The 99,172-nt window shown below is 71.3% G+C and carries 94 protein-coding genes, 1 tRNA gene and 1 pseudogene (1 of these 96 only partly in view); 57 read left to right on the forward strand and 39 right to left on the reverse strand.

Going from position 1 to position 99,172, the window contains the following annotated elements; genetic code table 11:
• On the forward strand, nt 1-593 hold the 3' portion of the coding sequence (locus tag ACWED2_RS27155; RefSeq protein WP_449693311.1) for a response regulator. Its footprint begins 34 nt before the window's first position; 593 of the gene's 627 nt are visible here — the last part of the coding sequence; the start codon falls outside the window, past its left edge; the stop codon is at nt 591-593.
• Here ACWED2_RS27155 and ACWED2_RS27160 read toward each other — a convergent pair.
• On the reverse strand, nt 574-3,978 hold the full coding sequence (locus ACWED2_RS27160; protein WP_449693312.1) for an indolepyruvate ferredoxin oxidoreductase family protein: 3,405 nt from the start codon (nt 3,976-3,978) through the stop codon (nt 574-576). The genes ACWED2_RS27155 and ACWED2_RS27160 overlap by 20 nt on opposite strands.
• A gap of 102 nt (nt 3,979-4,080) precedes the next feature.
• Here ACWED2_RS27160 and ACWED2_RS27165 point away from each other — a divergent pair, with 102 nt between their 5' ends.
• From ACWED2_RS27165 to ACWED2_RS27180, 4 genes are all read left to right on the forward strand, one after another.
• A complete protein-coding gene (locus ACWED2_RS27165) occupies nt 4,081-4,521 on the forward strand; it encodes an Lrp/AsnC family transcriptional regulator (RefSeq protein WP_449693313.1) in 441 nt (146 codons plus the stop codon).
• A gap of 2 nt (nt 4,522-4,523) precedes the next feature.
• Nucleotides 4,524-5,264, forward strand: coding sequence for a hypothetical protein (locus ACWED2_RS27170; RefSeq protein WP_449693314.1), 741 nt, complete (start codon nt 4,524-4,526; stop codon nt 5,262-5,264).
• Between the two features lie 126 nt (nt 5,265-5,390).
• Nucleotides 5,391-5,873, forward strand: coding sequence for a hypothetical protein (locus ACWED2_RS27175; RefSeq protein WP_449693315.1), 483 nt, complete (start codon nt 5,391-5,393; stop codon nt 5,871-5,873).
• 101 nt (nt 5,874-5,974) lie between these two features.
• A complete protein-coding gene (locus ACWED2_RS27180) occupies nt 5,975-6,148 on the forward strand; it encodes a hypothetical protein (protein WP_449693316.1) in 174 nt (57 codons plus the stop codon).
• Between the two features lie 65 nt (nt 6,149-6,213).
• Here the strand turns inward: ACWED2_RS27180 and ACWED2_RS27185 are convergent, their stop codons facing one another.
• The 3 genes from ACWED2_RS27185 to ACWED2_RS27195 form a co-directional block, all read right to left on the reverse strand.
• Nucleotides 6,214-7,197, reverse strand: a complete 984-nt coding sequence (locus ACWED2_RS27185) for a hypothetical protein (protein WP_449693317.1) — start codon at nt 7,195-7,197, stop codon at nt 6,214-6,216.
• A 91-nt stretch (nt 7,198-7,288) separates the two neighbouring features.
• Nucleotides 7,289-8,908 carry a thiamine pyrophosphate-binding protein gene (locus ACWED2_RS27190; RefSeq protein WP_449693318.1) on the reverse strand — a complete coding sequence of 540 codons (1,620 nt, stop codon included), beginning with the start codon at nt 8,906-8,908 and terminating at the stop codon, nt 7,289-7,291.
• A complete protein-coding gene (locus ACWED2_RS27195; RefSeq protein ID WP_449693319.1) occupies nt 8,905-9,678 on the reverse strand; it encodes a cyclase family protein in 774 nt (257 codons plus the stop codon). The genes ACWED2_RS27190 and ACWED2_RS27195 overlap by 4 nt, the downstream gene beginning before the upstream one ends.
• Before the next feature lie 111 nt (nt 9,679-9,789).
• Between ACWED2_RS27195 and ACWED2_RS27200 the strand changes: the two genes are divergently transcribed.
• The 9 genes from ACWED2_RS27200 (at nt 9,790) to ACWED2_RS27240 (ending at nt 20,052) form a co-directional block, all read left to right on the forward strand.
• Nucleotides 9,790-10,185, forward strand: a complete 396-nt coding sequence (locus ACWED2_RS27200; protein ID WP_449693403.1) for a GntR family transcriptional regulator — start codon at nt 9,790-9,792, stop codon at nt 10,183-10,185.
• A gap of 10 nt (nt 10,186-10,195) precedes the next feature.
• Nucleotides 10,196-11,080 (forward strand): ABC transporter ATP-binding protein, encoded by an 885-nt coding sequence (locus tag ACWED2_RS27205; RefSeq protein ID WP_449693320.1) that lies wholly within the window; start codon nt 10,196-10,198, stop codon nt 11,078-11,080.
• Nucleotides 11,077-12,048, forward strand: a complete 972-nt coding sequence (locus ACWED2_RS27210; protein ID WP_449693321.1) for an ABC transporter permease — start codon at nt 11,077-11,079, stop codon at nt 12,046-12,048. Before ACWED2_RS27205 ends, ACWED2_RS27210 begins: the two co-directional genes overlap by 4 nt.
• A gap of 190 nt (nt 12,049-12,238) precedes the next feature.
• Nucleotides 12,239-13,699, forward strand: a complete 1,461-nt coding sequence (locus ACWED2_RS27215; protein WP_449693404.1) for a trypsin-like peptidase domain-containing protein — start codon at nt 12,239-12,241, stop codon at nt 13,697-13,699.
• Entirely contained in the window at nt 13,696-15,873 is a 2,178-nt protein-coding gene (locus ACWED2_RS27220; RefSeq protein ID WP_449693322.1) for a tetratricopeptide repeat protein, read from the forward strand. Before ACWED2_RS27215 ends, ACWED2_RS27220 begins: the two co-directional genes overlap by 4 nt.
• Nucleotides 15,874-15,877: 4 nt before the next feature.
• A complete protein-coding gene (locus tag ACWED2_RS27225; RefSeq protein WP_449693323.1) occupies nt 15,878-17,281 on the forward strand; it encodes a VWA domain-containing protein in 1,404 nt (467 codons plus the stop codon).
• The gene (locus ACWED2_RS27230) at nt 17,278-18,393 is read left to right on the forward strand and encodes a hypothetical protein (RefSeq protein WP_449693324.1); all 1,116 of its coding nucleotides are present in this window, start codon (nt 17,278-17,280) and stop codon (nt 18,391-18,393) included. Before ACWED2_RS27225 ends, ACWED2_RS27230 begins: the two co-directional genes overlap by 4 nt.
• The gene (locus tag ACWED2_RS27235; RefSeq protein WP_449693405.1) at nt 18,393-19,679 is read left to right on the forward strand and encodes an ABC transporter substrate-binding protein; all 1,287 of its coding nucleotides are present in this window, start codon (nt 18,393-18,395) and stop codon (nt 19,677-19,679) included. The genes ACWED2_RS27230 and ACWED2_RS27235 overlap by 1 nt, the downstream gene beginning before the upstream one ends.
• A gap of 22 nt (nt 19,680-19,701) precedes the next feature.
• The gene (locus ACWED2_RS27240; RefSeq protein ID WP_449693325.1) at nt 19,702-20,052 is read left to right on the forward strand and encodes a CU044_2847 family protein; all 351 of its coding nucleotides are present in this window, start codon (nt 19,702-19,704) and stop codon (nt 20,050-20,052) included.
• Between the two features lie 4 nt (nt 20,053-20,056).
• Here ACWED2_RS27240 and ACWED2_RS27245 read toward each other — a convergent pair whose 3' ends face one another.
• Both ACWED2_RS27245 and ACWED2_RS27250 read right to left on the reverse strand, forming a co-directional pair.
• A complete protein-coding gene (locus tag ACWED2_RS27245; RefSeq protein ID WP_449693326.1) occupies nt 20,057-20,911 on the reverse strand; it encodes an SAM-dependent methyltransferase in 855 nt (284 codons plus the stop codon).
• A 79-nt stretch (nt 20,912-20,990) separates the two neighbouring features.
• Nucleotides 20,991-21,185: a hypothetical protein gene (locus ACWED2_RS27250; RefSeq protein WP_449693327.1), complete on the reverse strand. Its 195-nt coding sequence runs from the start codon at nt 21,183-21,185 to the stop codon at nt 20,991-20,993.
• Nucleotides 21,186-21,407: 222 nt separating this feature from the next.
• Here ACWED2_RS27250 and ACWED2_RS27255 point away from each other — a divergent pair, with 222 nt between their 5' ends.
• Together ACWED2_RS27255 and ACWED2_RS27260 are read left to right on the forward strand one after the other, a co-directional pair.
• A complete protein-coding gene (locus ACWED2_RS27255) occupies nt 21,408-22,151 on the forward strand; it encodes a sugar phosphate isomerase/epimerase family protein (RefSeq protein WP_449693328.1) in 744 nt (247 codons plus the stop codon).
• Nucleotides 22,148-23,248: a Gfo/Idh/MocA family protein gene (locus ACWED2_RS27260; protein ID WP_449693329.1), complete on the forward strand. Its 1,101-nt coding sequence runs from the start codon at nt 22,148-22,150 to the stop codon at nt 23,246-23,248. Before ACWED2_RS27255 ends, ACWED2_RS27260 begins: the two co-directional genes overlap by 4 nt.
• On the opposite strand, the gene ACWED2_RS27265 is transcribed toward ACWED2_RS27260, so the two are convergent.
• Complete coding sequence (locus ACWED2_RS27265; protein ID WP_449693330.1) at nt 23,245-23,832, reverse strand: TetR/AcrR family transcriptional regulator; 588 nt, start codon at nt 23,830-23,832, stop codon at nt 23,245-23,247. The two genes, ACWED2_RS27260 and ACWED2_RS27265, sit on opposite strands and share 4 nt — an antisense overlap.
• A 123-nt stretch (nt 23,833-23,955) precedes the next feature.
• Between ACWED2_RS27265 and ACWED2_RS27270 the strand changes: the two genes are divergently transcribed.
• Together ACWED2_RS27270 and ACWED2_RS27275 are read left to right on the forward strand one after the other, a co-directional pair.
• The gene (locus ACWED2_RS27270; protein WP_449693331.1) at nt 23,956-24,732 is read left to right on the forward strand and encodes a DeoR/GlpR family DNA-binding transcription regulator; all 777 of its coding nucleotides are present in this window, start codon (nt 23,956-23,958) and stop codon (nt 24,730-24,732) included.
• A complete protein-coding gene (locus ACWED2_RS27275) occupies nt 24,729-25,937 on the forward strand; it encodes an MFS transporter (RefSeq protein ID WP_449693332.1) in 1,209 nt (402 codons plus the stop codon). The genes ACWED2_RS27270 and ACWED2_RS27275 overlap by 4 nt, the downstream gene beginning before the upstream one ends.
• On the opposite strand, the gene ACWED2_RS27280 is transcribed toward ACWED2_RS27275, so the two are convergent.
• Nucleotides 25,934-26,914, reverse strand: coding sequence for a cation diffusion facilitator family transporter (locus tag ACWED2_RS27280; RefSeq protein WP_449693333.1), 981 nt, complete (start codon nt 26,912-26,914; stop codon nt 25,934-25,936). The two genes, ACWED2_RS27275 and ACWED2_RS27280, sit on opposite strands and share 4 nt — an antisense overlap.
• A gap of 54 nt (nt 26,915-26,968) precedes the next feature.
• Between ACWED2_RS27280 and ACWED2_RS27285 the strand changes: the two genes are divergently transcribed.
• A complete protein-coding gene (locus ACWED2_RS27285) occupies nt 26,969-27,331 on the forward strand; it encodes an ArsR/SmtB family transcription factor (protein ID WP_449693334.1) in 363 nt (120 codons plus the stop codon).
• Here ACWED2_RS27285 and ACWED2_RS27290 read toward each other — a convergent pair.
• Both ACWED2_RS27290 and ACWED2_RS27295 read right to left on the reverse strand, forming a co-directional pair.
• Complete coding sequence (locus tag ACWED2_RS27290; protein ID WP_449693335.1) at nt 27,324-28,133, reverse strand: MerR family transcriptional regulator; 810 nt, start codon at nt 28,131-28,133, stop codon at nt 27,324-27,326. The two genes, ACWED2_RS27285 and ACWED2_RS27290, sit on opposite strands and share 8 nt — an antisense overlap.
• The gene (locus tag ACWED2_RS27295; RefSeq protein ID WP_449693336.1) at nt 28,117-29,415 is read right to left on the reverse strand and encodes an amidase family protein; all 1,299 of its coding nucleotides are present in this window, start codon (nt 29,413-29,415) and stop codon (nt 28,117-28,119) included. Before ACWED2_RS27295 ends, ACWED2_RS27290 begins: the two co-directional genes overlap by 17 nt.
• A gap of 92 nt (nt 29,416-29,507) precedes the next feature.
• On the opposite strand from ACWED2_RS27295, the gene ACWED2_RS27300 reads away from it, so the two are divergent.
• Nucleotides 29,508-29,657 (forward strand): hypothetical protein, encoded by a 150-nt coding sequence (locus tag ACWED2_RS27300; protein WP_449693337.1) that lies wholly within the window; start codon nt 29,508-29,510, stop codon nt 29,655-29,657.
• Between the two features lie 52 nt (nt 29,658-29,709).
• Nucleotides 29,710-30,156, forward strand: coding sequence for a nitroreductase family deazaflavin-dependent oxidoreductase (locus ACWED2_RS27305; protein ID WP_449693338.1), 447 nt, complete (start codon nt 29,710-29,712; stop codon nt 30,154-30,156).
• 1 nt (nt 30,157) lies between these two features.
• Here the strand turns inward: ACWED2_RS27305 and ACWED2_RS27310 are convergent, their stop codons facing one another.
• Nucleotides 30,158-30,934 (reverse strand): ANTAR domain-containing protein, encoded by a 777-nt coding sequence (locus ACWED2_RS27310; RefSeq protein WP_449693339.1) that lies wholly within the window; start codon nt 30,932-30,934, stop codon nt 30,158-30,160.
• Nucleotides 30,935-31,000: 66 nt separating this feature from the next.
• Nucleotides 31,001-31,432: an Hsp20/alpha crystallin family protein gene (locus ACWED2_RS27315; protein ID WP_449693340.1), complete on the reverse strand. Its 432-nt coding sequence runs from the start codon at nt 31,430-31,432 to the stop codon at nt 31,001-31,003.
• 107 nt (nt 31,433-31,539) lie between these two features.
• Here ACWED2_RS27315 and ACWED2_RS27320 point away from each other — a divergent pair, with 107 nt between their 5' ends.
• The 3 genes from ACWED2_RS27320 (at nt 31,540) to ACWED2_RS27330 (ending at nt 32,647) form a co-directional block, all read left to right on the forward strand.
• Nucleotides 31,540-32,148 carry an HSP18 transcriptional regulator gene (locus tag ACWED2_RS27320; RefSeq protein WP_449693341.1) on the forward strand — a complete coding sequence of 203 codons (609 nt, stop codon included), beginning with the start codon at nt 31,540-31,542 and terminating at the stop codon, nt 32,146-32,148.
• Nucleotides 32,149-32,210: 62 nt separating this feature from the next.
• Nucleotides 32,211-32,444 carry a DUF6480 family protein gene (locus ACWED2_RS27325; RefSeq protein WP_449693342.1) on the forward strand — a complete coding sequence of 78 codons (234 nt, stop codon included), beginning with the start codon at nt 32,211-32,213 and terminating at the stop codon, nt 32,442-32,444.
• 29 nt (nt 32,445-32,473) lie between these two features.
• Complete coding sequence (locus ACWED2_RS27330; protein WP_449693343.1) at nt 32,474-32,647, forward strand: hypothetical protein; 174 nt, start codon at nt 32,474-32,476, stop codon at nt 32,645-32,647.
• On the opposite strand, the gene ACWED2_RS27335 is transcribed toward ACWED2_RS27330, so the two are convergent.
• The 3 genes from ACWED2_RS27335 to mdlC are packed head-to-tail and all read right to left on the reverse strand — an operon-like array spanning nt 32,644 to nt 36,859.
• The gene (locus ACWED2_RS27335; protein ID WP_449693344.1) at nt 32,644-33,855 is read right to left on the reverse strand and encodes an MFS transporter; all 1,212 of its coding nucleotides are present in this window, start codon (nt 33,853-33,855) and stop codon (nt 32,644-32,646) included. The two genes, ACWED2_RS27330 and ACWED2_RS27335, sit on opposite strands and share 4 nt — an antisense overlap.
• Nucleotides 33,856-33,866: 11 nt before the next feature.
• Nucleotides 33,867-35,288: a benzaldehyde dehydrogenase gene (locus ACWED2_RS27340; RefSeq protein ID WP_449693345.1), complete on the reverse strand. Its 1,422-nt coding sequence runs from the start codon at nt 35,286-35,288 to the stop codon at nt 33,867-33,869.
• A 2-nt stretch (nt 35,289-35,290) separates the two neighbouring features.
• Nucleotides 35,291-36,859, reverse strand: coding sequence for a benzoylformate decarboxylase (gene mdlC, locus ACWED2_RS27345; protein WP_449693346.1), 1,569 nt, complete (start codon nt 36,857-36,859; stop codon nt 35,291-35,293).
• 73 nt (nt 36,860-36,932) lie between these two features.
• On the opposite strand from mdlC, the gene ACWED2_RS27350 reads away from it, so the two are divergent.
• Nucleotides 36,933-37,823 (forward strand): LysR family transcriptional regulator, encoded by an 891-nt coding sequence (locus tag ACWED2_RS27350; protein ID WP_449693347.1) that lies wholly within the window; start codon nt 36,933-36,935, stop codon nt 37,821-37,823.
• Here ACWED2_RS27350 and ACWED2_RS27355 read toward each other — a convergent pair.
• A complete protein-coding gene (locus ACWED2_RS27355) occupies nt 37,820-38,632 on the reverse strand; it encodes a cellulose-binding domain-containing protein (RefSeq protein WP_449693348.1) in 813 nt (270 codons plus the stop codon). The two genes, ACWED2_RS27350 and ACWED2_RS27355, sit on opposite strands and share 4 nt — an antisense overlap.
• A 255-nt stretch (nt 38,633-38,887) precedes the next feature.
• On the opposite strand from ACWED2_RS27355, the gene ACWED2_RS27360 reads away from it, so the two are divergent.
• Nucleotides 38,888-38,971, forward strand: a tRNA-Leu gene (locus ACWED2_RS27360).
• 54 nt (nt 38,972-39,025) lie between these two features.
• Here the strand turns inward: ACWED2_RS27360 and ACWED2_RS27365 are convergent.
• The gene (locus ACWED2_RS27365) at nt 39,026-40,393 is read right to left on the reverse strand and encodes a recombinase family protein (protein WP_449693349.1); all 1,368 of its coding nucleotides are present in this window, start codon (nt 40,391-40,393) and stop codon (nt 39,026-39,028) included.
• A 58-nt stretch (nt 40,394-40,451) separates the two neighbouring features.
• Here ACWED2_RS27365 and ACWED2_RS27370 point away from each other — a divergent pair, with 58 nt between their 5' ends.
• Both ACWED2_RS27370 and ACWED2_RS27375 read left to right on the forward strand, forming a co-directional pair.
• On the forward strand, nt 40,452-41,291 hold the full coding sequence (locus ACWED2_RS27370; protein WP_449693350.1) for a LuxR C-terminal-related transcriptional regulator: 840 nt from the start codon (nt 40,452-40,454) through the stop codon (nt 41,289-41,291).
• Nucleotides 41,292-41,354: 63 nt separating this feature from the next.
• Nucleotides 41,355-41,588 (forward strand): hypothetical protein, encoded by a 234-nt coding sequence (locus ACWED2_RS27375; RefSeq protein WP_449693351.1) that lies wholly within the window; start codon nt 41,355-41,357, stop codon nt 41,586-41,588.
• A gap of 4 nt (nt 41,589-41,592) precedes the next feature.
• On the opposite strand, the gene ptsP is transcribed toward ACWED2_RS27375, so the two are convergent.
• From ptsP to ACWED2_RS27390, 3 genes are read right to left on the reverse strand one after another with little or no spacing between them, the layout of a single operon-like run.
• Entirely contained in the window at nt 41,593-43,185 is a 1,593-nt protein-coding gene (gene ptsP, locus ACWED2_RS27380) for a phosphoenolpyruvate--protein phosphotransferase (protein ID WP_449693352.1), read from the reverse strand.
• Between the two features lie 10 nt (nt 43,186-43,195).
• Nucleotides 43,196-44,137 carry a sugar-binding transcriptional regulator gene (locus tag ACWED2_RS27385; RefSeq protein ID WP_449693406.1) on the reverse strand — a complete coding sequence of 314 codons (942 nt, stop codon included), beginning with the start codon at nt 44,135-44,137 and terminating at the stop codon, nt 43,196-43,198.
• Nucleotides 44,137-44,400: an HPr family phosphocarrier protein gene (locus ACWED2_RS27390; RefSeq protein WP_449693353.1), complete on the reverse strand. Its 264-nt coding sequence runs from the start codon at nt 44,398-44,400 to the stop codon at nt 44,137-44,139. The genes ACWED2_RS27385 and ACWED2_RS27390 overlap by 1 nt, the downstream gene beginning before the upstream one ends.
• 139 nt (nt 44,401-44,539) lie before the next feature.
• Here ACWED2_RS27390 and srlA point away from each other — a divergent pair, with 139 nt between their 5' ends.
• From srlA to ACWED2_RS27450, 12 genes and pseudogenes are all read left to right on the forward strand, one after another.
• Complete coding sequence (gene srlA / locus ACWED2_RS27395; RefSeq protein WP_449693354.1) at nt 44,540-45,175, forward strand: PTS glucitol/sorbitol transporter subunit IIC; 636 nt, start codon at nt 44,540-44,542, stop codon at nt 45,173-45,175.
• Entirely contained in the window at nt 45,172-46,206 is a 1,035-nt protein-coding gene (srlE, locus tag ACWED2_RS27400; protein WP_449693355.1) for a PTS glucitol/sorbitol transporter subunit IIB, read from the forward strand. Before srlA ends, srlE begins: the two co-directional genes overlap by 4 nt.
• 12 nt (nt 46,207-46,218) lie before the next feature.
• Nucleotides 46,219-46,593, forward strand: a complete 375-nt coding sequence (locus ACWED2_RS27405) for a PTS glucitol/sorbitol transporter subunit IIA (RefSeq protein ID WP_449693356.1) — start codon at nt 46,219-46,221, stop codon at nt 46,591-46,593.
• The gene (locus ACWED2_RS27410) at nt 46,590-46,979 is read left to right on the forward strand and encodes a transcriptional regulator GutM (protein ID WP_449693357.1); all 390 of its coding nucleotides are present in this window, start codon (nt 46,590-46,592) and stop codon (nt 46,977-46,979) included. Before ACWED2_RS27405 ends, ACWED2_RS27410 begins: the two co-directional genes overlap by 4 nt.
• 252 nt (nt 46,980-47,231) lie before the next feature.
• Nucleotides 47,232-48,533, forward strand: coding sequence for an NAD(P)H-dependent oxidoreductase (locus ACWED2_RS27415; RefSeq protein ID WP_449693358.1), 1,302 nt, complete (start codon nt 47,232-47,234; stop codon nt 48,531-48,533).
• 13 nt (nt 48,534-48,546) lie between these two features.
• Complete coding sequence (locus ACWED2_RS27420) at nt 48,547-49,509, forward strand: thiamine pyrophosphate-dependent dehydrogenase E1 component subunit alpha (RefSeq protein WP_449693359.1); 963 nt, start codon at nt 48,547-48,549, stop codon at nt 49,507-49,509.
• Nucleotides 49,506-50,510 (forward strand): alpha-ketoacid dehydrogenase subunit beta, encoded by a 1,005-nt coding sequence (locus ACWED2_RS27425; RefSeq protein WP_449693360.1) that lies wholly within the window; start codon nt 49,506-49,508, stop codon nt 50,508-50,510. Before ACWED2_RS27420 ends, ACWED2_RS27425 begins: the two co-directional genes overlap by 4 nt.
• Nucleotides 50,510-51,628 carry a dihydrolipoamide acetyltransferase family protein gene (locus ACWED2_RS27430; protein WP_449693361.1) on the forward strand — a complete coding sequence of 373 codons (1,119 nt, stop codon included), beginning with the start codon at nt 50,510-50,512 and terminating at the stop codon, nt 51,626-51,628. Before ACWED2_RS27425 ends, ACWED2_RS27430 begins: the two co-directional genes overlap by 1 nt.
• 8 nt (nt 51,629-51,636) lie before the next feature.
• A complete protein-coding gene (gene ispD, locus ACWED2_RS27435; protein WP_449693362.1) occupies nt 51,637-52,353 on the forward strand; it encodes a 2-C-methyl-D-erythritol 4-phosphate cytidylyltransferase in 717 nt (238 codons plus the stop codon).
• Between the two features lie 9 nt (nt 52,354-52,362).
• On the forward strand, nt 52,363-52,722 hold the full coding sequence (locus tag ACWED2_RS27440; RefSeq protein WP_449693363.1) for a hypothetical protein: 360 nt from the start codon (nt 52,363-52,365) through the stop codon (nt 52,720-52,722).
• A gap of 184 nt (nt 52,723-52,906) precedes the next feature.
• Entirely contained in the window at nt 52,907-53,101 is a 195-nt protein-coding gene (locus tag ACWED2_RS27445; RefSeq protein WP_449693364.1) for a hypothetical protein, read from the forward strand.
• Between the two features lie 234 nt (nt 53,102-53,335).
• A pseudogene (locus ACWED2_RS27450) lies at nt 53,336-53,410 on the forward strand (DNA-binding response regulator); the annotation flags it as partial.
• 132 nt (nt 53,411-53,542) lie between these two features.
• Here ACWED2_RS27450 and ACWED2_RS27455 read toward each other — a convergent pair.
• A complete protein-coding gene (locus ACWED2_RS27455; protein ID WP_449693365.1) occupies nt 53,543-54,301 on the reverse strand; it encodes an NADPH-dependent F420 reductase in 759 nt (252 codons plus the stop codon).
• Nucleotides 54,302-54,379: 78 nt separating this feature from the next.
• Between ACWED2_RS27455 and ACWED2_RS27460 the strand changes: the two genes are divergently transcribed.
• From ACWED2_RS27460 to ACWED2_RS27475, 4 genes are all read left to right on the forward strand, one after another.
• Nucleotides 54,380-54,958, forward strand: a complete 579-nt coding sequence (locus ACWED2_RS27460) for a TetR family transcriptional regulator (protein ID WP_449693366.1) — start codon at nt 54,380-54,382, stop codon at nt 54,956-54,958.
• A 265-nt stretch (nt 54,959-55,223) separates the two neighbouring features.
• Nucleotides 55,224-56,282: an aspartate kinase gene (locus tag ACWED2_RS27465; RefSeq protein ID WP_449693367.1), complete on the forward strand. Its 1,059-nt coding sequence runs from the start codon at nt 55,224-55,226 to the stop codon at nt 56,280-56,282.
• Nucleotides 56,279-60,328 (forward strand): Pls/PosA family non-ribosomal peptide synthetase, encoded by a 4,050-nt coding sequence (locus ACWED2_RS27470; RefSeq protein WP_449693368.1) that lies wholly within the window; start codon nt 56,279-56,281, stop codon nt 60,326-60,328. The genes ACWED2_RS27465 and ACWED2_RS27470 overlap by 4 nt, the downstream gene beginning before the upstream one ends.
• Nucleotides 60,325-61,698 (forward strand): aspartate aminotransferase family protein, encoded by a 1,374-nt coding sequence (locus ACWED2_RS27475; RefSeq protein ID WP_449693369.1) that lies wholly within the window; start codon nt 60,325-60,327, stop codon nt 61,696-61,698. Before ACWED2_RS27470 ends, ACWED2_RS27475 begins: the two co-directional genes overlap by 4 nt.
• Nucleotides 61,699-61,751: 53 nt before the next feature.
• On the opposite strand, the gene ACWED2_RS27480 is transcribed toward ACWED2_RS27475, so the two are convergent.
• Nucleotides 61,752-62,414, reverse strand: coding sequence for a response regulator (locus tag ACWED2_RS27480; RefSeq protein ID WP_449693370.1), 663 nt, complete (start codon nt 62,412-62,414; stop codon nt 61,752-61,754).
• A gap of 4 nt (nt 62,415-62,418) precedes the next feature.
• Entirely contained in the window at nt 62,419-63,996 is a 1,578-nt protein-coding gene (locus ACWED2_RS27485; protein WP_449693371.1) for a sensor histidine kinase, read from the reverse strand.
• A gap of 415 nt (nt 63,997-64,411) precedes the next feature.
• Here ACWED2_RS27485 and ACWED2_RS27490 point away from each other — a divergent pair, with 415 nt between their 5' ends.
• A complete protein-coding gene (locus tag ACWED2_RS27490; protein WP_449693372.1) occupies nt 64,412-68,347 on the forward strand; it encodes a hypothetical protein in 3,936 nt (1,311 codons plus the stop codon).
• 49 nt (nt 68,348-68,396) lie between these two features.
• On the opposite strand, the gene ACWED2_RS27495 is transcribed toward ACWED2_RS27490, so the two are convergent.
• Nucleotides 68,397-71,012 (reverse strand): hypothetical protein, encoded by a 2,616-nt coding sequence (locus tag ACWED2_RS27495; RefSeq protein WP_449693373.1) that lies wholly within the window; start codon nt 71,010-71,012, stop codon nt 68,397-68,399.
• Nucleotides 71,009-72,502, reverse strand: a complete 1,494-nt coding sequence (locus tag ACWED2_RS27500; RefSeq protein ID WP_449693374.1) for a hypothetical protein — start codon at nt 72,500-72,502, stop codon at nt 71,009-71,011. Before ACWED2_RS27500 ends, ACWED2_RS27495 begins: the two co-directional genes overlap by 4 nt.
• 60 nt (nt 72,503-72,562) lie before the next feature.
• Between ACWED2_RS27500 and ACWED2_RS27505 the strand changes: the two genes are divergently transcribed.
• Together ACWED2_RS27505 and ACWED2_RS27510 are read left to right on the forward strand one after the other, a co-directional pair.
• Nucleotides 72,563-72,832: a TetR/AcrR family transcriptional regulator gene (locus ACWED2_RS27505; protein WP_449693375.1), complete on the forward strand. Its 270-nt coding sequence runs from the start codon at nt 72,563-72,565 to the stop codon at nt 72,830-72,832.
• Entirely contained in the window at nt 72,829-72,981 is a 153-nt protein-coding gene (locus tag ACWED2_RS27510) for a hypothetical protein (RefSeq protein ID WP_449693376.1), read from the forward strand. Before ACWED2_RS27505 ends, ACWED2_RS27510 begins: the two co-directional genes overlap by 4 nt.
• Before the next feature lie 192 nt (nt 72,982-73,173).
• Here ACWED2_RS27510 and ACWED2_RS27515 read toward each other — a convergent pair whose 3' ends face one another.
• Both ACWED2_RS27515 and ACWED2_RS27520 read right to left on the reverse strand, forming a co-directional pair.
• Nucleotides 73,174-73,464, reverse strand: a complete 291-nt coding sequence (locus ACWED2_RS27515) for a hypothetical protein (RefSeq protein WP_449693377.1) — start codon at nt 73,462-73,464, stop codon at nt 73,174-73,176.
• 448 nt (nt 73,465-73,912) lie between these two features.
• Entirely contained in the window at nt 73,913-74,416 is a 504-nt protein-coding gene (locus ACWED2_RS27520; protein WP_449693378.1) for a hypothetical protein, read from the reverse strand.
• 82 nt (nt 74,417-74,498) lie between these two features.
• Here ACWED2_RS27520 and ACWED2_RS27525 point away from each other — a divergent pair, with 82 nt between their 5' ends.
• Entirely contained in the window at nt 74,499-78,047 is a 3,549-nt protein-coding gene (locus ACWED2_RS27525) for a hypothetical protein (RefSeq protein WP_449693379.1), read from the forward strand.
• 5 nt (nt 78,048-78,052) lie between these two features.
• Here the strand turns inward: ACWED2_RS27525 and ACWED2_RS27530 are convergent, their stop codons facing one another.
• Nucleotides 78,053-78,649, reverse strand: coding sequence for a DNA-binding response regulator (locus ACWED2_RS27530; protein ID WP_449693380.1), 597 nt, complete (start codon nt 78,647-78,649; stop codon nt 78,053-78,055).
• A 1,019-nt stretch (nt 78,650-79,668) separates the two neighbouring features.
• Here ACWED2_RS27530 and ACWED2_RS27535 point away from each other — a divergent pair.
• The 3 genes from ACWED2_RS27535 to ACWED2_RS27545 all read left to right on the forward strand — a co-directional run bounded on the left by ACWED2_RS27535 (nt 79,669) and on the right by ACWED2_RS27545 (nt 83,094).
• Nucleotides 79,669-79,827, forward strand: a complete 159-nt coding sequence (locus ACWED2_RS27535) for a hypothetical protein (protein WP_449693381.1) — start codon at nt 79,669-79,671, stop codon at nt 79,825-79,827.
• Between the two features lie 616 nt (nt 79,828-80,443).
• The gene (locus tag ACWED2_RS27540) at nt 80,444-81,256 is read left to right on the forward strand and encodes an enoyl-CoA hydratase/isomerase family protein (protein WP_449693382.1); all 813 of its coding nucleotides are present in this window, start codon (nt 80,444-80,446) and stop codon (nt 81,254-81,256) included.
• Nucleotides 81,257-81,489: 233 nt separating this feature from the next.
• On the forward strand, nt 81,490-83,094 hold the full coding sequence (locus ACWED2_RS27545) for a class I adenylate-forming enzyme family protein (protein WP_449693383.1): 1,605 nt from the start codon (nt 81,490-81,492) through the stop codon (nt 83,092-83,094).
• Nucleotides 83,095-83,232: 138 nt separating this feature from the next.
• Here ACWED2_RS27545 and ACWED2_RS27550 read toward each other — a convergent pair whose 3' ends face one another.
• Entirely contained in the window at nt 83,233-84,117 is an 885-nt protein-coding gene (locus ACWED2_RS27550; RefSeq protein ID WP_449693384.1) for a quinone oxidoreductase family protein, read from the reverse strand.
• A gap of 263 nt (nt 84,118-84,380) precedes the next feature.
• Between ACWED2_RS27550 and ACWED2_RS27555 the strand changes: the two genes are divergently transcribed.
• From ACWED2_RS27555 to ACWED2_RS27565, 3 genes are all read left to right on the forward strand, one after another.
• Nucleotides 84,381-84,944 carry a hypothetical protein gene (locus ACWED2_RS27555; RefSeq protein WP_449693385.1) on the forward strand — a complete coding sequence of 188 codons (564 nt, stop codon included), beginning with the start codon at nt 84,381-84,383 and terminating at the stop codon, nt 84,942-84,944.
• A gap of 44 nt (nt 84,945-84,988) precedes the next feature.
• Entirely contained in the window at nt 84,989-85,615 is a 627-nt protein-coding gene (locus tag ACWED2_RS27560) for an NAD(P)-dependent oxidoreductase (RefSeq protein ID WP_449693386.1), read from the forward strand.
• 191 nt (nt 85,616-85,806) lie between these two features.
• Nucleotides 85,807-86,775 (forward strand): alpha/beta fold hydrolase, encoded by a 969-nt coding sequence (locus tag ACWED2_RS27565; RefSeq protein ID WP_449693387.1) that lies wholly within the window; start codon nt 85,807-85,809, stop codon nt 86,773-86,775.
• Nucleotides 86,776-86,921: 146 nt separating this feature from the next.
• Here the strand turns inward: ACWED2_RS27565 and mftD are convergent, their stop codons facing one another.
• From mftD to mftA, 7 genes are read right to left on the reverse strand one after another with little or no spacing between them, the layout of a single operon-like run.
• Nucleotides 86,922-88,109: a pre-mycofactocin synthase MftD gene (mftD, locus tag ACWED2_RS27570; protein WP_449693388.1), complete on the reverse strand. Its 1,188-nt coding sequence runs from the start codon at nt 88,107-88,109 to the stop codon at nt 86,922-86,924.
• A complete protein-coding gene (mftF, locus tag ACWED2_RS27575) occupies nt 88,106-89,536 on the reverse strand; it encodes a mycofactocin biosynthesis glycosyltransferase MftF (RefSeq protein WP_449693389.1) in 1,431 nt (476 codons plus the stop codon). Before mftF ends, mftD begins: the two co-directional genes overlap by 4 nt.
• Entirely contained in the window at nt 89,533-90,312 is a 780-nt protein-coding gene (locus tag ACWED2_RS27580; RefSeq protein ID WP_449693390.1) for a mycofactocin-coupled SDR family oxidoreductase, read from the reverse strand. Before ACWED2_RS27580 ends, mftF begins: the two co-directional genes overlap by 4 nt.
• A complete protein-coding gene (mftE, locus tag ACWED2_RS27585; RefSeq protein WP_449693391.1) occupies nt 90,309-90,971 on the reverse strand; it encodes a mycofactocin biosynthesis peptidyl-dipeptidase MftE in 663 nt (220 codons plus the stop codon). Before mftE ends, ACWED2_RS27580 begins: the two co-directional genes overlap by 4 nt.
• 1 nt (nt 90,972) lies before the next feature.
• Nucleotides 90,973-92,142 (reverse strand): mycofactocin radical SAM maturase, encoded by a 1,170-nt coding sequence (gene mftC, locus ACWED2_RS27590; protein WP_449693392.1) that lies wholly within the window; start codon nt 92,140-92,142, stop codon nt 90,973-90,975.
• Nucleotides 92,142-92,435 carry a mycofactocin biosynthesis chaperone MftB gene (gene mftB, locus ACWED2_RS27595; protein ID WP_449693393.1) on the reverse strand — a complete coding sequence of 98 codons (294 nt, stop codon included), beginning with the start codon at nt 92,433-92,435 and terminating at the stop codon, nt 92,142-92,144. The genes mftC and mftB overlap by 1 nt, the downstream gene beginning before the upstream one ends.
• Nucleotides 92,425-92,532 carry a mycofactocin precursor MftA gene (gene mftA, locus ACWED2_RS27600; protein ID WP_449693394.1) on the reverse strand — a complete coding sequence of 36 codons (108 nt, stop codon included), beginning with the start codon at nt 92,530-92,532 and terminating at the stop codon, nt 92,425-92,427. Before mftA ends, mftB begins: the two co-directional genes overlap by 11 nt.
• 107 nt (nt 92,533-92,639) lie before the next feature.
• Here mftA and mftR point away from each other — a divergent pair, with 107 nt between their 5' ends.
• Together mftR and ACWED2_RS27610 are read left to right on the forward strand one after the other, a co-directional pair.
• Nucleotides 92,640-93,299 (forward strand): mycofactocin system transcriptional regulator, encoded by a 660-nt coding sequence (mftR, locus tag ACWED2_RS27605; RefSeq protein ID WP_449693395.1) that lies wholly within the window; start codon nt 92,640-92,642, stop codon nt 93,297-93,299.
• Nucleotides 93,300-93,365: 66 nt separating this feature from the next.
• Entirely contained in the window at nt 93,366-94,127 is a 762-nt protein-coding gene (locus ACWED2_RS27610; RefSeq protein ID WP_449693396.1) for an enoyl-CoA hydratase/isomerase family protein, read from the forward strand.
• A gap of 66 nt (nt 94,128-94,193) precedes the next feature.
• Here ACWED2_RS27610 and ACWED2_RS27615 read toward each other — a convergent pair whose 3' ends face one another.
• The 3 genes from ACWED2_RS27615 to ACWED2_RS27625 form a co-directional block, all read right to left on the reverse strand.
• A complete protein-coding gene (locus ACWED2_RS27615) occupies nt 94,194-95,369 on the reverse strand; it encodes a CaiB/BaiF CoA transferase family protein (RefSeq protein WP_449693397.1) in 1,176 nt (391 codons plus the stop codon).
• 79 nt (nt 95,370-95,448) lie between these two features.
• Nucleotides 95,449-97,473: an FAD-dependent oxidoreductase gene (locus ACWED2_RS27620; protein ID WP_449693398.1), complete on the reverse strand. Its 2,025-nt coding sequence runs from the start codon at nt 97,471-97,473 to the stop codon at nt 95,449-95,451.
• A complete protein-coding gene (locus ACWED2_RS27625; RefSeq protein ID WP_449693399.1) occupies nt 97,470-98,255 on the reverse strand; it encodes an SDR family NAD(P)-dependent oxidoreductase in 786 nt (261 codons plus the stop codon). The genes ACWED2_RS27620 and ACWED2_RS27625 overlap by 4 nt, the downstream gene beginning before the upstream one ends.
• A gap of 73 nt (nt 98,256-98,328) precedes the next feature.
• On the opposite strand from ACWED2_RS27625, the gene ACWED2_RS27630 reads away from it, so the two are divergent.
• Nucleotides 98,329-99,111, forward strand: coding sequence for an enoyl-CoA hydratase/isomerase family protein (locus ACWED2_RS27630; protein WP_449693400.1), 783 nt, complete (start codon nt 98,329-98,331; stop codon nt 99,109-99,111).
• Nucleotides 99,112-99,172: the final 61 nt, after the last annotated feature.

A 99,172-nucleotide genomic window follows, 5' to 3' on the forward strand; every position in this document is an offset into this window, starting at 1 on the left:
TGCGCGAAGGGCTGGTGCTGCTCCTGCGCAGCGAAGGGTTCGAGGTCGTCGCCGCCGTCGACCACCCCGGCGACCTGGTGACGACGGTCGAGACCGCGGAGCCGGACCTGGCCGTCGTCGACGTCCGGATGCCGCCGACGTTCACCGACGAAGGGCTCCAAGCCGCCCTGGAAGCCCGGCGCCGGGTGCCGGGCCTGGCGATCCTCGCGCTTTCGGCGTTCATCGAAGACGGCTACGCGGGCGACCTGCTGGCCGCTGGCGGCGGGGGAGCCGGCTACCTGCTCAAGGAGCGCGTCGGCAAGCCCGAAGAGTTCCTCGACGCCCTGCGGCGCGTCGCGGCCGGCGGCACGGTCCTGGACCGGGACGTCGTGGCGGTGCAGCTGTCCCGGCCCCGGCCCGGCGACCCCGTGGCGACGCTCACCGCCCGCGAGCGCGAAGTCGTGGCCCTGCTGGCCGAAGGCCATTCGGTGCCGACGATCGGGCGGCTGCTCGGCATCGGCACCGCCGCGGCGCGGCAGCACGCCGGGGACGTCAGCACGAAGCTGCGCGTCCCCGACGGCGCCCAGGCGATGCTCAGCTACCTGCGGGCGTGAGGACCTCGGCCTGCCGCTCGCGGTAGCGGGCCACGTTGGCGAGCTTGACGTCTTCGTAGCCGCGGATGACGTCGGGGAGCTCGGCCAGCGCCCGCGCCCGGCTGGAGTCTCCGGTGCGGAAGGCCTCCAGGACCACGCGGCGGTAGTCGTCGATCAGCTCCCGCTCGACCTTGCGCACCTCGGCGCGGCCGAACGGGTCGAAGCGGGTGCCGCGCAGCCGCCGCAGCGCGTGGAGCAGCCGGAACGCCGGGCGGAACCACGGACCGAGGCTGATCTTGCGCTTCATGCCGAGCGCCCGCAGCACCGGCGGGTGCAGCCGGTAGGCGTACTTCGTGCCGACGCCGAACTGCTCCTCGAGGCCGCCGGTGAACGCCGGGTCCAGCGACAGCCGGGCGACCTCGTACTCGTCCTTGTACGCCATCAGCTTGTACAGGTGCTTCGCGACGGCCTCGGTGATCTCCGTCGGCCCGTCCTCCAGCACCCGCACCCGCTCGACGAACTCCGCGTACGCGCGGGCGTACGCCTTGTCCTGGTAGGCGACCAGGTCCGGAATCCGGATGTCGAGCAGCCGCGCGAGCTCGGAGCCGGGCTCGGCGCGCACCAGGGCGCGCATCGCGTGCGGCTTCGTCGTCGCGGGCTCCGGGGCTGCCGCCGGGGGCTCGGCCACGAGCAGGCGGCCGCGCCGGAACGCCTGCAGGTTCGCGGCGACCTGGGTGCCGTTCAGCTCGATGGCGCGTTCGATCACCGAAGCGGGCAACGGGATCGCGCCGGTCTGGTAGGCCGCGCCCAGCTGCAGCACGTTGGCGAACTGGTCGTCGTCGAAGAACTCTTCGGCCAGGCCACGCGCGTCCAGCGAAACCGTGCGTTCCGTCGCGGCTTCCAGGGGCGCGAGCACGCTGCCGGGCGCCGGGAACGACACCGTCGTGTCGACGACCATCCGGCCGGTCGGGACCTCGGTCGTGGAGACGACGGCCGTGGTGCGGGCCGGATCGGCGACCTTCAGGTTCGCCGCGTCCGCCCCGACCAGCGCGTCGCAGGCCAGGTAGAGGTCGCATTCGCCGTCGGCGAGCTTCGGGGCCTGTTCCACCGGCTCCGCCGTCACCTTGAGGTCGGAGACGACCGCGCCGCCCTTCTGCGCGAGCCCGGTCTGGTCGAGGGTGCGGACGTGCCGGCCGTCGAGCACCGCGGCGGTGGCGAGGATCTGCGTCACGGTGACCACGCCGGTGCCACCGATGCCGGTGATCCGCACGGTGAAGTCCTTCTTCCCGGTTTCCGGGGCGGGGACGGCGTCGGCCGCGAGCTCGGCGGCCTTCCGGCGCCGCTTCTTCCCGGACGGCACCACGGTGACGAACGACGGGCAGTCCCCGGCCAGGCAGGAGTAGTCGACGTTGCACGACGACTGGTGGATCGCGGTCTTGCGGCCGAATTCGGTCGCCACCGGCTGCACGGACAGGCAGTTCGACTTGGTGCCGCAGTCGCCGCAGCCCTCGCAGACGCGCTCGTTGATCACCACGCGCGTCGCGGGCGCGGTCTGCTTGCCACGACGGCGCTTCCGGCGTTTTTCGGCCGCGCACTCCTGCTCGTGGATCAGCACGGTGACGCCCTTGACCGCGGCCAGCTCCTCCTGCGTGCGCAGGAGTTCGCTGCGGTCGCGGACCTCGACGCCGGCGGGCGGCTTCCGGTGTTTCGCCGGTGCGTCGCTGGTGATCACGACTCGCTTGGCGCCTTCGACGAGCAGCAGCTGGGCGACCTTCTCGACGGGCAGCCCGCCGACCGCGTCCTGGCCGCCGGTCATCGCCACGGCGGAGTTGTAGAGCAGCTTGTAGGTGATGTTCACGCCGGCGGCGACCGCCGCGCGCACGGCGAGGCTGCCGGAGTGGGTGAACGTGCCGTCGCCGATGTTCTGGACGAAGTGCTCCGCCTCGACGAACGGCGCCATGCCAATCCACTGGGTGCCTTCGCCGCCCATCTGCGTCACGCCGAGGACGGTGCCGACCTGGTCGGGCTCCATGAACAGGGCCATGGTGTGGCAGCCGATGCCGCCGCCGACGAGCGTGCCTTCCGGGACCTTCGTCGACGAGTTGTGCGGGCAGCCCGAGCAGAAGTACGGCGTCCGGGCGAGCAGCGGGACGGCGATGCGCTCGCGACGGCGGCGTCCGCGGTAGGCCGCCACCGACGGGATGTCCTGCGGCAGGACCCTGGCCAGGCCGGCGGCGATGCCGTCCGGGTCCAGCTCGCCGAGTTCGGTGAAGAGCGTGCGGCCGTCGCGGTCCTTCTTGCCGACGATCCCGGGCGCGTCGGGGGCGCCGTAGAGGATGTCCTTGAGCGCGGTTTCGACGAACGCGCGCTTCTCCTCGACGACGACGATCTCGTCGAGGCCGTCCGCGAACTCGCGGACGATCGCGGGCTCGAGCGGGTGGATCGCGCCGAGCTTGAGGATCCGGATGCCGTGCTCTCCCTCGGCCAGGCCGAGGGTGCGCAACGCCTGCCGGAGGTCCAGGTAGGACTTCCCGGCGGACACGATGCCGATCCGGTCGGCCGGCCCTCGTGCGGTGATCCGGTTGACGCTGCTCGCGCGCAGGTAGTCGAGGACCAGCGGGAGGCGCACGGTGAAGAGGCTGCGTTCCAGCTCGGCCAGACCGGCGCCGAGCAGCCGCGAAGTGGGCGTGTGCCGGTACCCTCCCGGGATCCCGGGTGCGTTCCACTGTGGACTGACCGTGGCGGTGCCGGACGCGTCGGCGACGTTGGCGACGACCTTCAGCGACGTCCACAGCCCGCTGGCCCGCGACAGCTCGACGGCGTGCATGCCGAGGTCGAGGACGTCCTGGGCGTCGGCGGGGAAGAGCACGGGGATGGCCAGGTCGGCGAGGGCGAGCTCGGACGCGCACGGGACGGTGGAGGACTTGGCGTTGGGATCGTCGCCGACCAGCGCGACCGCGCCACCGCGCGGGTCGGTGCCGGCCAGGTTGGCGTGGCGGAGGGCGTCGCTGGCGCGGTCGAGACCGGGCGCCTTGCCGTACCAGAAGCCGGTGACACCCCGTTTCCCGCCGGCGCCGGCGACGAGCTGGCTGCCCATGACCGATGTCGCGGCCAGCTCTTCGTTGAGGCCGGGCCGGTGCACGACGTCGTGCTTCTCCAGGAGCGTCGCCCGGCGGCCGAGCTCGAGGTCGTAGCCGGCCAGCGGCGAGCCCTCGTAGCCCGAGACGAAGACGGCGGGGTCGCCACCGTGGGCGCGGTCGTGGCGGACGCGGTCGAGCAGCAGCCGGACCAGGGCCTGCACCCCGGTCAGGTGCACGGTCCCCGCCTCGCGCAGATAGCGGTCCTCCAGCGTGAACGTCTCCACGGCGCGCTCCCTTCTTTCCGGGCACGATGCGACCTGGGCCACAGTGACGCAACAGGCATGCCCGGCTTCGGACTGCGGACGCAAAATTTGGTGGGTTTTCGCTCGTTCTGGCGCTGATTTTTGCGCCTGACTAGGCTGTGACGCATGCCCGAAGAGCCGCTCGACGCCACCGACCACGAGATCCTCGGCCTCCTGCGCGAGGACGCCCGCCGCACGCTGTCCGACATCGCCGGCCGCGTCACCCTGTCGACGGCGGCGGTCAAGCGCCGCATCGACCGGCTCCGGGAGAGCGGGGTGATCACCGGGTTCACGGTCCAGGTCGACCACGCGAAACTGGGCTGGGGGATCGAGGCGTTCACCGAGCTGAGGTTCGTGGGCAACGCGAAGGTGGCCGAGATCCTCCGGACGACCACCCGGATGCCGGAGGCCCAGGCGGTGTTCACGATCGCGGGCGACCCGGACGCGCTGGTGTGGCTGCGGGTCCGCGACATGGCCCACCTGCAGACGACCATCGACGAGATCCGGCGGCACCACCAGGTGACGGGGACGAAGACGTTGATCGCGCTGGAATCCTGGTCGCGGTAGCCGTGGAGGTCGTGTCTCTGGCGCAGCGGCCGGACCTTTTCGAGGCGGTGTACGGCATTCCGTACCCGCCGGGCTCGCCCCGGTTCATGCAGGGCAGCCTGACGAGCCTGCTCGTGCGGGGGCGGCGGGTGGCCCGGCTGTGGCCTGATCTGGTCGTGGCGTTGCTGGATGACGGGGTGCCGGTGGCGCGGGGCATCATGGTTCCGTTCCGTGGCCGTTCGCCTTTTCCTTCGCGTGGCTGGGATGAGGTGGCCGTGTGGGCTGCCGAGGATGCTCTCGACGGGGTTGCTCCGGATACCGCTTGTGCGCTGGAAATCGCCGTTCATCCTTCGTGGCAGGGGCGTGGGCTGTCTTCGGTTGTTCTTGCTGCCATGCGGGATGCTGTTGCCTCGGCTGGGCTTTCTTCGCTGGTGATTCCTGTTCGGCCGCCGGACAAGGCTTCGGTCCCTGATGTTCCCATGGTCGACTACGCCTTTGCTGTTCGTCCGGACGGGTTGCCTGTTGATCGGTGGCTGCGTACGCATGTTCGTGCCGGGGGTGTGGTTGCCGGGGTTGCCTCTTGTTCGGCTACTGTGCAGGGGTCTCTGGCTTCTTGGCGGGGGTGGACCGGGTTGCCCTTTGATCGTTCCGGTTCGGTTGTGGTTCCCGGGGCTCTCGCTCCGGTGTTCGTGTCCACTGTGGATGATTATGCTGTCTATGTTGAAGCCAACGTCTGGGTTTCCCATTCTGTGGCTGGGTTTTGAAGATGCGGCTTCGTCGTGGTGTGGGAAATCGGCGCTTGCTTTGGTGTTCTGGGGTGCGGACAATGGGCCGCGTTTCTTGCCCGTGTGAGTGATGATCTCGTGTTCGATGGTCGGTAGATTGGGGACATGACCAGCGACGCGAGTTCCAGTCCCGAGGCGGTCGCCTTTGCCGACCGGATCGCTGAGGTGCTCGCGACCATGCGAGCGGCTGAGGCTGACCTTGGGGCGTTGCTGGTGGAGATTGAGCAGCGTGGGGTGCTGGAGCTGTTCGGTTACCTTTCCGCGGCTCGGTTGCTGGAGCAGCTGGCCGATGTTCCGAGGTCGGCGGCTGAGCGGCTGGTGAAGCGGGCTCGGTTGGTGAATCCGGGCCGTAACCTGGATGGCACGCCGATTCCCGCGTTGGCTCCGGCGACTGGTGTTGCTGCTCGGGCGGGGCGGTTGAGTGCTCCGATGATCGATGTGATCACCGGGGTGCTGGCCGATGTTCCTCTTGAGCACCGCGACCACGCCGAGGCCGATCTGCTGGGGTTCGCCGAGGAGGCTGGGGCACAAGCAGGTCGCGGTGCTCGGTGCCCGGATCCTCGTCCACCTGGCTCCCGATGGCGATGAGCCCGACGACACCGAACCTCCGGTTCCGATCCGGGAGTTGTTCCTGCGCCGGAAAAGATGGGCGCCATGTCCGGGAGTGGTTCGACGGTGGTCCCACCGGCTTGGGCAATCTTCTGTTGTTGTGTTCTCATCACCATCGGCTGCTGCATCGCTCCGGCTGGGAAGTCCGCATCGCCGCCGACGGCCTCCCGGAGTTCCTCCCGCCGGCGTTCATCGACAAGCGCCGAAAACCCAGGCGCAACAACCTGCACGAGCCACTGCCATTCGCAGCATGACCACGGGAAAGGCCCGCAGCCGACACGGCTACGTGCCTACCCCGCGGGTCCCACGTCAAATGCGGCTAACCGCGCAGCAGGACTCCCGAAGTCCGCTCCCGCTCGAAGAACGTCTCCGGCCACTCGATCGAGTCCGGCGGCGCGTCGATCGCCGCGGCTCGGCGGCGGAGCTCCGCCAGGTACTCCGTGTCCAGGACCGCCCTCGCCGACAACGGCTCCCTCAGCAGGAGATTCGCCGGGCCCTCGTACAGGTACGCGTCCACGCCCGGATAACCCCGCGTGCCCGGCGGATATTCGCGGTTCACCGGGAAGTACGGCGTCGGCAGGGCACCCAGCCATGAACCCTGCATCGGCACCAAAGCCGGCCATGAGCCGAGGCGCTGCTCGAGGCGGGTGTTGTCCGAAGTGAACCCGCGGTGGTCTGCCACCACATACGCCGCTGCCGGATAGGAGCGCTCCAGCTGGGCCACTGCGGCGCTGCCGCCGTCGTGCGTCAAGTGGCCCAAGCCGAACAGCATCAACACCTTGCGGTTCTTCTGCAGCACCTGCGTCTTCACCACCGACACGATCGAGGCGTCCCGGTCCAGGAATGGCTCCAGGTCCGCGGGCGAGTCCACCTGGCTCCAGTCGACCGGCGGATCGGTGGCCAGGACGCGGATCTTCCGCGCCGCGGGCAGCGTTGTGTTGACCTGGCGGACCAGGGCGAACAGTTGCTCGTAGAACGTCGAGAACCCGCAGCTCGGCTGGGTCGTGTCGCGCCACACGCGGCTGATGTCCGGGACGGTGGTCCCGGCGATGTACTCGTCCAGCAACGGCTGGAGACGCGCGTTGCCGCACTCCACCGCTATGTCGTCGACCCGGCCGGGAAACCTCGGGTCGCGGATCAGGTCGAACACGAACGTTCCCACGTCCGGACTGGACTTCGCCACGATCGCGTGGGTGTCGAACGCCGCCAGCAGCGCCGCCGCCGGGTCGGGACGCTGCTGGCCCGCGTCCGCCGGCGAAACGAACAGGGCCACGGCCGCCAGTACGGCCGAAAAGAGTCGCACGAAAGAGCTCCTCGGTAGTTCCCCCACTGTCTTACTACTGTAAGACAACTCGGTCAGGATTCAGGGCGGCGAGGACCTTGTCAAGGCCGGGTCAGTGGCGGAACGCCTCCGCGAGCCACCACGAGCCGCCGTCGTCGGCGATCTTGGCGTCGATCACCAAGGGCGCTGAACGGGGTCCCGCGAGCCAGTCGCGCACCGGCGGCAGGTCCGCGGCCGACCGCACCGTGACGCCCGTGCAGCCGAAGCCGCGGGCGATCGCCGCCAGGTCGGAGTCGGGGAACCGGACCGTGGTCATGTCCGCGTCGCCGAAGTGGTGGATCTCCGCGCCGTACGCCGCGTCGTTGTAGACGATCACCACCAAGGGCAGGCCCAAGCGGACCGCTGTGTCCAGTTCGGACAGTGCCATGTGGAATCCGCCGTCGCCCGTGCCCAGCACCGGCAGGCGGTCCGGGCGGGCCAGGGCCGCTCCGATCGCCGTGCCCAGGCCGAGGCCGATGCTCTGGAACGCCTGGGTGAAGCAGAAGCCCCGCTCGTCGGGCACCGACAGGTACGCGCTCGGGTAGCCCATGAAATTGCCCGAGTCGATCGACACGATCCGCTCCGCCGGGAGCAGCTCGTCCAGGAGCCTGCTCAGGGTCCGCGGGTCGATCCGGCCGTTGCCGGACGAGTCCTCGTGCGAGACGTCGTTCCAGCGGCCCGTCGCGATGCGGGCCGCCACCTCGTCCGTGCGGTAGCCCTGGTGCGGCGGCGTCGACGCGAGCACGTCCGAAGCGGTGCAGGCGACGTCACCGACGACACCCAGGTCGATCGGGCGGTGGGCGCCGAGTGCTGCCTGCTCCACGTCGACCTGGACCAGCTTCGCGTGCGGGCTGAGCAGCTTGCCGTGGCGGGTGGTCCACATGTTCAGCGCGCAGCCCCAGCCGACGACCAGGTCGGCGCCCACGATCAGCTCGGCCGCCGCCGGGGACGCGAAGCCGCCCGAGATGCCCAGCGCGAACGGGTCGTCGTGGAACAGGCCGTGCGTCACCGCGGACGTCGCCAGCAGTGCGCCGCACCGCGAAGCCAGCTCCCGCAACGGCTCGCGGCTCGAACGCGCGCCGCGGCCGGCGATGAACACCGGCCGCTCGGCCGCCGCCAGCAGGTCCGCCAGTGCGGCCACCGAGGCGGTGTCCGGCCGCACCGGGGCGGGTCCGGCGAGCACGGGCAGCGAAGGCGGCTCGGGCGCCGGCTGGGCCTGGACGTCGAGCGGCAGGTTCAGCACCACGGTCCGGCGCTGCTGCAGTGCCGTCCGGAACGCCCGCACGGTGTCGGCCACCGCCGTCGCGGGCGAGTGCACCCGCTCGGGCACCGCGCCGACCGCCGCGGCCAGGCCGTCCTGGTCGATGCGGAAGTTCGACAGCACCGACGCGCCCGCGGAGTCGGCCGTCAGCACCAGCATCGGCGTCCGGCTCTTGGCCGCCTCGGTGATGCCGGTGACCGCGTTGGTCAGCCCGCAGCCCTGGTGCAGCGACAGCACCGAGACCTTCCCGCTCATCCGGGCGTACGCGTCGGCCATGCTCGCCGCGCCGCCCTCGTGGCGGGCGGCGACGAACCGGACGCCGCCCGCGCGCAGCGCGTTCGTCACCTCGAAGTTGCCGCTGCCCACCACGCCGAACGCGGTGCCGGCCCCGAGACCGGCCAGCGTCCGGCCGACGAGTTCGGCGACGTTCACCGCTCCACCAGGGCCAGCACCCGCGCCGGGCTGCCGGAGCCGCCGACGATCGGCAGCGGCGAGACCACCAGCAGCACGCCGGTCGGCGGCAGCGAAGCGAGGTTCTGCAGCTGGGTCAGCCCGTGCTTGCCGGCGCCCAGCAGCAGCTCGTGGCAGGGGAACATCGGCTCGAGCCCGGGTGCCTGCCCCGCGTCGGTGCCGACCGTCTCGACGCCGAGGCCGGTGATCGGCGTTTCTTCGGCGAGCCACCGCGCGCACTCGGGGGAGACGCCCGGGGTGTGCGAGCCGGTTTCGTCGGCGTTGAGGAACTCCTCCTGGTCGCCGCTGCGCGTGTCCCAGCCGGTGCGGTAGAGCAGCCAGCCGCCGTCGGGCAGCGGGCCGTGCTCGGCCGTCCACGCCCGGACGTCGTCGACCGACAGCAGGAAGTCCGGGTCCTCGGCCGCCCGTGCGGAGAAGTCGAGCACGACCGCGGGTGCCACCAGCGTCTTCAGCGGCACCTGCGAGACGTCGTGACCGTCCTTCCCGGACACCCAGTGCACCGGGACGTCGAGGTGGGTGCCGGTGTGCTCGCCGGTGTGGATGTCGTTCCAGTACCACCGCGGGCCGCGCTCGTCGTAGCGGCTGATCTCCTCCAGCCGGAACGGGATCGTGTTGGCGAACGGCTCCGGCAGCCGCAGGATCGGCGTGCTCGAGCTCAAGGGCGCGGTGAGGTCGACGATCTCGACCGCTCCGCCCGCGATCGCCTTGCCGAGTTCGTCCAACAACGACATGCCTGCCTCCCGGTGCCCGTGTGCGTCCGTCGATCGAGACCCTATGCCTTGACAGCGCCGCACCGGCAGGTGTTGTCTTAATGTCGTAAGACAATAGGAGGGGTGGGCAGGGTGATCGAGTTCGTGCTCGACGGCCGTTCCCGGGTTGCCACGTACATGCAGCTCGTCGTCCAGGTGAAGCAGGCGCTGCGCGTCGGCCTGCTGCGGCCCGGCGACCGGCTGCCGAAGGTGCGGGACGTGGCCGAGGCGCTGGCGATCAACCCGAACACCGTGCTCAAGGCCTACCGCGAACTGGTGCTGGAGGGGCTGGCCGAAGGCCGCCCGGGGGTGGGCACGTTCGTCACCGGCAGCCTGGCCGGGCCCTCGCTGGGCCACCAGGCGCAGCTGCGCGACGAGCTGGTGGCCTGGCTGGAGCGCGCCGAAACCGCGGGGATGTCGCCGGACGACATCGCCGCCCTCATCGAAACCACGATCCGCGGCACCCGGGTGCCGCACGACCTGTCGTAGGGAGCCCGGAATGGAACTGGCGGTGGAAGCCGTGGCGCTGGGCAAGCGCTACGGCCGCACCTGGGCGTTGCGCGACTGCGCGCTGGAGGTGCCTGCCGGGCGGATCGCCGCGCTGGTCGGCCCGAACGGTGCGGGCAAGACGACGCTGCTGCACCTGGCCGTCGGCCTGCTGAAACCCGACGCGGGCGAAGTGCGCGTCTTCGGGCGGGAGCCGGGGGAGGCGCTCCCGGACATCGGGTTCGTCGCGCAGGACACCCCGCTCTACCGCGACTTCACCGCGGCGGAGCTGGTCACCATGGGCGGCAAGCTGAACCGCCGCCGCTGGGACGCCGCGCTGGCCCGCGACCGGCTCGCCATGCTCGGCATCCCGCCGGACAAGGCGGTGGGGAAGCTGTCCGGCGGTCAGCGCGCCCAGGTCGCCCTGGCGCTGGCGCTGGCCAAACGGCCGCGGCTGCTGCTGCTCGACGAGCCGATCGCCAGCCTCGACCCCCTTGCCCGCCGAGAGTTCATGCAGACGCTGATGGGTGCCGTCGCCGAGAGCGAGACGACCGTGCTGCTGTCCTCGCACCTGCTCGCCGACCTCGAACGCAGCTGCGACCACCTGATCGTCCTGCAGCAGTCCCGCGTCCGGCTGGCGGGCCCGGTCGACGAGCTGCTCGACGCGCACCGCACGCTCACCGGCCCGCGGGCCGGCAGCGAGTCCATCGCCGGGGTGGCGGAGGTGGTCCGCGCGAGCCACACCGAACGCCAGTCGACCCTGCTGGTCCGCCGCGGCGACGGCCCGATCGATCCACTGTGGACGGAGCACGAAGTGACCCTGGAAGACGTGGTGCTGGCGCACCTCGCCGAGGCGGAGACCCGCGTCCCCGCGTCCGCGTGGGAGGTGCCGGCATGATCTGGCTGGTCTGGCGGCAGCACCGCAAGCAGGCGCTGTTCACCCTCGCCGCCTTGGCCGCGCTCGGCGCGCTGATGGTGCCCACGGGCCTGGCGATGCACGCGAAGTACGACAGCCTCGGCCTGGGCGCCTGCCGGGCCGCGCTCGGCAGCGCGTCGATGATCACGCAGACCGAAGCCGTTTCGCGCTGCGAAAGCCTCGGCCACCAGTTCCAGCAGGAGTTCGGCGGCCTGGTGTTCATTGCCGTCCTGTTCGTGGTCCTGCCGGTGCTGGTCGGCGTGTTCTTCGGCGCGCCGCTGGTGGCCCGCGAAGTCGAGCAGGGCACCCACCGTCTGGTGTGGACGCAGGGGGTGACCCGCCTGCAGTGGGCGCTGGCCAAGTTCGGGCTGGTCGGGGCGATGACCGCGGTGCTGTCCGTCGGGTACGCGCTGGGTGTGTCGTGGTGGTTCCAGCCGCTGGTCGGCGCGACCGCCGGCCGGCTGAACTACCTCTCGTTCGACGTGCAGGGGATCGTCCCGGTCGCGTACACGCTGTTCGCGCTGGCGCTGGGCGTCTTCGCCGGGACGTACTGGCGGAAGGTCCTGCCCGCCATGGGGATCGCGCTGGCCGGGTTCGCGGCGGTCCGCGTCGCGATCGAGGTGCTCGCCCGGCCGCGGTACCTGCCCGCGCGGAGCCTCACGTTTTCCCCGACCGGTGGGCAGACGCCGAACCCGGCGTCGGGCAACTGGGTGATGGACGTCGGTGTCCGCAACGCGGCCGGTGAGCTGGTCCTGCCGAACGCGCAGATCGGCCCGTGCCCGCCCGGCGGTTGCGTCGACACCCAGGCCGGCCCCGGGGCGGTCAACTGGCTGCAGTACCAGCCGGGGGACCGGTTCTGGCTCTTCCAGGGCATCGAGACGGGGATCTTCGTGTTCCTGGCGGCCGCGCTCGTGTTCTTCGCCCTCCGCCGGGTGCGCACGATCGCCTGACCGGGTCGCGGGTTCGTGAGTTTTCCACGGCCACGCGGAGTGCGGCGGCCGATCGGGTGATCTGCGGGGGTAAGCGGGCGAACCCGCCCCGGAGTGTCGGTGCGGGGTCGTAGGGTCGCACCCGGTGAGGGAGCACAACGGTTCTGCCGAGGGGCGCGCGGGGGACCCGGAACCGTGGCGAGTGTGCTTGGTGAACTCGTCGGGCCGGGCACTGGGCGCCGGGATGCTGCTGGGCGAATCCACGGTGCTCACCTGCGCGCACGTGGTGCAGGCCGCGGGGGAGGAAGCGCTTTCGGGCGCGCACGTGCTGGTGCGGTTCGTCGGCCTGGACGGCATGCCCGAGACGCTCGCCGCGGTGCGGCCCGGCTGCTGGGTGCCGCCGTCGGAAGACGGCCGGGGCGACATCGCGCTGCTCGACCTCGCCGAAGCGTTCCCCCACGTGCCCGGCGCCCCCTTGGTGCGGCTCGGCGCGGTCCGCGATCGGGTGGTCCACACCTACGGCTTCCCGGCCCCGCACCGCTACGGCGTCTGGGTGAACAACGCCGAGCTGGCCGGCCCGGCCGGCGCCGCCGGGGAGTGGATCCAGCTCAACTCGCCGCTGCCCGGCGAGCGGGTGCGGCGCGGGTTCAGCGGCGCGGGCGTGATCGACAAGGCGACCGGCGCGGTGCTCGGCATGGTGGTCACCGAGTACACCGACGAACGCGCCGGGCTCGCCTACCTGATCCCGGTCGAGGTGATCGTCCGGCACGTGCCGGACGTCGCCCGGTGGGTGGGCGACCCGCCGCGGCCGTCGGCCGGCCCGCTGATCGTGGTGATCGGCGACCGCGACTCCGCCGTCCGGGAGGGTTTCCTGGCGCAGGTGCGGCGCGAGCGCCGCGGATCCCGGGTCTCCGGCGACCGGCTCGCCGCGATCGTGGACGCGACCGGCAAGACCACCGGCGAGGTCGCCGAGCACGTCAGCGCGGGCATCAGCACCGGGGCGGTGCTCACCGTGCTGGAGACCAACCCGGAGGACGTCGCGGTGGCGGTGACCGGCGTCGAAGACGCGCGGGCGCCGGAGGAAGTGCTCACCGACGTGGTGCGGCCGCTGGTGGACAAGGGCGCCACCGTGCTGGTCCAGTTCAGCAGGCCCGACTCGCCCGGCGTGCGGCTGGCCCGGCGCTGGGAGAGCGAGCGCAACGCGCGGCGCCTGGACCGGCTGGCCCTGCTGGTCGACATGGTGGAACACGAGGAGGAGCGCACCCGCGAACGCGCCGCCCGGATCGGCTCGCGCACGGTGGTGCCCGGCGGTTCCGCGGATCTGCGCCTGCGGCTGGGGGCGCTGCGCTCGGCGGGCGAGCGGATCGAACCGGGCCGGGTGCGACGGGCGCTCGCGGCGACCGAACGCGACGCGGAAGCGGCCCGGCGGGAGCTCGTCCGGCTGTACGCCGAGCTCGACGCGCTGGCCGCCCGGCACGACGAGCTGCACGGCAAGCTGCGTGGCTACAACGCGAAGGCGACCGACGCGGGCCTGATGGAGGACGAGGAGCTGGCCGACCTGTACCGCCCGGCCATGGCGGCGCTGGCCGCGAGCCCGGACGCACCGGAGGCCGCGGCCGGGCTGGTCGAGCGGTACGTGCAGGCGGTCCGCCGCCGGCTGGAGGGCGCGTGACGACGGAAACCGCGTGGTGCCACGGCCGTCCGGTCGGGCCGATCGGGTTCTGCGAGGTGTGCGGCCGCCGCCGGGTGCCGGCCGAGCCGCCGTCCGCGGCCACGCCGGCCCCGGAAAGCACCAAGCGCAGCGTCGAGTTGTGGAGCGGCGAGGCGGACTTCCAGTCGCTGCCCGCGATCGAGGTGCCGGACCCGGAAGAACTCGTCCTCGCCGACCCGGAGTATCCCGAGCAGCACCGGTTCTGCGGTCACTGCGGGGAACCCGTCGGCCGCGCCTACGCCGGCGAACCCGCGTTCGCCGAGGGGTTCTGCGAAAACTGCGGCGAGCGCTTCTCCTTCCTGCCCAAGCTGAAGCGCGGCGAGCGGGTCGGCGACCGCTACGACGTGCTCGGCTGCTTCGCCCGGGGCGGGCTCGGCTGGGTGTACCTGGCGGCCGACACCGCGCTCGCCGGCCAGCACGTCGCCCTCAAGGGCGTGATCAACACCGGCAACGCCGTGCTGCGGGCGATGGCGCGGGTCGAGCGCGACGTGCTCGTCCGGCTCGACCACCCGAACATCGTGCGGATCAGCGACTTCGTCGAGCACGTGCCGCCCGGCGGCGGCGAACCGGACACCTACCTGGTGATGGAGTACGTCGGCGGGCGGTCGCTGCGGGACCTCCTCAAGCAGGGGCCGCCGCCACGCGTGGAGCACGTGATCGTCTACGGCCGGGCGATCCTCGGCGCCCTGGACTACCTGCACGGCGAAGGCCTGCTCTACTGCGACATGAAGCCGGAGAACGTGATCCACGGCGACAAGCGGGTCAAGGTCATCGACCTCGGCGCGGCCCGCCCGATCGGCGACCGGACCGGGCCGAGCGTCGGCACCGAAGGGTTCCAGGCGCCGGCGCACGAGCTGGCCCGCCACGGCCTCACCGTGCGTTCGGACCTGCACACCGTGGGCCGGACCTTGCAGGTGCTGCTGGAGGCCGCGGGCGAAGACGCCGACCCGGACCGCGTCGCCGGCGGCCTCGACTCGCTGCACCGGGTGCTCGAACGCGCGGTCGCGCCGTTCGAGCGGCGGTTCGCCACGGCGTCGGAAATGGCCGAGCAGCTCGACGGCGTGCGCCGGGAAATCCTTTCGCTGCGCGACGAACGGCCGCGGCCGGTGCCGTCGGCGTTGTTCGAGGACACCGCAGAACTGCTCGACGACGGCCTCGGCGCGGTGCCCGGCCTCGACCACTGGGTCGGCGGCGGACGCACCGCCGGCTCGCTGCACCTCGGCCTGCCGGGCGCCGCCGACGGGGCCGGCCGGCTGCCGGTTCCGCGGGTCGCCCCCGAAGACGCCGCGGCCGGGTTCATCGCCGCCGCGGGCGCGCCCGGGCCGCACCGCTGGCTGGACAAGCTCGCGATGTTCGGCGAGCGCTCGGTCGAAATCGCGTTCGCCCGCACGCGCGCCCTGGTCGCGCTGGGGGACGCGCAGGCCGCGGCCGCGGCGCTGTCGGACGCCGAGGAGCAGCTCGGGACCGAGGCCGCGCGCGACTGGCGGGCAGCGTGGCACCACGGACTGCTGGCGCTGGCCCGCGACGACGCCGAGCAGGCGGCGGCCGCGTTCGACCGGGTGCACCGCAGCTGGCCCGGCGAGATCGCGCCGCAGCTGGCGCTCGGGTTCTGCGCCGAGCTGCGCGGGGAGACCGAGCGGGCCGAGCGCCGCTACCGCTCGGTGTGGCACCGCGACCACGGCCAGGTCAGCGCCGCCTTCGGCCTGGCCCGCTGCTACCTGCGGACGCACGGCCGCGACGCCGCGGTCGCGGTGCTCGACGCGGTGCCGCCGATCTCGCGCCACTACGACGCCGCGCGGATCGCCGCCGTGCGGATCCGGGCCGGGCGGCTGCCGTCCGGGCCACCCGGCCGGGACGACTTCGCCGACGCGGCGCGCCGCCTGCCCGCGCTCTACCTCGACCGGGAGGCCCACGACCGGCTGGAGGCGCTGGTCCGCGACGCCGCGCTGACCGGGCTGGACGGCCGTGAGGGCTGGAACGGCGGCGCACTCCTCGGCGAGCGCGTCACCGAACGCGGCCTGCGGTCGCTGCTGGAGCTGTCGCTGCGCCGGCTCGCCGAGCGGGCGCGCGACCGCAACGAGCACGGCGTGCTGGTCGACCTCGCGAACTCCGTCCGGCCGAAGACGAGAAGGTGATCGGATGCCCGACCCGTCGTTCGCCCTCCAGCTGAGCCAGAACAAGTACCTGGCGCCGAGTGACGACCGGATGGACGTCGTGCTCACCGTGCGGGTGGGCGAAGCCGGCGTCCCCGCGGCCGGCCCGCCGCCGACCGCCGAGCTGCTGCTGGTCGACTGCTCCAGCTCGATGGACTGGCCGCCGACGAAGATCGAGGCCGCACGGCACGCCTGCCGGGCGGCCATCGGCTCGCTGCGGGACGGCGTGCTGTTCGGGGTGGTCGAATGCACCAGCCGCGCCCGGCTCGTGTACCCGGCCGAGCCGCCGCTCGCGGTGGCCGGCGAGCGGACCCGCCGCGAGGCGAAGGCCGCGGCCGCCGGGCTGATCGCCGGGGGCGGCACGGCGATGAGCACGTGGCTGGACCTGGCCCGGGACCTGTTCGGGAAGACTCCCGCGGCCATCCGCCACGCGGTGCTGCTCACCGACGGCAAGAACGAGTCCGACCGCACCGGGGCGCTGGAAGCCGCGCTCGACCGGTGCCGGGGCCGGTTCGCCTGCGACGCCCGGGGCATCGGTGACGACTGGGAGCCGCGCGACCTGCAGCGCATCGCGTCCGTCCTGCGCGGCAGCGCGGACGCCGTCCTGGAGGACGCCGAGCTCGCCGGGGACTTCCGCCGCCTGGTCGAGCGGGCGATGGGCCGGACCGTGCCGGACGTCCGGCTGCGGCTGACCACGATGCCCTACACCCGGCTGCGGTTCGTCAAGCAGGTCTTCCCGACCGAAGTCGAACTCACTTCCCAGTGTCACACCGAGGGAAACGCGATCGAGCTGCCGACGGGCGCGTGGGGCGACGAGCTGCGCGAGTACCACCTCTGCCTCGACGTCGAAACGGGGGAGCTGACGCGGTACGAGGACCGGTTGCTGGGCACCGTCACCCTCGTCGCCGGCGAGCCGGTCGCGGAGCCGCAGGCCGTCGTCGGCTACCTGACCGACGATCTGGCGCTCTCCAGCGTCCCGGACGACAACGTCGCCCGCGTCACCGGGCAGGCCGAGCTGGGCCGCGCCGTCCGGGCGGGCTGGGACGCCTTCGAGCGCGACGACCGGGTGGCCGCGGCGCGCGAGTGGGGCACCGCGGTCCGCCTGGCGACCGAGCTGGGCAACGCCGAAATCCTCAAGCGCCTGGGCAGGCTGATCGACGTCGGCGACGACGGCACCGTGGCGATCAAGGACGGCGTGCGCCCGCGCGACGGCTTCTCCCTGGTGCTCGGCTCGACCATTTCCACCTACACCGGTTCGGTGGAACCCGTCGCCGTTCCGCCCGAAGCTCCCGGCGCCCCGCGCGAGTGTGTCCACTGTGGACACAAAGCCCGGCCCACGGCGAAGCGGTGCGGGCACTGCGGCCGGTTGTTCGAGGGATCGCCGTCGTGACCGCGATCAGCACCACCCGGCAGACCCTCTGGTGGCTGCGGCTCGGGCTCGTGGCCGGCAGCGTGCTGGTGCTGGGGACGGCGCTGGCGACCTTCCTCGGCGTGCGGGCCAGCATCGCCGAGGTGCGGGAGCGGACCGCGCCCGCGGTGCTGGAGGTGTCGCTCGCCAAGGAGGCGATCGTGGCCGCGCACGGCGCCGCGATGACCGCCTTCGAGACCCGGCAAGCGCGCTTGACCGGCCCCAGCGAGCAGTACGAGGACCAAATCGCCCGGACGAGCCAGCAGCTCGCCCAGGTCGCCGAACACAATGCCGCGGGCGAGGCGGGCAGCCAGACGCTGCGGTTGATCGAAGGGCTGCTGCCGTCGTACAACGGCTTCATCGGGCAGGCCGACGCGCACTTCCGGCAGGACTCCGGCGGCCCGCTCGCCGCGAGCAAACTGCAGTCCGCGGCGGACCTGCTGACCGCGCCGGAGAACGGGATCCTCGCCCAGCTCGACGCGCTCGAGGCGGCTCAGCGCGCCGCCCTCGACCGGCAGCTCGCGGCGAACTGGCTGGATCCCGCGATCACGGCGCTGTGGGCGGTGCCGCTGGCCCTGCTGCTCGCCGCGCTCGTCTGGGCCCAGCGGTTCCTCGCCCGGCGGTTCCGCCGCACGGTGAACACCGCGCTGCTGGCCGCCACGGTGGCCTGCGTGCTGCTGGGTGCGGGAACGGCGCTGCTGCTCGGCATCCAGTCCGACGCGCGGGACGGCGGTGCCGCGCTGGAACACACCGTCGACGCGCGGTCCGCGGCCACCTCGGCCGCCGTCGGCCAAGCCCGGTGGACGCTCGCCCACGTGCTGACCGCCCAGTGCGGGATCGAGGGAGCGGCCGCCTGCGGCTACACGGTGACCGCGTTCGCCGCCGGCACACCCGTCCCGCCCGCCGTCGCGGACGCACCGCCGGGCGCCGTCGACGAATCGGCGCTGCTGGGCCCGGGACTCACCGAACCGGGCTGGAACGGTGTTCTCGGGTACGGGATCCCGGTGCTGGCCGCGGGGATCGGCGTCCTCGCGGCCGGTGGCCTGCAACCCCGTCTCGACGAATACCGGTTCCGCGCGAGGAGAGAGCCGTGATGCGGCGCTGCGCCGCTGCGGCGCTGGCCCTCCTGCTCCTGATCTCGGGGTGCTCCGCCGTGACCGGCGCGGAGCCGGTGACCGTGCTGGGGCCGTGGACCGGCGACGAGCAGACGGCCTTCCTCCGGGTCCTCGACGGGTTCACCGGGGAGACCGGGATTCCCACGCGCTACCAGGGCACCCGCGCGCAGAACCAGGTGCTGCGCGGGGATCTGCAGCAGGGCACTCCGCCCGAAGTCGCGGTGCTGTCCAACCCGGCCGAGCTGATGGGCTACGCGCGTTCCGGGCAGCTGAAACCCCTCGACGGCGTCCTCGACGCGGACGCGACCGCCGCATACGGCGACCAGTGGCGGAAACTGCAGCAGCTCGGCGGGAACACGACTTACACGGTCGTGGTGAAGGCGGATCTGAAGAGCATCGTCTGGTACGACCCGGACAGGTTCCGGGAGGACCCACCGGCCACCTGGGACGCGCTCGTGGCGACCTCCCGGCGGCTTTCCGCCGCCGGGCAGCAGCCGTGGTGCCTCGGCATGGGGGCGCCCCCGAACTCGGGGTTCCCGGGCACCGACTGGCTCGAAGACATCCTGCTGCACCGGGCTCCGGACGAATACGGCAAGTGGGCGGCCGGCAAGCTGGCCTGGACCGACGAGGTCGTGCGCGACGCGTGGCAGAGCTGGGGCGCGCTGGTCCTCGAGCCGGGCGCGGTCCGCGGTGGCGGCACGGCGGCCCTGCTCACCTCGTTCGCCGACGCCGGCCGCGGCCTGTTCGCCGATCCGCCCGGCTGTCTGCTGGAGCACCTCGGCTCGTTCGCGATCGGCGGCTACCAGGCGATCCCGCGGCCGGCCGGGCCGCCGGTGCCCGACCGGGACTTCCGCTTCTTCCCGTTCCCGGGCACCGGGAAGCTCGCGCGCTCCGAGGTCTCGGCCGACCTCGCCGGGATGTTCCGCGACACGCCGGCCGCGCGCCGGCTCATGGCCTACCTGGCCGGGGAGCGGGGGCAGCGGATCTGGCCGTCCGGCGGGACGACCTTCTCGGTGCACCAGCGCCTCGCCGGCCCGGACGTCTACCGCAGCGACGTGACCCAGCGGATCGCGACGACCCTGGCCAAGGGCACCGAGCTGTGCTTCGACGCGTCGGACCTGATGCCTTCGGCGATGACCAGCGCGTTCTACCAGGCGGTGCTGGAGTACCTGGCCCACCCCGACCGGCTGGACACCCTGCTCGGGGAGCTGGAGCAGGTGCGTCTCGGCATCGGCCGGGACCAGTGGCTCGACCTGCCGTGCTAGCCCGTACAGAGAAGGAGATCCGGTGCAGGAGTTCGTGCGTTTCCCGCTGGCCGACGGCGGTTCGGTGGTCGTCGAGGTCGAGGGGGAGCCGGGCCTGGAACAGGCGTCGGCGCCGTCGGGGGTGCTTCGCAAGGCGACCACGACCTTCGAGCACGCCTTGAGCGAGGTCCGCTCGGCCGCGTCCGCCGCACTGGCGCAGTTCCGCGGCCTGGGGCCGGACGAGGTCGAGCTCAAGTTCGGCGTCAAGCTCGACGCCCAGGCCGGGGCGGTGATCGCGCGCACCGGGCTGCAGGGCCAGTTCGAAGTCAAGCTGAAGTGGCTGCGCGACGGGGTGTCCCCGGCCGAAGAGCCGGCCGAGGAACCGGAAGCGTGAGGCGTCAGGGCTTGTAGCCGACGATCCCGGCGACGCACTTGGCCGAGCCGCTGAGCGGCGTCAGCCGGGGGCCGTCCGGCCACCACTCGTCGCAGACCGCCATGCCCGGCCCCGACGTCGCGTTCGGCTGGACGATCTCGAGGCCGGTCATCATCGCTTCGATCTCCGCGCGGGTCCGGAAGCGGCCGGCGCCGAGCGGGCCGGAGACCAGGATCTGCTCGATGCGCTTGGCGATCTCGGTCAGCTCCGGCACTTCGGGGTCGAAGAAGTGCGACAGCACCACGTACGAGCCCGACGGCAGTGCGTCGATGTACTCGCGCATGATGTCGAAGACGCCGTCGCCCTCGTAGTGGTGCATCGTGCCCACCTGCAGCAGCGCCACGGGCTCGGCGAAGTCGACGTGCGCCAGGACTTCCGGGTGGCCCAGGACTTCCTTCGGCTGGAAGATGTCCGCCTCGACCATGTGCGTGAAGTCGTTCTCGACGAGCAGCGCGCGGCCGTGGGCGAGGACCACCGGGTCGTTGTCGAGGTAGACGACCGTGTTGTCCTTGTCGATGCGCTGCACGATCTGGTGGGTGTTCTCGGCCGTCGGCAGCCCGGACCCGCAGTCGACGTACTGGCGGATCTTCGTCTGGTTGGCCAGCATCCGCAGCGCCCGGTTGTGGAACCCCCGGTTGCCGCGGGCGATGTCCACCGCCTCCGGGACGGCGGTGCGGATCTTCTCCATCACCACGCGGTCGACTTCGTAGAAGTTGTTGCCGCCGAGGAACCCGTCGTAGATCCGCGCGATGCTCGGCCGGCTGGGGTCGACCCCCACCGGTGTCTGGCTCGGGGAGAGCACTGACGGCGTGTCGGACATGGCGACCTCGCAGGACTTCGGCGGGCGTGTTGGGCCACCCAGCGTAGTAGGTCGCGTCCGTGCGGTGAACCCGGCTCGGTCAGCCGCTGCGGCGGAGCCGCTGGTCGGGGATGTCGGCGGCGCGCAGGTCGCGTTCGCGGCGCAGCCGCTCGAGGTGCTGGTCGATCCGCCGGTCGAGATCGCGCGCGGCTTCGGACAGGTCCGTCAGGTCGCGACGGGAAGCCGGGAGCCCGACGGCGGTCCCCGTGTCCCTTTCGTCCCCTGCCCTGTCCACTTACCGGCACCTCCCGGATCGGCCCTGGCTGCCTGCTCTTGGCGTTACTGCCCCATCGGGCGCCGGCCAAAACCCCGTTCGCGGTGAGCCGTGGCACGCGGGCCCGCACCGCCGTTGCGCGGCCGATCAGCCGAAAGCACCCTGGTCACAATTTTGACCGGGTGGTAGAAATTGGAGGGAGCCGCGGCGGACGGCCGCCACGGGGATGTGGAGGAGCCGGTGATGAGCGTGCCTTCCGTTCAGCTGTATTCGGTCCGCGACGCCTTCGCGGCCGACCCCGCCGACACCCTGCGGCGGCTCGCCGCGATCGGCTTCACGCAGGTCGAGCCGTACGGCGTCCTCGAGAACGTCGAGGCGCTGAGAAGCGGCCTTCCCGCCAACGGCCTGACCGCCCCGACCGCGCACGCGCAGCTGCTCGGCGCCGACCAGCACGCCGTCTTCGCCGCCGCGGCCGAGCTGGGCATCGGCCTGGTGATCGACCCGTTCGTGCCGCCCGAGCGGTGGCAGGACGCGGCCGACATCGCGGCCACGGCGGAAGGGCTGAACGCCGCCGCGAAGCTCGCGGCCGAGCACGGCATCGCGGTCGGCTACCACAACCACTGGTGGGAACTGGAGTCCCGAATCGACGGCCGCAGCGCCTTGGAGGTGTTCGCCGGGCAGCTCGACCCGGCGGTCGCCCTGGAGGTCGACGCGTACTGGGCCACCGCCGGCGGCGAGGACGCGCCCGCCCTGCTGCGCCGGCTCGGCGACCGCGTGCAGGCCGTCCACGTCAAGGACGGCGGGCTCGCCACCGACGCCACCGGCCAGGTCCCGGCCGGCCAGGGCCGGGTGCCGGTCGCCGAAGTGCTCGCCGCCGCGCCGGACGCGCTGCGCGTGGTCGAGTTCGACGCGTACAGCGGCCCGGCTGGTGATCTCTTCGAGGCCATCGCCGCCAGCCACGCCTTCCTGACCGGCGCGGGCCGGTGACCGGCGGGCCGGTCGGTGCCGGGATCATCGGCACCGGCGTCATCAGCGGGACCTACCTGGAAAACCTCACCGCCTTCCCGGACGTCCGCGTGGTGCGGGTCGCCGACCTCGACACCGCCCGCGCGGCGGCGCGCGCGGCCGAGTACGGCGTGCCGCGCTCGGGCACGGTGGCCGAGCTGCTGGCCGACCCGGACGTCGAGCTGGTGGTCAACCTGACCGTCCCGGCCGCGCACGTCGAGGTCGGGCTCGCCGCGCTCGAAGCGGGCAAGCACGTGTGGACGGAGAAGCCCCTCGCGCTGGACCGGCAGACCGGCCGCAAGCTCCTCGATCGCGCACGGGAGAAGAACCTGCGCGTGGCGAGCGCGCCCGACACCGTGCTCGGCGCCGCGCTGCAGACCGCGCGCCAGGCCGTCGACGCGGGCCGGATCGGCCGTCCCCTCACCGCGCTGGCGCTGTTCCAGGTGCCGGGCCCGGAACTGTGGCACCCGGCGCCGGAGTTCTACTTCCAGCCCGGCGGCGGGCCGCTGCTCGACATGGGCCCGTACTACCTGACGGCGCTGGTGCACCTGCTCGGCCCGATCCGGCGCGTCACCGGGGCCGGCGGGCGGGCGCGCGACACCAGGGTCGTCGGATCCGGGCCACGGGCGGGCACGGAGTTCCCGGTCTCGGTGACGACCACGGTCACCGCGCTCGTCGAGTTCGACCGCGCTTCCGCCCAGCTGGTGCTGAGCTTCGACTCGGCGCTCAAGCGCCCCGCGCTGGCCGAGCTGACCGGCACGCTCGGCACCGCCGTGCTGCCGGACCCCAACCGGTTCGACGAGCCGACCCGGCTGCACCTGCTCGGCCGCGACGAGCCGGAAGTGCTGGCGCCGCAAGGACATACGGCGTCACGCGGTACCGGCGCGCTGGAACTGGCGCGGGCGATCCGGGCCGGCGTGCCGGAACGCGCGTCCGGCGAGCTGGCCTACCACGTGCTGGACGCGATGCTGGCCATCGAGGAATCCATCGCCCGCGGGCAGAGCGTGGAAGTCACGAGCACCATCGACGTCCCGCCGCCGCTGCCGGCGGGCTGGGACCCGTACGCGAAGACCCTCTAGAGCGGGACGGTGAGCAGGTTCTGGAGGTAGAAGCGCAGCGAACCGACCAGGTCGACGTCGCCGGGCACGGTCAGCCACTGCACCTGCAGGCCGTCCATCAGCGCGATGAACGTCAGCGCCGCCATCCCGGGCTCGACGCCGTCCCGCAGTTCGCCGCGGGCGGCGAGGGCTTCGAACGACTCGTGCACGCCGTCGCGCGCGGCCCGGTAGTGGCGCACGAAGTACTCGTGCGCCGGGTGGTCGGGGGCGACCGCTTCGGCGGCGAGCCGGGAGTAGAGGTCGACGATCCCGGGGTGGCGGACGTTGTGCTCGGCGAGCGCGACGAAGTGGCGGAGGACCTCGAGCCCGGGCGGCACGGTCAGCTGCTCACGCTCGGAGTCCTCGGCGTCACGGCGTTCGAGGACCGCGGCGAGCAGCGCTTCCTTGGTGGGGAAGTAGTAGAGGAGGCCAGCGTGGGAGATCCCCACGCGCTTGGCGATCTCCCGCAGCGACGAGCCGTGGTAGCCGAGTTCGCCGTACGCCACCGCCGCCGCCGTGATGATGTCTTCGCGGCGGATCCGGCCCTTCAGGTAGCCCCCGGTCACGGGGTCGCGGTGGTCTCGGCGGCGTGCACGCCGACCATCATGCCGCATGGTGGTTCGCACATGTGGAGTGAGCGAACGAACAAACCGGTTGTGCGAGCGCGCCCGGATTGCGAACATCGCGGCGTGAAGAGCGCGGAACGGCAACGGGTCATCGTGGAACGGCTGCGCGACGCCGACCAGGTCGGCGTCGCCGAGCTGGCCGAAGCGACCGGGGCGTCGGAGATGACCGTCCGCCGCGACCTCGACCACCTGGCGTCCCGGGGCGTGCTGCGCCGGGTGCACGGCGGCGCGGTCCCGGCGTCGCCCTCGGGGGTGGAACCGCCGTTCGCGGCCCGCGCGACGGCCGGGATCGCGGCGAAGCGGGCCATCGCCGCCGCGGCGGCCGAGCTGATCCGCGACGGCGAGACCGTCGTCCTCGACAGCGGCACGACGGCCCTCGAACTCGCGCGGCTGCTGCGCGGGCGTCCGATCACCGTGATGCCGCTGTCGCTGCACGCGGCCCGCGAGCTGGCCGAGGAACCCGGCGTCCGGCTGCTGCTGCCCGGCGGGGAAGCGCGGCCGGGTGAGCAGGCCCTGGTCGGGCCGTTGACGCTGGCGTCGCTGCGGGCCCTGCGGTTCGACGTCGCCGTGCTCAGCCCCTGCGCGCTCGGCGTCGATTCCGGGCTGACCGCGTTCGACCTGGGCGACGCCGAGGTCAAGCGGGCCGCTCTCGACGTAGCGGCCCGCACGATCGTGCTCGCGGACGGCGCCAAGTGGGGCCGCTCCGCGCTCGCCTGCATCTGTCCCGCCGAACGCGCCGACGTGGTGATCACCGATCCCGGCGCGCCCGGAGACCAGCGGGCCGCGCTGACCGAGCGCGGCGTGCTGGTGCACGTCGCCGTCCCCTTGGAGAGCCGATGACCACCTCGCCCAATCCGCGCGCCGCCCGGTTCGCGACCTTCATGTTCTTCGGCCTCAACGGGTTCGCGATGGGCATGTGGGTGGTGCACATCCCGAACATCGAGCGGGCGACCGGCATTTCGCACAGCACGCTGGGCGCGCTGCTGCTGGTGCTCGGCGGCGCCGCGTTCGCCGGCATGCAGGTGTCCGGGCCGCTCGTCGACCGGCTCGGGCACCGGCGGCTGGTGCCGGCCGCCGGGATCCTGATGGGCCTCGCGGTGTGCGCGCCGGGGTTCGCGAACTCGTGGTGGACGCTGGGCCTGTCGCTGATCTTCTTCGGTTTCGGCAACGGCGCGATCGACGTGGGGATGAACTCCCACGCGGTCGTGGTCGAGCGGGCCTACCCGCGCCCGATCATGGCGGCGTTCCACGCGATGTGGTCGATCGGCGGCGCGATCGCCGCGGTCATCGGCGCGGCGACGCTCGGCGGGGGCGTGCCCACCGGCGTCACGCTCACCGCCACCGGCCTGCTGTGCGTGCTGCTTTCCCTGATTTCGGCGCGGTTCCTGATGGAGCCGGCCGCCGTTCCCGCTCCGGATGCACCGTCCGTCGCCGCTTCGGACACCGCCGGGGCGGTCGCCGCGCGCCGCCCGCCGGGCCGCACGGTCTGGCTGCTCGGCCTGCTGGCGCTCGCGCTGATGCTGTCGGAGGGCGTCGCGAACGACTGGGCCGCGCTGCACATGGAGAAGGTGCTCGGCACCACGGCGTCCACGGCGGCGCTGGCGTACGGCGCGTTCGCGGTGGCGATGACGACCGGCCGCTTCCTGACCGACCGCGTCGCGGCCTGGGCCGGCCCGGCGGCGATCGTCCGGTACGGCACGATGCTGGCGGCGGTGGGCCTGGCCACGGCCGCGAGCGCCCCGTGGGTGCCGGTGTCGCTGGTGGGCTGGGCGCTGTTCGGCCTGGGGCTGTCGGGCGGCGTCCCGCAGCTGTTCACGGCGGCGGGCAACCTCGACACCCGGGCATCGGGCGCGCTGATGGCCCGCGTGGTCGGCCTCGGGTACGTCGGCCTGCTGGCCGGCCCGGCGCTGATCGGCGGCCTGACGCGGTGGATGCCGTTGAACGTGACCTTCGCGGTGCCGGTGGTGCTCTGCGTGCTGGCGGCGGTGTTCGCCGGGGTGCTGAGCCCGAAGCCGGAACCGGTGGAGGAGCCCGTCGGCTGCTAGCGGTGGTGGGCGACGGTCTCGTGCGCCCGGTCGGCGCCGGTGGCCGGTTCGGTGTGGACCACCACCGCGGACAGGCGCGGGATCGTGTGCAGCAGCCGGTGTTCCACCTCGTGGGCCAGCGTGTGCGCGACCTCGACGGTCAGGTCCGCCGCCACCGTCACGGCGAGTTCGGCCCGCAGGTGGTGCCCGATCCAGCGCATCCGCAGGTCCCGGGCGCCGAGCACGCCGTCGACGGCCCGGGCTGTCCGCTCGGCCAGCTCGACCGACGCCGGATCGACGGCGTCCAGCAGCCGCCGGAAGACCTCCTTCGCGGCGTCCCGCAGGACGAACAGGATCGCGACGGTGATCACCAGCCCGATGATCGGGTCCGCGGCGGGGAAGCCGAACGCGACGCCCGCCGCGCCGGCGACGACCGCCAGCGAGGTGAAGCCGTCCGTGCGCGCGTGCAGCCCGTCGGCGACCAGCGCGGCCGAGCCGATCTCGCGCCCGACCCCGATCCGGTACCGCGCCACGAGTTCGTTGCCGGCGAAGCCGATCACGCCGGCCAGCGCGACCACCCACGGGTGCGCGACCGGCCGCGGATCGAGCAGCCGGGCCACGGACTCGTACCCGGCGATCGCCGCCGAAGCCGCGACGACGAGCACCACCACCACGCCCGCCAGGTCTTCGGCGCGGCCCAGCCCGTAGGTGTAGCGCCGGGTGGCGGCGCGGCGGCCGAGCAGGAAGGCGACCCCGAGCGGGACGGCGGTGAGCGCGTCGGCGAAGTTGTGGATCGTGTCGCCCAGCAGCGCGACCGAGCCGGTGACCAGCACGAGCACGAGCTGGGCGACGGCGGTCACCGACAGCGCCGCGAACGACCAGGCGAGCGCGCGGATCCCGCGCCGGCTGGTTTCGAGGGCGTGGTCGACGCGATCGGCGCTGTCGTGGCTGTGTGGCCGCCACCGCGAGTGGCGGTGCCCGTGTCCGTGTCCCGGCATGGGGCGAGTTTATCTGCGCAGGCACGCAGATACGCAAGTAGTAAGGTGACGGCCATGCACGCGTCGCTGCCGGAGTTCGACATGCCCACCGAAGAGCAGGTCCACCTGGCCGCGGAGTCGTTCCGCCTGCTCGCCGACCCGACCCGCATCAAGGTGCTGTGGGCCCTGCTGCAGGGCGAATCCTCGGTGGCGTGCCTGGCGGAGCTGGCCGGCGCCGCCCCGACGGCGGTCAGCCAGCACCTGGCGAAGCTGCGCCTGGCAGGCTTGGTGAAGGGCCGCCGCGAGGGAACGTTCGTCTACTACTCGGCGGCGGACAACCACGTGCGCGGCCTGCTGGCCCAGGCATTGCACCACGCGGACCACGTGGACCGCGAAATCCCCGCGGGCGACCACGCCCACCACCCGCGGCCTAACTGATCGGCTCCTGCAGCTCCGTCACCCAGCCCGCCGGGTCCTCCGGGCAGTCCAGGTAGACCTCCCGCTGCGGCCCGGCCGACCGGTGGCCGTGGTCGTCGATCCACCGCACCACCGCCTGCCAAGCGGGCAGGACGCCGTCGATCGGGCCGTGGTGGACGAGGGTGGCCGCGCGGGTCGCCGGGAGGTCCGCCACTGTCAGGCCGTTGAGGTCTCCGGTGCCGACCGACGCCGGGAGCGCGGCGTGCACGACGACCTCGTCCTCCGCGCGCTGCTCGTAATAGCAGGTCAGCCGCCCTGTCGGCGTCACGTCCGCCGGAGGGAGGCGGCGGCCGAGCTCCGCGCACAGCGGGTGGACGACCGGTCCGATCGCCTCGGGTGCGAACCCCGCCGCGACGCCGGTCAGCTCCACCACGCGCTGGGCGGGCAGCTCCTTGACGATGACGTCGTACGCGGGCGGCCGCCCTTCCGCCTCGATCGTCCGCAGCCGCGCTTCGACCTGCGCCAGCCGGGCCGCGCCTTCGGCCAGCGCCGCCGCCAGTTCCGCGCGCCGCAGCGCCAGCATGCCGCGCACCTGCTCGACCGTGACCTCGTCCGCCAGCAGCGTGGCCACCTGCTCCAGCGTGAACCCGAGGTCCTTCAGCGCGACGATCCGGTTGAGCCGGGCCAGCTGGCCCGCGGTGTAGCTGCGGTAGCCGGTCGCGGGGTCGACGCGCGCCGGGCGCAGCAGCCCGAGCGCGTCGTAGTGGCGCAGCATCCGGACCGAAACCCGGCCGTGGCGGGCGAAGTCACCGATCGGGAACACGGCCCGATCCTGCCCCAGGCGGGACGAACCCGCCGATGACGTCCGCGGCGAGTTCCGCGAACGTGATCGCCGTGTCGTCCTCGTGCGCGGGCCCGACGACCTGCAGCCCGGCCGGTCGCACCCGGCCCACCGGGGCGCTGACCGCCGGCAGCCCGGGCAGCGACGCCTGCGCGATCCAGAACACCTGGTCGTCGTAGCGGTGCCGGTCGTCGTGGGCCGGCGCGGTGGTGAACACCGTCGGGCAGAGGAAGACGTCGACGTCGGCGAAGTACCGGGCCCAGGCCGCGGCGGCGGCGAACCGCCGCCGCTCCTGCTCGGCGGTCCGGGGCGGTTCGCGCCCTTCCTGGCTCGCGAAGAACAGTTCCACCTGGAACCCGAACGCCTCGGCCTGGGCGGCCGGGTCGACGTCCGCCGGCCGGCCCGCGCGGATCCGCACCCCGGCGCGGGCCAGCGCGTCGACGGCGTCCGACAGCGCCGCCCCGACCTCGCCGGTCACCGGGCAGGCCGGATCGTCGAGCACGACGCCGGCGCGGAACTCCTCGAGCCTGGACCGCCGCGCCGGCCGCAGCGGCCCGCCGGTGACGCGCAGCGCCAGCCGCAGATCGGCCGCCGACCGGGCCAGGGGACCGACCGCCGAAGGGAATTCCCGGGCGAGCGGTGCGGGCGGCCCCGGCGGCTGGAACCCGCGCAGCGGCACGGTGCCCGCGGTGGGCTTGAGGCCGTACACACCGCAGTACGCGGCCGGGATCCGGATCGACCCGGCCAGATCGGAGCCGTATTCGAGGTACGTCAGGCCGTCGGCGAGCGTGGCCGCCGCGCCGCCGCTCGAGCCGCCCGGGGTCCGGCTGTGGTCGCGCGGGTTGAGCGTCCGCCCGTGGAGCGGGTTCTCGGTCCGGCCGAAGTCCGCGAGCAGGTGGTGGACGTTCGACTTGCCCGCGACGATCGCGCCCGCGGCCCGCAGCCGCTGCACGACCGCCGCGTCCTCGTCCGCGACGCAGCCGGCGAACGCCGGTTCGCCCCAGGTCGTGGGCAGGCCCTTCACGGCGAAGGCGTCCTTGATCGTCATCGGGACGCCGTGCAGCGGCCCGGCGTCCTCGCCGCGTGCCACGGCCCGGTCGGCCTCCGAAGCGGCCTCCAGCGCGGAGCCGCGGCAGGTCGCGACGACGGCGTTGACGGCCGAGCCGTCGATCCGGGCGAAGAGCTGTTCGGTCAGGTCGCGCGCCGAGAGCTCGCCGCGGCGGATCCCGGCGGCCACCCCGGTCGCGGTGCGGAAGGGCGTCATGGGTCCGGGATAAGGCCTGACACCGTGTCAGAGTCAACCGCAGGGGGTAGCCCTCGAGGTGATCGCTCCCGAAGCTGACGGAGGGAAACCCGATGTCGACCGCACCCCCGGTACCGCCCGAACCGATCGAGCCCGCGCCCGCCGTCCCGGACCCGGCGCCGGGCCGGCCGCTCCCGGACCCCGGGGTGCCCGTGCCGGACCCGCTGCCGCCGGAGCCCAAGCCCGGCCCCGAGCGCGACTGAATACGAATCTCAGAACATATGAGTTCCGTATGACTTCGTGTACCTTCGGGGTATGACAACAGCGCAGAGCTATCGCCGGATGGTCAACGCCGGCAACAAGATCGTCGTGGGCCTGCAGCGGCTCGGCGTCGCGTTCGGCCCGATGCAGCTGCTCACCGTGCCCGGGCGGCGCACCGGTGTCCCGCGCACGTTCCCCATCGCGGTCGTGCCGATCGACGGTGCGCGGTACGTCTTCCAGGCCTATCCGAAGGCGGCCTGGGTGGCGAACGTGCGGGCCGCGGGCGAGGTGACGCTCACCCGCGGCCGCCGGACGTCGGCCGTGCGGCTGGCCGAGCTGCCGGTCGAGGAGCGCCGGCCGGTCCTGCGCCGGCTCGTCGAAACGAGCCCGCCGAGCGTGGGCAAGCGGTTCGTGACGACCGGCCTGGCGGACGCGCCGACGCCGGACGCCGTCGCGGCGGCCGCCGGCCGCATCGCGGTGTTCCGCGTCGAACGGTCGTGACTCAGCGGCGGCGGTTCTCCAGGGAGTGCAGCACCGTCCGGGCCGCGCGGCGGGCGGCCGGCCCCGGCGTGATCGTGCGCTCGCCGGCCGGCTGGGGTGCCGGCGCGCCGGACAGCAGCTCCACCAGTGCGACGGCGAGTTCGCGCACCTTGACGTTGAACTCCTGGCTCGCCCGCCGCAGCGTGTGCCACGCTTCGTCGGGGTCGCACCGGCGCAGGGCGATGACGATGCCCTTGGCTTCTTCCAGCGCGGCTCGTGACTGCAGGAGGTCCAGCATCTGGCCGGTCCGGTCCGGCCGGGCCGCTTCGGCGACGACCAGTGCCATCGCGGTGAGCCGCTCGTGGCGCCGCAGCACGTTCACCGTTTCTTCGGTGGCCGGGCGGTCGAGGACGACCGACAGGACCACGGACCCTTCGTTGTCCCACGTCGAGGGCAGGGCGGCGACGCCGCGCACCAGTGTCCAGTCCGCCGCCAGGGCGGGGTGGCGCTCCAGCAGGCCGGTCAGCGTCAGCGACGGCCAGCGGTCGTCGGCGTAGACGTCCGCGGTGACCACCGGCTCGCCGGTGCGGCCGGCGGCCGGCACCGGACCGCCGAACCCGGACAGCTGGGCCGGGACGAACGTCGCGGAGAGCCCGTGCGCGGCCGCCACGTGCAGGGGGCCGTCGCCACGGTGCACGGACACCGCCGCGCCGAGGGCGCCCGGTACGTCGGCCGCGAGCCGGGCGAGCAGTTCCTCCAGCAGCGCGGTCACCCCGTGCGTCGTGGGAAGGACAGTCACCGCAAACCCTCCTCGGCGCGGCGGAGGCGGGGCCGGGCGCGCGCCCGTCCCCGCCTCGATCGTGGGTCAAGCCCGGATCTGCTCGCGGTCGCCGGTGCCGCCGATCTCGATGCGGCGCGGCTGCGCCTTCTCGACGATCGGGATGCGGACGGTCAGCACCCCGGCGTCGTAGTTCGCGGTGATGCGCTCGGTGTCCAGGGTGTCGCCGAGGAACAGCCGGCGCGAGAACACGCCGAGCCGCCGTTCGGAGACGTGCATCCGGACGTCGTCACCGGTCGGCAGGGGCCGTCGTTCGGCCTTGACGGTGAGGACGTTGCGCTCGACGTCCAGCTCGACGGCGCCGGGATCGACGCCGGGGAGGTCGAAGCACACCACGAACTCGTCGCCGGCGCGGTAGGCGTCCATCGGCATCGCGGCCGGCTTCGACCAGGTGCCGGCGCCGAAGACCTGCTGGGCGAACCGGTCGAGGTCGTGGAACGGGTCGGTGCGCATCAACATCGGGATCCACCTCCGGGAAACTCGTCGACTCTGGTGTCAACACGCGGACCTGTTCTAGCATGTCGTCAAAACGATGACAAGATAAGGGTCGTCGAAAGGATGACGTGATGGACGGGATCGACCCGGCCGGCGCGCTGCGCCGGATCCAGGAGGTGGTCGCGGCCGCCAGGGCCGGGGCCGGCGACCAGGCGCAGGTGCTGGACGCGCTGTCCGGGCTCCGGCTGCTGCGGGAGGAGCTCGCGAGCTGGGAACCGGAGCTGATCGCGGCGGCCAGGGCGGCCGGCGCCAGCTGGGTGGCGCTCGCCCCCGCGCTGGGCGTCGCGAGCCGCCAGGCCGCGGAACGGCGTTACCTGCGGCTGCAGCCGTCTCGCACCGGCGAGAAGACGGGTGAAGCGCGGGTCGACGCGGAACGCGACCGGCGCGCGGGCGACCGGGCTGTCGCCGACTGGGCCCGCCGCAACTCCGCGATCCTGCGCCAGCTCGCCGGCCGGGTGAGCGCGCTCGACGGGCTGGCCCCGGCCGCCCAGGAAAGCGCCGACCGCCTCGGCGCGGCTCTCGGCGACGACGACCCGGCCACGCTGCTCCCGCCGCTGGCCGCCGCGCGGCCGCACCTGACCGGCGCGCACGCCGGGCTGGCCGAGCAGCTCGGCGAGATCTCCGCGCACACCGACCGGCTGCGCCGCGACGCGGCCGGCAACCGCCGGTCCCGGGAGTGACCGGGTTTGCCCGGCCGCCCGCCGGGCACCCGCCGCGGGAGCGACGGAAGGACGGTGCCGCCATGACCGCCGAACCCCCGGATCCGGATCCCCGCCGGACCCCGGACCTGGAAGCCGGGGGCGGCGTGCCCCCGGGCAGCACGCCGCCCGACTCCGCGCAGACGTCGGGGCTGTCGCACCCGCAGCCGATGCCGTCCAAGGCGATGCCGGTGCTGTGGCTGGTCCTCACCGGCGTGCTCGTGCTGATGGTGGCCGCGTTGATCGTGTCGCTCGCCATCGGCTGGCTGCGTGTCTGAGATCGTTCCGGAGCGGGTACCTGCCGAGCATGGACGAGACTCCTGACCGCGCGGAGACCCGGGCGGAGCTGCTGCCCGAAGAGCAGGCCGTCGAGAGCGAAGACCCGCAGGCCCAGGCCCGCGAGGTCCTGCGCGACTCCGACCGCCGCACCGAGCACCCGGAGGCGACGCTGGGGCGCCGCCGCCCGGAAGACACGGTCTAGCCGGCGGACACCGGCGTCAACTCCTCGGCCGGCGTCTCGCGGCGCAACAGCAGCACCGCGACCAGGCCCAGCGCGGCCACCAGGGCGAAGAACCAGAAGCCCCACGGATACGCGACCCCGGCGGTGACCAGCGCCCCGGTGACGAACGGGCCGAGGATCGAGCCCAGCCGCCCGACCGCCGACGTCAGCCCGAGCGCGGTGCCCCGGACCCGCGCCGGGAACGCGTGCGCGACGTAGCCGTAGATCAGCACCTGCGCCGAGAACACGAAGACGCCGGTCAGCAGCACGACCGCGTTGAGCACGACCGCGTTCCCGATCTTCAGGCTCAGCGCCGCCAGCAGCACCGCGCCGGTGCCGAACCAGATCCGGGCGATCGGGCGGATGCCGAACCGGTCGGCGATCGTGCCGGCCAGCACCAGCCCGAGCACCGCGCCGACGTTGAGCACCAGCAGCAGCGTGATCGACGTCGAGATCGGGTAGCCCGCCGTGCGCATCAGCTGCGGCAGCCAGGTGTTGAGCCCGTAGACCAGCAGCAGGCCCATGAACGAGCCGGTCCAGACGGCGATGCTGATCCGGCGGAACCGCCCGCCCAGCAGGTCCTTGAGCCCGACGCGCTCGTGGTGCTCCCTGGCCGCGAGGTAGGCCGCGGACTCCGGCAGCTTCCACCACATCAGCGGCACGGCGAGCAGGCCGGCGATCCCGCCGCCGTAGAACAGCAGGTGCCAGTCCTCCTTGGCGTACAGCGCGAGAATCGACGTCAGCACCGCGCCGACGTGGTAGCCGGTCATGGTGAACGTGCTCGCGCTGGCGCGCCGCCGGGCGGGCAGGTTCTCCGACATCACCGTCAGCGCCACCGGCATGCAGGCGCCGAGGCCGAGCCCGGCGGCGAACCGGAAGACGCCGAAGGTCGCGACGTTCGGCGCGAGCGGCGTCAGCAGGGTGAACAGCGAGAACAGCAGGACCGAGCCGATCAGCAGCACGCGGCGGCCGAACCGGTCGGTGAGCGGGCCGAGCCCGGCGGCGCCGACGGCCACGCCGATCAGCGAGACCGTGGCGACCGCGGTCGCGCCGGCCGCGGTGAAGCCGAGGTGCCCGCTCTTGAGCAGGGTCGGGATGGTGGCGCCGAGCGCGACCAGGTCGTAGCCCTCGAGCAGGACGGTCAGCCAGCAGAGGACCGCCGTCCAGGTGCCACGAGACGTCGTTGTCATCGTCGTCCTCCTCAGAACGGGTAGTTCGCGATGTCCGCGCGGACGGTGAGCCACTGCGTCTCGGTGAAGGCCTCGATGTTGGCCTTCGCCCCGCCGAAGCGGGAGCCGTTGCCGGAGTCGCCGACACCGCCGAAGGGCGCGGTCGGCTCGTCGCCGACGGTCTGCTCGTTGATGTGCACCTTGCCCGAGCGGACCTCCTCGGCCAGCTTCATCGCGGTGCCGACGTCGCCGAGGATGCCGACCGACAGGCCGTACGCGGAGTCGTTGACCAGCCGGGCGGCCTCGTCGAGGTCGCGGTAGGCGCGCACCGGCGCCACCGGGCCGAAGATCTCCTCGCGCCAGGCCGGGCTGGTGTCGTCGAGTCCGAAGAGGACGGTGGGCGGGTAGTACGGCGCGTCGGGCTTCCCGCCCGCGAGCACCTGGGCGCCGGCCGCGACGCTGCGGTCGACGACGTCGGTGACGTGCGCGAGCTGGCGGTCGTCGATGATCGGCCCGAGCGCGACGTCACCCTCGGCCGGGTTCCCGACCGGCAGCCGCCGCGCCTTCTCCGCGAGGGCTTCGACGTATTCGTCCACCTGGGACTCGTGGACGAGGTGGCGGCCGGTGGTCATGCAGATCTGGCCCTGGTGCAGGAACGAGCCGAACGCGCCGGCCGACGCCGCCTTGGCGACGTCGGCGCCCGGCAGCACGACCAGCGCGTTGTTCCCGCCCAGCTCCAGGTGCACGCGCTTGAGCGAGCGCGCGGCGGCCTCGCCGACCTGCCGCCCGGCCGCGGTGGAGCCGGTGAACGACACCACCGACACCTCCGGCGCGTCGACCACCGCAGCGCCGACGGCCGCGTCGCCGGGCAGCAGGTGCAACAGGCCTTCGGGCAGGCCGGCCTCCTCGAACACGCGCAGGATGCTCACCCCGCCGGACACCGCCGTGCGCAGGTCGGGCTTGAGCAGCACGGCGTTGCCGAGCGCGAGCGCCGGGGCGACCGAGCGGATGGCCAGGATCAGCGGGAAGTTGAACGGCGAGATCACCGAAACCACCCCGGCCGGCACCCGCCGGGCCAGCGACCAGCGGGGTTCGCCGGTGCTCAGCACCTCGCCGAGCGGGTGGGTGGGCAGCGCCGCGGCTTCGAAGCAGATCCCGGCCGCCATTTCGGTCTCGATCCCGGCCTTGGGCCGGGTCGAACCGGCCTCCCGGACGATCCAGTCCTGCACCTCGGCGGCGTGCGTCTCCCACAGCTCGCCGGCGCGGCGCAGCACCGCGGCGCGTTCGGCGGGCTTGCGCCGGGCCCAGTCGCGCTGGGCCTTCGCGGCGGCGGCAGCGGCTTCGGCGACGTCGTCCGGCGTCGCGATGCCCACGCGGCCCAGCACGTTCCCGGTGGCCGGCTCGACGACCTGGTGGGTCCCGCCGCTGCCGCTTCGGAATTCGTTCTCCAGCATGATCACTCCGGTGTGGTCGGTTCGGTGTCGACCTGGATCAGCCGGGGGCCGTCCGGGGTCGCCTTGAGCTGGGTGCGCAAGTCGTCTTCGTCGCGGGCGGTGGTGGCTTCGACGCCGTAGCCCGCCGCGATGGCCGTGAAATCGAGCCCGGGGATCTCCGTGCCGGGCACGTCCGGCGTCCCGAGCAGCTCGCCGAACCACCGCAGGGCGCCGTAGACGCCGTTGCGCAGGATCACGAAGGTGACCGGCACGCGGTAGTGCGCGGCGGACCACAGCGCCGTGATGCCGTAGTTGGCCGAGCCGTCGCCGATGACGCCGACCACCGGGCGGTCCGGGCTGCCCATCGCGACGCCGACCGCGGCGGGCGGGCCGAAGCCGAGCCCGCCGGCGGCCGGGAAGAAGTACGAGCCCTCGTGGCGCAGGTCCATCTGCCGCCACCAGGCCGAGTTCGTCGACGTCGACTCGACGACGTAGCGCGTGTCGGTGGGCTGGGTGTCGCGCAGGGCGGCGAACACCTGCTCCGGGTGCAGCGCTTCTTCGCCGGTCCTGGGTGCCGGGTTTTCGACGTAACCGCGTTGTGTCTCTTGGGCGGGGATCTTCTTCAGCAGCGCCTCGATCACCGGCGCGGGGTCGGCGACCAGCGCCTCGCCCATCGGCGCGCGGGTGGCGGCGCCGAAGTCGTCGGTGACCTGGATCAGCCGGGTGCCCTCGGGCAGGTACGCGCCGGGGACGTGCTGGTGGTAGCGGAAGACCGGCGCGCCGAGCACCAGTACGAGGTCGTGCCCGGTCAGCGCGGCCGACACCGGCGCGATGCCGGCGGGCAGCACGCCGCGGAAGAGCAGGTGCCGGTTGGGGAAGGGGAGCCGGTGCGGCGACGGTGCCACCCAGGTCGGCAGGCCGAGGTGCTCGGCCAGGGCGACGGCCCGGTCGAAGAGCCCGGTGGCGTCGATGTCGCCGCCGAGCACCAGCGCCGGGTTCTTCGCCGCGGCGACGCTCGTGGCGAGGGCGTCGAGCTGGGCTTCGCTGGGAACGAGGCCTTTTTGGACGTGCCGGTCGAGCGTCGCCGTCTCGGCCAGCTCCACGGCCCAGTCGTCGTAGGGCACCGAGAGGTAGCTCGGGCGCCGGTGCAGCTCGGCCTCGAACACCGCCTGCGCGAGCGACCGCGGGACGTCCGCGGCACAGCTCGGCTCGCCGGACCAGCCGACCAGGGGCCGCATCAGCTGCGTCGCGTCGACGTTCGCGAGCATCGCCTCCAGCCCGATCGCCGTCCGGACCTGCTGGCCGGCGGTCAGCACCAGGGGAGAGCGCGAGTAGACGGCGTTGGTGAGCGCGCCCATCGCGTTGCCCGAGCCGGCGGCGGCGTGCAGGTTGACCAGCACCGGGCGGCCGGTCACCTGGGCGTAGCCGTCGGCCATCCCGACGACGGCGCCTTCGTGCAGGCCGAGGACGTACCGGAAGTTCTCCGGCAGCCCGGCGAGGAACGGCAGCTCGTTGGAGCCGGGGTTGCCGAAGATCGTGGTCAGGCCACGGCGGTCCAGGAATTCGTGGGCGAGGCGGCGGGCGGTGGGCATGGACGGACCCTATGAAGCGCCGCGCCTGTGTTCCAATAGATGTTGCCTCGCTGCTTCATAGAGGAGATCGATGATGCCGGACTTCGACCTGAACCTGGTGCGCACGTTCGTGCTGCTGTACGAAACCCGCAGCGTGACCGCGACGGCGGAGTCCCTGCACGTCACGCAGCCGACGATCAGCTACAGCCTGCAGAAGCTGCGGCGCCGGTTCGCCGACGAGCTGTTCCGCCGCACCGGCGGCGGCCTGGTGCCGACGACGACGGCCCGCGCGTTGTACGAACCCCTGCACAGTGCGCTGTCGGAGATCGAGACGGCGGTCAGCGGGGCGAAGTCGTTCTCGCCGTCGACGGCGCGGGCGGCGTTCACGCTGTCCCTGTCGGACCTGGGGGAGATCTCGCTGTTGCCGCGCCTGATGGCGGCGCTGCCTTCGCGGGCTCCCGGGGTGACGCTGACCGTCCGGCCGCTGGACGTCGACCGCGCGGCCGACCAGCTCGGCCGCGGCGAGGTCGACGCGTTCATCGCGTCCTCGCTGATCAGCTCCCAGCGCGTCGCCCGGATCCCGCTGTTTTCCGAGGGCTACCTGGGCATGGTGGCGGCCGGCCACCCGCGGCTCGGGGCGTCGGTGTCGTTCGGCGAACTGGCGGCGGAGCGCCACGTGACGGTGTTCGGCCCGACCGGCCACGACGGCCCGCGCCGCGCGCTGGAGGCGTGCGGCCTGCTCGACCGCGTGGTCCTCGAGGTGACGCGCTTCGCGGCGCTGCCGTACCTGGTGCAGGACGGCGAGCTGGTGGCGATGGTCCCGCGGCTGGTGGCGGAGATGTTCGCCGCCGAGCACCGGGTCCGGCTGTTCGAGCTCCCGCTCGAGGTCGAGCCGGCCCAGGTGTCGGTGTACACGCGGCACACGCACGCCCGCAGCCCGGCCCAGCACTGGCTGGTGGGCTTCATGCGCGAGGTGCTGGGTTAGGTCGTCGTGCAGCGGGCGCCGTTGAGGGTGAACCCGACGGCGGCGGGGTTGTCGCGGCCGAAGGAGCCGTTGAAGCCGATGTCGATCGTCGTGCCCGGAGCCATGCTCAGGTTGTAGGAAACCGCTTTCATGGTGACCCGCGAACCGCTCTGGGAGAAGTCGCCGTTCCAGCTGTGGGTGACCTGCTGCCCGGCGGTGAAGTTCCAGGTGGCGGTCCAGGGGTTGAGCGTCTGGTTGCCGGTGTTGGTGACGTAGACGTTGGCGGTGAAGCCGTTGGGCCACTGGTCGGTGACGGCGTAGCGCACCGAGCACGCGGCAACGGGAGCGGGCGGCGGCGGAGGAGCGGCCTGGCTCTGGCTGCTGGCGGAGGTCGTGGGCGCGGCGGACGAACCGGGCGACGCGGCGGCGGACGACGTCTGCCGGATCACGGTGGGAACCGGCGTGGGGCTGGGCGCTTGCGTGGTGCCAGTGGTCCGCGAAGTGGTGGCGGGAGCGAGCGGATCGGGCGGCAGGGCGGCCTGCCGCCCGGGAGAGCTTTCCGAGGTGACGGCGATGATCACCAGGCTCCCGACGACGACAAGGCCCCCGCAGAGGGCGGAAACCCACCGAATCCGCCGCCCGGCACGCTGCTGAGCGGCGGCGGCCTCCTTGGCCCGCTGCTCGAGCCGTTCCCGGTAGCCGGCACCGGTGCGATCGTCCGGCGTCCGCGTGAGGGGGACATAGGCCCCGAGCGACCGGGGCATGGCCCCGGTTTCCCGAAGCAGCTCATCGACGGAGATGTCATCATCCGGCCGGCCGGCGAGCGCCATACCGGAACCTCCAGGTCCTGAGGGCGCTGAGAACGCGCTGGCTTGCCCGGCGAATCCTAGGAACAGAGGACGGTCTTGTAAACCGTATGAGCAACGGCGTTTCGCAGCGTCTTCCGCCGCCTGCCCGGCTGGCCACGGACCTCTGGATCGATGCAGAGGGCCGAAAACCGCCGATCATGCCAGACGCCCGCGGAGCCCGGATCCACACCCCCCTGAACGACCGCCCGGGGCGGCCGTATACTCTTTCTTCAGCAGGTCCGAGTGGCGGAATGGCAGACGCGCTAGCTTGAGGTGCTAGTGCCCTTAACGGGCGTGGGGGTTCAAGTCCCCCCTCGGACACAGTATTACCCCACGGATCGCGAAACGCGATCTTGAAGCTGGGACGGTCATAGCTTAGCTTGAATCGATCTTTTCCAGTCGCCATCCGGCGCTGTCGTAGACGATGAATTGTCCCGAACCTCGTAGTGCTGTCGCGATGCGGCTGCTTCGTGTCCGAGCGGAATCCAGCGCGACGTGACCGCCACCGTCTTGATCTCCGATCCGGATATGGATCTCGTCGACGAGGTGGTCCTCGCGGATGTAGAGCGTCTTCAGTCGAGGCTGGCCCGCGCGTTGCGTGCTGGTGTAGCCGTGACGGCAGCGGTACGTCGGTCGCCCGTGGTTCCAGTGCGAGTCCAGCCGCCGGTTGCAAACGCCGCAGTGGATGAGCCCGGCGAGGGCGAATCGGCGAGTCTGATCGTCGCCAGCGGGGCGCGGCGCTCGGACTTGCTGGGCGGCGACGAAGTCCTGCTCCGTGATCAGCGCCGGATGGGCAGCCTTCGCCGACAGCGCGGGCGTGCAGGCTGGGCCGTCGGTGCCGGTGGCCCGGCGGTTCCAGGCCTGGCGGCCGGTGTAACGCGGATTCGCCAGGATGACGGCGACGGTGCGTAGGGTCCAGGCGTCGCGGGTTCGGTGGCGGTTGCGGTCTGGATCGGCGCTGGACGGGCAGGGGATACCGCGTTCGTTGAGGTGTCGGGCGATGCTGGCGACGCTGTGCCCGGCGAGACGCTGGCGGAACATCCATGCCACGTGCGGCGCGGTTCGGGGATCGGGAGCGAGGCGCTGGAGCCGTCGGCCCCAGCGGGCGTCGGCGGGGTTGGGGTGCGGGCCGGCGTCGACGAGCTGGTAGCCGTAGGGCGGTCGCCCGCCGAGGTAGCGGCCTTGCTGGGTGACCTGATTGTGCATCGCGGCCAGGACGCGGTGGCGAGCGCGGAGAACTTCGCGCTGCGACTGGGTGGCCAGCAGCGCCAACAGTGCCCGGTGATCGCGGTTGTCGAGGTCGACCGGGCCTCCTGTTTCGGGTAGCCACAGCTGGAGGCCGTGGCGTTTGCACCAGGTGTAGAGGGTGGCGAACTGGGTGCCGGTGAAGGCGCGCTCGTACTCGCCGACCACGATCGCATCGATCGCGGACTCCGGGCTTGAGGCCTCGGTCAGGAGCTGGGCCGCCTGTGTTCGCTGTCGCCATGGGACGCGGCGTGAGGTGCCGGCGTCGAAGTAGGTGGCGACGACCTGGCCGTGGCCCGCGACCAGCTCATCGGCCATGTCGCGTTGCCACCCTTGTGACGACACGCGGTCTTGGTGGCGGGTGGTCGAGGTGCGGCCGTAGAAGGCGAACCGTAAGCCGCTGCCATGGTCGGGGCGGGTAGAGGTGGTGGTTGCCAGCTTCTTGCCGTTCATCCACTGCGCCAGCAGGTCGGCCGCGCCGGCAGGTGGTGCGGCCACCTGAGGCGAGGGCGGGTGGGGTGGTATCACGCTGGACGGATGTCGCGGCTGTGGGGTCATGACGGCGCGCTCCGAGCGGTTCATCCGATCAGCGCAGTCGCGATGCGTCATCGAGGACTGTATAACGCCCTATGCGGCGACGATCTACACCGGAGTGAGCCTGGCGTTCCCCGGCCGGGTCACCGAGTCGGGCGTGCTGCTGAACGCGTTCGACGGCCCGGTCGTCGGCCCGCTCCGCGGGGTGCTGCTCGGCGCCGGGCACGGGGTCGGCGGCCGGGTGGCCTACCAGCAGCGTGCACTGTCCATCCAGGACTACGTCGGTTCACCGGCGATCACGCACCGCTACGACCAGGTGATCCGGGCGGAGTCGTTGCGCGCGATGGCGGCGGCCCCGGTCATCGTGGCGCGGCGGTCTGTCGCGGTGCTCTACGTGGCCCTGCGCGCCAGCCAGCGTGAGATGGGGCGCCTGCTCGACGCGGTTTCGCACGAAGCTCGCGCGCTCGAACAGGATCTGGCCGTCGCGGAAGTTCTCTGGCGGCTGCGTGACCGGCACGCTGCCGAGGACGGCGTCCGGCGCTCCCGGGCTGCGGAGGCCTACGCGGATCTGCGTGCTCTCGCCGGCGAGGTCGGCGACCTCCGGCTGCGCTCGCGGTTGCTGGACGCGGCCGGCTTGCTGGTCGAGCCGGCGTCGGGCGCGGCGGCGCCGTACCTGACGGGCAGGGAGGCGGACGTGCTGGCGCTGCTGTCCACGGGGCTGTCCAACCAGGGGATCGCTGATCGGCTGGGCATCGGCCTGTACACGGTCAAGGGCCATGTCAAGAACATCCTGGCGAAGTTCGGGGCCCGGGGCCGGATGGAGGCAGTGGCCCAGGCCCGTCGTCTCGGCCTCACGCCGTGAACCGACCGCCCGGTCGACGAGGCCGGGTGCAGACGCCGCGCGTGCCGGGCAGAATCGGTCGGCATGATCCGTGACATCTACATCGCCGCGAGCGCCGGAGCCGGGGAAAGCATCGCCGAGCCCCCGACCGTCGAGCTGAACGTTTCGGTGATCGGGGGCCACGCGCACCTGGCCCGGGTCGATCTCGACGACAGCGGCAACCGGGTGCGCGCGGAAGCGCCGGTGATCGTGTCCGCGAGGTCACTCCTGCTGGCGTTGCAGGCGGCGCTCGAGGACGATGAGCCGGCTGCCGGCTAACGGGTCAGGCCAACGCCGCCTCGGCACTCGCCTCGCACTCCGCGAACGTGACGGCCGCGAGACTCGCCCCGACGCCACGGATGGCGGACGGGTTCATCGAGAGGCTGGTCAACCCGAGCCCGGCCAGTACCCGGGCCAGGCGCGGGTCGGCCGCGGCTTCGCCGCAGACCCCGGCCGGCTTGCCGGTGGCGCGCGCGGCCGCTCCCACCAGTTCCAGCAGGCGCAGTAGGGCAGGCTGCCACGGGTCGTTGAGGCAGGCGACCGCGCCGAGCTGGCGGTCCGCGGCGAACGTGTACTGCGCGAGGTCGTTGGTGCCGACCGACACGAAGTCGACGACGTCGAGGATCTCCCGGGCGGCCAGGGCCGCGGCCGGGATTTCGATCATGACGCCTGCCCGGGCGATTCCGGCCGCGCGGGCGGTGGAAGCGAACCAAGCGGCCTCCGCCGCCGTGGCCACCATCGGCGCCATCACCGACACCTCCGCCCCCGAGTCCTGCGCGGCCTTCGCGATCGCTTCGAGCTGCCGGTCCAGGACCTCCGGCCGGTCGAAAGCCACGCGGAGCCCGCGCACGCCCAGCGCGGGATTCGGTTCGGCTTCGGGTGACAGGAAGGCCAGCGGCTTGTCGGCGCCGGCGTCGAGCGTGCGCACGATGACGGGTTTCCCGGCGAACGGCTCGAGCACCGGGGTGTAGGCCGCGTGCTGCTCGGCGACGGTGGGTTCGGTGTGGGCACCGAGGTAGCAGAACTCGGTGCGGAACAGGCCGATGCCCTCGGCGCCCGCCGCCGCGGCAGCGCGGGCGTCGGCGGCGGAACCGACGTTGCCGAGCACCTTCACCCGGTGCCCGTCCGCCGTCGTGCCGGTTCCGTCCCATTCCGCTGCGGAAAGGCGTTCCGCGGTGACCACGGCCGCACGGGGGTCCGCGGCTTCGACGACGCCGGTTTCGCCGTCGACGAGCAGTGCTTCGGCTTCGCACGTCATCAGGCCGCGGACGGCGACGACCGCGGGAATGCCCAGCGCCCGCGCGAGGATCGCGGTGTGACTCGTCGGGCCGCCCTCTTCGGTGGCCAGGGCGAGGACCTGGGCCGGATCGAGGCCGGCGGTGTCGGCCGGCGCCAGGTCGCGGGCGATCAGCACGCTCGGGGCGGACAGGTCCGGCACGCCCGGGGGCGCGACGCCGAACAGTTCCGCCACGATGCGGTCCCGGACGTCCTCGATGTCGCGCACGCGCTCCGCCAGGTACCCACCGGCCGCGGCCAGGGTCCGGGTGAAGCTGCCGGCGGACTCGTACACCGCCCGCGGCGCGGGCAGGTTCTCGGCGGTGACGAGCCGCTCGGCTGCGCCGACCAGGGCCGGATCCGTGGTCATCATCGCCGTCGTCGCCAGGATGTCGGCCATCTCGCTCGTCGCGGTCGCGGCGAGTGCTTCGAGCCGGGCGGCGACGACCCGGGCGGCCGGCGCGATGCGGGCCGCCTCCGCCACCGGGTCCGCCGGTGCCGGTTCCCGCGGAGGTTCGCCGAGTGGTTCGGCGACCCGGACGACCGGTCCGCTCGCCCGGCCCGGGCTCACGGCCACTCCGGACAGCTTCGATTCCGACATGTGTCCCCTCTCAGGCGAGCAGCGCCTGGGCGAGTGCCCGGTCGCAGATCAGGACGTCCAGGACGCCGGTGCGCAGGGCGCCCAGCGTGCCCCGCGTCTTTTCGGTGCCCGCCGCGACGCCGGCCACCAGGCCGATCCCGCCGAGGTCGGCGAGCGTCACCCCGAGGACGCGGTCGTCCACCGGGCCGGACACGGGCTTGCCCCCGGCGTCGAAGAACCGGGCGCAGCAGTCCCCGACCGGGCCGCTGCCTTCGAACTCGGCTTGCTCGTCCGGCGTCAGTTCGAGGGCCTTCACGAGCGTGGCGGACGACCCGGCGCCGAAGCTCCCGATGCCGACGACGGCGACGTGCACCCGGCGCGACTGCTCGAGGGTGTCGCCGATCGACGGCTCGGCGAGCAGGACGTCCCGGCCCGCCTTGGAGGTCAGGAGGGCGGGCGCGTGCAGCCGCTGGAACCGCCCGCCGAGCCGGCCGGCGAGGTCGCGGACGAGCTCCTCGCCGGTGATCGCCGAGTCCACCGCCGACAGCCCGCCGACCAGCGGGAGCACCTCGACGTCGCGGGCGCTGTCGTCGGGGATGTGCTGGACGACCGCCTGCACGGTCCGGCCCCAGGAAACGCCCACCCGCTGTCCGGAGTGGAGGTTGTCCAGCAACCAGCGAGCACCGAGATCACCCACGCGCGGAAGCGGGCGGTCGCCGGCGGGGCTCTCGGCCACACGGGCGTCACGCAGCCCGAACCGGGCCACCAGCTCGCCTTCGAGGTCGAGGTCCCGGCCGGCCGGATCGTTGATGCGGATCTCGACGATGCCGCGTTCCCGCGCCGCGGTCAGCATCCGCGACACGCTGGACCGGCTCACGTCGAGCGTTTCGGCGATCTGGTGCTGCGAACGGCCTTCCTCGTAGTACAGCCGCGCCGCCTTGACGAGCAGCTGCTGCTCACGGGGTGGCGGCATCACGCGTCCACTGTGGACATCAGGTCGGACAGTTCCGCGAGCACGGCTTCGGCGCCTTCGCCCTCGGCGCTGATCACGACCTCCTCGCCGTGCCCGATGGCCAGGCTCAGCACGGAAAGCATGCTGCGCGCGTCGACCGGGTCGGTGCCCGGGCGGGCGATCGACACGGTCCCGGTGTGCTTCGCGGCGGCCTTGACGAACCGGCTCGCCGGACGGGCGTGCAGGCCGACCGGGGACGCGATCCTGACTTTGATCTCGGGCATGTCGCTCCTTCGTCGCAGGTCTTGTGATGCGCTGGACCGGCATGTTACACACATCACTGTCAAACGTGAAGAGCACCTGCACAGATGTGCAGATCATGCTCGACCGGTTCGTCGCAGGGGGCCGAGCAAGGAGGAAAATATGGAGGAGCTTGCTGTAATGGCGCAGCAGGCGGACGCCGGGTCCAGTTCCGGTCCCCTCGGTGTCCTCGAGTGGATCGGAACGCACTTCATCGGGCTGTTCACCGCGTCCGGTAAGCAGTTCGTGGGCCTGGTGACCGGAATCCTGCCCACTTTGGTCGTCCTGCTGACCGCGATGTACGCGCTCACCATGCTGATCGGTGAGGACCGGGTCACGAGGGCGGTGCAGTGGTCGGCCCGGTGGTGGATCACCCGCTACACGGTCATGCCCATCCTGGCCGTGCTGATGCTGACCAACCCGATGGCCTACTCGTTCGGCCGGTTCCTGCCCGAACGCCACAAGCCCGCGTTCTACGACTCGGCCGTGTCGTTCGTGCACCCGGTCACCACGTTCTTCCCGTACGCCAACGCCGGCGAGCTGTTCGTCTGGCTCGGCGTGGCGAACGGTGTCACGCAGCTGGGCCTGTCGACGGTTCCGCTGGCGTTGCGGTACTTCCTGGTCGGCATCGTGGTCATCTTCATCCGCGGTGTGGTGACCGAGCGGATCACCGCGTTCATGATCAAGCGCACCGGTCGCACCGAGGTCTTCGCGGACTTCGACCGGCAGTTCGAGGCGGCGAAGGCGGGCGCGAAATGACCGAGACCGAAGTGACTCGTGCGGTGTTCGTCCGCCCCGGCAACGGCGGCTGGGGCAAGGGCCTGCTGTTGCGGGTGGAGGGCAAGCGGAACAAGGTCATGTCCGTGACCGGCGGCGGCATCCACCCAGTGGCGGCCCGGATCGCCGAGCTGACCGGAGCGGAAGCGGTCGACGGCTTCCACACCACGGTGCCCGACGACGAGGTGGTGGCGGCGGTGATCAACTGCGGTGGCACCGCCCGGATCGGGGTCTACCCCCGCAAGGGCATCGCCACCGTGGACGTCTACCCCGGCGCACCGGGCGGGCCGCTGGCGAAGTTCATCACCGAGGAGCTGTTCGTCTCCGCGGTGGGCGTCGGCGAAGTGACGGAGTCCGAAAGCGACGGTCCGGCGGCCGGTACCGCTCCACCGAAGGTGCCACCCCGAGCCGAACGTCCCTCGGCGCGGGAGGTCGCGGCGACCGTGACCGGCGGCGATTCCACCGGCTTCGGCCGGGTTTTCAACTCCGTGTCCGGGGTGTTCGTGAAGTTCGGGTCCGGCGTGGGCTCGTTCGTCAACACCATGCTGGCGGCCGGGCGGCAGACGGTCGAGCTGACGCTGACCACGATCCTGCCGTTCATGGCCTACGTCAGCCTGTTGCTGGGCATCGTGAACTACACCGGGGTCGCGCGGGGCATCGCCAACGTCCTGTCGCCGATCGCTTCGAACCCGCTCGGGCTGATCGTGATCTCGCTCGTGGTGTCGCTGCCGTTCCTGTCCCCGATCCTCGGACCGGGTGCGGCGATCGCCCAGGTGGTCGGCACCTTGATGGGCAGCCAGATCGCCATCGGCGCGCTTCCGGTGCAGTATGCATTGCCGACCCTGTTCGCGATCAACGGCCAGGTCGGCTGCGACTTCATCCCGGTCGGCCTGGCGCTGGGCGAGGCGAAGCCGGAAACGGTCGCGGTCGGCACTCCCGCGGTGCTGATCAGCCGGTTGATCACGGCTCCCCTCGCGGTGCTCATCGCCTGGGCCGCGAGCTTCGGATTGTAGTGAGGTGCGGACATGACGGTTTACTACGAGAGCACGATCCTGCGGTCGGGCGCGGAAGCGCAGGACATGGTGGACGGTGGCGTGGTCATCTTCTATGCGGACCCGATCCCCGACGCGCTGGAAGAGGTGAGCGTCGTCCACGCGCCCGCCGCGCAGCCCTCGCGGGAGGTGCGGGTCGGTGACATCTTCCGCCTGGGCGAGGCGGAGATCGAGCTGATCGCGGTCGGTGACCGGGCGGACGAGAACCTGCGCACCCTCGGGCACATCGTCGTCTACCTCAACCCGGACGAGGGCACGACCCTGCTGCCGGGGGCGGTGCACGGCCGGGGCTCCGTGTCGTTGCCCGTGGCCGGGGCGAGGCTGTCGCTGAGCGGAGGACGGTCATGACCTGGCAGGTCGCCCTCTTCCTGATCTCGGGCTTCGTCGTGGCGGGATACCTGAGCTACCGGCAGCACCTGCGGTACTCGCAGGTGGTGAACACGGTCGCCACCGAGGAGAACCGCCGCGGGGTGCTGCTCGTGACCGGCCGGGCGAAGGGCAAGCTGCGCGGCGCGGTGGTGGTGCTGGTCGTCGACCGGCGGCAGAACCTGGTGACGCGGGCGCTGGCGATGGAAGGCGCTTCGGTGTTCGCCCGGTTCCGGGAACGGCCCGAGCTGCTCGGCCCGGTCGCCACCGTCGAAGACCGGGCGCCGTCGAAGGCGACGGCGAAGGCCGTGAAGGAAGCGCTGAAGATGGTTTCCCGCCTGACGGCGGGACAACGCGTGGCCGCCTGACACCCCTGCCGCGGCTCTCGTGAGTGGTAATTCGGGTTCTAACCCTCCTTACCACTCACGACCGGCCGCGGCAGACCACCCGACTGGCCGGCTTTCTCCGACCCGCCCGGAGAAAGCCGGCTTTCTTCTTTCCTGTGGTGCGCACAAATGTGCAAATGATTGCGAGTCTTGTGCGGACACGAGTTCGCGTGGTACCAAGTAATCACTGAAGTGCAAATGAAATGCACATTTGTGCAGATGGAAGGTGTCGAGATGAGCTACGTCGATCGGCTGCGGGGTCGCGAACGGGAGCTGGGGCGGCCGGTCCGGGTCGGGCTGGTGGGCGCGGGCCAGATGGGGGTCGGGTTCGTCGCGCAGGCCGGCCGCATCGACGGGATGGAGGTCGCCGCCATCGCCGACATCGCCCCCGAGCGCGGCGTGCGCGCCTTCGAGCGGGCCGGCCGCCACGACGTGGTCACCGGCGGCGACCTGGCCGTGGCCGTGGCGCAGGGCAGGCCGGTGGTCGTCGACGACGCTCTCGCCCTGACCCGGCTGCCGATCGACGTCATCGTGGACGCGAGCGGCGTTCCCGAGGTCGGCGCCCAGGTCGCCTTCAGCGGGCTGCTGGCCGGCAAGGACGTCGCGATGCTCAACGTCGAATGCGACGTCACCATCGGCCTGCTGCTGTCCACGCTCGCCACCGGGCTCGGCCGCGTCTACACCGTGTGCCGCGGCGACGAACCCGTCGAGTGCAAGGCGCTCGTGGACTACGCCCGCGACATCGGCTTCTCGGTCGTCTGCGCCGGAAAGGGCAAGAACAACCCCCTCGACCCCACGGCCACGCCCGCGTCGCTGGCGGATCGCGCGGCGGCGAAAGGCATGAACCCGCACATGCTCGCCAGCTTCGTCGACGGCTCGAAGACGATGATCGAAATGGCCGCGCTCGCCAACGGGGCCGACCTGAAGGTGGCCCGCCGCGGCATGACCGGCCCGCACTCCACTGTGGACAGTCTGTCCGCGGTTTTCCGGCCGGAGGCCGACGGCGGCCGGCTGACCGACACCGGCGTCGTCGACTACTGCACCGGCCCGGTCGCGCCGGGCGTGTTCGTGATCGGCCACACCGACGACCCCGTCGTCGTCGAGGAGATGGCCTACCTCGGGATGGGCCCCGGCCCGTACTACACGTTCTACCGGCCGTACCACCTCGCCAGCGTCGAGGCGCCGCTGTCCGTCGCGGAGGCGGTGCTCGACCGCAAGCCGAGCCTCGCCCCGATCGCGTGGAACGCGGAAGTGCTCGCCACGGCGAAACGCGACCTGGTGGCCGGGGAGCTCATCGACGGCATCGGCGGCGAGACCGTCTACGGGATCACCGATTCCGCCGAGGCCGCGCGGGCGGGGGGCCACGTGCCGCTCGGCCTGGTCGGCGGCGCCCGCGTCCTGCGGGACGTGCCCGCCGGAACCGTGCTGACGGCGGCGGACGTCGCCGTCGACGAGACCACGACGATCGCGTCGCTGCGCCGGCTGCAGGAGCGCCTGCTGCTCGGCGAGCCGGTGCGCGACCTGATCGCGGCCTGAAGGAGAGGAACCGATGGATCTGATCGGCGACGCCGGGGCCGCGCGGCAGGCCCTGGCCACCATGTGGACGATCCGGCGCTTCGAGGAAGCCGTCGACGACCTGTTCGCCCGTGGCCTCATGCACGGCACGATGCACCTGTCGATCGGCCAGGAGGCCGTGCCGGTGGGCGCGTGCCTGGCGCTGGCGGACGGTGACTACATCACCTCCACCCACCGCGGCCACGGCCACTGCATCGCGAAGGGTGCCCGCCTGGACGAGATGATGGCCGAGCTGCTCGCCAAGGAGACCGGCTACTGCCGCGGCCGCGGCGGGTCGATGCACATCGCCGACGTCGCGACCGGGAACCTCGGCGCGAACGGCATCGTCGCCGGCGGCGTCCCGATCGCCGCCGGGGCCGGTCTGGCGGTGAAGCTGCGCGGGGGACGCGAAGTCGTCGTCAGCTTCTTCGGCGACGGCGCGGTCAACGAGGGCGCCTGGCACGAAGGCGTCAACCTGGCCGCGATCTGGGACCTGCCGGTCGTGTTCGTGTGCGAGAACAACCACTACGGGATGTCCATGTCGGTGGGGCGCGCGTTCCGCGTGAAGGAACTGTCCGAACGGGCCGCCGCGTACGGGATCCCGGGAACGACGGTGGACGGCAACGACCCCCAGGCCGTGCACGACGCGGTCGCCGACGCGGTGGCGCGGGCCCGGGCGGGGGAGGGGCCGACCCTGGTCGAGGCGATGACCTACCGCTGGAAGGGCCACTCCAAGAGCGACAAGAACCTGTACCGCACCCGCGAGGAGATCGAGCACTGGCGGGAACGCGACCCGATCGCGCAGTTCGAAAGCCGGGTCGCCGCGACGCTGGGGGAGCGGGAGATCCAGGCGTGCCGGGACGAGGCTCGCGACCTGGTGCGCACCGCCGTCCGGGTGGCCAACGCCGCCCCCGACGCCTCGGCGGATTCGCTGATCGAGGCGGTGTACGCGCAATGACCGCGACCCTTCCGGAAACCCGCACCCTGACCTACGCCGAGGCGGTCCGGGAAGCGCTCGCCCAGGCGATGACCGCCGACGAGCGCGTCTTCCTCCTCGGGGAGGACGTCGGCACCTACGGCGGCGCATTCGGCGTCTCCGGCGACCTGGTGCACCGCTTCGGCGAGGAGCGGGTCCGCGACACCCCGATCAGCGAACTGGGCATCGTCGGCGCCGCGGTGGGGGCGGCCCTGGCCGGCATGCGGCCGGTGGTGGAGATCCAGTTCTCCGACTTCACCGCCCAAGCCATGGACCAGATCGTCAACCAGGCGGCGAAGATCCACTTCATGCTCGGCGGCGCGGCGACCGTGCCGATGGTGCTGCGCGCCCCGACCGGTTCGGGCACCGGCGCGGCCGCCCAGCACTCGCAGAGCCTGGAGGCGTGGTTCGCGCACGTGCCCGGGCTCAAGGTGGTGATGCCGGCGACCCCGGCCGACGCGAAGTCGTTGCTGCTGGCCGCCATCGAGGACCCCAACCCGGTGATCGTGCTGGAGCACAAGCTGCTCTACAAGCAGAGCGGACCGGTGCCGGAAGCCGCCACACCGGCCAGGCTCGGCGAGGCGGCCGTGCGCCGCACCGGGGCCGACCTGACGATCGTGGCGACCGGCGTGATGGTGTCCCGGTCCCTGGAGGCGGCCGACCGGCTGGCCGAGCAGGGCATCGAGGCGAGCGTCATCGATCCGCGCTCGCTCAAGCCGCTCGACACGAAGACCATTGTGGACAGTGTAGTCGGGACCGGCCGGGCGTTGCTGGTGCAGGAGGCGCCGAAGACGGCGGGCTTCATGGCCGAGATCGCCGCGGTGATCGGCGAGTCGCCGGCGTTCGGGCACCTGCGGGCTCCGATCGCACGGCTGTGCGGCCTCGATGTGCCGATTCCCTATGCGCCGCAGCTCGAACTCGCCGCCGTCCCGCAGGTCGACGACATCGTGCGCGACGCCGCCGAGCTCGTGCGGAGGTGGTGATGAAGGAAACGCCGCTGGTCATGCCGAAGCTGTCCATGACCATGACGGAGGGCGTCCTGGTCGCCTGGCGCAAGGCCGAAGGCGACGAGGTGCGCGCGGGCGACGTCGTCTGCGAGGTGATGACCGACAAGGTCGACATGGAGGTCGAGGGCACCGTCGACGGCGTCCTCACGCGGATCGTGGCGCAGCCGGAGGACGAGGTGGCGGTCGGCGAGCCCATCGCCTACATCGCCACCGAAGCGGACGACCTGCTGGGCGGCTTGTTCGACACCCCCGACGAGCCCCTCGTGAGTGAGAAACAGTGTTCTAACCCTGTTTCTCACTCACGACCAGCCGCGGCAGACCACCTCGGGCGCCCCGTCGCGGAACCGGAGGCCGCGCCGCCCGGGTGGATCCCGGCGGTGCCGGCGGCGCGGAAAGCCGCCGCCGAGCGCGGGCTCGACCTCGCCACCCTCACCCCGAGCGGGCCCGCGGGCACGATCCGCCTGGCCGATCTGCCGCCGCTGCGGCCGAAGCCCCGCCGCAGCCCGCGCGCGGCGGTGGCCCGGCGGATGTCGGCCAGCGCGGAGGTGCCCCAGTTCGTGGTCTACCGCGACCTCGATCTCACCCCGTCGCCGCACGGCTGGACGACGGTATTCGTCCGGGCCTTCGCCCAGGCCCTGCGCCGGCACCCGGAGCTGAACGGCGAATGGGCCGACGGGCAGGTCCGCTCGCACGACCACGTCGGCGTCGCACTGGCCGTCGACACCGGACGCGGCCTGCTCGCGCCGGTACTGTCCGATCCGGACGCCGACGATCCGGACACTTTGGGCGAACGGATCGCCGACGTCGTCCGCCGCGCCCGGGCCGGCAAGCTGACCCTGGCGGAGCTGTCCGGCGGCACCACGACCGTGTCCAACCTGGGCGGGTTCGGGGTGGACGCGTTCCAGGCCCTGCTCAGCCCACCGCAGGCGACCGCCCTGTCGCTGGGAGCGGTGCGGCAGCGCGTGGTTCCCGTGCCGGGCGGCATCGGTGTCGCGCTGCGGTGCACGGTCGGGCTGACCATCGACCACCGTGTCGCGGACGGGGCGGACGCCGCCCGGCTGCTCACCACCCTGAGCGAGATCCTGGCCTTATGATGCGCCGTATGGTGAAGCAGGCGGCGGCCGTCGTGTTGGCCAGCGGCGCGGGCACCCGCGTCGGGGCCGGGGTCAACAAGGTCTACCTCCCGCTCGCCGGGCGCCGGGTCGTCTCCTGGTCCCTGGCCGCGTTCGCCCGGGTTCCGGGGATCGGGCCGCTGGTGCTGGTCGTCCGGCCGCAGGACGACGACCTCGTCCGGTGGGTGCTCGACCGCGAGGTCGACGGTGCCGCGGTCGACGTCGTCTACGGCGGCCGGACCAGGCAGGAGTCCGAGCTGAAGGCGCTGCGGCACCTCGCCGAGCGCATCGACCGCGGCACCGTGGACACCGTGCTGATCCACGACGGGGCGCGTCCGCTGGTCAGTCCGACGCTGATCGAAGGCGTGCTGCACGAGGCCCGCGAACACGGCGGGGCGATCCCGGCGCTGCCCGCCGAGAACGTCGTCGCGGTCACCGACGACGGTGCCTCCCTCGCCGAGCTGCCCTCGGCCCCGATGGTTCTCGCCCAGACCCCGCAGGCGTTCCGGGCCGCGCCGCTGCTGGAGGCCTACGAGGCGGCCGCGCGCGAGGGGTTCGACGGCACGGACACCTCGTCGGTGATGGAGAAGTTCTCCTCGGTTCCCGTGCGGTGGATCCGCGGCGAGCAGGAGAACCTGAAGGTGACTTACCCGCGCGACCTCGTGGTCGCCGAACATGTCCTGGCGTCGGTGGACTATCGCAGGTGAGGAACGAGCATGAGCAAGATCGAGAATGCGGCCCTGGAATGCTCCCGGTGCGGTACCGAGACCGCGCATGACCTCGCCTACGCCGGTCGCCTGCTGGTGAAGATCACCTGCACCCGGTGCGGCAAGACGATCGAGCGCGACCGGCGGGCCGAGTACCTGGCCGACCTGGGGCAGCGGGTGGCGACCAAGCCGAAGCGGATGGTCAAGCGCTTCCGCCGGCACCCGCTGGGGTTCGTCGGCTCGCTGCCGAAGACCCTGGCCGCCAAGCCGAAGGACCTGCTCACCGACATCAGCCTGGTCTGGGGCGTCGGCCGGCCCGGCGCGCGGTCGGCGCGCGCGGGCCGGGGACGGCAGCCCGGCAGGCGGTGAAGCCGTCGAGGTTGGGCGTTGTCGTACTGCCAGATCGGCTCGAGCCCGCCGGCCGGGATGACGTCGGTGCACACGGACCAGCTGCGAGCCGCCTGCACCTCGGGAGAGATCGACCAGTTCAGGTAGAGCTTGGCGGCGGCGGGCCGTGGGGTCTTGGCGAGAATGGCCGCGCTGGCCCCAGGCCATGAACGGGTGTCCACTCGGGACGACCCAGCGGGACGGGGCGGTCGAGGACGCGATGGGGGAGCCGGAGCCGCCGATGCCGATCGCCTTCTGCCCGGAGGACACCGCGGCGCCCGGGGTGTTGGTGCCGCGGGCGAACTGGACGTTTTGCGCGGCGAGCTTCGCGACCCAGTCCCAGCCGTACTTCTGCGCGTAGAGCCGGTACAGGAACAGCACGGCGTCGTCGTTGTTCGGACAGGAGCTCGCCGCCAGCCGGACCCTGCTGCAGGCTGCCGACCGGGACTGGCCCCGGGCGCAGGACCGGGCGTGGGAGACGGTCCGCACCGTCGAGCGCTACCTGGGCGACAACCTGCTCGAGGCCTGGCGCCGCGGCGCGCGTCGTCGACCAGCTGGCCGGGCCGGAACCGGTGCTGACCACCGCGAGGTGGAGGTGGTCCGGCTCGTCGCCAAGGGGCTGAGCAACCGCGCCATCGCCGAGTCGCTCGTACTGACCGAGGCGACCGTCAAGACGCACCTGGTGCGCCTCTACCGGAAACTGGGCGCGGGCAACCGGGCGGGTGCGGTTCCGAGGCCGTCCGCCGCGGCCTGGTGGATCTCCGTTGACGGTGGCGGGCGTTCGCTCGGTGACCGCCGACGCTCAGTCGTCCGACAGACGCATCCGGCCGCTGCCGGCCGGGAGCCGCACCGCAGCGTCGATCAGCTCCTTCACCCGGTCCGCGGACACGGGAATGCCCGGGGTTTCCAGGAACCAGCGGTAGGACTCTTCGGGGCCGAGACCGGCCGGTGGGGTGGCCGGGAAGTAGGGCTTGACGTAGACGGGTGTTCCGGGCTCGCTGCGCCAGCTTTCGGCGAGGTTGCCGGTGTTGACGGTGTCGTAGCCGAGGATGTCCAGCAGAGCGGTGACCTGCTGGATCGCGGCCGGGTGATCGCCTGCGACGGGCAGTGCGCTGCGGTCGGCGGCGCCGGCGGGGCGGGCGCTGGTGTGGAGGCGCCGGAAGTCGATGTTGTTGAACGCCTTGACCACGCGGGACTCGGTGAGGTGCTGCTGCACGAGGCTGCTGGAGGTCAGCTCGCCGGTCTCGAGTTCCGGGACGCGGCCGTCGCGTTCGGGGTAGTAGTTCATCGTGTCGATCACGGTCTTGCCGGCCAGGGCGTCGGCCGGGAGTTGCTCGTAGGCCCGCAGCGGGATGGTCGCCACGACGATGTCGCCGGCGTGGGCGGCGTCGGCGGGGGTGCCGGCGCGGGCACCGAGTTCGGTGGCCAGGTCGGCGATGGTGTCGGGGCCGCGGGAGTTGCTGAGGACCACCTCCAGGCCGGCGGCGACGGCGAGCCGCGCGAGCGCGCTGCCGATCATGCCGGTGCCGATGAGTCCGAGGGTCTTCGTCATGAGCGTCACCTTGCTGAATCGTAGGACCAAATCTGAGACTGAGTTTCAGATTAGCAAGTGAGGTTCACGATGGGTAGGATCGCGGGTGTGACGAACACCAGGGACATCGCGCGGGCTGCGATCCGGGCCGAGCTGGCCCAGGTGGCCTTCGACCTGTTCCGCAGCGAGGGCTTCGACAACGTCACGATCAACGACCTCGCCGCGGCCGCCGGCGTTTCGCGCAGCACGTTCCTGCGCTACTTCGGCAGCAAGGAAGAAGCGGTGCTCGGCGCGTTCGACACGCACGGCCGGCAGGCCGCCGAGGCCCTGCTGGCCCGGCCCGCAGGCGAGGACGACTGGACGGCACTGCGGCGCGCCCTGGACACCGTCGTCGAGTACTACCACCAGGATCCGGACGGCGCGCTCGCGATGACCCGGCTGGTGCGGGACACGCCGGCGTTGTGTGCGCGGCAGCTGGAGAAACAGAGTGGCTGGCGGCCCCTCTTGGCTGAGGCGCTCGCTGGCCGCGCCGGAATTCCCCAGCCGGCATCGCTGACCTTGTCCGTGATCGCTGCGGCCGCGCTCGACTGCCTGCAAGTCGCTCTCGAAAGGTGGACCGCGACCGAGGGGAAGCTCGACCTGGTCGCCCTCCTGGATGAAGCGTTCGCGGCTCTGGCGCCACGGTGACCCCAGGCTCCACCGTGAGTCTGCCTCGCCTGGTCCACAGCGGACGATCGAGCAGACGTTCTCTGTAGCAGATGGCCACCTGACTGACAAGTCGCTGACCGGCCTGATCTTCCTGCCGACCCGGTGGTTTCCGGTCCGGAACCGCGACCTTCGACCATCGTTCCCCGGGCGAGCCGTCCGGAAGCTCCACGCGGCCCGTGAACCTCGACGGGCGCCTCGGCAGACACGGGTGCCCGTTTCGCATCGAGCAGCAGACGGGACGAACATGGTGAGCACAACGAAGTTCCTTGACCACCCGGCGGCGAACCCGGCGGACGTCGTCCGTCCGGCGACCGTCGTCGTGCGAAAGTACGGGGGCTCTTCGCTGGCGACGGCCGACCACGTGCGCGCGGTGGCCGCGGAGCTGGCCGCGTTGTGCGACCGGGAAGCGCGGATCGTCGTCGTGGTGTCCGCGATGGGTGACACCACCGATCAGCTGGCCGCCCTGGCCCGGACGTTCGCCGACCAGCCGGACCGCCGCGAGCTCGACCAGCTCGTGGCCACCGGCGAACAGGTGTCCGCCGCGATCCTGGCGCTGGCGCTGGCCCAGCAAGGCGTGCCGGCGGTTTCGCTGTCGGGTGGCCAGGCGGGCATCCGAGTCCGCGGCCAAGCCGGTGCCGGCGTGATCGACCACGTGGATCCATCGCCGGCGCTGCGCCGGCTGCGGAAGCACCGGGTCGTCGTGGTGGCCGGGTTCCAGGGCCGGGACGCCGACGGGGAGCTGCTGACGCTGGGCCGGGGCGGGTCCGACGCCACCGCCGTCGCTCTGGCCGCCGCGCTCGGCCGGGCCGAGTGCGTCATCTGCACCGATGTCCACGGCGTGTACACCGCGGATCCGAGGGTGGTGCCGGACGCGCGGCTGCTGACCGTGGTCGGGGCCGGCTTGATGGGCGAGCTCGCGCGACAGGGCGCGCGAGTCCTCCAGGCGGAGTCGGTCGAGCTGGCAGCCCGGCACGGGATCCGGGTGCGCGTGGTGCATTCCGCGCACCCGGGCCCCGGCACGGTCGTCGATCCGGACCCGCTGCCGGTCGGCGGGTCCGAGGTCGTCGCGATCGCGCACCGGCGCGCCGCCGGGGGCGAACCCGGGTCCGTCTCGCTGGTCGGTACCGCCCTCGCCGACCCGGACATCTTGGAGACCTTGGTGCGGACACTCGACGAGCGAAGCATCGCGGGAGACATGACAGCATCCACGTCGCGGATCACGGTGGCCCTTGACGACGAGGCGGTGGAGCCGGCCGTCCAGGCCCTGCACGCCGCCTTCGGTCTGCACCGGGACCGCCGATGACGCTCGAGGTCCAGCCGATCGGCGACTTCCTGGCCGGTCCGAACGTGCTGACCTGCCACGGGTTCGGCCAGGAACCGCGGTGGCGATCAGGTGAGCGGCTGGAGCACCTGTTCGAGGAGGCCTGCGACCGGCTGCGCGAGTCCGGTCAGGGGGCCAGGCTCGCCGTCGACTCCGCGGACATGCGGCTGACCTTCGACCAGCTCGACGCGTGCGCGAACCAGCTCGGCCGGTACCTGCTCGCCCGCGGCGTCCGGCCCGGCGACCGCGTCGGCCTGCTGGTCGACCGGCCCGCGTACGCCTACATCGGCATGCTCGCGGTGCTCAAGGTCAACGCGGCGTACGTGCCACTCGACCCGGTGTTCCCGGACGACCGGCTCGCCTACGTCGCCGAAGACGCGAACCTCGGCTTCGTGCTGACCGTCGCGGACCAGCGGAACCGCATCAGGGGTGTCACGGCCATCTGCCTCGACGAGGAAGGAGCCCGGATCGCCGAACACCCCTCGCACCGGATCTCGCCCCGGGAACGGGGCAACCCGGTCGACGATCTCTGTTATGTCATCTACACCTCCGGTTCCACGGGCAAGCCGAAGGGCGTGGTGATCCGGCACGCGGCCATCGGCAACTTCGTCCGCGTGGCGGCGGACGTCTACGGGGTGCACGCCGGGGACCGGATGTACCAGGGCCTGACCATCGCGTTCGACTTCTCGGTGGAAGAGATCTGGGTCGCCTGGCTGTCCGGGGCGACCCTGGTGCCCAAGCCGCCCGGCGCGAACCTCGTCGGTGCCGAGCTGCTCGACTTCCTCCGCGACCAGCGCGTCACGGCGTTGTGCTGCGTACCGACACTCCTGGCGACCCTCGACGGCGATGTGCCGGACCTGCGGTTCCTGCTCGTGTCGGGGGAGGCGTGCCCGGACGACCTCGTCCGCCGCTGGCACCGGCCGGGACGCCGGTTCCTCAACGTGTACGGGCCGACCGAGGCGACGGTCACCGCCACCTGGTCGGTTGTCGACCCGCACCGCCCGGTGACGATCGGCGTCCCGCTGCCCACCTACTCGGTCGTCATCCTGGATCCGGAGGCCCCGCGCGCGTTGCCGGCGGGCGAGCTCGGGGAGATCGGGATCGCCGGCATCGGGCTCGCCGACGGCTACCTCAACCGCCCCGACCTCACCGACCGCGCGTTCGTCCCCGACTTCATCGGGATCCCGCACAACCCGTCCGGGCGGATCTACCGCACCGGCGACCTCGGCCGGATCACCGCCACCGGGGAGATCGAGTACCACGGCCGCACCGACACCCAGGTGAAGATCCGTGGCTACCGCATCGAACTCGAGGAGATCGAGGCCGCCGTCCTGCGGATTCCCGAGGTCACGCAGGCGGTCGTCACGACGTACCGGCCCGAACCCGACGTGACCGAGCTGGTCGCCTACTACTGCCTCGCCGCGCACGCGACCGGTGTCGACGGCAAGGCCGTCCGGGAGCAGCTGCGGTCACTGCTCCCGGCCTACATGGTGCCCGCCTACTTCGAACGGCTCGACCGCATCCCGATGACGCCCGCCGGCAAGGCGGACCGCAAAAACCTTCCCGCCCCCGCGGGACAGCGGATCCTGGCCGGCGATGGTGAGTACGCCGCGCCGGAGACGGCGCTGGAGACCGAGCTCGCCGCGATCCTCGCGGAAGTCCTGCGGGTCGAGCGGGTGTCCGCGGAGAGCCACTTCTTCGACGACCTCGGCGCGAACTCGTTGTTGCTGGCCAGGTTCTGCGCGCGGGTACGCGAGCGGGACGGCCTCGCGCCGGTCTCCCAGCGGGACCTCTACCTGAACCCGACCGTCCGGCAGCTGGCCGCTTCGCTGCGACCGGGAACGCCCGGCGAGCCTCTGCGGCGGCTCCGTCCCGGGCATCGGGCCAGCGCGCTTCAGTACTACACCTGCGGGTTTCTCCAGGTGCTCGCGTACCTGGCTTACGTGTGCGGAGCCGGTGCCCTCGGCGAGTTGGGCTTCGCCTGGGTCGACGGCGCGGCCGACCTGGGCGCCCGCTACCTGCGCGCGGTCGAGGCGGGCATGGCCGGTTTCGCGGTGCTCGGCGTCGCGCCGATCCTCGCGAAGTGGCTGCTCGCCGGGCGATGCCGCCCCGCCGAGTTCCCGGTGTGGAGCCTCGCCTACTTCCGGTTCTGGCTGGTGCGGATGCTGACCAGGCTCAGCCCGATGACCCTCTTCGTCGGCTCGCCGATCTACGCGTGGTACCTGCGTGCCCTGGGCGCGAAAATCGGCAAGGGGGCGGTGATCCTCTCGCGGACCGTGCCCGCGTGTCCCGATCTGCTGAAGGTCGGGCCTGGTGCGGTGATCCGGAAGGACGTCCTCTTCGCCACCCACCGGGTCCGGTCGGGCCGGATCCGCACCGGCCCGGTCATCGTCGGCGCGGGCGCCTTCGTCGGCGAACTGTCGGTGCTCGAGATCGGCAGCGAGATCGGCGACGGCGGGCAGCTGGCCCATGCCTCGTCACTCCAGACAGGACAAGTGATCCCCGCGGGCGAGTCGTGGCACGGCTCTCCGGCGCGCCCCGCCTCCGTGAGGTACCTGCGGTTGCGCCCGCTGAAGGCCGGTGCCGTCCGCCGGATTGTCTTCTGCACGACCCAGCTGTCGGTTCTGTTCCTCGTCACCCTCCCGCTGCCGATCCTGCTGTTCGACCTGGTCAGCTCCGCCTATCGGCCGGTCACGGGCGACTTCGGCCGGCCGGGGTTCTACCTCGGCGAGATCGTCACCACACTGCTGCTGTTCGCGGGCGGCCTGGCCGTTGAGCTGATCGTGGTGCTGTTCGTGCCGCGCGTGCTCCACGACTTCCTGGAAGAGGGCCGGGTTTATCCGCTGTACGGCTTCCACCACTCCGTGCAGCGCGCGATCGCCCGGCTGAGCAACGTGCGGCTGTTCACCTACCTGTTCGGCGACAGCTCCTACATCGTGCACTACCTGCGCGCCGTCGGGTACGAACTGTCCAAGGTGGAGCAGTCCGGGTCGAACTTCGGCGTGGAGGTGAAGCACGAATCGCCGTTCCTGTCCCGGATCGGGACCGGCACGATGGTGTCCGACGGGCTTTCGCTGCTCAACGTGGAGGTCTCGAGGACCTCGTTCCGGCTGCGGCGGACCGCGGTGGGCGAGCGCAACTTCCTCGGCAACAACATCGCCTTCCCGCCGGGAGCGAAGGTCGGAGCGAACTGCCTGCTGGCGACCAAGGTACTCGTCCCGATCGACGGTGAGGTCCGGGAGAACGTCGGGCTGCTCGGCTCGCCGCCGTTCGAGATCCCGCGTTCGGTCCGGCGCGACAAGGAGTTCTCCCAGCTGAAGAGCCGGCGGGCCCGGCGGCTCGGCCTGGGTGCGAAGAACCGGCACAACACGGCCACGTTGCTGATCTACCTGTTCGTGCAATGGGTCCAGTTCGCCGGCATCGTGCTGATCGGCGGGTTTGCCGGCAGCCAGAACGCCCGGTTCGGGTTCTTCGCCGTCGCCGCGGGGCTGGTGTGCTCGCTGCTGTTCTCGGTGGCGTTCCTGATCGCCGCCGAACGCGCGACCCGGCTGCGCCGGCCGGTGCCGCCCCGGTTCTGCTCGATCTACCACCGGGGGTTCTGGCGGCACGAACGGTTCTGGAAGCTCAGCGCCGGCCGGTACCTCGCGTTGTTCAACGGCACACCGCTCAAGAACACGATCTGGCGGTTGCTGGGCGTCCGGATGGGCAAGCGGGTCTTCGACGACGGCTGCGCTATGCCGGAGAAGTCCTTGGTCACCATCGGAGACTTCTGTTCCCTGAACACCGGCACCACGATCCAGGGGCATTCGCTCGAGGACGGCGCGTTCAAGTCCGGCCGCATCACGATCGGCGCGGGCAGCACGATCGGCACGGGCGCCTTCGTCCACTACAGCACCGTGCTCGGCGAAGAAACACTCGTCGACGCCGATGCCTTCGTGATGAAGGGCACCGAAACCGCGCCGGGTTCACGCTGGCGGGGGAACCCGGCCACCGAATACTTCCCCGAAGACACCAGGAGACGGCGATGACCGACGTCCGCACGATCCCGTTCACCCGTCCTCACGTGACCGGGGACCTGCCCGGCCCCGGCTCGGCGGAGCTCCTCGACCACCAGAGCCGCTGGGAGTCGAACGCCCGGACTTATCCGAGGCACCTCCCGATCGCCCTCGCTTCCGGTTCCGGGAGCCGAGTCCAGGACGTCGACGGCAACATCTTCATCGACTTCCTCGCCGGGGCCGGGGTGCTCTCCCTCGGGCACAACCACCCCGAGGTGAGTGCGGCCGCACTCGCCCAGTTCGGTGCGCTGGCCCACGGGCTGGACTTCCCGACCGAGGCCAAGCGGGACTTCGTCGACGCGCAGCTCGAAATGTTGCCGGCGAGCCTGCGGACGCGGATGAAGCTGCACTTCTGCGGGCCGTCCGGGGCGAATGCCGTGGACGCGGCGCTGAAGCTCTGCAAGACCGCCACGGGGCGCGGCGAGGTGGTGTCGTTCCAGGGTGGCTTCCACGGTTCGAGCCACGCCGCCATGGCGATCACCGGCCTGGTGGCGCAGAAGGCACCCGTCGCCAACGGCGTCCCGGGCGTCCACTTCTTCCCGTACTCCTACTGCCGACGCTGCCCGCTCGACCTGGAGCCGCAGTCGTGCCGGACCAGCTGCGCCGCACTGCTGGAACGAACCCTGCGGGACGGCAACGGCGGCGTACCCCGGCCGGCCGCGGTGATCCTGGAGCTCGTCCAGGGTGAAGGCGGCGTCATCCCGGCCCGTCCGGAGTTCGTGCAGCGGGTCCGCGCGCTCACGCGAGAGCTGGACATCCCGCTGATCGTCGACGAGGTGCAGACCGGCTGTGGACGCACCGGCACCTGGTTCGCCTTCGAGCAGTACGACATCGAGCCGGACGTCATCGTCGCGTCGAAGGCGTTGAGCGGCATCGGGCTGCCGCTGGCGGTCATCCTCTACGACGAACGCCTCGACGGCTGGGCACCCGGCGCGCATACCGGCACCTTCCGGGGCAACCAGCCCGCCTTCGCCGCGGGGGCGGAGGCCGTCCGAATCATCCGGCGCGACGACGTGCTCGGCAACGTCCGACGGCGGGGCGAACAGCTTTCGCGCGCGCTCGACAAGCTCCAGGATCACCCGTGGGTGGCCGAGATCCGCGGTGTGGGGCTCATGTGGGGCATCGAGCTGGCGGAGCCGGGCACGGGCCAGCCCGCGAGTACGCAGGCGCGGTCGGTCCAAGCCACCGCGTTGCGCAACGGGCTCATCGTCGAACTCGGCGGGCGCGGCGACGCCGTGATCCGGCTCCTGCCGCCGTTGAACGTCGACGCGGCGACCGTCGAGCAGGCGGCGGCGATCGTGGTGGACGCGATCGAACAGTGCTGCGGGGCTGAGGCCGGCTGAGGCCGCGAGGCCGGGGCCCGCATTGCTGCCGCGGCAGCAATGCGGGCCCCGGTTCAGCCGGTGGGGAGGATGCCCGCTTCGTGCGCGAGGATCGCCGCCTGGACGCGGTTGCCGCACCCTGTCTTCGCCAGGATCCGGCTGACGTAGGCCTTGACCGTGCCCTCTCCCATGAACAGCGTCCGTGCGATTTCGGCGTTGGACGCACCGAGCCCGACCTGGACCAGCACCTCGTGCTCCCGGCCGCTCAGCGTCCCCACCCGGCGGCCAGCCTCGTTCTCGCGGCTGCCGTCGGTCGCCAGGTAGTGGTCGATGAGGTCCTTCGTGATCCGTGGCGACACCACGGCGCCGCCACGGGCGGCCGTCCGCACCGCCTGGATGAGCTCCTGAGGGCCGGTGTCCTTGAGGATGAAGCCCGTCGCGCCTGCCCGCAGCGCCCGCGAGACGTAGCCGGGTTCGCCGAACGTCGTCAGGATCACGCACCTGACCCCCGGCGCCTGCCGGTTGACGTGCTCGACGACAGTGAGCCCGTCGACACCGGGCATGCGGATGTCGATGAGGGCCACATCGATCGGGACCCGGCAAGCCAGGTCGGTCGCTTCGCGGCCGTCGCCGGCTTCGGCGACCACCTCGATGTCCTCGGCGTGCCGGAGGACGAGCCGGATCCCGGCTCGCAAGAGCTGTTCGTCCTCGGCCAGCAGCACCCTGATCCGGTCCATGGCCTCATCCACCCTGGGCCGGGAATCTGGTCTTGTCGACCAGGACGTCGGATCGGAAGCAGAAACGTTCGAGCATCGTCGTGTCATCCTCGCTGAAGGTGTAGGTGTAGGAACAGTCCGTCCCAGCCGGCCGCGGTGGCTCGATGCCACGCGCGGCCAAGCGCGCCATCGCCTCGTCCCGGCCGATGAGTTCGGTGAACTGCGCCCGGGTGGTGCCGATGTGGACCAGGTCGAAAGGGTTTGCCGCGTTGGTGTCGTCGAAATACACCGAGTTGAAGACGACCACGAGGATCGCCGCCACCCCGGTCAGGCCGGTGGCCAGCACCACAGCCATCCCGAGCCGGGTCCACCGGCCGGCCGGTTTGTCGTCTTCGGCGGCTTCCGGTGCGGTCGCGGCGGAGACGGGTGGGGTGATCGCCAACGGCAATTCCGCGACGAGCTGGAAACCACCGCCGGGTAACCGGCCGGCCTTGAAATGCCCGCCGAGCAACCGGACCCGCTCTTCGACCCCGACGAGTCCCAGGCCGGAGCCTTTCGTCCCGGAGCCTTTCGTGCCCGGGCCGCCGCGTCCGTCGTCGGTGATTTCCACCCTGGCCCGATCCGCCTGCCGGTCCACGAACACCTCGGCATTCGAACCGGCCGCGTGCCGGTAGACGTTCGTCAGGCCCTCCCGGACGATCCGGTGGACTGCCTGGCGGACGGGAAGCGCCGTCCCGGTGAGGTCGCCCCCGCTCCATCCCAGGTGGACCGAGAGGCCTCCCGCTCGAGCCTGCTGAACGAGCTGGAAGACGTCCAGGTGGGTACCGGTGTGGTCCACGGGTTGGGCCACTTCGGCCACGGGCTGGCGCAGCATACCGAGAGTGGCGCGCAGTTCGTCCATCGCCATCCGGACGGTGCCGCGGATCAGCCGCAGTGGCTCCCGGGCTTCCGGCCGGTTCGCATCGAGTTCCAGGCTGCCCGCGTACATCGAAATCAGGCTGAGCCGGTGGCCGAGCAGATCGTGCATCTCCTGCGCGATACGGGACCGCTCCTGCAGACGAGCAGCCGAGGCAGCGTAGCGCGCTTGCTGCCAAAGGGCGCCGATGAGCTGTTCCCGCTGACCCAGCAGTATCTGGGCCACCACCGGGCCGAAGACGCACACCAGCGCCAGAACCCCGTAGTCGACGACGGCCACCTTCCACTGGAAACCCGAGTCGATCAACCCGACCGTCAACGGTGCGAGCGCGGCCACGACCAGAACGACGCTCCTCTTCCTGACCGGCGGGACCCGGCCGGCGACGCTGAAGGAGGTCACCGCCAGCGCGACGCCGGTGGCGGGATACCAGCCGACGAGCAGCGCAGCCGAGAGCAGCGCGAGCACGGGGAACCGACGGCGCGCGATGGCGGGCGGCAGCGTTGCACCCGCAATGAGCGCGCCGACACCCGGATCGTCACACGGCGCAGGACCCCAGGCCACGGAGAGGGACCGAGTCGACAGGTACGTGACCACGGCGATGAACACGAGGAAGGCCAGCTCCCGTCCTCCCGTCGCGGCGCGCGACGCGAGTCCAGGAGCGACCTTCCCAGCGTGGATTGCGCTCATGACTGGTCATACGTAGCAGGCATCGTCCACGGTTCGCTGTCGGAACGACCAAAGATCCGAATCTTCCCGGGGAGGTAGAGACGATCGGTCCGCTTCGGTCAGCCAAGGCGGCGTCGGCCAGGTGCGGGAGATTGTGCAGCCGGCTGCCCGCGTGTTCGGCACGGCACGGCTGCGGGGTCTCGTCGCCGGTGAGCGCGATCGCGCTGGACCAGCCGGGCCGTTGCTCCGCGGCGCCCGGCACCGGCGCGAACCACTGCCCCCAGGGCGCGTTCCACACCACCCGGGCCGAGCGCGGCTCACCGTTGCGCAGCACGGCGAGTATGTCGCTCAAGACATCCACAGTCTCTCCTGCGAGACAATCGGACAAGGAATGAGGACTCCGGTGCATGGAGTGTCTCGCCGACCCGATCTTAGGGTGATTTCCACGTGTGTTGTCGCTGATCTGGCGCCGCTCACCCGCGACGACGTCGCCACGCTTGCCGCCAGTACCGATGTGGACGCTGCGGCGTTCGTCGACGCCGTCGTCCGGGCGGGCGTTGGAACGCTTGCCAACACGCCCTTGACTCTGAAGGTCTTGCTCGCGGCGTTCCGGCAGGAGGCGGACGCTCTGAGCAGGACACCTCGAGAGCTGTTCGAAGCGGGCGTCACGCAGCTGGTCGACGAGCACGATCGTGGGCGGGCCATCAAGCCGTTCGCTGCCACCACAGTCGAAGAGAGGTTGGTGATTGCCGGACGGATCGCCGCGCGCATGCTGCTGTGTGGCCAGCGCACGATTTGGTGTGGCGAAGCCGCTCAAGCTGGTCCGGAGGACATCACCGAAGGGATGCTGGCGCGGGCGCGAGACAGCGGTCGGCTCCTTCGAGGTGTCGCGCCGGCGGTAGGGGAGACCCTTAGAACGGCGCTGTTCTCTCGCAGCGGTACGAATCGCGTCGCGTTCGCCCACTCGTCGTTCGCCGCGTTCCTGGCCGCCCGGTACCTGACCGCCCGCTCCAGTGCCGACCCCGACGCGCAGCGGGGGATAACTGGCGTGTTCCTCGTCGCGGCACCCGATGAGGAAACCGCCAGCATCCCGATACACCTGCGGGAGACTGCGGCGTGGATGCTCGCTCATACCCCCGGGGAGCATCTCTGGCTGGCTACGGCCGATCCCGAAGGCCTGATTGCCCATGGCGCGTACATCACCGATTTCGCGACACGTGCTGCGATGGTGGATGGGCTTTTGCGCCGCGCGGGTGAGGTCGAGCTCAGTGAGGGGGCATGGCATCGGACCTGGTGGAGACTGGCGCACCCAGGATTAGCGGGGCAGCTGACCGCAGTGCTGTCCAGCGTACTGACCACGGGGTCCGAGGAATGGCAGGATTTCGCTGCGGCAAGTCTGGCGATCCGCTTCGCCTACGATGGCGAGGTCGCGGAAGTCGCCGAACTACTCCTGGAGGCTGCCGAGGCGTCGAAACTTGCTCCAGCACTGCGGATTCGCGCGGTCAAGGCGTCGATGGCGACCAATCCGACGATGGCGGCTCCTCGGCTGCGGAGTCTGCTGGCCTCGCTCGCTCGTGGAACTGACGCCGACGATGACAGCGAAGAACTTGTCGGGACGATCCTCTCCGAACTGTGGCCCGACCATCTTGACCTTGCTGACGTGCTGCCGCATCTTCGCCCCGTGCGCGCCGATTCGGTGATCGGCATGTATCGATGGCATCTGTGGCGTCTCCCCGGGGACGTCGCTGAATCCGATCTTTCGGCCTTGCTGAACCACGGCACCCACCTCGTTGATCAACTTCTGGCACCGCCTGCTGGTTCCGACACGTCCGAGCTGACCGACTTCCGTCCAGATCTATCGCGCAGTCCGACGTTGGACGATGTGCTCGCGCCGATCTTCGATCGCATCACGGTGTCACCGAACGTCGGGGAATATCTGCCGGTACTCGCGCGGCAGGTGTCTCGGCTGCTTCTGGGGTTGGCCAGGGTGCCGGTACCGCTGGGAGTCGATCTTGTTGATGAGAGCGGTAAGGCTGCGACATCCAGCATCGACGTCAGGCGTTCATTCGCTGAGGCGGTGATCCTGGCGCTCGCTGCTGAGGTTGCCGAATTCGATCGATACCACGCGCACCTGGTCCTGTGGGAATGGAAGTCCACCCGCCACGGACCGGCTGCTCCGGAAGGACTTCGACGCGGTGATCGGACGCATTTGCTCGACAACAGTGACTTCGCCTGGTTGCTCGGCCGAGTCGACAACCTGCGCGGCGGCGGCGAGCACAAGCAGGCAGACGCCATGGGATTGGTCGCTGCCAGCGTCGCTGACCTCTATAACCCGTCGACGTTCGAACTTGCCTACGCCCGGCGCGGCACGCCGGAAGGTGAGCACTTCGCTTGGGCGTTCGACGGCGTCCCGCTTGACGGCAAACTCGCGGAAGCGATGCGTCGCAACGGTTCGAAGGAGAAACCGTGGGAGCACGCGGACGCGTTCGCCAGCCGGCAGCGCGACCGACTGCAGTCGGCCGTAGCCGGAGATGCCAATGCCTTCTGGCGCCTCACGCGTGATCTGCGAGCCGATGTCGCGACGGGACAGTTCGAGGCCTTCGACTCCGATGATCCACGAGTCCTGCCCGGTGCCTCCCTGTGGGCACCCGAAGACTTCATCGCGGCGTTCAGCGTGGCCGCGCGTCAGTTCTTGGATGCCGAGAACGACCACCGAGACGAGTGGCTGGGTACGCAGACGAGGGACTACCGTGCCGAGGCTGGCTACGCTGCGCTCGTCGTTCTCCGCGACAATGGCAGCCTCGACGACATTTCGAACAGGTGGGCAGCGTGGGTCGGCGCGGTACTGGACAAAGCGCATCGCGCCGCGACGACCAGCGACTCTTCGCTCATCCGCGATCTGATGTCCCGAGTCGGGACCCATGCGGCAACGGAGCTCGTCGCCGCGATCCGTACGCTGGTTGGTGGTTCGCTTGCGCGCGGGGAAGCGCCCTGGGCGCTAGCCGAGATCATGTCATCGGTGCCGGCCGCCGTGCATCCCGCCCTCGTCGAACTCGCCCGCGATCTACGCGCCGCGCTGGACGGCTCCGACGACTCCGACAGTCCGTTCACGGTCCCCGACACACTCGAAGCCGGACGTGCTGCGGCCAACGCGTGGGCCACCTTGCTTCATGAGCCCCTTCTCGCCGGTAACGAGGCCGCCCTGAAACAGGCGGAAGACGCACTTGATCACGAAGTTACCGAGGGCCAAGCGCTCTGGGCGGCCGCAGCAGGACGTCTTCTCCTGTTCTCCGATCCGGAACGTTTCTGGTCTCGGATACGTCAGGCCTTGACCGTTTCGCCGGCGTTCGCCAAGGACCTCGCATTCTCGAGCGCTCAGACATACCGCCTCAATGAGGTCGCCGAGTCACTGCCCGACCGCGAACTTGTGGAAGCGTGGCGGTGGTTGGCCGACGTGTGCCCGCCGGAGACCGACGTCTTCCGCGAGGGCTGGGTTCCTCCCGAAAGGTCGGTCCACGACTGGCGCAACGCGATGCTGAACGTACTGTCGAGGCGTGGCACTCGGGAATCAGTCTTGGGCGTACGAAGCCTCGTCGACAGCTTCCCGAATGACCTCAGGCTCCAAGCCGCGCTGGTCTCAGCGCGGCGCCAAGCGCAAGCACGAGCAACCGTCCTGCTGAAGCCGCAACAAGTGGTAGAGCTGCTGGCCGACCCGGGACGGCGGGTGATCCGAACCCCGCTGCAGCTGGCCAAGCTGCTCATCGACGTGCTGATCGAGATCGAACGTGACCTGCCCACTCACTCGAACCTCTTGTGGGACTGCGAACGCGAGGCCAAGCCGGCCGGGGCTCCGAGAGGGGCGCGCCGTCCGCTGGTGTGGCGCCCCAAGCTCGAGGGAACACTCGCCGCTTATCTTGCTCACGAGTTCACGATTCGGCTCGTCCGCCGAGCTGTGGTGATCAATCGTGAGGTCGTCGTCAAGCCCACCGACGCGGGTGACTCAGGTGAACGACCGGACCTCCTCGTGCAAGCGATCGCATTTGAGGGCGAACTCGACGCGGCCGAAGTAGTGAGCGTCCCAGTGGAAATCAAGGGCTCGTGGCACGCTGCGGTATCCACGGCTCAACGCGATCAGCTCGCCAATCGGTACTTGCCAGCCGAAAAGACTGATGCGGGCGTGTACGTCGTCGGCTGGTATCCCATCGACCTGTGGAGCGCGAAGGACCGCAACCCGAAGGCCAACGCAAGAAAGCTCGTCGGCCCTGAGCCCTTGTTGGAGACCCTGCTCAATCAGGCAGACGAGATCTTCGAGGAGTCTGGGCGACGAACCCTGCCGTGTGTCCTGACGATCACGAGGGCGGCCCCAAGCTGACGTGAAGCGACATGGACAGGTAACGCCCGGCATCGCGTCGAGGGGCGGGCTACGTGAGAAGTGCGGCTTGGAGCAGCTGTTCGTTGATTCGGACTGTCTCGGTAAGTGTGCGGACTACCGCCGGGAAGGGACGGAGGGGATATGTCTTGCCACCGGCGGGCAGCCCTTCATCGCCGGTCAGTAGAGAGACGGGTGTGCTCATCGGAGACAGTGTGTAGACCCGCCAGCGCGGGGCGGTCGACTCAGCGATCGCGAGCGTCCGACCGTCGCGCAGGACGATTGTCGTCTTTGATGCGTTCCGGGCGACTACCGCGGACGGAGACGCGACGAGAGTCGCAACGCGGGCGGCCGTGCGGCGTGGGTTGCGGAATTCTCCGTCGATGACCCACACGCCGTCCATCATGCGGGCTGACAGGCCCTCGCTCTCGAGAGTGGCGCGGTCCACGGCGTGAGGGTCGTCGGCTGCGGTGGCGGCGAGGTCGATGACGGTTTCGACCTCACTCCAGGCGGGCACGCGCGCGAATGGCTTGTCGGGAACGTAGAGGTACTCCTCGGCGAGTTTCGGGTCGGCGTAGGCGGCGAGTTCGGCGGCGTCGGTCCAGGCTGCTTTGGCGATGATGTCGTGTTCCCTGCCGCCGTGGAGGCTGGCGTCCTGCAGTAGCAGGGCAAGGCAGACTGCGATCAGGGAGCTGACGAAGTCGAGCGCTTGACCAGGGACGTCCTCCTGCTCAGCTGCATCCGGCACCAGGGAGCGCGTCAGGTCGCTGAGGTCGGAGCGCCACGCCTCGTCAGTGCCCCATACCGCGGCGGCGAGCAGCACCAGGTACGTGCGGGTGACGAGCATCCGCAGTTCGAGAGGTGGGCTCGGTGTGGCGGTCGCGGCGCGTGTCCACCGGCGGACCCAAGATCGATACTGAGCCCGCTGTGACGCGGGAATGTCGGGTGCGAGCCGCGCCGAGCGGGCTGAGGCGGCTTCGGTCAGGTCTTCGACCGCGTCGTCGCTCTCGCCGTCCGCCAGCTCGGTGTCGTCGACGTCGGTATCGACGGACCAGCCGGTGCTTGCCAGGCCTGGGGCGGCGAGAACGCCGGGAAACAGCAGTCCGGTGAGGTGCGGGCCGAGGCTGCGTTCCACGGACTCCAGCCATACGCTCCAGCGGTCGTCGGGCTGCATGGCGGCTGCTGTGGGACCGGTGCCTGCGCGCAAGGCCGAGGCCCCGGTGGCTGGCTTGTGCTCTTGGACGTGACTGAGCATTCGGAGCAGGTCGGCGTTGAACCGGCGCGCGAGAACCTCGTCGGTCAAGACGGTGTCGTCCTCGGCGACGAACGTCATCCGCGGCTGGTTGGTCGTGTCGTCGCGGGGCCGGCATCGGGCTGTGTCGGTGAGGAAGACGACAGGGGAGACGAGACGCTCGCCCGGTTGTTCGGCTCGGGCGCGGACCGCTCCGCCGAGCGCTTCCGGTGCGGCAAAGCTGACGACTTGGGTGGCTGTGCTGGTGGCGTTGAAGACGTGTAGGGGTGTCCAGGTGCCGGGGGTGCCGTCGGGTGAGGATTCGATCGTGATCGGCACGCTTGTGGTGGTGACGAGCTCGACGAGGATCGTGTGCTGTATTCGTCGCGCGCCGAGCACGACGAGCGTGTGCTGCTGCGCGCGTGAGTCAACGGGGATCGTGTTGTTTCGGACAATGGTCGCGCGGTCGACGGCTATGCCTTCGGGCAGCAGGGATGCGGGCACCGGCATCGTGGTGACGAGTTCGCAGTTGCCACCGTCCGCGGTGGTGGCGAGGAGCGCGGCGGCGCTGAGGTTGGCGCTGCCGGTCATGGCGATCGTCGTGTCGTCGACGGTCCATTCGACGAGCTTGCCGTGCCGCGTACGTCCCTCATCCAGGTAGCGGAACCAGGTGAGACCGACGGGCGCGGTGGCCGCGGCGAGGGCTTCCCCCGAATACTGGGTGATTCGCTCCTGAAGTGCCAGGTCGACCTCGCGCGGCTCCAGCCTGTCGATCACCGACTGAACGCCGCGCCCGCGTGCGTCGAAGAACGGCGCTGTCATGCGCAGCGAGCGCACCGGCCCGGCCGGCAGCTGCCCGACCAGGGAATGCCGCAAGTTCCCGAAGATCCGCAGGTCAGGGAGGGAGCCGTCGAGCTCGCCCGGGGTGATCCAGTGCCCGACGTGCGTCACGGTGTCCGCGATCCAGGACGGCATCTTGACCACCTGGGGCAACTCGGCAAGCCATGCCCCGAGATCGCGCATAGCTGCCGGCCCTCGGTACCGGGAAGCCCGCAGGACGAGCCACAACTCGTGGTTGTGACCCCAGCCAGACATGGTCGGATTCCCGGAGCCGATCGCCACCCAGACGTCGTCGTCACCGGCCAAGATCACGACCTTCGGATGAAACGCCCCGCCGCAGCTGACCTGGGCGTGCTGATAGGCCCGGCCCGCCTGCCGGACGTCGACCGCCTCATGCACGGCGTTGCCCGCATCGCCCAGAACGGTGACACGAGCACCCAGCGCGCGAGCGGTCGGCACGCAGTGCCGCTCGAAGAAGACCAGGTCGAGGGTGTAGCCGGTGACGAGACACTCGCGCAGTGGTGCGCCGTCGGCTCGACCGTCCCACTCCTGCAGCAACGACAGTGGGGAATGGAACTGGTATTCGACCTTGTTCACGCCGCCAGCTCCAGTACCTGCACCGCCAGCGGCGTGATCACGACACCGGTGTCGCTGCGCTCGGCAAGACCGAGCTGGCGGGCGATGAACTCGAACTGATCGACGCGCAACCCGACGTTGCCAGCACCTTCCGTGCCGGCCGCGTAAAACTGGCCGTTGCGTTCGTGCAGCTTGGTGAACAGTTTCATCCGCCCCTGTGCGTCGAGCCGGAGTTTGCGGAGCGCGACTCGCCGGGACTGCGCGAGCATGTCGTCGACGAAGGCCCGCGCAAGCTCAGCCATCGGCTGGCCTTCGTGCTCGCGGTGCCGGTAGGCCACCCAGTGCGGATCGAGGAACTGCTTCCGTTCCGGGTAACGGCCGAGGAAGGCGGCTTGGCTACGGCCTGTGAGCTGGTTCTTGCGCTGACCCCCGAAGAGCAGTGCGGCCAGGTCGGCCGTGACGGCGGTACAGCCGTCACGCACTTGCCGTTCGGCCGGGCTCGGCTCGCCTTCGGCGTCGACCAGGTTCGGGCACCCGGCCAGGAAGGCTCGCACTGTCATGGCCGGCACTTCGGCGGAGATCCACTGGTAGAGGTCGTCCTTGGTCGCCGAGCCGTGCGTGGTGACCTGTTCGACCAGCGCTGCCCACAACCGCCGCCACGCTCCGACGGACAGTCGCCGCAGGAGGGTGCCGCGCCAAGCTTGTGCTCGGTCTTCGGCGGACAGGATGGGGTCGGTTCGGATCCGGTTGCCGTAGGCGACGCAGTCGTGAAGGGCCTCCGACCAGCTGGAAGCGTCTGGTTGGAGCATCGCTGAGCGAGCCAGGACCCGTAGCGTGGATCGTCGGGTCCGATCGTTGCCCGTCCATTCCTGGGGGACGTGCCGGTTGCCGCGGGAGGCAGTGATGAGGTCACGAAGGGGCGCGAGGTCCGCGGCTTGGTCCGCGTCCATCGCGAGCCCGGAGAAGCCGACCACGTCGTCGGGACGGATCGGGTGGTCGTGTGCCAGCTCGAGCAGGGGCCGGAACATCTCCCTGACGGCGGGGGGACACTCGCGGGAGCCGGGCCGCAGGGCGCCGCCGTCCACGGTGACCGTGCCCAAAACGGCGCTGGGCCCGTTGTACTGCGACCAGAAACCCCACGGCCGGGGCGAGTAGGAGGTGCGGCCGATTTCGGCGAGTTCATCGATCTGTCCTCGGCTGACCATGGCTTCAACCCGGTCGGCTCCATGCGCGGCGATCGTCTTGCCGCGGGAAACCAGGGCAAGGGCAACTTCCGACCGTCGGAGAACCGTCTGGCACGTGCCGGCATCCCACTCCCGCCGCCCCGCGACGTCGGCGAGCGCCCAGTAGAGGGAGTAGTACCGAGCCAGCGTGGTCAGCGTCGACACGCCCGGTACCAGCGTGTCGACCATGCCCATGACCGACGACTCGACCGAGAGCGGGTACCGCCCCGCCTTCAGATCCAGGCCTGGCTCGCACCAGACCGGGCCGACGACCTCGGCCGACATCATCGCAGTCACCGCATTAGCCCGGATCGATGGTGCGTCAACATGATCTTACTGTCGCAGCACGTGGCCGTTGTGTTTCACGGCTACCGGAAAACGTCCATGGACGAGGTGGTGCGCGCGGCCCGGATCTCCCGGCCCGGTCTTTACTTCCAGTTCGAGTCGAAGGAGACGTTGTTCCAGGTCGCGGTCACCCGGGCGCTGGAGCAGGACCTCGCCGCGGCCGGGCGGATCCTCGGGGACGCGGGCAGGCCGCTGCGCGAGCGGCTCGCCGGCGCTATCGACCACTGGGCCGGCCGTTACGTCGGGCCGCTGAGCCGGGACGTGACTGGGTGATCGAGCAGAACCCGGACCTGCTCGGCGACCTCGTCGAGATTGCACCGGCGCGCTTCGAGGCGCTCGTGACCGACGCTATCGCCGAGGTGACCGGGCAGCCCGCGGCACCCGCGTCGCGCAGACGTTGCTCGGTGTGTCGGTCGGGCTGAAGCACCAGGTCGGTATCCGCGAGGCATACCTCGGCCGCTTCACCACCGCGATCGAGCTGCTGGTCCCGTGAGTGCGCGGCGGGACAGCAACCGGCCGCTCTCGGCGTGGCCGCGAGCGTTTGCGTCCGGGCTCTGCCGCAGGTCGACGACGTCTTCGGCGACCCGCGCGCAGGGGTCGGGGTAGGTCAGCGGTCAGTCGACCCGGGCCGACCAGCAGCTGGCGGTCCGCTGGGACCCGCGCGGCGGGACCGCGCCGCTTCCGGTTCCGGCCGGCGCGATCGGGTCCACCGCGTCGGGCGTCGACGACGAAGGGATGATCATCGGGGTCTGCGAGGGGGCGAAGGTCGGTCGCACGCCGTCGTCCGCGGTGAGCGGCTGTTCCGGCCGGGGCGTCACCGTTCCGGTGCGGCCTGCCAGGGTTCGGCCTCCTGCCCGGAGCAGGTGGCCGCGCATTCGCCGCAGCGCGCCGCCCGGCTCCACCATTTCGCCACGGCAGTTTCGAACCTTCGGCAGCCCGCACCGCCCGTTCGCGGTGCCCGAGCACGAGGTGGTTGCGGCACAACCCGGAACCGCAGTCCACGCAGATCGCGGAGGCTTCCGCCACGAGACCGTTCACCGCACGATCCAGACACCGCCCGCATACCGACTCCGCATCGCTCGACAGGCACGGGCAAGCCCACCGGGGACGGAACATTCCCGCTCGTGCGATGGGCCTTTCAGGCCGGGAGGCATGACTCCCGGATCCGGCGCCCCGGGCGGGCGGATGGGTTCCCCGACACTGCCCAGCGTGCGGGGACCGGGTCGATCCGCAAGTGGTCCGAAGTCCTGGTGCCAGGGCTGTCCGTCACCGGGTCCCAGTCTCACCGGCTCGGCGGTTCCCCTCGGTCTGCCGCGCCCAGTGCGAGGGGCGAGTGCGCTTGGGGCACGTCACTCACAGTGCGATGACGGTGAGCACTACACCGGCCACGAGAACCAGGCTCGGCAACACGAACCAGAACCGCTGAGTGCTGCCCGTGAGCCGCCTGCTCCACCGGTAGAGCACGCCAACCTCGTGCTGCTTGTCCGCCGTCCCGAGGAGGGAGGCGATGCTTTCGCCGTCGGCGAAGAACTCCTCGTCGAGGGCAGTGCGGAACCGCACGGCCCTCGACCTGTTGCGCTCGTACAATTCCGTGTAGGACGCTGCGAATGCGAGGCCCAGGACTCCGACCACGACGATCACCAGGCACAGCGGGAGCTCGTTCCTGGCGACATGCCCGTCGTTGGCGATCACCGCGATCAAAACCGAAGCCACGACGATCATGAAGTTCACGACGCTGGACCGCAGCGTCTCAGCGTGGCGCGCATGGACGCGAAGATCGGTGTACATGCCCCAGAGCAGGTCTTTCCTGACCTTCTTCTCCTCGGATAGCCCTTCAGTCATGACACCCTTCTTCACTTGTGGTCGCGGACCGGTGCACTTGATCTCGGGTGAAGTCTAAATTCTTGGTGGCGGGTTGCCGAGGCATCGGGAGGCGGGCATGGGACAGCTCCACGACCAGGAGAAGTGGGCCGAGTGCCTCCCGCCGGACGTGGTGTCGGCTCTCCGAGGCTGGCTGGGCGCGAAAAAGTTCTCCCTGCGACACCGTGAGTGGTTCGACGACGGCCGCAGCGGCGAGCCGGTCGCGCGGGCGGTACTCGAGCACGGCGGCGGCGCTGACCAGCGCGTGCTGAAGTTCTTCAAGGCCGGCGGCGCGACGAGGGTCGCGAACATCCGACAGGCCTCGCTGGACGCGAACTCCCTGAGCAACGCCGGCGAATTCGGCAAGCGGCACATAGCCGTGGTGGAGGACGAGAAGATCCCGCTCGGGGAATGGGACGCCGTTTTCCTGCACATCGCTGGCGGAAACCTCGACACGTCGCGACAGCTCGGCACGCTCGTCGATGACGCTGGGTTTCCCGGCTACTGCGCCACCATCGTGCACTCGGTGCTGGCCGACTGGAACGACGGTCGCGTCGACAGCCAAAGGAGCAAGGTTGCCGACATCGTCACGGGGATCATGGGCAGGCGCCGCCCTCAAGCGCTGGAGTGGGCACGTCGGAACGGCGTTCTCGAGGGGCCTCATTCCATATCGTTGACGGGCTGGCCGCGTCAGCTGCCCAACCCCTTCCGGTTCGTCACTGGCGCCGAAGGACAAGAGATCGTCGAGGATCTCCTCGTCGGCAAGGCACACGGCGACCTCAGTGGCCGCAACGTCCTCCTTCGGGTCAGCCCGGAAGTGGACGCGAATTCCTACGTCCTCATCGACTGCGATCGTTACTCCGACCGAGCACCCCTGGCGCGAGATCCCATGCATCTGCTCGTCGCCCTGGCGCTCGACGAGTTCGACGAGCACGGAACGGGAACGCGAAGCGAAATCGCGAGTGTCCTGGTGGATCCGGCTAGGCGGTCGAGTGCAGAACGGTTCCTGAAGGTCAGTGACGCGATACACGGGGCACGTCCGCTCCGGATTCGCGAAGGCTGGGGCCGTGAGTGGGACCGGCAATGCCTGCTGTCACTGATCGGTGTCGGACTGGTGCACCTCGGCCGGGACCTCCGTACCGACGATCCGGAGGACGCGAGGGAGTGGTGCCTCTTTGTGGCGGCCCTCGCCGCGGAGGCCTACCTCGGCAAAGGGCCGGTGCGGACCCGCGCTGCGGCCCGCACGTCCCCGGCTCCTGACGCGAGCGCCGGCACCGTCCGGCTCGTGGATCGGCGGGGTGAGAAGAACAAACTGCGGACGCGGTTGACCCGCGATTCCGGAGGCGTCGTCAGGCTGGACGGAACTCGCGGAATCGGAAAGACGGCCCTGGTCAACACCGTGCTGCAGGAGCTTTCGGCGGAAACGGGTGACTGGGCACCAGCACACATCCGGACCTACGACGTGAACCCGGCCGCTCCGCTGGACGTGCCGACGCTCGTCGACTGCCTGACCGGCCGGCGGGAAGCCGGCGCTGCTTTGCACCGACGTGGCGGGTCTCCGTTGGTACGGCTGGAAGCGGAGCTGCGCCGGCTCGGCGATTCCCGTGTCGTGGTATCGATCGATTCGGCGGAGAACCTGGTGGACCCCGACACCGAACTGGTGGACCGCGATCTCGACGAGGCACTGGAGATGCTCTCGACCGACCGCGACCACCGGGTGACGGTGCTGCTGGTGACGCAGTGCGATTTGTTCTCGCCGAACGGCAGCCTCTGGCCGGATCGGCCGCCCGAGACCGTGGAAAGCATGCCCGACGAGCACTATTCCACCTACCTGACGAACCTGGACCGCCACGGGCGCATGGATCCCGGCAGCCTGCCGGAGACTGCACGTCGGTTGCTCTACCGGAAACTGGGAGGAAACCCGCGACATGCGGAACTGGCGCACGCCGCGTTAATCGCGTCGAAGGGCGAGCTCGATCTCGCGGCGCTGACGGAGGGCTTGGATGTACAGGACGACGGCGACGTGCCGGCGTTCCTCACCAGCCTTCTCGTAGACCACCTGGGCACGATGCAGTGCCATGTACTGGAGGCCCTAGCCGCGTTCGGCACCCCTGTCCCGGAGAGTGCCGTGGCAAAGCTCGTCGGTGAGGTGAGCTCGACGGAGTATTCTTCGACGGCCATCCACGCGGAGTTGTCGGCACTGGTCGCCTGCCGGGTCGCCCGCCGAACGCCGTCCGGCTACTACTTCGTGCCCGCTGAAGACTGTGCGCTGATCCTCGAAGGCAAACCGAAGGGAAAGCGTGCCCGACTGTATTTCCTGGCGGCCGAGCAGTTGACGGATCTGCAGAATCGCGACCCTCGCCATCCGGGAGACCTTCGTGTGCATTTCGCCGAGCTGACGGCGTTGGTGCTTGCCGGTGAGCACCCAGCTGCCTACAACATGATCGAGACGATCGACGACGTGCTCCGTGAATGGAACTGTGCTCACTTGCTGCGCAAGCACCGAGAGGACGTCAAAGGGAAGCTCCGCGACAGCCACCTGGAGATGGCCAACTGGAACGCACTGGGTGACCTGTACACGTCAGAGGGGAGGTTCGGGAAAGCGGGCAAAGCTTTCGGGAAGGCGCTGAGCATCGCGAACAAGAGGCAGGACGACGTCTCGAAGATGCGTATCCAAGGCAATCTGGCCGCGATGTACTGGGAGGAGAACGAAACCCACCGAGCGCTCAGCTACTTCGAACTCGCGAGAGACGAGGCCCGGCGCCTGCACGACCCGATGGTGTGGATGGGGGCGCTGGAAGGCATCGCCGACTGCCATCGCCGGCGCGGCGGTTACGGCACCGCCATCAGCCACGCGGAGAACGCGCTCTCGATCCCCAGGCTGGCCGACTACCCGGACACGCCCCGCGCATCGAGCTTCGCGACTTCCCGGACGGTCACGATCGCGCTCAAGCTGGCGCGGTGGTTCTCGGAACTGGGGCGGTTCGACGACGCCGAGCGGTTCCTCCGAGCGGCCGATGAGGCCGTCTCCGAGCGTCCCGAAGACTCGCTCCGCGCCTCCTGCTTCGACGGACGCGCCGACGTGCTGTTCGACCAGGGCGATCTGGAAGCGGCGGAGTCCTTCGCGTCGGCCGCCGAGGACGACGCGCTGCGGCTGCAGGACCCGATCACCTTGCTCCAGGCACGGACCACACTGTGCCTCGTCCACTTGGCGAACGACGAGTTCACGGAAGCCCGCCGCGTGATTGAACGAGCACAGCACTACCGGCGGAAGCGCCGTTCGCTCGTGGTGCTCGCCCTCCACGCATTGACGGACTGGCAGCAGCGTCAACGGACCATGGCCGGCAAGCGGTTCGAACGGCTTTATAAGGAGGCCTCCGATCGCATCCGGTACGACGAGAGGGACTTCGCCGCCTGGGATTTCCGGGGTTTCGCGGTCTGCGGTCTGCATCTCGCCGGCCGGCACGGTATCGACGACGCCGTCGATGCGTTCCGGACGGCTCGGAGCCTCACCCCGCCGACGCCTGCGTTGGTGAAGAGGATGCGGCTCATACTCGGCAAGCTCGACGAGTCGGACCGACGGCCGAACCGGCTGGAGCCGGCGATAGCGGCACTCGGCGCCGGGTAGCCGGTTCAGCACCAGCCCGCCTCTTTCGCCCGCATGATGGCCTGCAGCCTCGTCTCCACGCCCATCTGCCGGTACAGGGCCTGCAGCAGACGGAACATCGCTCGCTCGGAGTAGCCGGCCTGATCCGCCAGGCGGGCCACGGTCATGCCGCTCGCCAGTTGCCGCAGCCAGGACAATTGCTCGCTGGACAGGGTGCGCTCCTCACCACGCGGATCGTCGGCGAGGGCGGCCGCCACGGACGCGGGCATCACCGCCTGCCCGCTGACGGTCGCGTCCACGGTCCGTACCAACGTCGTCACGTCGACCTCGCGGGGGAGTACGGCGCGCGCGCCGATCCGTACCGCGCGAGCACCGACGACTGGTGACTCGTCCTCCAGCAATGCGATGACGACCTGAGCCTCGCCGATCGCACACAATTGCGCCAGGAGGTCCCAGTCGCGTTTCGACCGCAGGGTCAGCAGTACCACCGAGCCCGCCCGATGGCGAACCCAACTCACGACTTCGGCCGGAGTGTCCACCTCGTACCCGGAAGCATCGAGTACGGTCACGACGCCGGTCCGGAACATGGGCAACGGGTCGACGATGGCGATGCGGACGGCCACCTGTCCGACGAGTCCCTTCCTCTGGCAACCGCGGCTCCCGGCAGCGGGCAGTTCCGGGTACGCGCCCGGTTGCGAATCCCCGCGCCGTGGATCCTGCCACCGATGGCGGCGCCCACGGCGGATTCGGTCATGGACACGCCCGCGCGTCGTCAGTGCTCTGCCCGAGACCGGCCATGGACCTGCGGCGAACCCGTCCTTAACGTCATTCGTGAGGGGGCGGTGCTCATGATGTACGACGACGACACTGGTAAGCGCCCGTACTTCCCGATCCGGAACGAGGACCGGGAGCCCAACAGACGCAAACAGAGCAGCCGATCGACCCGGCTACCGTCTGTCAACACTCAGGAGCTCATCCTCGACCTGGCGCAACGTCCGGGATGGCAGGCGGAACGCGTGCACGCACACCTGCGCATCAAATACAACCGCCACGACGTCACACTTAAGATGATCAGAGAAGTCCTCGCCCGGGGGCGTGTACGTCGAGTAGGCGGACCAGGCCGGTCGCTGTGACAGGTCCATGCCTGGTCGCAGTGGTGTGGCGAGCGGACGCGGTGGCCTTGGCCGACCGCGTCTCCGGGCTGCTCACCGTCGTGCGGTCCGCCGAGGCGGAAATCGGTGCCTGGCTGGTGGAAGTCGAGTCGTGCGGGGAACTGGAGCTGTTCGGGTATCGCTCCGGTTCCTGGCTTCTCGAGCATCTCGCCGACATTCCCCGGGCCGCCGTGGAAGTTTCACCGACTCTGATGACCCCGACCGCCGCTGAGCAGGTCTGGACGAAACGGCGCCCGTTGCCCGAAGGGGATCACTCACGGCGGTACCCGTCCACGCGGCGGTGGCCTCCGGACCGTCGGGCTGCGCCGCCGCATGCCTGCGGACGGCATCATCGAGGATTGGTTTTGTCCGGCGACCCAGATCCGTCGGTCAGCCGGTCGTGGCCAGGCCGACAGTGTGATCACTCAAGCTGCAGGTCGGTGGCGAACTTTATGGTGGGGTTATAGATCAACTCGGTCCAGGGACACGTCGTGTCGATCAAGCCCGATGAGGGACTCGCCGACATCGATCGGCTCTCCCGGCACTTCCTCGGCAAGGACTACCCCGCCAGGGAGAATCCACTGGTGACGGTCCACGTGGCGATCGATCGATGGTTCGGTTGGTCCGGAGGCCAGGCCCTTCAGTACTGACGCAAGGTTTCCTGTGGCGCGAAGCGGCATGAGTCGCCCTGGTGGTTCGTCTGCCAGGTGATCTGACGGAGGGTGTCGCGTCCACCTTGGACTTTGGCGATGATGTCGGCCTGCGCGGCTGGGCGCGACAGCACTGTCCTGTGTGGACCGCTCCGGTGGGAGCGATCCGGTCCTGCCAGGCCACACCCAGAAGTAAGCGTGCCGACCAGGGACAGCAGGAGCGCCGAGGCGAGGACCGGCACCGATCTGGCGACTCCGATCGAATAAATCGTGCAGGCGGCGCTGGAGTTGCCTCACCGGACCTGGGTGCTCGGCCTCGGAGCGATCACGGCGCTCAGGGCGGCACGCGGGCGTGGTTCAAGACAGGCCGGTCGTGTCGTATGAGCTTGCGACGTGGCTGAGTGCCATGGTCTCATGGCTGCGGCTATGGTAATTGTAGTCAGAGATTGGTAGCTTCCGATGGTCTCGCGCGGCAGTGGCCACCCGAAGCGCCATCGGCACCGCCGCTGTCGGCGTCGACGCGCGAAGGTTTGGTGCGCGATCGTCGCAGACCTGTCCGGCGCGTTTCGCCTCGCGGAAGGTAGGCACGGCAATGAGTGAGACTGAGGGCCACGCCGTGACCGAGGTCGTCGTCGAACGCGTTGACCTCCCCGGGGCCGACGGTGGCGCGCGGCTCGGCATCGTCCGCCTCGACGGGGCGGAGCGGCTCAATCCGCTGGGCTGGAAGACGTTCCGCCGGCTGCGTGAGGCGTTCGACGAACTCGAGGAGGACCAGGCCGTCCGGGTGGTCGCCGTCACCGGTACGGGGAGCGCGTTCAGCGCCGGCGGGGACCTGGCCGCCTACCGGACGCTCCAGCGCGATCCGGTGGGCTTCCCGCGCTACCTGGATGACGCGCACCGGGCGTTCGAGAGGCCGTCGACGATGCGCAAACCCGTCATCGCGCTGGTGAACGGCGTCACGGTCGCGGGTGGCTTGGAACTCGTCCTCGCCTGCGACTTCGCCTATGCGGCGCGGTCGGCCCGGTTGGGCGATGGTCACATGAACTTCGCCCAGATCGGCGGTGGTGGTGTGCTCACCCTCCTGCCGCGCCTGATCGGGTTGCCCCGGGCCAGGGAACTCGTCTTCTCCGGTCGGCTGCTGTCTGCCGAAGAGGCGCTGGAGTGGGGTCTCGTCAACCGGGTCCTTGACGACGACCGACTCATGCCCGCCGCGCTGGAGTTCGCGACCTTGGTCGCGAATCACAGCCCGCTCGCGCTGGAGAACGCCAAACGAACCATGACCCGGGGCTACCTCGACGGCACCGGCGCGACCCAGGCGATGCAGGTCGAGCGCGAGACGAGCCTGCGCTACTGCCTGACCTCATCGGACGCTCCGGAGGGGCTGGACGCCTTTGCCGAGCGCCGGAAGGGGCGCTTCACGGGTCGCTGACCCTGCCCGCCAGTCAAGCTGGAAGGTCGCCGCACGGCTCTTCCCTTGGGCGAAAATCTATGCCTACAATTATCACACTTGGCAGCGGCCTCCTGCTCGATCTCGAGGAGGGCACGCGGTCGACAGGCGACGATCGACCACGTCGCCCAGCGCGACACGACGGTGGCGTGGGGCGACGGTATGGCCATGCCGTACGTCCCCCGATCGCATCCCCTGACCGAAGGAGAAGTGCGATGCGTGCCGACGCGCTCATCGATGAGCAGTTCCTGGCCGAGCTCACCGCGGCCGGCCTGTACGAGGCCCGGACGCTGTGGGATCTTGCGATCGTCGCGCCGTCGGACCGCACCGCCGTCGTGTGTCCGGTGAACGGCGAGATCGCCTACGGCACCCTGATCGAGGAAGCCCTGTCGCTGGCGACACAGTGGCAGGAAGAGGGGCTGCGCCCCGGTGACGTCGTCATCCTGCAATTGCCGAACTGCTACGAATTCGTCCTGGCCCATCTGGCGCTGACCAGGCTCGGGGCGATCACGCTGGCAGTGCCCACGAACTATCGCGGCACGGAGCTCGAGGCGATCGCCACGGGGAGCCGCGCCCGGGGAGTGGTGTGCAGTCCGAGCCATCGCGCGTGCCCGGACGCCGTGGTCTACGAGCAGCTGCGGGAGAGTGTCCCCTCCGTGACCTACCTGTGGCCGGTGGAGGGTGGCGCCCTGCGGGCCGCCGTCGGCGAGCGGCCCGGGGCGGCGCTCCCGCCACCGCCCGACCCGGACGAGGTCACGCTCATCATGTCGACCTCGGGCACGACCGGAACGCCGAAGCTCGTGCTGCACACCCACCGCAACACCGTGGGCGGCACGTTGCAATCCGCGGCCGGCGTGATGGGTATCGACTCCTCCGACGTGCTGTTCTCGCCGTCGCCCCTCGCACACGCCTCCGGCCTGCAGTACGGGGTCCGGCTCGCCCTCGCGCTCGGCACCACCCTGCTGCTGCTCGATCGGTGGGATCCGGAGCGGGCGGCCCAGCTCATCGAGCGCTACCGAGCGACCTGGATCCTCGGCGCCACCCCGTTCCTCTACGACCTCAGCAAGCTGCCCGAGGACGAACGGCGCCGCCTGAAGTCCCTCCGCGTGTTCGCTTGCGGCGGCGCGCCCATCCCGCCGAGCGTCGCGCGCGCCGCCCGCGAGGCACTCCCGAACGTGTCGATCTGCCCCGTGTGGGGCATGAGCGAGACGGGCATGGTCACCATCCTGCGCCCGGACGATCCGGTGGAAAAGGTCGTCGGCTCGGACGGGCGGGTCGTTCCCGGCTGGCAGCTGCGCATCAGGACCGTGGACGGCCGGGACGCCGCGCCCGGCGAGATCGGGGAGATCCAGGTCCGCGGCGCTGCCCTTTTCCACGGCTACTACGAGCGCCCCGATCTCACCGCCGCCGCCGTCCCGGACGGCTGGCTGCACACCGGCGATCTCGGTTACCTCGATGAGGACGGGTTCTTGCGCTGCCAGGGCAGGATCAAGGACCTGATCATCCGCGGCGGGGTGAACATTTCGTCCGGAGAGGTCGAGGAAGAGGTGCGCAGCCACCCGCGGATCGAGGACGTGGCGGTCGTCGGGATTCCGGATCCGCGGCTCGGCGAACGCGTCGGCGCCGTCGTCATCCCGGCCGTGGGCGCCGATCGGGTTCCCGGCGTGGCGGAGCTCGATGCGTACCTCACCGATCGCGGCCTCGCCCGCAACAAGCACCCGGAACACATCCTGGTGGTCGACGAGTTTCCCAGGACCCCCGCCGGGAAGGTGCAAAAGCACCTGCTCCGCGCCCGGTTCGCCCCCTCGGACGCCGGCTGACCGGATGGCGGGGGAGGTCGCGCAGTGGTCTCCGCCCGCGGTCGGCCCCGCTTGGCCGCCGCGGGCCAGGCCGCTCACCCTCGCCGATCCGCATTGCGCCCGCACCCGGGCTCGTGGTGGCCGGATCGGGAACCTGTCTCATTTGGTCGGACGCAGTACCAGCTTCGTCCCGGGGCTCCGGGCCTGCGCCTTCCACGCCCTCTCGATCTCATCGAGGGGAAGCTCCTGGAACGCCGCCCGGATCCGGCCGGCGACCACGTGCTCGGTCAGCCGGCGGAACGCCTCCCGCTGCGCGTCGGGAGGAACGTCCGCACCGTTGTAGGTGAGGAGGTCGCGCCCCTTGAGGGCGACTCCGGAAAGGTCGACCTGCCGCCCGGCACGCATGCCGAGATTGACCAGGCGCCCACCGGATCGTGTCGCCAGCAGGCCGGCGACCATGGGTTTCCCGAACAGCGAGTCCACGACCACGTCGAAACCGCCGTCCGCGACGCGCAGCAGTTCGGCCGCGTAGTCTCCCTCCAGCGTGACCAGCTCGTCGGCACCGAGCTCCCGCAGCTCGTCGAGGACCTCCCGGTTGCGCCCCGCGGCAACGACCGTGGCCGCGCCCAGCACCTTCGCGGCCTGGACGGCGATCCGCCCGACACCCCCGGTGGCGCCCAGCACGAGAACCTTCTCCCCGGGCTGGAGCCGAGCCTTCCACGTCAATGACAGCAGGGCTGTTGTCCCGGCGACGCCCACCGCGAGGGCTGCCCCGTCGGAGAGTTCGTCGGGTATCGCGTGCACGGATTGACGGACGGCCAGCGTTCGTTCGGCGAACGAGCCGTACGGGCTGACGGAATACCCGAAGTAGACCCGGGTCCCGTCCTGGGTCAGGCCCACCCCCTCGACCCCGGGCACGTACGGCACCGGGGCGGGCCGAACCAGCCCCGAAGCGACGACCAGGTCGTGCGGGTTGAGACCGGCGGCGGCGACATCGACGACCACGCCGCCTTGGGCGGGCTCGGGGGGTGGGATCTGTTCCACCGTGGGGATCCCACCGGACACTCGAAGCACAGCTGCCTTCACGACCCCGGACGCTAACCAGGCGGGTCCTCAGCGGGACAGCTTCCGTCCCGGACACCGGAACGATGGCCGGCAGCGCACCCGTCGCACTCGCGAGGTCCGAACCGGGCTCGCGCGGCTCCCCGGCGAGCTGCGAGTCTGTTCTGCCGGCTGGAATCGCTGCTGGATCGCCGGTCTGTCCATCTCGGATGATGGGCCGAGCTGAACAGAGCGGAGCGGCGACGATGGCTGTGCTGGCGGACCGGACGTGGCTGGCGATCAAGGACAATGCCGTGCGATGGCGGACCGTCGGTGCCGCAGCTTCCTTGACTGCGGTGGACTACCGGGAGGTGTTCGGCTGGCCGGCGGAGGAGCGCGAGGGCAGGCCGCGGCTTGCCTTCTCGTCCGGCATGGTGGGCCTCGCGGTTCCGTCCACCCCAGGCAAGATCGCGCTCGAATCGATGCACCGCTGGGACATGTGCGGCCCCGTGCTCGAGCTGGGCGCCATGACCCCGACGTGGGTGTTCTTCGCCGAGGCCGACGCTGTGGTGCTCGGCGCGGCGGCGCTGCCCACCGAGACGCGACTGCTCTGCTGCTCCGCGGTGGTGCCGCTGCCCACCAGCGCGGAGGATTCCGTGCGCTGGATCGTGCCTCCGGCCGCCGGGCGACGCTGGCTGCCCACCGCGTCCGCGGTCGTCTGGGCGATAGGTCAGGCGCAGGCTGATCCGTTCGCGGCTGTCATGCCGAGGCCGGCGGTTCCCGGGCCCAAACCGAAGTCCAATGTGGATAGAGAGCGAGAAGGGCAGTGAACCGATCGAAGGCGGAGCCTGACCGGCGGCCGAGTGTGGCGGTGGTGGGGGCGACCGGCAACGTCGGCCGTCCGCTGGTCGCCGAACTCGTCGCCCGCGGGCACCGGGTCACCGCGGTGACCATCCATCCGGAGCTCGTCGAGCCCCACGCTTCGGTACGGGTCGAAGAGACCGATGCCAACGACTCCGCGCGCCTGGTACCGGTCATCGCGGGCCACGACGTGGTCGTCACGGCGATCCAGTACGCCAAGACCGACCATGCCGGGTTGATCGAATCCGTCAGGAAGTCGGCGGTGCCGCTTTGGTTCGTCGCGGGTGGCTCGGGCACTCTGGTGGTGCCGGGCACGGCGACCCGGTTCATGGACACCGATGGCTTTCCTCCGGCGTTCGCGAAGCCGGCCGCGGCCGCCTTCGCGAAGCCGGCCGCGGCCGCCGCGCACTTCTGGGAGCTGCTCGAACGGGTCGACGACCTGGACTGGATCTACCTCGCGCCGCCACCCGGGATCGGGCCCGGTGAGCGCACCGGCGAATTCCGCCGTGGTGGCCGGGAGCTGCTGGCTCGCGATGACGGGCAGCCGCCCATGATCTCGTTCGACGACTACGCGATCGCGATTGCCGACGAGTTGGAAAGCCCTTCGTGCATCCGGAGCCGTTTTACGGTCGCCTACTGAAACCCCGAGACGATCGAGGCGCTCGAGTTCCATTCTCCGGCACCTGTCCTTGCCGGTCGAATTCGGGACCACCAGGCTGGTGATCGCGCCCGGCATCGCATTGTCGTGAGCAACCACGTCGACGGCCGCGGCCGGACGTCCGATGGATCGGATCGCATGGCGACGGCCGGAATCACACGGAGGAGAATCCCATGGGGTTGACGGACGAAGGAATCATCAAGGTCGACGGCCTGGCGAGCCGGTACGTCCGCCTTGCGAGCGGTGCGAAGGCGCACTACATGACCTCGGGCGAGGACGGGCCCGCCGTACTGTTGCTCCACGGTGGCCTGCCCGGCTCGTCGGCGACCGCGGGCTGGCGCTTCATGGCACCCTTCCTCGGCGCGAACGGCTTCCGGGTGTACGCGCCGGACATGCCCGGCTACGGGCTTTCCGACACTGCACCGGAGCACCGGCCCAAGGGCCTGCACACCCAGGTCGACTTCATCCACGAGTTCGTGACGGCCTTGTGCCTGGACCGGTTCCACATCGCCGGGAACTCGATGGGCTGCATGAACTCGGTGAACTACATCACCGCGCACCCGGAGAAGATCATCAGTTTCGCGTTGATCGCGGGTGATTTCGGGGATGTGACGGCGCACCTACTCCCGCGGCCCGCGGGCGCCTTCGTCCCGAGCTACGACGGCTCGCGCGAGAGCATGCGGGAGAACCTGCGCGCGATCATCCACAAGTCCGAGGCGGTCAGTGACGATCTTGTCGACATGCGCCACGGAGCCGCCCAGCGGCATGCGGAGGGCGCACCGGCGTACTTCGCCGCCATGATGGAGTACGTCAACCAGAACCTCTCGGACCCCGACATCGCCGCCCGGCTGTCGACCAAGGGACGCTTCGACCGCCTCACCATCCCGGGCGTGTACCTCTACGGGCAGGATGACGTGCTCTGCCCCGTCGAGTGGGGCTACCGGCAGGAACAGGTGCTGCCCAACGTCCAGTGCTTCTTCCCCGCGGACTGCGGCCACCAGGGCCAGACCGACCAACCGGAGATTTTCAACCAGCTCTTCCTGGAGTTCTTCCGGGACGGTGTGATCACGCGGCGGACGGCCGACGCGGCCGGTGTCTCCAAGAACCGCCCGGAGATCGCCTCGATCGTCGAGCAGGCCTGACGCCCGCACACCGGAGGACACCCGGCCGACGAGCGGTCCTTGCCGCCGACATCGTCGAGCCCGCGCACGTGATCCGGTAGCGGTTCTCGCCCACGACGATCCGGGAACGCCGGTCCGGCGTGTGCCGGCCGGCGTCCCGGTGGAAATCAGGCCGTGGCGGACGTCTTCTCCGCGCCCAGCTCCCGGACGAACCCGGTGGGGACGAGCACGTCGTCCCGGCCGAGGTCGTGGACGCTGCGTTTGCCCAGGGCCAGCAGGGTCGAGTCGATCCCGTTGCGCAGGACGTCGAGCACGTTCTCGACGCCGGCCTGGCCGTCCGCGGCCAGGCCCCACAGGTAGGCGCGGCCGATGAGGACGGCCTTCGCGCCGAGGGCGATGGCCTTGACGACGTCACTGCCGCGGCGGATGCCGCCGTCGAGCAGCACTTCGATCCGGTCGCCCACGGCATCGGCGATGGCGGGGAGGGCGCGGATGGTGGCCGGGGTGCCGTCGAGGTTGTTGCCGCCGTGGTTGGACACCGAGATCGCGCTGACCCCGGCGTCGACCGCCCGGCGGGCTTCGTCGACGCGGATGACGCCCTTGAGGAGGAACGGACCGTCCCATCGGGAGCGGAGCCAGGCGACATCGTCCCAGGACGGCGGTGCGGTCTGCATCCATTGGCCGTAGGCGCCGAAGAAGGTCGGGACCGGGGTGCCGGGTTCGGCCATGTTCGGCACGCTGAGGTCGGGCAGCCGCCGGGTGCGGGCGTAGGCGAGCAGCCAGCGGGGCCGGCTCAGGCCCTCGGGTGCGAAGCGCGCCAGTTCGCGGAAGGTGAGCTTTTCGGGGATGTGCGGGCTGCCCCAGTCGCGGCTGTGGGAGAACGACCAGTCCAGGGTCAGGATGATGCCCACGGCGCCGGCGGCACGGGCCCGGTCCAGCCGCCCGAGGATGTCGTCGCGGGTGCCGGTCCAGTAGACCTGGAAGTAGGTGTCCGGGTTGGCGGCGACGACCTCTTCGATCGGTTTGCTCGCGAAGGAGGACAGTCCCATCGATGTCCCGCGCGCGGCGGCCGCGCGGGCGACGGCGACCTCGCCGTCCGGGTGCACCGCCTGCACGCCGGTCGGGGAGATCAGCACCGGCAGGGCGATGTCGCGGCCGAGGACGTGCGTGCCGAGTTCGCGGGAGCCGGACTGCCCGGCCGTGCGCGGGGCGAACCGCAGCTCGTCGAAGGCGTCCAGGTTGTCCTGCAGCGTCAGGCCCTTCTCGGAGCCGGCGATCAGTGCCGAGTAGACGGACGCGGGGAGGCGCTTCTTCGCCCGCCGCTGGGCTTCGGCGACGGATTCGAACCAGGTCATCGGTTTTCCTTACGGTCGACGCGTAGCGGGCGTCCGGTGAACACGGGCCGGACCGGGGTGGTGGTCCGTTCGGTCAGGCAGCCGGCCCAGACGCCGGCGCCGTAGGCGATGTCGTCGGCGATCGCGCCGGCGGTGAAGCGGACGGGGCCGAGGTGCGGGCGGCGGGTGCGCCACCCGGTCAGCGGCGGACCGAGCAGCAGGGAGACGATGGCGGCGCGGCGTCCCCAGCGGCGCCGTCCGCCCGCCACGAGCGCGGCGGCGAGCACGGGTGCGGCGAACTGGGTGCCGTAGCGCCCCAGGCCGAGCCACGTCTGGTGCGTCGCGACGCCCATCGCGCGGACCACGCCGTCGGCGGGGATGCCGCCGGCCCGCAGCGTCCGGCGCATGCCGAGGACCGAGGCGGTGAACGCGGCGGCGGCGAGCACCGGGCGGCGGGCGAGCAGCGCGGCGACGGTCAGCGCCGGCCACGCGTGCAGGGCCAGGGGCGCCATCGCGGCCGGCCGGCGCCGGGCCAGCGGCGCCGCCGAAGTTCCGTAGCGGGCGCGGCGCGCGAGGATCCGGGACCAGGTTTCGGGCTCGTGGTGCTCGACGTGCACGGCGGGGTCGTAGCGGATCCGCCAGCCCGCGTCGTGCAGCCGCCAGCCCAGCTCGACGTCTTCTCCGACGCGCATGGCCTGGTCGAACACGGCCCCGTCGCGAGCCACCTCTTCGAGCGCGCGACGGCGGACGACCAGCGCTGCGGTGGGCACGTAGGACATCCGGGTGCCGGGGGCGACGCGGGCGGGTTGCCCACCGAGGTCGAGGGCGCTGGCGGCGCGGGAGTAGCGACCGGCCCACGTGTCCGGGGCGAGCGGTCGCACGCGCGGGGCGACCGCGGCCACCAGCGGGTCGGCGAAGTGCGTGGCCAGCGTGGCGGCCCAGCCGGGGGTGGGGACGCAATCGCTGTCGAGGAACGCGATCAACGCGGTCCGCACCTGCGCCATGGCCGAGTTCCGGGCCGCCGCGGGGCCGCCGTTGGTGTCCCGGCGGAGCAGTTTCGCGCCGTGCGCGGCGGCGACCGCGGCGATGGCGACGGGGTCGGGGGAGGCGTCGTCGACGACGAGGACCGGATGGTTGCCGCCGACGGCGGCCAGGCAGCGGGCAAGGAGTCCGGCGCGGCCGTGGACGGGGATGACCACGGTGACGTCCGGGGCGGTGGCGGCGGGTGGGACGGGGTGGGCGAGACCGGCGTCGGTGAGGCGGCGGGCGAGCGTGCCGGTTGCGGCCGAGCCGACAGGACCGCCGGCCAGCGCTCGCCAGGCGGCTTGCCCGGCCGCGGTCAGGCGCAGGACCCGGGCCGGGGAACCGCCGAAGAGCAGGCCGGGCGCGAGTTCCCGGGTACCGGGGTCGAGGCTGATGCGGAACCCGTGGGGCAGGGGCGCGGTCACAGGGCCAGACCTCCGTCCACGGGGACGACGGCTCCGGTCATCGCGCTGCTGTCCGGGCCGGCGAGGAAGGCGAGCACGGCGGCGACTTCATCCGGGTCGAGCAGGCGTCCGGCCGGTTGCTGCGCGGCGAACGCCTGGGCGGCCGGCAGGTCGTAGAGGCGGGCGCTCTCGGCCAGGATCGGGGTGTCGGTGGAGCCGGGGCTGACCGCGTTCGCGGTGACACCGGAGTCGCCGAGCTCGGCGCCGAGCGCGCGGACGAGCCCCGCGACCGCCGCCTTCGCCGCGCAGTAGGCGGCCAGCATCGGCAGTCCGCGGGTCGCCGAGGCCGAAGCGATCGCGAGGAATCGCCCGGATCGGGGGCGTGGCCGCCGCAGCAGGGCGGGCACTGCCGCGCGGGCCAGGTTGACCACGCCGTTGAGGTTCACCTCGAGCACGGCCTTCTCCTGTTCCGGCGGTACTTCCCACAGCGGCACGCCCCCGGCGATGACGCCTGCCGCCGCGACGGCGACGTCGAGCCCGCCCCACCGGCGTTCCGCCTCGGCGACCGCGGCCGCCATGGCCGAGGAGTCCCTGACGTCGGCCACGAAAGCCTCGGCGCCCGCACGTTCGGCGACGGCGGCCAGCTCGGCTTTGGTTCCCATCGGATACAGCAGGGCCGGATCGTCCTCGGCGACGTCGACGGCGAGCACCGCGTACCCCTGGCCGGCCAGGCGCCGGACGGTCGCGGCACCGATTCCCCGGGCCGCGCCGGTGACGAGCGCCGTCCGCGCGGTCATGTCCAGCCGTCCACGTGGGAGACCAGCTGGGCGGTCAGCGTTTCCAGCAAGGCGAGGCCGTCCGGTGCGGTCGCGCCGGTCGGGTCCCCGAGCACGCCGGTCCCGGTGACGGCCCGCACGCCGCCGTCCAGCAGCAGCGGCAGCAGTTCGCCGAGCGGTCGCGGGTCCCCGGGCGCTGCCCGGTCCATCCGGACCGCGTCCGGCCGCAACGCCAGCTGCAGCGCGGTTTCCGGCCGCCCGGCGTGCGGGTCACCCGCCCAGCGCGGCTGGAAGACCTCGACGTCCCGGGATTCCGCGCGCAGCCGGGCCACCGCCCGCGCGACCGGCCCGGCGTTGCCGCCGTGCGCGGAGACGAACAGGATGCGGGGGAACGTTTCGGTCGCCGAGCGGCCGAGTTCGACGAGCAGCAGCTCGGTGGCTTCCTGTCCGATCGACAGCGTGCCGGCGAATCCCGCGTGCTCTCCGCTGGACCCGTAGGCCACCGGCGGGGCCACCAGGACGTCCGGGCGGTGGGCCGCCAGCCGGTCGCACAGGGCGAGCGCGATGTCGGTGTCCGTGCTCAGCGGCAGGTGGGGGCCGTGCTGCTCGGTGGCGCCGACCGGCACCGCCAGGATCGCCGAGGCCGGCACTTCGGGCCAGGTCAGGTCTGCGAGCCGCATGTCAGGGGCGGAACCCGGCGAGCGGGCTTTCGTCGCAGGCTCGTTCGGGTGGGCGGCGCATCCCGATGGTGACCGGGACCGGCTTGCGCTTGCGGTGGGAGTGGCCGGGCGACCGCTCCGGGACGCTGGTGACACCGGCGAGGGCGAGTTCGCCGTGGCCACGGACGCATTCCGGGTCCGGGCCGTCGAGCGGAAGGCCGGTGAAGAACTTGGCGGCCATGCAACCGCCGCGGCAGGCGTCGAACGCCGGGCACGAGGTGCAGGCGCCGCCGCTTTGCGGGGCGCGCAGCTCGGTGAACAGTTCGGATTCCCGCCAGACGCGGGTGAAGCCGCCGTCGCCGCGGACGTTGCCGGCGAGGAAGGTGTCGTGGATGGCGAACGGGCAGGCGTAGACGTCGCCGACCGGGTCGACCAGGCACACCACGCGCCCGGCGCCGCAGAGGTTCAGGCCCGGGAGGCCGCCGTCGCCGAAGCCGGCGAGGTGGAAGAACGAGTCGCCGGTGAGGATGTTCTCGCCGTGCGCGACCAGCCAGTCGTACAACGAGCGTTGCTGGGCGGCGGTCGGGTGCAGCTCGTCCCAGGTGTCCGCGCCCCGGCCGGACGGCCGCAGCCGGGTGATGCGCAGCTGGGCCCGGTAGCGGTCGGCGATGGCTTTGAATTCGTCGAGCTGGCCGACGTTGTGGCGGGTGACCACGACGGAGATCTTGAAGTTTTCGAAGCCGGCGTCGGCCAGGTGCTGCATGGCGCGGATCGCGGTGGCGTAGGAGCCGGGGCCGCGGACGTGGTCGTTGACTTCGGCGGTGGCGCCGTCGAGGGAGATCTGGACGTCGACGTAGTCGCTCGCCGCGAGCCGCCGGGCCACCTCGGGGGTGATCTTGATGCCGTTGGTGGAGAACTTGACGCCGACGTGGTGTTCGGTGGCGTAGTCGACCAGTTCCCAGAAGTCAGAGCGCACAGTCGGCTCGCCGCCGCCGATGTTGACGTAGAAGACCTGCATGCGCTCGAACTCGTCGATCAGCGCTTTGCACTCGGCGGTGGAGAGCTCGCGCGGATCCCGGCGTCCCGAGGAGGAAAGGCAGTGCACGCAGGAGAGGTTGCAGGCGTAGGTCAGTTCCCAGGTGAGGCAGATGGGTGCGTCGAGGCCGGACTGGAATTCGTCCACAAGGGACATCACACGCTCCTCGGGTGGATCATCCGCGACGCGGCCAGCGCGGCCAGGGCGGTGCGGTAGCGGGGTAGCTCGGCCGGGGGGACCCCGGCCCGGGTGCAGGCCGCGCGGGCGGTCGGGACTTCGGTCAGCGCCTGGACGACGTCCAGCAGGGTGCGGCTCTTCAGGAACGAGAGCCGCCGGGTGCCGAAGTGGTAGAGCAGGGCGCCGAACCGTTCGGGCCGGATCGACACCCGGCTGTCCAGTTCCCAGGCGCCGTCCAGGTCGAACGCCGCGCGCGGGTCCTCAGTAGACACCGCACATGCCGTCGATCGAGACCTCTTCGACGAGCAGCTCCTCGGCCACGATCTCTTCCGTGGCCGGTTCGGGTGTCGCGGTGGTCTGCTCCGTCATGGTGACTCCTTCGGCACGGTCGGAGGTATTCGGCACTCTGTGACGAATATCAGGAGGGTAATGTCACCGTGTGCCAGAAGCAAGCCTTCCGACGAAGCGGTGCTCTCATGACGGCTGACGCTCGCGCGGTGTCCGGATCCCGCCGTGGCCGCCCGCCGGGAACGAGCGCCCGTGAGCTGGAACTCGTCGCCCTGCGCCTGTTCACCGAGCGGGGCTACCACGAGACGACCGTCGACCAGATCGCGGCCGCCGCCGGAGTCAGCAGGCGGACGTTCTTCCGCTACTACGACGCCAAGTCCGACGTGCTGTGGAACGAATTCGACACCGAAGTCGAGACCATCCGGAGGCTCCTCGCGGAGATGCCCGGCGAGCTGCCGGTGATGGAGGCCGTGCGCCGGGCGGTGCTCGAGGCCAACCACTACCGGGCCGAAGACGTTCCCGAGCTGCGGCAGCGGATGAGCCTGCTCAGCTCCGTCCCCGAACTCGTCGCCAGCTCCGCGGTCCACTACGACGCCTGGGAACGTGCGGTGTCGGCGTTCGTGGCGCGCCGCTGCGGGCAACCGGCCGGCTCGCTGTATCCGCTCGCCGTCGGTCATGCCGTCCTCGCCGCGTGCCGGGCGGCGTACGACCGCTGGTCCGCCCGCGCCGACGCGGACCTCAGGGTCTACCTCGACGCCTCCCTGCGGGCCTTGGCGGCCGGCTTCAGCGACGACGTGCTCACCGCCGAGCCGGAACCACGCGCCGGTGGCATGTCCGCCGGCGCGTGATCATCGGCTCGCCGGCGCAAGGGCTGCCTCTTGGCGGCCATGGTGAATGGCATTAAAGTGCCGTGAATGAGCATTCGAACCGATCCGGTCGCGGACGGCGTCGCCAGAATCACGCTCGACCGCCCGGAATCGGCGAATGCGCTCGATCTCCCGGTGGCACGAGCTCTCGGGCAAGCGATCGCCGAAACGGCGCGGAACGAGCAGGTTCGGGTGCTGGTGCTGGCGGCGACCGGCAAACTGTTCTGCGCCGGCGGTGACGTCGGGGAAATGGCCGCCGGCGCCGACCGTTCCGGATATCTCGCCGAACTCGCCGGAACGATGCACGAGGCGCTCGAGGCGCTGCGGCGGCTGCCCGTCCCGGTGGTCGCGCAGGTGCAGGGGACGGCAGCCGGTGCGGGCATCGGCCTGGTCCTGGCGGCGGACATCGCGGTGGCGGCGGATTCGGCGAAGTTCACCTTCGCCTACCCCGGAGTGGGGTTGTCGCCGGACTGCGGAGTGAGTGCCTTGCTGCCCCGGGTGGTCGGGCCACGGAGGGCTGCCGCGTTCGCGTTGACCGGCCGCGTTCTCACCGCGGCCGAAGCCGGGGAATGGGGTCTGGTGACCGAGGTTTGCCCCGCCGTGCGGTTGCCCGGCCGGGTGGACGAGCTCGCGGCGTCGATCGCGGCCGGCCCGGCGTCGGCGCTGGGGCAAACGGCGATTCTGCTCCGCCAGGGGATCGAGAAATCCTACGCGGACCAATTGCGCCGCGAGGCGGCCACCATTGCCGCACTGGGCGGCGGGCGGGAAGCGGCGGAGCGCATTGCCGAATTCGTTTCCGGTCGACGCTGACTCGTTCCGAAGAACCGCGGAATATGCCCGGCGATGAACCCGGCGTGATATCCGCGCATCGCCCGGTCAGCCGTCGGTCGCACGGGGCGCCAGCACGGCTCGCCGCTGCAGGTCGTCGAGGACGGCGTCGCTGTAGCCCAGTTCGGACATCACCTCCCGGGTGTGCTGGCCCTGCGTCGGCGCGGCCGTGGTTTCTTCCGGGCGGGCCCCGTCGATCAGGTAGGGAGCCGCGGGAACCGGCATGTCCAGCCCCGGGATGTCCCGGAGGTAGCCTGCTTCCTTGGCGTGCGGTGACGCGAAGGCCTCGGTGTAGTCCTGCACGACCTCGACACAGGTGTCGTCGTCGGCGAACAGCTCTCTCGCTTCGGCCCGGGACAGCGTGGCGAACCGCGCGGTCAGCCGTTGCCTGACGAACTCCTCGTCCCCGGCGCGCTCCACCAGCTCCGGCTCCGCCAGCAGCTGACAGACCTTGCGCCAGAACCGCGGTTCGATCGCGGCAACGGTGACGTAGCCGTCCCGGAGCGCGTAGATCGCATAGCCCGGGATCGCACCGCCGTACTCCGATGTGCCCTGGACGGGTTCGGCGAGCCCGGCGAGCAGGTCCGCGACCAGGTTGGCCGGGATCAGGGCCGCTCCCTCCGCGATCGCGGTGTCGGCGCGCCCGCCGACCCCGGTGTTCCTGGCACGCAACAGCAGCGCCATGACCGCGAGCGCGGTGTTGAGCCCGCCTCCGATCAGGTCGGCGACCGGGACCGGGGGAACGGGAGGCGCCGATCCCGGCGAGCCGAGGTGGTGCAGGAGGCCGGAGAAGGCGACGTAGTTCAGGTCGTGCGCGGCGCGGTTCGCCAGTGGCCCGGCCGGCCCGAAACCCGACAAGCCGGCGTAGACGAGCTGGGGCCTGCGCCGGCGCAAGACCTCGAAGCCGACTCCGAGGCGGTCCAGCACACCCGGACGGAAGGATTCGACCACCACGTCCGCGGTGTCGGCCAACCGCAGGAACGCCTCGCGGCCCTCTTCGGCCTTGAGGTCGATCACGATCGAACGCTTGCCCCGGTTCACCAGGTGGTGGAGGGCACCCTGGCCGTTGACCTGGACCCCGAAGCCGCGCATGTAGTCCCCGGCGCCGGGGTCCTCCACCTTCACGACGTCGGCGCCGAACGACGCAAGCAGCCAGGTGCTGTAGTTCCCGGGCATCAGCCGGGTGAGGTCCAAGACCCGGACGCCTTCCAGCGGCCGGGTCACGAGAACACCTCGTCGGTGGAAAGCTTCATGGCCATCTCCTCTCCGTCGGTGCGCGGATGCGTTCGGATCCGTGCTCGGGTCACAGGCGCGCGGCGACCGTGGCGCCCTGCCTGATCGCCCGTTCGGCGTCGAGCTCGGCGGCGAGCGCCGCCCCGCCGATCACGTGCGCCCGGCGGGCCGGGCCGGCCACGGCGAAGTCGCGGACGGACTCCTGGCCCGTGCAGAGCACGACCGAGTCCACGGCCAGCTCGTTCTCCCCCGCGGACGTGGCGTAGCGGACCGCGAGGCCCGTTCCGGCGGACCGGATCCCGCGGTAGGTCACCCCCGTCACCTGGGTCACGCCGTACTGCTCGAGCGCCCGGCGGTGCACCCACCCCGAGGTCTTGCCCAGCCCCCGTCCGATCGCCGTCGGCTTGCGCTGGAACAGCGTCACCTCACGGGCGACGGCCGGCGGAGCCGGTGCCGCGGACAGGTCGCCGCGCCGCCCGCCGCGCTCGTCGACTCCCCACCGGCCGAGCCACTGCGTGGTCGTCTCCGGCGAGTGGGTGAGCCAGTGACACACGTCGACCCCGATCCCGCCCGCTCCGAGCACGGCGACCCGGTGGCCGGGCACGTACCGTCCCGACAGGACCTCCGCGTAGGTCGCGACGCCCGGCAGGCCGACGCCGGGCAGATCCGGTACCCGTGGCCTGACCCCGGTCGCCACGACGACCTCGTCGTAGCCCGCCACGGTGCTCCCGTCCGCCTGAGTGGCCAGGCGCACCTCGACGTTCAACCGCTCGAGGCGCGTGGTGAAGTACCGCAGGGAGTCGGCGAAGTCCTCTTTCCCCGGGATCGCCATGGCCAGCCGGAACTGCCCCCCGAGCTGGGCGTCGCGCTCGAAGAGCGTGACGTCGAGTCCTCGTTCCGCGGCGGTGATCGCGGCCGACATCCCGGCGGGCCCGGCCCCGACGACGGCCACGGTCCGCCGGCACGGAGCCGGGGTGATCGGCAAGAGCGTCTCGTGGCAGGCCCGGGGATTGACCAGGCACGACACCGCCTCGCCGGCGAAGGCGCGGTCGAGGCAAGCCTGGTTGCAGCCGATGCAGACGTTGATCTCGTCCGGCCGGCCCTGCCGCGCCTTGACCGCCAGTTCGGGGTCGGCGAGGTAGGGCCGTGCCATGGCGACCAGGTCAGCCTGGCCGGACGCCACGATCTTCTCGGCCAGCGCGGGGGTGCTGATCCGGTTCGACGCGCAGACCGGAACCTCCGCGTGCCGGGCCAGTTCGCTCGTCCAGCCGAGCCACGTCCCCCGGGGAACGTGCGTGCCGACCGTGGGGACGCGCGCCTCGTGCCACCCGACCCCGGTGTTGAACGCCGAGACACCGGCCGCTTCGAGTTCGGTCGCGAGGGCCAGGACCTCGGGCCAGGTCTGGCCACCCGGCACGAGGTCCGCGAGGGAGAGGCGGAACACGACCGGGAACTCCTCGCCGGCGGATGCGCGGACGCGGCGGACGACCTCCACCGCGAAGCGGCGGCGGCGGGCGGGCGTGCCACCCCAGTCATCGGTACGGGTGTTGGTGTGCGGAGCCAGGAACTGGTTGATCAGGTAGCCTTCGCAGCCCATGATCTCCACGGCGTCGTAGCCGGCTTCCCTGGCGAGGCCCGCGGTGCGGGCGAAGTCGTCGAGGGTCCGCTCGATCTCGTCGAGCGTCAGGACGCGAGGCCGGCGGCGGGTGAGCGGGCTGGGCAGCTCGGACACGCCCACGATCTCCTCGTGCGTGCCGTAGCGGCCGGAATGCAGCACCTGCAGGGCGATCCGGCCGCCTTCCTGGTGCACGGCTTCGACGACCGGTCGATGCCATGCCGCGTCGCCGGCCGTCGCGAGGACACCGGCGCCGGCGTCGAGACGGCCCGCGGCGTTCGGCGCGAACCCGCCGGTGATGATCAGCCCGGCCTCGCCGCGCGCCCGCTCCCGGTAGAACGCGACGAGCCGGTCCCGGTCGTGCTCCAGCCCCGTGTGCATCGAGCCCATGACCAGGCGGTTGGGCAGCCGCAGGTCGCCGAGGACGAGGGGGGAGAAGACGTGGGGGAACGCGACGGCACCCTCGGCGGCGCCGCTCACGTGGCCCCGGTTTCGGCTTGACCGGCGAGACGCCACATCCGCTCGTTGTCCCGGCGGGAGGTCATCGACGTCAGATGGGCGGCGCCGTCGACCACGAGGGCGTGCCCGCTGAGGTAGGAGGCTTCGGGGGACAGGGTGAACGCCACCACCTCCGCGACCTCGGCGGGCTCGGCGACCCGGGTCAAGGGGATCTCGCGCTCGATCTCCTGCCGCAGGTGCGGTCGCTCGAGCAAGGGAGCGGCCATCCCGGTCGCCATGTAACCCGGCAGCACCGAATTGCACCGGACGCCCTGTGTGCCGTACTCGACGGCGATGGCGTTCGCCAGGCCCACCATGCCCGCCTTCGAGGCCGCATAGGCGGCCCCGCCGGGCTGGGTGAAGGTCGCGCTGATGCTCGAGACGAGGGTGAGTGCGCCCCGGCTGCGCAGCAAGGCGGGAAGGACCGCTTTGGCCACGGTGTAGCTGCCGGTCAGGTTGACCGCGATGGTCTCGTGCCACGCGTCGTCGTCGAACCGGTGGAGGGGCGCCAGCGCATTGCGGAAGATGCCCGCGCAGTGGGCGACCCCGTCGATCCGCCCGTACCGCTCGAGGACGTCCGCCACGGCCGCGTCGACCGCGTCCCGGTCGGTGATGTCGGCTTCGTAGGCGGGTGTCGTGCCGGGCCGGGCGCGATCGAGGCCGGCGACGGTCCACCCGCGCGCCGACAGCGCCGCCGCGGTCGCCGCGCCGAGCCCGCCCGCTGCTCCGGTCACGATCGCGACCTTCTCGCCTATCTGTGTCATGAGACGTTATAGTAGTCATAGATAGGCGAGATCGCGATGGCGCGATCGGTTTCCGGTCAGGACGGTGGAGTCGATGAGCGGTGTCCCAGCGCAGCCCGAGCCGGAGCGCGTTCTCCTGGTCGACGAGCCCTCGCCGGGAGTCCGGCGGCTGACCATGAACCGCCCGGAGAGCCTCAACGCGCTCTCCCGGGGTCTCGTCCAGGACCTGGTGACCGAGCTCGCCCGTGCCGACGACGACCCCGATGTGCGCGTGCTGGTGCTGCAGGGCAACGGCAGAGCCTTCTCGGCGGGGGCGGACTTCGACGAGCACTTCCGGGAAAACGGCTACGACATCGGCCGAACCGACCTCTGGGAACGCCTGGAAGCGGTGCGGGTGCCGGTCGTCGCGGCCGTGCAGGGGTGGGCCGTGACCGGCGGGTTCTTGCTGGCCTACTGCTGTGACGTCGTCGTGGCCGCCGACGACGCGCGGTTCCGGGACACCCACGCGCTGCTGGGCCTGGTGCCGACGGGCGGGGAGAGCCAGCGCATGCCACGTCGCCTCGGCCCGTTCGTGGCCCGCGACCTCATGCTGACCGGCCGGGCCATGGGTGCGGAGGAGGCCTGCCGCATCGGGTTCGTCTCCCGCGTGGTGCCTCGCGAGCGGCTGGCGGAGGCCGCCCTCGAAGTGGCCCGGCGGATCAGCGAGAACTCCGCCCGGTCGGTCGCCGCGATCAAGCGCCTGATCAACCTCGGTACCCAAGCGGACCTGGGCGTCGGGCGGCGCCTCGAGCTCGAGCACAACCGCTTCGGCGCCGCGAACAACGACGAGGATGCCGATCGCCGAGCGCGGCTCGACCGGCTCCGCTCGCGAGGTTGAGGGGCGGGGGCGTACAGACGCGTCTTGTCGATCTGCTCCGCAGCCTGGCGGTAAGCCTTGC

The sequence above is a fragment of the Amycolatopsis sp. NPDC005003 genome (assembly GCF_053600695.1).

What these genes read in the sequence shown, in the direction of transcription:
- ACWED2_RS27610 (WP_449693396.1), top strand. Translation starts at nt 93,366, where the DNA reads ATGAGCATTCGAACCGATCCGGTCGCGGACGGCGTCGCCAGAATCACG.
- ACWED2_RS27300 (WP_449693337.1), top strand. Translation starts at nt 29,508, where the DNA reads ATGTCGACCGCACCCCCGGTACCGCCCGAACCGATCGAGCCCGCGCCC.
- ACWED2_RS27480 (WP_449693370.1), bottom strand. Translation starts at nt 62,414, where the DNA reads ATGGACCGGATCAGGGTGCTGCTGGCCGAGGACGAACAGCTCTTGCGA.
- ACWED2_RS27275 (WP_449693332.1), top strand. Translation starts at nt 24,729, where the DNA reads ATGACCACCTCGCCCAATCCGCGCGCCGCCCGGTTCGCGACCTTCATG.
- mftR (WP_449693395.1), top strand. Translation starts at nt 92,640, where the DNA reads ATGACGGCTGACGCTCGCGCGGTGTCCGGATCCCGCCGTGGCCGCCCG.
- ACWED2_RS27445 (WP_449693364.1), top strand. Translation starts at nt 52,907, where the DNA reads ATGAACGGGTGTCCACTCGGGACGACCCAGCGGGACGGGGCGGTCGAG.
- ptsP (WP_449693352.1), bottom strand. Translation starts at nt 43,185, where the DNA reads ATGTCGGAATCGAAGCTGTCCGGAGTGGCCGTGAGCCCGGGCCGGGCG.
- ACWED2_RS27335 (WP_449693344.1), bottom strand. Translation starts at nt 33,855, where the DNA reads ATGACAACGACGTCTCGTGGCACCTGGACGGCGGTCCTCTGCTGGCTG.
- ACWED2_RS27350 (WP_449693347.1), top strand. Translation starts at nt 36,933, where the DNA reads ATGCCGGACTTCGACCTGAACCTGGTGCGCACGTTCGTGCTGCTGTAC.
- ACWED2_RS27370 (WP_449693350.1), top strand. Translation starts at nt 40,452, where the DNA reads ATGACGGCGCGCTCCGAGCGGTTCATCCGATCAGCGCAGTCGCGATGC.
- ACWED2_RS27390 (WP_449693353.1), bottom strand. Translation starts at nt 44,400, where the DNA reads ATGCCCGAGATCAAAGTCAGGATCGCGTCCCCGGTCGGCCTGCACGCC.
- mdlC (WP_449693346.1), bottom strand. Translation starts at nt 36,859, where the DNA reads ATGCCCACCGCCCGCCGCCTCGCCCACGAATTCCTGGACCGCCGTGGC.
- ACWED2_RS27465 (WP_449693367.1), top strand. Translation starts at nt 55,224, where the DNA reads ATGGTGAGCACAACGAAGTTCCTTGACCACCCGGCGGCGAACCCGGCG.
- srlE (WP_449693355.1), top strand. Translation starts at nt 45,172, where the DNA reads ATGACCGAGACCGAAGTGACTCGTGCGGTGTTCGTCCGCCCCGGCAAC.
- ACWED2_RS27195 (WP_449693319.1), bottom strand. Translation starts at nt 9,678, where the DNA reads ATGTCGTTGTTGGACGAACTCGGCAAGGCGATCGCGGGCGGAGCGGTC.
- ACWED2_RS27330 (WP_449693343.1), top strand. Translation starts at nt 32,474, where the DNA reads ATGGACGAGACTCCTGACCGCGCGGAGACCCGGGCGGAGCTGCTGCCC.
- ACWED2_RS27325 (WP_449693342.1), top strand. Translation starts at nt 32,211, where the DNA reads ATGACCGCCGAACCCCCGGATCCGGATCCCCGCCGGACCCCGGACCTG.
- ACWED2_RS27485 (WP_449693371.1), bottom strand. Translation starts at nt 63,996, where the DNA reads ATGAGCGCAATCCACGCTGGGAAGGTCGCTCCTGGACTCGCGTCGCGC.
- ACWED2_RS27625 (WP_449693399.1), bottom strand. Translation starts at nt 98,255, where the DNA reads ATGACACAGATAGGCGAGAAGGTCGCGATCGTGACCGGAGCAGCGGGC.
- ACWED2_RS27245 (WP_449693326.1), bottom strand. Translation starts at nt 20,911, where the DNA reads ATGTCCGACACGCCGTCAGTGCTCTCCCCGAGCCAGACACCGGTGGGG.
- ACWED2_RS27565 (WP_449693387.1), top strand. Translation starts at nt 85,807, where the DNA reads ATGGGGTTGACGGACGAAGGAATCATCAAGGTCGACGGCCTGGCGAGC.
- ACWED2_RS27210 (WP_449693321.1), top strand. Translation starts at nt 11,077, where the DNA reads ATGATCTGGCTGGTCTGGCGGCAGCACCGCAAGCAGGCGCTGTTCACC.
- ACWED2_RS27525 (WP_449693379.1), top strand. Translation starts at nt 74,499, where the DNA reads ATGGGACAGCTCCACGACCAGGAGAAGTGGGCCGAGTGCCTCCCGCCG.
- ACWED2_RS27280 (WP_449693333.1), bottom strand. Translation starts at nt 26,914, where the DNA reads ATGCCGGGACACGGACACGGGCACCGCCACTCGCGGTGGCGGCCACAC.
- ACWED2_RS27235 (WP_449693405.1), top strand. Translation starts at nt 18,393, where the DNA reads ATGCGGCGCTGCGCCGCTGCGGCGCTGGCCCTCCTGCTCCTGATCTCG.
- ACWED2_RS27420 (WP_449693359.1), top strand. Translation starts at nt 48,547, where the DNA reads ATGGATCTGATCGGCGACGCCGGGGCCGCGCGGCAGGCCCTGGCCACC.
- ACWED2_RS27475 (WP_449693369.1), top strand. Translation starts at nt 60,325, where the DNA reads ATGACCGACGTCCGCACGATCCCGTTCACCCGTCCTCACGTGACCGGG.
- mftD (WP_449693388.1), bottom strand. Translation starts at nt 88,109, where the DNA reads ATGACCTGGTTCGAATCCGTCGCCGAAGCCCAGCGGCGGGCGAAGAAG.
- ACWED2_RS27545 (WP_449693383.1), top strand. Translation starts at nt 81,490, where the DNA reads ATGCGTGCCGACGCGCTCATCGATGAGCAGTTCCTGGCCGAGCTCACC.
- ACWED2_RS27255 (WP_449693328.1), top strand. Translation starts at nt 21,408, where the DNA reads ATGAGCGTGCCTTCCGTTCAGCTGTATTCGGTCCGCGACGCCTTCGCG.
- mftC (WP_449693392.1), bottom strand. Translation starts at nt 92,142, where the DNA reads ATGTCCCTTGTGGACGAATTCCAGTCCGGCCTCGACGCACCCATCTGC.
- srlA (WP_449693354.1), top strand. Translation starts at nt 44,540, where the DNA reads ATGGAGGAGCTTGCTGTAATGGCGCAGCAGGCGGACGCCGGGTCCAGT.
- ACWED2_RS27205 (WP_449693320.1), top strand. Translation starts at nt 10,196, where the DNA reads ATGGAACTGGCGGTGGAAGCCGTGGCGCTGGGCAAGCGCTACGGCCGC.
- ACWED2_RS27320 (WP_449693341.1), top strand. Translation starts at nt 31,540, where the DNA reads ATGGACGGGATCGACCCGGCCGGCGCGCTGCGCCGGATCCAGGAGGTG.
- ACWED2_RS27470 (WP_449693368.1), top strand. Translation starts at nt 56,279, where the DNA reads ATGACGCTCGAGGTCCAGCCGATCGGCGACTTCCTGGCCGGTCCGAAC.
- mftE (WP_449693391.1), bottom strand. Translation starts at nt 90,971, where the DNA reads ATGCGGCTCGCAGACCTGACCTGGCCCGAAGTGCCGGCCTCGGCGATC.
- ACWED2_RS27500 (WP_449693374.1), bottom strand. Translation starts at nt 72,502, where the DNA reads ATGATGTCGGCCGAGGTCGTCGGCCCGGTCTGGTGCGAGCCAGGCCTG.
- ACWED2_RS27555 (WP_449693385.1), top strand. Translation starts at nt 84,381, where the DNA reads ATGGCTGTGCTGGCGGACCGGACGTGGCTGGCGATCAAGGACAATGCC.
- ispD (WP_449693362.1), top strand. Translation starts at nt 51,637, where the DNA reads ATGGTGAAGCAGGCGGCGGCCGTCGTGTTGGCCAGCGGCGCGGGCACC.
- ACWED2_RS27410 (WP_449693357.1), top strand. Translation starts at nt 46,590, where the DNA reads ATGACCTGGCAGGTCGCCCTCTTCCTGATCTCGGGCTTCGTCGTGGCG.
- ACWED2_RS27440 (WP_449693363.1), top strand. Translation starts at nt 52,363, where the DNA reads ATGAGCAAGATCGAGAATGCGGCCCTGGAATGCTCCCGGTGCGGTACC.
- ACWED2_RS27305 (WP_449693338.1), top strand. Translation starts at nt 29,710, where the DNA reads ATGACAACAGCGCAGAGCTATCGCCGGATGGTCAACGCCGGCAACAAG.
- ACWED2_RS27340 (WP_449693345.1), bottom strand. Translation starts at nt 35,288, where the DNA reads ATGCTGGAGAACGAATTCCGAAGCGGCAGCGGCGGGACCCACCAGGTC.
- ACWED2_RS27430 (WP_449693361.1), top strand. Translation starts at nt 50,510, where the DNA reads ATGAAGGAAACGCCGCTGGTCATGCCGAAGCTGTCCATGACCATGACG.
- ACWED2_RS27415 (WP_449693358.1), top strand. Translation starts at nt 47,232, where the DNA reads ATGAGCTACGTCGATCGGCTGCGGGGTCGCGAACGGGAGCTGGGGCGG.
- ACWED2_RS27225 (WP_449693323.1), top strand. Translation starts at nt 15,878, where the DNA reads ATGCCCGACCCGTCGTTCGCCCTCCAGCTGAGCCAGAACAAGTACCTG.
- ACWED2_RS27315 (WP_449693340.1), bottom strand. Translation starts at nt 31,432, where the DNA reads ATGTTGATGCGCACCGACCCGTTCCACGACCTCGACCGGTTCGCCCAG.
- mftA (WP_449693394.1), bottom strand. Translation starts at nt 92,532, where the DNA reads ATGACGGAGCAGACCACCGCGACACCCGAACCGGCCACGGAAGAGATC.
- ACWED2_RS27425 (WP_449693360.1), top strand. Translation starts at nt 49,506, where the DNA reads ATGACCGCGACCCTTCCGGAAACCCGCACCCTGACCTACGCCGAGGCG.
- ACWED2_RS27355 (WP_449693348.1), bottom strand. Translation starts at nt 38,632, where the DNA reads ATGGCGCTCGCCGGCCGGCCGGATGATGACATCTCCGTCGATGAGCTG.
- ACWED2_RS27285 (WP_449693334.1), top strand. Translation starts at nt 26,969, where the DNA reads ATGCACGCGTCGCTGCCGGAGTTCGACATGCCCACCGAAGAGCAGGTC.
- ACWED2_RS27385 (WP_449693406.1), bottom strand. Translation starts at nt 44,137, where the DNA reads ATGCCGCCACCCCGTGAGCAGCAGCTGCTCGTCAAGGCGGCGCGGCTG.
- ACWED2_RS27295 (WP_449693336.1), bottom strand. Translation starts at nt 29,415, where the DNA reads ATGACGCCCTTCCGCACCGCGACCGGGGTGGCCGCCGGGATCCGCCGC.
- ACWED2_RS27375 (WP_449693351.1), top strand. Translation starts at nt 41,355, where the DNA reads ATGATCCGTGACATCTACATCGCCGCGAGCGCCGGAGCCGGGGAAAGC.
- ACWED2_RS27630 (WP_449693400.1), top strand. Translation starts at nt 98,329, where the DNA reads ATGAGCGGTGTCCCAGCGCAGCCCGAGCCGGAGCGCGTTCTCCTGGTC.
- ACWED2_RS27175 (WP_449693315.1), top strand. Translation starts at nt 5,391, where the DNA reads ATGACCAGCGACGCGAGTTCCAGTCCCGAGGCGGTCGCCTTTGCCGAC.
- ACWED2_RS27580 (WP_449693390.1), bottom strand. Translation starts at nt 90,312, where the DNA reads ATGACCGCGCGGACGGCGCTCGTCACCGGCGCGGCCCGGGGAATCGGT.
- ACWED2_RS27165 (WP_449693313.1), top strand. Translation starts at nt 4,081, where the DNA reads ATGCCCGAAGAGCCGCTCGACGCCACCGACCACGAGATCCTCGGCCTC.
- ACWED2_RS27515 (WP_449693377.1), bottom strand. Translation starts at nt 73,464, where the DNA reads ATGGTGGAGCCGGGCGGCGCGCTGCGGCGAATGCGCGGCCACCTGCTC.
- ACWED2_RS27405 (WP_449693356.1), top strand. Translation starts at nt 46,219, where the DNA reads ATGACGGTTTACTACGAGAGCACGATCCTGCGGTCGGGCGCGGAAGCG.